Here is a 115,343-nt window from a genome sequence, read left to right on the forward strand (position 1 = left end):
CGGCCATCACGTCCCGGGTCCGCGACCCGAACGGCGTGATCTTGGGGGCGGGCCGCAGGACGCGCTGCGCCAGCTCCGCCGTGTCCTCCGGCAGCACTCCGCAGTGCGGGCAGAAGGGGTCGGGCAGAAAATGGTGGCGGGTGGTGGCCAGGGTTGCCAGATCGACCACTGTCACCAGGCGCCGGCCGTCCGGGGCGGCCAACTCGTCCGCCACCAGCGCGGCGGCCGCTTCGGCCACCACCTGAGCGGCGAGCTCGTCGAGCAGCCGCGGCACATCCTGCGCGAGCCGGATGGCGTGCTGCTCGCGCAGGGGGGCGAGCCACGTCTTGCCCGCGTCGACGCGTTGCCGCCGCAGGTCGAGGCAGTGCGGGCAGCCCGGCAGGCCCGGGCGGGTGAACGGCCCCACGACCACCTGATCGACCTCGGTGTGCACGCTCAGCCACGGGCGGTCGCCCGGACCGTCCGCCGGGAGCTGCCAGCTGTCGCTCGCCCATATCGCGACATCGAGATCCGCGAGTGCGCCGGAGAGGCTGCGGGACAGCACTCCGGGCTGTACCGCAGCATCGTCGGCGGTGTTCGTCAGCATCTCCGTCATCAGTCCGCTACCACCTTCACTGCCGAGATTCCGAGCCGGGCGATGCCGGGGTCGTGGTCGAGCTCGACCACGACCGCGTCGGGAGCGCGCAGCGCCACCGCGTGGCGCAGGTCCATGAGCGTGATCGGCGGCACGCCGGGCAGGGCGACCGCCCGACCGGGCGGCGGCAGCGTCTGTCCCAGGGTTCGCGATGCGAGGTCCACGCGGCCGTGCATCAGCACTTGGCCGGTGAGCACGGCCTGCTCCATCGCGCGGACCGCCGCAGCGGCGTGGCTGGTGCCCCGGCCGTACACGGTGCCGTGGCGGGTGGTCGCCACCGCGGTCGGGACCGCCTCCTCCGGCAGCAGACCGAGCCAGGCCGCACGGTCGCTTACCAGCAGTTGATCCAGTGCTTCGCGCACCTCGGCGGGCAGCTCCTCGCCGCCTTCCACGCGTACGACCGGGCCGGGTGTGTCCACCGCCCATGCCTCAAGGAGGTCGAGCAGTGCCGCGGTGAGTGCCTCCTCCCGTCCCTCGGCCGCAGCGGTGCCGGGCGATGGCCCGGTACCGGTGCCGCAGCGCCGTGCCCGGTCAACCGACGCCAGCACCGGGCCGTCGTCCGCGAGGCGGCGAGCGGGCAGGAAATGGCCCGCCGGGTCGTCGGCGATCCTGTCCGCCGCGGCGCGCAGCGCGGACAGGTCGTCGGTGATGTCGGTGAGGGCGGGCCGCCCGGCCGCGTCGACCACGGCACGTGGATCGAGGGTCGATTCGAGGTGCAACGCGAGGGCTGCGAGCACGGCCTGCCGCCGGGCCTGCCCGTAGTCGGACCCGTCCGCGACGATCTCCGCGTCCAGCGGGCGGATCGAGGCCCGGCCCGCGACCCGGGCCCGAGCGAGGTGCCGGGGTACCTGGGGCAGGTCGTCCTCACCGATCTCGCGCACGACGCCGTGGACCGGGTCGATCGCCGCCATCACCCGCTCGTCGAACGGCTCGGCCACCGGGCCTGCCGACGCGGGCCGCCAGGGGTGCGGCAGTGCCCGCCAGGACGTCGTCTCCTCCCGAGTGACCGTCGGGCCGCTCCAGACCTCCGCGGTCCCGAGTGCCGCCCGCCGAACCAGCTGGGCCGCGGCGGTCCGCACCGCCGTGGGGTGGGGCCGTCCCTCGGCCAGGTCGCCGCAGCGCAAGGCGGCCACGACCTCGTCGAGTTGTTCGGCGTCCATCGGCCCGACGACCACCGCGGCGCCCTCGGCGAAGAGTACGACGCCCGCGCGACCCGTCCCCGCCGCGGCGCGGACGCCTTCGAACCAGTCACCGCGCAGGGGGCCGGCTCCCAGGACGACGGCGGGCAGCGACAACCCGCTGCGCTCGACCGCGTGCTCCAGTCCGGCACTCTCGCCCGCGAACCTCACTTCGCCGGGCGCGCCCGGGCGCCGCAGGATTCCGACGGACATCATCGCGTCCCGTACCCGGCGCGCCTGCGCCGCACGCGCGCCGCCGAGTTCATCGGCCGCCTGCTCCACCTCCCGGCCCTGGTCGATCCACGAGGACACCAGGCGGATCCAGCCGGACACGCCGGTCGACAGTTCCAGCGGCCCGGATTCGGACAGCCCGTAGGTCTTGCCCTCGAAGTCGATCGTGTAGGCGTTCAGCCGCCGGAGAGCGCTCATCGACCCCGCCCCCCACGCCGGCGGAGACTGGAGCCCACGATGAACTGGCCGACGCTGACCTCGACGAGCGGGTCACGGCCCGTCGCCTCGGTGAAGGCCACCGCGTCGTCCGTACCCAGGGGACAGCCGGCCAGTCCCATGGCGCCGCATGTCCCGGCGAGTGCGTGGTAGAGCACCCCGGTGTTCTTCAGCACCACCGCGTAACCCATCCCCTCGTACTTCCACATCACCCGGCCGACCCGGGCCGCCACGACCAGCAGCACCTGTGGGACGGCGCCGGTCGTCGATCCCTGCGAGGCGACGCGCAGCATCCGGCGCACCGCGTGGTGTGCCAGGGGCTGCACGAGTTCCAGCTCGTGCCGGTGCGCGTCGTAGTGATAGAAGCCGCTGTCCAGCCCCGCGCACCGGTTGACCACCGGATACAGCTCGAGCTCGTACACCGCGCCGCCCGAAGGGCGCGGGGAGCTGACCAACTCGACCTCGTCCTCCTCGCGCACCCGCCGCACCCGCGCGGTACGGTATAGCAGCTCACCGAGCTGATCGACCGAGATCGGGGACTCCTCGTCGTGCTCCCGCTCAGACCGACGCCCCTCGGACACCTCGAAGTACGAGCCCTCACTCAGCCGGCGGTCCGCGAAGTCCGGCACAGCGAGTCCGACACGGGCCCCCGGGTAGGGCGGCGGGGCGGCCGGCTCCGGCGCGAAGCCGGCCGCGCGGCCCCACCAGGTTCCGCCGAATCCGTCGCCGACATACCCGCGGTAGCCGAGGCGGCTGCGGTCGTGGAAGAGCAGCTCGTGCGGCGACCACTGGCGGTAGCGCAACTCCTGGGCCTGCTCACCCTCCGGGTCAGCCAGGAAGCCCGTGAGCGCGAGCTGCTCGCGGAGGGCAGCCGCGAGCCCGCCGGACGCCGGTGCCGAGTCGGACCCGGGGTCGAGTGCGGTCGTCAGCAGTTCCCGCCGATGGAGCGTGATCTCGGCGCTGGCCAGGGGCGATTCCAAGATCAGAGCACCGTGCTCGGCCCGGATGACCGCGTACCGGGACAGGTCGGGCCGCCCCTCGGCGGCGGGCGCCGGCCCGCAGGCCCTCAGCGGCCGCACCACAAACGCGATCCCTCGGTCGTCGGCGAACTCCTCGTCGAGCCAGCCGCCTTGCCGCAGCAGCTCGGTGACCTGGTCCTCCGCGTCGGCGGGCTGTCCCGTGCCGGCAAGCCGCGCGACAACGTCCGCCGTCGACGCGCCGGAGGGCAGGCTGACGTGGTGAGGCCAGGCCATGAGGTGGGTGCGCCCGCCGCGCTCGGCACTGAACACGCCCCTTCTCAGCCGTTCGGTCCGCTGCGCGGCGATGTCCTGCGCCGGGGTCATCGGTCGCCCCCCTCTGTGGTCGTCGGGTTTTCGCTCTCCGCCAGGGCCGTGGCCAGCAGGTGGCACAGCCGGTACCGGCCTGCCGCTCCCACGCCCATTCGGGATAGCTGGAGGTAGAGCAGGCTGATCGCGAAGCGGTAGGTCTGGAACCAGTCGGAGGAGCGCACCTCCTCCCACCGGGCCGACCCGGCCAGCTCGCGGTGGAACGCGCTGCGCCCGGTCAGCTCGGCCGAGAAACCGTCGGCCACCGCAGGCAGTGCGAACTCGCCGCGGGACTGCGCCTGTCGGGCGGCCCGAACCATCGGAGTGATCGCGTCCAGCCAGTCCCGGACGTAGCCGGGTCGGTCCGGGCCCGCTGCCACCGCGAGCAGCCTGCGGCGCAGCGCCGGTTCCGAGCGGCGGGCGGCCGCGTCCCAAGCCGCGCGCACGTCCGGCGCGGCCTCAAGGTTCAAATACGCCTCGGCGTGCGACCGGAAGGACAGCGCGGCGGACACGAGCCCGCCCCGGCCGAATTCCTGGGCCGTGACCGCCATCAGGTCGACGAGGGCCGGTCCGAGTCGATCCGCGGGAGCGGCTCGCAGCAGCCGCAGAGCCGGCACGCTCGCCGCGTAGTGGAAGTCTTCGAGCAACGCCCGCACCTCTGGCTCCGTACCCCACGTCCCGTCGGCGGCCGCCCCGGCCGTCCAGGTGAGGGAGTTGTCCGCCAGCCAGTCCTCGCGCAGCTCGACGCCGGCGCGGTCGGCTGCCCGCTGCGCCCGGTCCCGGACATCCGCGAGCGTCACGGTCCGCGCCGACGGAGTGGAGTGCAGCAGTTCGTGCAGCCGCCGGTCGATCCGCTCCCGCACCGTGGCCGCGGCACCGAGGGGTCCGCGCACCCCCAGGCGCAGATGCGGTCCGCGCTGCCACTCCCGGGTCAGCCGGAACTGGCAGCCGGCCCGCTCCGCGATCTCGGCGCACTCCCACACCGGTCCGAGCAGCAGAGCGTTCCACCGGCTCTCGTCGTGGTAGGCGAACATCCCCTGCCAGTCCGCGGTTCGACTGCCGTCCCGGGTCGCGACCCGCTGCTGTGTGCCGGTCACGCGTCTGCCCCTGTCTCGGCGAGAAGGGCCTGTGCGAGTGCTGCGCGCAGCATCAGCTCGGTGGGCAACGTCACTCCTATCCGGTTGGCGAAGAGGTGAATGCAGATGTCCAGCGTCGCGATCGGATCCCCGGCATCGGCGGTCGCGAACGTCACGCCGCCGAAGCCGAGGGCGGGCGGACGGTAGTCGTCCGCGGCGGTGCGCAGCGCGACCTCAAGCCGTTCCAGCGAGCGGGTGAGACGCTGGGCCGCGGCGGGCGGCCGCTCCAGGAGCGGTGCGATCCGGCTCAGGTCCAGCCGGATACCGGGCGGAAGGCCGACGGCCCGGACGCGCCGGGCCCAGTCGGCACCGGGCGTGGGCCCACGCGCCGCGAAGAAGCCGGCCAGGACCACGACGACCAGGGAGTGCCGAGCCGCCACCGTCGGGTTCGCCGCGAGCACGTCCAGGGCGATCCGGGTGCTCTCGTCGAAGTGTTCCTCGCACGCCGCCAAAGCGGCGTCGCGACCGTACCGTTCGTGCTCCGGGGAGTAGGTGGCGGGTACGACCGTGCCGTCCGGGACCAGCTCGGTCGCCGCATCTGATCCGCCGATCCGGCCGCGCAGCAGCGTGTACTCCTCGGCGCTCATGCTGCGCTCTGACGGGTGGTCGCGGCACCAGTGCCCCAGCTCGGCCGGTACCCGGTGCTCCAGTTCCGCCAGCGCGGTGTCCGAAGGGGCGCTCAGTCGCAGCCGCACGTGCGGGCCGCCGTCCCAGTACCGCAGGACGAACGCCAGGCCGGCGAGTCCTTCGGCCCGCAAGGCTCCGATCAATGGTGTGACCGCCTCGGTCAACAGCCGGTCCTGTCCCTGATGCTGGTGCACATGCCAGGAAGTCCAGGTCGTCAACGTCGCGCACCCACCTGGACCGCGAACTCGGTCACGTGTCCCGATCCGGCCAGCGGGTCGGGCAGGCACTCCTCGACGATCGCGTACTCGGCCTGACGGAGCATCTTCTGAGCGTCCGCGAACAGCAGCGGGCTGGTGACGTCGACGAACACCGGCTTGCGCGCTTTGCTCTGGCCCCCGCCGTGATCGGCGGAGCTCCAGGCCCGGAGGTAGAACCGGCTGCCCAGACCGTGCGAGGCGAGCCACCGGTGCCAGGCCCGCAGCGATTCGCGCGGCCCGCGCCCGCCCGGGAACTCCTCCCGGCGCAGCAGCCGGCGGGTCCGCTGCAGCGCGGTGGCCCCGAGCACCACTCGCGGAGTGGCGATCGACCGCGCCGTACCGGCCAGGCCGGGTGCAGCGGGGGTGAACACCGCGATGCTCGGGTGGATCAGGTAGGCGCTGCCGAAGACCTGCTCCAACAGCCGGACGAACGGCGGCAGTGCGAGGTCGGCGGCCATGCCGAGGTGCACCAGGCGCACGTCGCGACCGTCCGTGTCCCGGAGTACGGGCAGGCCGTCCGGCCCGGGCACGACGCGCACCGACGACATTGGCAGGCGCTCGCCGTCCGGCCGGCCGGACGTGGTCCCGGGATACTGCAGCTCGCGTGGCGCCGTGGCCGTCCTCGTGTTGAGTGCGGAGCCCAGTGACCCGCTGATTTCGACGACGTCCTCGTCGATGGTGGGGACCAGGTCCGCGATCGCGAGGCCCGCCTGTGCGGCAAGCCGCCCCCGGCCGCGGCCGTGCCCGCCGTGCACCACGTTCACCACTCGGTGGATCCCGGCCTCCGTGGCCTGTTGCAGGTAGAAGGTGGCCGAGCGGTTCGGGTGCGCGAAAGGGAAGTCGTCGAGGAGCCGGTCCAGGTCCGCCACGGCGAGTGGGCCGTGCGCCGCCCGGTCGAGCACCTCACCGGTGAGACCGGACAGGGCACGACCGAGTTCCCGCACCATGCTGCTCGAACACGTCGCCAGGTCGGCTCCCCACGGGGGCACCGTCGGCCCGATGATGCGCCCGAGATCACCGGCCGAGTCGAGACGAGCCCGGCCGAGGCTGTCCAGGGCGACGGTCAGCGGCACGTCGAAGCCGGCACCGAACCGTTCGGCCAGGTACTCCCCGGCCGCCGCCTTCGCCGGCAGCTTGTGGTCGTACAGCGCCAGGAGCCTGCGGGCACAGTCGAGTTCGTCGAGCACCGCGTCGTCGGGACGGTCGGGCAGTTCGTAGGGCCAGTCGGCGGCGACGGACATCTCGTGCGCCTTGACGGCGGGGAGCTCGATCCCGAGCCGGCGCCCCACCCGTTCGGCGGCGGCCTCCGCGGCCGCGGAGGAGTCGTCCAGCGCGGTGTCCAGCGCGGTCAGCTCGGCGGACAGGCTCGCAGCGCCGCGCCGGTCGGCGAAGGTGGACCAGGCGGCCCAGGGCCGGGGGTGGTGGTCGGCGACGGGCAGCCGGTGCTCGATCAGCCCGGCGGCCAGGCACTTGCTCACCAAAGCTGCTCCGCCGGCCACCCGGGCGGCCAGACCCGCCTCTGCCTCGCCGGGGCGCAGGGTGCGCAGCACCGCGTCGATCGCCGGGTGCTCCGTCACCCGGACCGTCTGCTCCCGTCGTCCGGACCGGAGGAACAGCCAGCCGCCGTCGACCCGCACCAGACTCGGGTTGACCCGTACCTCAAGCTCGGCGGGCGCCGGCAGCGCGGTGTGCAGGGCCCGGGTCAGCGCACCGATCACCGTGCCGTCCAGCTCGATCAGCAGCCGCTCCAGGGCCGCCTCGCCGCCGGCCCGGCCCCAGCGGGCCGGAATCGTCACCATCCAGGAGCTGAACGGGCTGGTCTTCGCGGCCGCGCGGGCCGCCATCCGGGCGAGCCGGAGGAGTCGCTTGCGCTGCGGTGCGCCGGTCGTCCCCACGGCCCACCGCTGTGCGATGTCGGCCAACTCCCGGCTGGTGGCCTCAAGACCGGTCCGGAATCGCCGATCGAGGCAGATGTCGCGCAGGTGACGCAGGTCGTCCGCCTCGGCCGCCGCCCACCTGGCTTCCAGTTGCACACCCAGGGAGCGCACCCGGTCCCGCGCGGCTGTCCAGGAGCCGAATGCGGCGGTCGCTCGCTCGGACATCAGCGGCACGGCCTCCCGCGCGACCCGCCGCGGCAGGTCGCCGTGGTGCACTCCTCTGCGCGCGGTGACGAGAACGGTCCGTTCGTGTCCGGTGTGCGCGCCGATGTCCTGGAACAGGGCCGTGCCGGCCTGCTCGATGGACTCGTCCAATAACCGGAGGGCTTCGGTCTCCTCGGCCAACACCTGGTCTACGCGGCTGTGGTGAAAGCCTCTGAGCGCATCTCGGCTCAGGCCGGCCACCCGGACGAGGAGCACCTCGTCCACGGCGGCCCGCCCGGAGGAGATCGACAGATTCCGGACAGGGTTCACCTGTGACAACCCCCGTGGTTCGCCTGCTGATCAGGCATTTCGGAACATGTTTGACCGGACGGCGTGAAGACGCAGCCGGAGAAATTCGGGGCGGCTTTCAGCGCGCCACCGAAAAAAGAAAATCCGTCGATTCAGGAGATCGGTGTCCACCAGGCTCTCAGCCTCACCGGCCGCGAGCTCCGACACTTCTCCCGATAGATTTCGTGCGACAGCATTCCGCACCCACCCCCGTGAGCGGCATGTGATTGAACATCAAATTATCAATCCGATGGCCGAGTTCAACCTTAGTGGCCGCTCATCCGCAGCGCAAGGTCGAACGCAATCCATCAATCTGATGGCTGGAACCGGTCGTGCGAGAGCACTCCACAGTCCCGCGGCACACCCTGGGGCACCGCGGGACTGTGCTCATTCAGTTGTCGGGAGGATTTGCCGGAGCGCCTCCGCCCTGGAGCCGGCCAGGGGTCAGTTGGAGCTGCAGGAGCAGCAGATGTAGCAGAAGCAGTTGGTCGACGAACCGACCTCCGGCATACCGTGGTCGGCGGTCAGCGCGGTCACCGCGCCACCCTGCTCGACGACCTCGAACACGTCGATGGAAAGGTCGTTGACGTCGACGAAGTAGTCCTCGTTGTTCATGGCGACTTCCTTCCGCTGATGATGAATACGGGATCGCTCCGCGTGAACCCGAATTCGTGCCTGGAATTCGAGGAGCGGCCTTCATCATGGCGGGCTCCGGGGGCAAGGTCACGCTTTCAAAACCGATGACCAGAAATCACGGCGGGTCACGGGACCGCGGCCGGGAGGGCGTCGCGGCTGTCGCGGTGCTCCCGCTCAGCCGGCCGAACGGGCTCGGACGGAGGCGCGCCGCGGCTTGCGTGCGGCCAGCCGCTCGGCGGCCCCCCTGACCTGAGGGTCCCCAGCCTCGCGCGCGGCCTCGATCTGCCGCCGGGCCGCAGTTCCGCGCAGCTCACCGAGGGCCATCAGCGCAGCCATGGCCACCCGCGACTCGGAGTCCGCGACCGCCGCGCCCAAGGCATCCGCCGCACCCTCCGCGTCTGGGTGCCCGATGTAGCACAGGATGTCCGCCGCGTGCTGCCGCACCGCGTGGTCGTCCGCCCCGAGCGCCGCGATCAGGGACGGCACCGCGGCGGATCCGAACGCGGCCACGTCGTCGGTCAGGGCATTTCGCTCCTCGATGTCCTGCTCGCCCAGCAGGGCGAGCAGATGCGGTACCGCCCGGGGCTCCTTGATGCGGCCCAGCGCCCACCGGGCCTTGCGGGCCACCGCTCCGTCCGGGTCCGTGACATAGGGCAGTACAACGTCCACCGTCTCCGGGTTGGCGAACTTGCTGACCGTGTGCAGGGCCTGGACCCGTACCTCCCGTGGCCGGTCCGCCCCGACCGCGGAGAGCACCGCCGGCCGGGTGGCCTCCTCCAGCCGGGTGACCGCCCAGGTCATGGTCTCCCGTACGAAGAAGTCCTGTTCCGCCCACAGAGCGTCGACGAGCGCACCGGCGCATCCCGTCTCGGCCTGCGACCCGATGGCGAGGGCCGCGGTGTTACGGACGCTGCGGTCCGGGTCCGACAGCTTTTCGAGCAGCTCGGCGGCGGACATCGTGCCGTTTTGAGGTGGTGAAGTCGGCATACCAAGTATTCCTATTCTGGTGATCGCTGCATTTCTGGTGAACTCGGCCGGCCGTCGCTAACCGGCGATCTTCCTCATGGAGCGGACCGACCAATTCAGTGTCAGGACGGCCAGTACCGCGATCAGCGCGAAGGCCACCGGAACGGAAGGGTCTGAGAAGTCCCCACTGAACAACGCGCGACCGGCCTGGACGGTGTAGTAGAGCGGATTGGCCTTCGCGACCACCTGCATCCAGTGCGGGGCGAGCGACATCGGGAGCAGGATTCCAGTCAGCAGGATCAGCGGAAGCGAGAAGAACTGGAGGATCTGCGACATGGAGGTCTCCTGGCGGACCGCAAGGGCGAGTCCGTACGAGACACCGGAGGCGAACACTCCGGTGACCGCCATGAGGAACAGCATGAGTGCCAGGCCGCCCGGGTCGGGACGCATCCCCATGGCCACCGCGACCAGCACCACCAAAAGTGCCTGGACGACCAGGATGACGACATCTCGGAGAACCCGGCCGAGCACGATGGCCGACCGGTTCGCCGCACTGGCCGCGAGCCGCTCCAGAACCCCCGAGCGGATCTCGGCGATCATCCCGAATCCCACGAAGAGGGACCCGAACAGGGCGACCATGACCATCACGCCGGGCGTGAACTGCAGGAGTGCGTGTGACGGGGAATCACCGACCGTGGTGTTGGCCAGCAGTGGCTCGAAGAGCAGCAGGTAGAGGACGGGCTGCAGGATGCCGAAGAGTGGCCACACCGGGTTGCGAGCCGACTTTCCCAGTTCATAGCCGAGGAACATCAGTGTGTGCTTTAACACGGTACTTCCTGACTGGAAGGCTGTGGTGGGAGTTCCGCGGGGTCGGCTGTATGGTCAGCCGGCGTCTCGAAGTGAGCGGCCTGTCTTGCGGAGGAAGACATCATCGAGGGTGGCCCGGTTCAGCGAGATCGCCCCGACGGCCACCTCGTGGTCGCCGAACGCTCGCAGCAGGAGCGGGAGGGCCCGCTCCCCGTCGTCGAGGTAGATCCGCAGCAGCGAACCGTCGATCCGCGTCTCGCGTACATACGGCAGCGTGGCGACGATCCTGCTGACCTTGTCGTCGGCGGTGAGCTCCTCCGTGAAGCCGAGGGTCACGACGTCGTCCGCCGTCGCGCGGGTCAACGCCGTGGGAGTGCCCTCGACGACGACCTCACCGTGATCGACGATCATGAGACGGTCGCACAGCGTCTCGGCTTCGTCGAGGTAGTGCGTGCTGAGCAACACGCTCGCGCCCGCGTCCCGGAGTGTCCGGATCTGGTCCCACAGGTTGGCCCTGTTCTGCGGGTCAAGTCCGGTGGTGGGCTCATCGAGGAAGACCAGGGAGGGTCGGTGGACCAGTCCGATCGCCAGAGCCACCCGTCGCTTCTGGCCGCCGGACAGAGTCCGCACCGGGCGGTCCGCCATCGCAGTCAGGTCGAACGCTTCCAGCATCTCCCCGGTGCGCGCCGCCGCTTCGGCCGTGGGCAGCCCGTTGAGCCGGGCCGCGAGCATGATGTTGGCCCTCGCCCCGTTGTTCTCGTCCACACCGCCCGCCTGGCTGACGTAGCCGATGTGCGGCCGAACCTTCTCAGGGGCCGAGAAAAGGTCCTGACCGGCGACCTTGCCGGAACCGCCATCGGGCCGCACCAGCGTGGCCAGCATGCGAATCGTCGTGGTCTTCCCGGCACCGTTCGGTCCGAGGACTCCGAAGATCTCACCCCGCGCGACTGTGATGTCGAGACCTTTCACGGCTTCGACCACCATCGGCGGCTGCTGTGGACGCGCCCGTGTGCGGAACGTCTTCCTCAGACCTTGCACCTCAACGATCAACGTCCTGTCCCTTCCTGCGTGAGGTCGGCCGAACGCGAGGGTGGCCCCGGCTAGGGAACCTCGCCCCGCTCCACTCGGCCCGCCACGTCTTCCAGCCACTCGAACTGCGCACGGAACTCGGCCGAGGTGAGGCGCAGTGCCTCGTCGACATGACGGGGCGCACCCTTCCGGTGATCGGTGGCCAGCGCCCGCTCAGCCATGGCGAAGCCCGCCTGCAGAATCTCCCGGCGTTCCCGGATCGCGGCCAGCAGCTCCGCCTTGGGAAGCTGGTCCATGAAGGTGATCGCGACCAGGAACGGATCCACGATCGGCATGATCTGCCGCCAGTAGCCGTCGAGTTGCCCCCGGAACTCGGCCTGCCCCTCGTCCGTGATCGCGTAGACGGTCTTGCCGCCCTTGCCGCCTTCCACTACCTCGACCAGTCCCTCCTGGGACAGCTTCGTCAGAGCGTGGTAAATCGAACCGAAGGCGACATTGGCCCAGTGCTCGACGCCCCAGAGCTGGAGCTTCTTGCGGACCTCATAGCCGTGGTGCGGCCCAGCGAGCAGTGCGCCGAGGATCAGCACTCTCGTCGATGACATGCTCCAATTTGTATACAAGTTTGAGTAGCGCCGTCAAGCGCGGGTGAAGGCGCGGAGCTCAACGTGGCCTTGAGGGGGGTCCGCCAGGCAGCACCGCAGTCATGGCCCGCGGGATCAATCGACAGCACGGGAAGCCATCGCGGTTCAAGCCTCCGGCGTGGATGAGTCGTCCGGGACCCAGCCTTCGACGTAGCCGGTCATCAGGGCGCCGAGTTCCCGCGGGAACAGGTCGGCGACGACGTCCGTGATGGGCCACCACCGCGCGGGAGGCGGGAAGACTTCCGCCCCCTCCGGGCGGGCCAGTTCGATGATGATCAACCTGTCGACACGCAGTGGCCACCACACCGACCGCCCGCCGGCGCTCCAGGAGGATCGTCCTGCTGTCGTGCACAGTCAAGACGATCAGCAGCGTGCGACGCATGTCCCGGACGGCCGGCCTCACGAGTGTCATCTCGGGTGTTCCCATCAGGTGGTGGGAAAAGACCCCTCCATCAGGGCGTTCCCGAACTGGATGCCGAGGTGGCCCAGGGCGGCTCCTCCGTCTCCAGTTCACTGAACCCCACGGCTGGTCGCTCCGAGCGGCACACGGACGTGGTGACGCTGGTGCGAAGCCGGGAATTCTCGGTACTGGACCAGGCGGCGCGAGCTTCCGTACCGGGACCGCCCCAGCCCGCGGGCGCCGCCGCGCTGGTGGCCTCTCCGCATCATCGAGGTCCTGATCGGGCTGCACCTGGAGCGCCTCCAAGTACGCGGCCGCCCGGGTTCGATCCAGTGCGACGCACGCTGGGCGAGCGGGAGGAGGCGAAGTCCGAGGAGCTGCGGCGGGCGGGGGTGCGAGGAGCGTCCGCCCGGACGATGCGGCGCAGGCGGCAGAGGTACGAGACAGACGGGCGGGGCGGACTGGCAGATGGTCGGGCGGGGCGTCGTGAGGAGTCCCTCGGGCACCATTCCACATGCGTCCTGACCTAGGGAAACGCCCGCCGAACGGCGGTATTTCGGCGGGCGCTTCCCCGGTTCTTTCCTGCTTTTCCTGCAGCTTCGGGGCACTGCTGGCCATGCGTTGGTCACGTGACCATCCCGCCTCGCCTGCCTGTTCAGGCTTTCTCGATTGCCTCGAAGATGTCGGCGTCGGTCTCCCGCTGCCAGGTCGGGAGATCGGGCCAGTCAGCGACGTAACCCGGCTTGGGGTCCTCGAAGTGCTTCAGCATCTGCGCCGTCCAGCACGTCGCCACGAACCGGCTCTTCTGCTCCCGGGACAGCCGCGACGTGTGCCCGTCGCTGACCTCGATGAACTGGCGCACCTGGTGGAAGACGGGCCCTGCGGCCTCGCGCTCCCGCTGCGGCATGTCCTCCCACGGGGTCACATAGCCCGGCTTGGGCTCACCCGGGAAGTGCTGTCGTACCCCGGAGGTCCACGCTTCCCTGAACAGTCGTGCACCATCGACCCGCGGCATGGCGCCCCCTCTCGTCATGACGTGCCCAGTGCGGCGATCTCCGCCCCGAGGTCCGCTACCCGCTGGTCTCGACGCAGGGGGCCGACCTGCCGCACAGGGCTTGGAGTCTACGGGCGACGTAACTGGAGGCCGGGGAGACCCCCGTTGTGGTCTCCGCCGACGTCCGGCATCACTCGCCGGGCGGTCACGCCACAGCCGGAGAAACAGAAAAACCCCAGATCAACTGGGGTCTCTGCTGGTGTCCGAGGGGGGACTTGAACCCCCACGCCCGATAAAGGGCACTAGCACCTCAAGCTAGCGCGTCTGCCATTCCGCCACCCGGACAAGGTGTCTGTCTCGCGGCCCGTGGCCGTTCCGACGTGGAAAACCATAGCAAACATTCGGAGGGCCCGATCACGCCCCCGTCCCGCCGGGGCGGCCTTGGGCGCCGGGGCGGGGGAGCGGGAGGATGGAGGGGACCACCAGCAGCGACGCGGGAGGAATCAGCGTGAGCGAGTCGAGCACGGGGCGGACCGTCACCGGTGAGGACGAGGTCGTCGACCTCTGCCGCGACCTGATCCGGATCGACACCAGCAATTACGGCGACCACTCCGGCCCGGGTGAGCGGGCGGCCGCCGAGTACGTCGCCGAGAAGCTCGCCGAGGTCGGCCTGGAGCCCCGGATCATCGAGTCCCACCGGGGCAGGGCCTCCACGGTGGCCCGGATCGCGGGCGAGGACCCGACCCGGCCGGCCCTTCTCATCCACGGGCACACCGATGTCGTCCCGGCCAACGCCGACGACTGGACGCACCACCCGTTCTCCGGCGAGATCGCGGACGGCTGCGTCTGGGGCCGGGGCGCCGTGGACATGAAGGACATGGACGCCATGACCCTGGCCGTCGTACGGGACCGGCTGCGCAGCGGTCGCCGGCCGCCGCGCGACATCGTCCTGGCCTTCCTGGCCGACGAGGAGGCCGGCGGCACCTTCGGCGCCCGGTACCTGGTCGACAAGCACCCGGACCTCTTCGAGGGGGTGACCGAGGCGATCGGCGAGGTCGGCGGCTTCTCCTTCACCGTCAACGAGAACCTCCGCCTGTACCTGGTCGAGACCGCGGAGAAGGGCATGCACTGGATGCGGCTGACGGTGGACGGCACCGCCGGGCACGGCTCCATGACCAACACCGACAACGCCATCACCGAGCTGTGCGAGGCGGTGGGGCGGCTCGGCCGGCACACCTGGCCGGTGCGGGTGACCAAGACCGTACGGTCCTTCCTGGACGAGCTCTCCGACGCGCTCGGCACCCCGCTGGACCCGGACGACATGGAGGCCACCCTCGCCAAGCTGGGCGGCATCGCCAAGATGATCGGCGCCACCCTGCGCAACTCCGCCGCCCCGACCATGCTCGGCGCCGGATACAAGGTGAACGTCATCCCCGGTCAGGCCACCGCCCATGTGGACGGGCGCTTCCTGCCCGGTTACGAGGACGAGTTCCTGGCCGACCTGGACCGGATCCTCGGCCCCCGGGTGCGGCGCGAGGACGTGCACGCCGACAAGGCCGTGGAGACCGGCTTCGACGGTGACCTGGTGGACGCCATGCAGTCGGCGCTGAAGGCGGAGGACCCGATCGCCCGGGCGGTGCCGTACATGCTCTCCGGCGGCACGGACGCCAAGTCCTTCGACGACCTCGGCATCCGCTGCTTCGGCTTCGCACCGCTCAAGCTGCCCCCGGAGCTGGACTTCGCCGGGATGTTCCACGGGGTGGACGAGCGGGTACCGGTGGACGGCCTGAAATTCGGTGTGCGGGTGCTGGACCGGTTCATCGACGCGAGCTGAAGCCGGGAAGCCGGGGCCCGGGTACGCCCCCGGCCGCACGGCGGACCGGGGCCAGGAGGAGCGGACAGGGAGACGAGGCCCGGTGGCGCGCGTTCCGTCGCGTGCTGCCGGGCCTTCGCCATGCCGCGCCCGCGGGCCGGCACGGCCCGACGCCGACCGACACCGCCCGACGCCGACCGACACCGCCCGACGCCGACCGACACCGCCCGACGCCGACCGGCACGGACCGGCATGGGCTGACGCGGGCCGACAGTCGGGCTGTCCGCTGAGCAGACCCTCCCACAATCGTTCGGATGTGCACGCATGACCGGTACGAGTGAACGCCGTCATCTCCCGTAGCCCGGTTACCTCCCTCTCGTTACAGGTGGTGCGGTCCGCGGCTGGGACCGCATTGCCTACGAGGAGGAATAATGATCAAGAAGGTTGTCGCCGCCGCGGCTGCCACCGGCGGTCTGGTGATCGCGGGCGCGGGCATGGCCGTCGCCGACTCGGGCGCTCAGGGTGCCGCCGTCGGTTCCCCGGGCGTCCTCTCCGGCAACGTCCTCCAGGTGCCCGTGCACGTGCCGATCAACATCTGCGGCAACACCGTGGACATCATCGGCCTGCTGAACCCGGCCTTCGGCAACACCTGCGTCAACGACTGACGTTGCGCCATGCCCCCATCGAGGGGCCTTGTAGCCGGCCGGCCCCGGAGCGCGAGCCACGCGCCCCGGGGCCGGCGGGCATGGGCCGCCGGGCGCGGTGCCCGGTGGTTATCGAGAAGCCTAGAAGGCAGGGAACCAGCTATGCGACAGGTCACGCGCAAGGGCCTGACCATCGTGGCGGCCGCGGGCGGCGTGCTCGCGCTCGGCGGCGGCATCGCGTCCGCCCACAACGGCGGCGCGGGCGCCTGGGGCGCCGCTTCGCACTCGCCCGGCGTCGCGTCCGGGAACACGGTCCAGGTGCCGGTCGACGTGCCGGTCAACGCGTGCGGCAACACCGTGAACGTGGTGGGCGCGCTCAACCCGTCGTTCGGGAACAAGTGCGTCAACAAGGGCAGTGGGGCCAAGGCGGAAGGCGCGACCAGCAATTCGCCGGGCGTCGCCTCCGGCAACAACGTCCAGGCCCCGGTCCATGTGCCGGTCAACGCGTGCGGCAACAGCGTCGACGTGGTGGGTGTGCTCAACCCCGCGTTCGGCAACGAGTGCGGCACCGGCCACAAGCCCGGCAAGCCCGAGCAGCCCGGCAAGCCGGAGAAGCCCGACAACCCCCACGAGCCGGACAACCCGGAGGAGCCGGAGGAGCCGAACCACCCCGGCCACCCGGAGGAGCCGGACAACCCGGACGAGCCGAACCACCCCAACGAGCCCCAGGAGCCGGGCGAGCCGGGCAACCCGCACGAGCCGAACCACCCCAACCGGCCGCACGAGCCCGGCAACCCCGGTGAACCCGGCTCGCCGGAGGGGCCGAACAACCCCGGTCCGCAGGGCGACACCCCGCACGGCCCCGGCGACCAGCTGGCGTCCACCGGTGCCGCCCCGCTGGAGATGCTGATCCCGGCGGGTGCCGGTCTGCTGCTCGGCGGCGCGGTCCTCTACCGCCGCTCCCGCCGCGCCGCGCGCTCGGTCTAGGGTCTTTCGTCTGGATCAGGCTGGATCAGTGAGCGGCGTCCGGTGCCCTGGGGCATCCCCAGGCCCTCGGGGCCGAGGGGAGGCATCGCGAGGCGGAGGATGGGGGCACCTCCCGGCCGAAGGCTGGGGGAGGGTCCCTGCGGAGCAGCGGCGACCGACGACAACTCCCCCGGACGAAGTCTGGGGGAGTGCGGTGCCCTGGGGGCACCTCCCGGCGAAGCTGGGGGAGCGGTGTGAGCCCGGCAAGATCCGAACGACAGGCCCTATGGCCCGGGGACGTACCGCCGCGCGTCCGTGACCGCCCGTGCGATACGGACGCGCGTCCGACGGAGCGGGACCCGCATGTCCGCGGGTCCCGCTCCGTCCGTCTGCCTGTCTCTGCCTGCCTGCCCCCCCGGCCGTCTGTCCGTCCGGCGGTCGGCCGTACGGTCACCGGCTGCCCACCGGGCGTCATCGCCGCACCGGCGCCCGGTGCCGGCCGCCGGCCGTGTCGCCCGTGGACCGGACCGTCACTCACGCGAGCGAGGACGTCACCAGGTGGCGCGCACCTGGCGGATGATGCGCCGGCGCAGCCGCACCCGGCGGCTCCCGTCCCGGAGCAGGCTCAGCCGGTCCAGTTCCCAGTGCCCGTACTCGGCGCGCTCGGTCAGCAGGCGGGTGGCCTCCTTGCGGGAGACACCGCGAGGTACATACACATCGACAAATTCGTATTCCGGCATCGCATCTATTGTGCGTGCACCGGCCCGGTACGGATAGCGTCTGCACTATGTCTGATGCTGCGCAGCCCACCGCTGCCGAGGTACGCGCCGCCGCCGAGGCGGTCAAAGCCGCACTCGACCGCCACCTGGAAGCGGTCGAGAACCGCACGGGCGATGACGACCCCGCCGTCTACGCCGCGTTCAACGACCTCGCCGCGGCGGCCGAGGCATACGACGAACGGCTCTACGACCGGTACGACGAGGTCACCCCCTTCGAGATCCCGGGAGTGGAGGACTCCCTGCCCCCGTACGAGGGGCCGGAGCAGCCCAGCGCGCTCAGTGTGCTGATCCGCCGCGACTACGCCGTCTCCGAGCCGCTGCGGCTGCTCGCACAGGCCCAGCGGATCGCGGACGCCGACCGGGACGAGGACGACCGCGCCGGGGCGAACGCGGTGGTGGGCACGAGTGTGCACGCCGCGCTCGGGGTGCTCTTCGGGGAGTTCGAACCGGACGAGATCGCCTCCCGCCACAAGGAGTTCGGCCTTGAGGAGGGCGACTCCACGCTCTGGGTCGCGGCCGCCGACGAGCTGCCCGAGCCGGGGGAGTGGCTCAGCACCCCGTTCGACCAGGCCGATCCCGGCCGGGTCGTCTGCCGCTTCGACGTCAGCTCGGTCTTCGACGAGGACGAGCTGTACGAGGGCGTGGACGACGAGCTGGACGACGAGGACGAGGGCGCCGAGGACGCCGAGGACGCCGAGGATCTCTACGAGGGAGAAGAGGAAGAAGCGGGAGAAGGGGAGGACGAGGGGGACGACGGAGACGAGGCGGACGAGAACGGCCCCGGCGCTCCGGACGCCGGTCAGGCGCCGGGAGCGGGTGGGGCGGGCGGCACCCGGCGCGGCCGCTGACCCCCTGGTGCCACGGCGGCGTGCCGCGCGGCTTCCGGTCTCCGGGGCCACGCGGCACGTCGCCGTCGGATCGCCCGGCCCGCCGGGCCGTTCGGGCCGTCACTCCGTCGCGGGCTCGGCCAGCAGGCCCTCCAGCAGGGGGCGCAGCCGGGTGGTCCGGGCCGGGGCGGGCACGTCCGCCACCGCGCGCGGCAGCGCCTGGTCCACGCCGTGCACCACCGAGAGGTGCCGCTCGCCCCGGCCGAACGCCGTGTAGACCCAGGCCCGGTCCAGCGCTCCGGCCGCGTCGCCCGGGAGCACCACCACCGCGGCCGCCCAGCGCATTCCGGCGGCCTGGTGCGCGGTCAGCGCCCAGCCGTGCCGCACCGCCGACTCCACCCGCTCCCTCGGTACGCGCACGGGCTCGCCCTCGCAGTCCAGCCGCAGGCCCTCCGCGTCGGCCCCGGCCACCGTCGCCTGGGCGGTCCGGCCCGGCGCGGGTGTGTAGGCCACCCGGTCGCCCGGGTCGAAGCCGCCGAACCGCCCGGGGCCCGGGTTGAGCCGCTCCTTGAGCGCCGCGTTGAGCGCCCGGGTGCCGGCCGGGCCGCCATGGCCGACCGTGATCACCTGGGTCCGCGCGGCGGGCACTCCGATGACGCGCGGTACCGAGTCCGCGACCAGCTGGACCGTCCGGTGCACCGCCTCGCCCGGCTCCCGCACCGGTACGATCACCACTTCCCGGCCCGGGGCCTCGACCTGGTTCAGCTCGCCGACCCCGATGCCCGACACCAGCTCCCCGACCGGCCCCGGGTCCGGCCGGCGGGAGGCGATCCGGGGACACACCCGGGCCGCGAGCACATCCGCGAAGACCTGGCCCGCGCCGGCCGAGCCCAGCACCGCCGGATCGCCGCTCAGCACCAGCCGGCAGCCGTCCGGCAGCGCCTCCACCAGCATCGCGGCCGTCTCGACGTCCAGCTGCGGGGCGTCCAGCACGACCAGCAGGTCGAGAGCGAGGGCGCCGTCCTCGTCCCGCCCGGGACCGGCCGCCCCCGAGAGCAGTCCGCCCACGGTCGCCGTCGCCACCTCCGCCCCGGCCAGCCGCCGGCGGCCGTTCTCGGCGTGCGTCAGCACCAGGGCCCGCAGCCCGAGCGCGCCGGCCGCCCCGGCCAGCTCCACCGGTTCCGCCCGGGCCGCCTCGCCACCCGTGTGCGCCACCAGTCCGTGGCCGGCGAGCGCCCGGGACAGCTCACCGGCCGGCTCGATCCGCTCCCAGCGGGGATCCGCCCCGGACCTGGCCAGCCGGGCCAGCCCGTCGGCCAGGCTCTCCTCCGCCAGGGCGTACCGGTCCAGCCCGAGCAGCACGGGCACCTCCCCGGCCGTCTCCGCCTCCGGCGGGCCCGCCGGGGCCGCGTCCGGCGCGCCGTCGGCGTCGTGGCCGGCCGCGGGCGTCTCCGGGGCCTCCGCCCCGGGCTCCCCCTCCGCCTCCGGCTGGAAGACCAGCACCGCACCCTCGGCGACGGCGGCCCGGACCGCCTCGTCCGGGTCCGGCACCCGCTGCCGGGCCAGCTCCGCGCGCACCGCGGCCAGCTCCAGCGCCGTGTGCCCCCGGCGGGCCGCCCGCTCCAGCAGCCAGCCGACCAGCGCGGCGGCCCGCCGGTCGTCGCCCGGGCCGGCCTCGGGCCCGAGCAGCGCCCGCGCGAAGCCGTCGGCCTGCTCCGGGCGCACCCCCGCCACCAGCAGCAGCCGCCACGGGTCCGCCCGCAGCAGCTCCGCCGCCGGGGCGCCGAGCGTCTCCAGCACCGGTCCCGCCAGCGCCTCCGGCGCACCGCCCCGCGCCAGCACCTCACCGACGGCCGCCCTCGCCTCCTCCGGCACCGGGGCGGGGCCGGGCGTCTCCGCCCGGTGCGGGGTCGCCACCGGACCGGGAGCCGGAACGGCGGCCCGCCGCGGAGCGGCTCCTTCCGGGCTCTCCGGGGCGGCCGGGGCCCTTTCGGCGGGCGCGAGGGCCGGGTAGAAGGCGGTGCCCGACGTGGTGCCGCTCTCCACCGCCCGTACGGCCGCCAGCAGGTCGGCCGCCTGCCCGCTCAGCTTGGTGCCGCTCTCCACCGGCGCGCTCCTGGCCGCCTTGCGCTCCTCGATCCGCGCCCGCAGCTCCTGCTGGGCGGCCAGCTCCGCCTGTGCCTCCGAGAGCCCGCCGCCCTCGGCGGGGCCGTCGCCGCGCTCCGTGGCGCCGTCGCCGCCCTCGGGGGAGCCGGGGCCGTCCTCCTCCGCGGTGGATCCCGCCGAGTCCGGCACGGAGGGATCAGAGAAATCCGAGGAATCGGATGAACCAGAGGGAGCGGAGGGAGCGGAGGTGTCGGAGTCGTCCGGTTCCGCCGCCGTGGCACCGTCTCCGCCGGCCGCGTCCGCGCCGGAGTCGTCTCCGCCGGAGCCGCCCGCCGGGCCGTCCGGGGCGGGTGAGTCCACCGGCTCCGGGGCGGCGGATACGGGGGCGTCGTCGGCCGGGGTGCCGGGGGTCTCCCCCCGGTGGGGCGCGGTCACAGCGTGCTCCAGTCCTGATCGGGATAGCGGTGCACGGGCGCCGACACATCGTCCAGCGCCTGGCAGATCTCGTCAGGAAGACTAAGGGTCTCCACTGACAGCGCCCCCGCCAGCTGCGCCGCGTCGCGCGCCCCCACGATCGGCGCCACCACACCCGGCCGGTCCCGCACCCAGGCCAGCGCCACCTGGAGCGGAGTGGCCGCCAGACCGTCCGCCGCCGTCATCACCGCGTCCACGATCCGGGTCGCCGCGTCGTCCAGATACGGTTCCACAAAGGCCGCCAGCTGCTCGGAGGCGCCCCGTGAGCCGGCCGGCGTGGCGCGCCGGTACTTGCCGGTCAGCACGCCCCGGCCGAGCGGCGAGGAGGGCAGCAGCCCCACCTCCAGATCCAGCGCGGCGGGCAGCACCTCCCGCTCCACGCCCCGCTGCAACAGCGAGTACTCCATCTGGGTGCTGGCGAGCCGGGACCGCACACCGGGCGCGGCCAGCTGCCAGGTGGCCGCCTTCGCCAGCTGCCAGCCGCAGAAGTTGGAGACGCCGACATACCGCGCCCGGCCGCTGCTCACCGCCAGGTCCAGCGCCTGGAGCGTCTCCTCCAGCGGGGTCCCCGGGTCGAAGGCGTGCACCTGCCACAGATCCACGTACTCCATGCCCAGCCGGTGCAGCGAGGCGTCGAGCGCGGCGAGCAGATGGCCGCGCGAGCCGTCGAACCGCCGGTCCGGGTCCGGCACGCTGCCCGCCTTGGTCGCGACCACCAGGTCCTCGCGCGGGATCAGCCGCTTCACCAGCTGGCCGAGCAGGTGCTCGGCCTCGCCGCCGCCGTACACATCGGCCGTGTCGACCAGCGTCCCGCCCGCCTCCCAGAACGTCCTCAACTGGTCGGCCGCGTCGTCCTCGTCGGTGTCCCGGCCCCAGGTGAGGGTGCCGAGCCCGATCCGGGACACGCGCAGGCCGGTGCGGCCGAGATGCCTCTGCTCCATGTGCGGGAGAGTACTGGCCCGGGGCCCGCCCGCAGCGGGGCTGTGGACAAGGGCCGGGGACGGCGGGGCGCCGGGCGCCGCCCCGCCGTCCGGCCGCCCGTCGGCCGGGGGCACGCGCTCCTGACGGACCACCCGGCCGCGCGCTACAGTCCGCCGAGTACGTTACTGGTCAGTACGCGAAGCGATGAGCACCAAGCGATGAGCACCAGTCGATGAGCACCAAGCGATGAGTAAGGGGACCGGCTATGCGGCTCGGCATCAACCTCGGCTACTGGGGCGCGGGCATGGACGGCGACAATCTGGCGGTGGCGCAGGAGGCGGACCGCCTCGGCTATGACGTGTGCTGGGCGGCCGAGGCGTACGGCTCCGACGCCCCGACCGTCCTGGCCTGGGTCGCCGCGCAGACCGAGAACATCGACATCGGCTCGGCGATCATGCAGATCCCGGCCCGCCAGCCGGCCATGACCGCCATGACCGCCGCCACCCTGGACTCGCTCTCCGGCGGCCGGTTCCGGCTCGGGCTCGGCGTCTCGGGGCCGCAGGTCTCCGAGGGCTGGTACGGCGTCACGTTCGACAAGCCGCTCTCCCGCACCCGGGAGTACGTGGAGATCGTCCGCAAGGCCATGTCCCGGGAGCGGCTTACCCACGAGGGACAGCACTGGACGCTGCCGCTGCCCGGCGGCCCCGGCAAGCCGATCAAGCTGACCGTCCACCCGGAGCGCCCGCACATCCCGCTCTACATCGCGGCCATCGGCCCCAAGAACCTGGAGCAGACCGGGGAGATCGCGGACGGCGCCCTGCTGATCTTCCCCTCCGCCGAGCACCTCGCCGAGACGGCGATCCGCCCGCTGCGCGCCGGGCGTGAGAAGGCGGGGCTCACCATGGACGGCTTCGACGTCTGTCCCACCCTGCCGCTCGCCACCGGCGACGACGTCCAGGGCCTCGCGGACATGTTCCGGCCCTACACCGCGCTCTATGTCGGCGGGATGGGCAGCCGCAAGCAGAACTTCTACAACCAGCTCGCCCAGCGGATGGGGTACGAGAAGGAGGCCGCCGAGATCCAGGAGAAGTACCTCTCCGGCAACAAGGCGGGCGCGGCCGCCGCCGTTCCGCACCGGCTGATCGACCAGACCACGCTGCTCGGCTCCGTGGAGCGGATCGCGGACCGGATGGTGGCGTACGCGGAGGCCGGGGTCACCACCCTCACCCTGGCCCCGGCGGGTTTCACCCTCGACGAGCGGGTGGCCGCCCTGCGCGCCGGAACCGCCGCCCTGGAGCGCGCGGGCCTGGTCGACTGAGACCGGCCGGACGCCGAGGGCCGGCCGACGGGGCCGCCGGTCGGCCGGGGGGCGACAGCCGGCCGGACGCCGAGCGCCCGCCGACGGGGCCGTGGATGGCCGAGGGGCCGGTCGGTGAGGGGTCACGGCGGCGGCTCGGTGTGGATCGGCGGCCGTGGTGGGGGCTCGGGGGCGCCCCGCCACGGCCGTCCCGCTGCACAACGCCCGAGCGCCCCTCCGGTTACGCGCCGCCCGGGCCGTACCACCGGTTACGCGGCACCTGGCCGTCTCTCCGGTTCACGCGGCGCCCGGCCCGCCGGCGCCGCTGCGCCCGGCCGTCCCTCGGGGCTGTGCGCCGCCCTGCCCCACCGCGCCGCCCCGCTGTTCCCCCGGCCGCGCACCACCTGGCCGACCCTCCGGCCGCGGAAGTCCGGCCGTCCCCCCGGGTTCACGCGGCGCCCGGCCCGCCGGCGGCGCGCCGCCCGGCCGTCCCTCGGGCTGTACGCCGCCCTGCCCCCCGGCGGCGCGCCAGCCGGCCGTCCCTCCGGTTCACGCGATGCCGGGCCGTCCCGGTTCACGCGGCGCCCGGCCGTTCCGCCGGCTGCGGAGCGCCCGGCCGTTGCCCCGGTTGCCGAACGCCCGGCTGTCCCGCCGGTCACGCGCCGCCCGGCCCGCCACGTCCCGGTCACACCGGAGCGGCCGGGCGCGTACCGGGGCGGGAGCCCGGCCACCCCCGGGTCCGCCTCCGCCGCCCGCTCCCTCCGCCATTCGGAGCAGCCGCCGTGCCCTGCGGCTGGCGCCCTTCCGCGTACCGCACTTGACTCGGTTTCCGCGGGGGATCCACGTGCGGGGGACCACGCGCGGACGGACCGCGCACGGAGGTGGCAGATGCTCTCGGCCCGCGGTCTGTTCCAGGAGATCTTCGACAACGACCACGCGTATCAGCTGTTCTGCTCCATCGCCGCCAGCGGTGAGGCGCAGGGCGGCTGGGAGAACGCGCGCATCGCCGCCCTGGTGCCGGAGCCCATGGCCGGGCTCGCCCCGAAGATCACCCGGCACGGCGCCGACGAGGACAAACACGGCCGGATCTTCACCGGGCTGCTCAAGCGGCGGGGCCTGGAGCCGGTGCCGGTACCGCCCGAGACCGACTACACCCTGCTGCTGGAGCGGCGCGGGATCGGGCTCGCCCATGAGAAGCTCCGGCGCGAGGAGCCGCTCACCGAGCGCGACATCGTCGTCTATCTGGCCCACAGCCGGGTGACCGAGGAGCGCGCGGCCGGCCAGATGAGTCTGCTGGTGCGGCACTTCGGCGACCACCCCGGCATCGGCCGGGCGGTCCGGATGATCTCGGCGGACGAGGACAACCACCTCGCCTACTGCCACGAGGAACTGCTCCGGCTCGCGTACGCGGGACACGGCCGGCTCATCCAGCGCCTGCTGCGGGAGAGCGCCCTCGCGGAGATCGCCGTCCACCGGGACGTCAGCCTGGCCGTCATGGCCCATCTGGGGCGCATCCTGCGCTGGCCCCGTCCCAGGACGGCCGCGCTGGCCGCCGGCATCCGGGCGGCGTACGCGTACGAGCGGGCCGGCGGCTGGCGGCGGATGACCACCCTCCGGATGCCTGAGCGCCGGAACGCCCTCGGTGGCGCGCCGCTCGGCGGGACGCCCGGCCCGGCCGAACCGGCCGCCGAGGCGGTCTGAGCCGCGCCTGATTGCGCCGTCCCGCCCCGCCGCCGGTGTCGGGCACCCGGCTCCGCCGCCCCCGCCGGCCGGGTGGCACGCGACCGGGTCCGGCACCCGGCGCCCGGCCGGCGCGGTGCGCCCGGGTCCGCCGTCCCGGCCTCGACGCCTCCGCGCTACAGCCAGCCCCGGCGCTTGAAGAGCCCGTACAGGCCGAGGACGACGGCCACCATCAGCACGATCACCGCCGGGTAGCCCCAGGCCTCCCGCAGCTCCGGCATGTGCTCGAAGTTCATCCCGTAGACACCGGCCACCATGGTGGGCACCGCGGCCATCGCCGCCCAGGCGGAGATCTTGCGCATGTCGTCGTTCTGCCGGACCCCCATCTGCGCGAGATGGGCGGACAGGATGTCCGAGAGCAGCCGGTCGAGCCCCTCCACCTGCTCGTTCGCCCGGATCAGATGGTCGCTGACGTCCCGGAAGAACGGCTGGGAGCTGTCGCTGACGAACGGCACCCCGGCCCCCGCCAGCCGGGTCATCGGCGCGGAGAGCGGCGCGGTGGCGCGGCGGAACTCCAGCACCTGCCGCTTGAAGGTGTAGATCCGGGAGGCGGTGTTCTTGGCGTCTCCGCCGGCCGGCTGGAAGACCTCGGCCTCCAGCTCCTCCAGGTCCACCTGGAGCTCGCCCGCCACGTCGATGTAGTGGTCCACCACCGCGTCGCTCACCGCGTAGAGCACCGCGGTCGGCCCCTGCTTGAGCACCTCGGGCTCGGACTCCAGCCGTTTCCGTACGGCGGACAGCGGGGCGCCCTCGCCGTGCCGGACGGTCACCGCGAAGGAGTCGCCCATGAAGACCATCAGCTCACCGGTGGAGACGGTGTCGCCCTCGGGCTCGTACACCACGGGCTTGAGCACCACGAAGAGTGAGTCGTCGTAGATCTCCAGCTTGGGCCGCTGATGGGCCTTGAGGGCGTCCTCCACCGCCAGCGGATGCAGCCCGAACTCCTTCGAGACATGCTCGAATTCCTGCTCGGTGGGCTCGTGCAGCCCGATCCAGATGAAGGCGTCCCCGCCGGACGCCCGCGCGGCGTCCAGGGCGTCGGAGAAGTCGGACGGCCCGTCGCTGCGGTGTCCGTCCCGGTAAATGGCACAGTCGACGATCACAGCGCGTATCCTTCCCCGCCTCGTCCACCTCGCACATATGTCTTCAGATGACTTCGGGTGGGGGCGCCCGAGGGGGGGCTTCCCGGAGGTGCCCAGGGGACTTCCCGGAGGCGCCCGGTGGGTTTCCCGGAGGTGCCCGGGGCTCCCCGGAGGGCGTCCACCGGGCCGCCCGGCCCGTGCCCGGAGCCACGCCCGGCCAGGTCACGGGGGCCAGGGCCTAGGCTGGCAACCATGGCCACGCTGATCCTCGTACGGCACGGGCGTTCGACCGCCAACACTTCCGGGCTGCTCGCCGGCTGGACGCCGGGTGTCGCCCTCGACGACCGGGGGGCCGCGCAGGCGGTGGCGCTGCCCGGACGGCTGGCGGAGGTGCCCTTCGCCCTCGCCGTCAGCAGCCCGCTCCAGCGCTGCCGGGAGACCCTTCAGCCGCTGCTGGACGAGCGCCCCGGGCTGCCGTTCCACACCGACGAGCGGATCGGCGAGTGCCACTACGGCGACTGGTCGGGGCGGAAGCTGGCCGAGCTCAACGACGAGCCGCTGATGGAGGTCGTCCAGCAGCACCCGTCCGCCGCCGCCTTTCCCGGTGGCGAGTCGATGCCCGCGATGCAGGCGAGGGCCGTCGCGGCGGTGCGCGAGTGGAACGCGCGGGTCGACGCCGAGCACGGCGAGGACGCGGTCTTCCTGATGTGCTCGCACGGCGACATCATCAAGTCGATCGTGGCGGACGCCCTCGGCCTCCATCTCGACCTCTTCCAGCGGATCCATGTGGACCCCTGCTCGGTGACCGCGATCCGCTACACCCGGCTGCGCCCCTTCCTGGTGCGCCTCGGGGACACCGGCGACTTCGGCTCGCTGGTGCCCCGGCAGGGCGGCGGCGGCTCCACCGCGCAGGTGGGCGGCGGCGCGGGCGCACCGTGATCGCCAGGGGCAGTAGGGTGGACGCGCCGTGGACCGCCGCGAGGCCCGGTGACCCGTCGGCCCCGAGCTGAACCCGAGCACGCACGTATCAAGCATTCACGTATCACCAGCATTGACGTATCAAGGGAGAGGGAACGTGTCCCGTCAGGTGTTCCTCTACGACCCGCCGGACCGCTTCGTGGCCGGTACGGTCGGGCTGCCTGGGCGCCGTACGTTCTTCCTCCAGGCGTCCGCCGGGGGCCGGGTCACCAGTGTGGCCCTGGAGAAGGCCCAGGTGGCGGCGCTCGCGGAGCGGATCGACGAGCTGCTGGACGAGGTGGTCCGGCGTACCGGCGGCAATGCCCCGGTACCGGCGGTCGCGCCCTCCGAGGTCGCGGACACGGCGCCGCTGGACGCGCCCGTGGAGGAGGAGTTCCGCGTCGGCACCATGGCGCTGGCCTGGGACGGCGAGGACCAGCGGATGATCGTGGAGGCGCAGGCGCTGGTCGAGCTGGAGGCGGAGTCCGACGAGGACCTCGCCGAGGCCGAGGAGCGGCTGCTCCAGGACGAGGAGAACGGGCCCCCGATGCTGCGGGTCCGGCTGACCGGCGCCCAGGCGAGGGCCTTCGCCAAGCGCGCGCTGGACGTGGTCAACGCCGGCCGGCCGCCGTGCCCGCTGTGCAGCCTGCCGCTCGATCCGGAAGGACACGTATGCCCGCGCCAGAACGGATACCGCCGGAGCGTCTGACCCCGGTGGAGCCGTCCTCCCCGCTCGCGCCCGGATCCGGGGACGGGGGCGCCACCACCGGGACGGTGGACCCGCTCGCGCTGCTCACCACCGGTGAGCTGACCGTGCGCGGGCAGGTGCGCGAGGCGTCCAACGCGGTGCTCCTCTGCTCCGTGACGCCGGCCGGCGGCCCCGGTGGGGACCCCGGCGCGGGCGGCGGGAGCGCCGGCGCCCAGGTGGCGGCCGACTGCGTCTACAAGCCGGTCGCCGGGGAGCGCCCGCTCTGGGACTTCCCGGACGGCACCCTGGCCGCCCGGGAGGTGGCCGCGTACGAGATCTCGGCGGCGACCGGCTGGGACCTCGTGCCGCCGACCGTGCTCCGGGACGGTCCGTACGGCGAGGGCATGGTCCAGCTCTGGATCGGGGGCGACCCGGCCGCCTCCCTGCTGGCCCTGGTGGACGGCGAGGAGCCGGGGGAGGGGTGGAAGGCGGTCGGGCTCGCCCAGGTGGACGAGGACCGCACCGCCCTGCTGGTGCACGCCGACGACCCCCGGCTGCGGCGGCTCGCGGTCCTGGACGCGGTGATCAACAACGGTGACCGCAAGGGCGGCCATCTGCTGCCCGCGCCGGACGGCCGGCTGTACGCCATCGACCACGGGGTCACCTTCCACACCGACGACAAGCTGCGCACCCTGCTCTGGGGCTGGGCGGGCGAGCCGCTCACCGAGGAGGCCCTGGAGGTGCTGGCCCGGCTGGACGCCGCCCTGGCCCCGGGGGAGCCGCTGGCCGGCCGCCTCGCCCCGCTGCTCACCCCCGCCGAGATCACGGCGCTGCGGGACCGGGTCGCCGGACTGCTCAAGTCGGCCCGCCACCCGGAGCCGTCCGGCGAGTGGCCGGCCATCCCCTGGCCCCCGGTCTGACCCGTACCCTCCGGCCACTCCCGAGCCGGGCCCGGTCCATAGACGCGCCCCGGCCGTCCGGACCGGACCCGGCTCGTCCGTGCGCCCCGGTCGTCCGCGCGCCCCGGTCGTCCGCGTGGATCGGCCCGGTCGCGGTGGGCCCGAGCCGGGTCGCGTACGTGACGGCGTACCGGGGCACCGGGCCCCGCGCCAGGTTCCCGTATCGGTACGAACCGGTCGGCCCCGCTCCGTACCACCGGCCGGGCGGGTGGCCGGAGCGGCTGTCCGGTTCGTATCCGGAAGCTCCATCCGGTTACGCTCATGACATGCATGCCTGGCCCGCTTCTGAGGTCCCCGCCCTGCCCGGCACGGGCCGCGACCTCCGGATCCACGACACCGCGACCGGGGGACGGGTGACCCTCACCCCCGGTCCGGTCGCCCGCATCTATGTCTGCGGCATCACGCCGTACGACGCCACCCATCTGGGGCACGCGGCGACCTACAACGCCTTCGACCTCGTGCAGCGCGTATGGCTCGACACCAAGCGGCAGGTCCACTACGTCCAGAACGTCACCGACGTGGACGACCCGCTGCTGGAGCGGGCCGTGCGCGACGGCGTCGACTGGACCGGTCTGGCCGAGCGCGAGACGGCGCTCTTCCGCGAGGACATGACCGCCCTGCGGATGCTCCCGCCGCGCCAGTACATCGGCGCCGTGGAGGCCATACCGGGCATCGTGCCGCTGGTGGAGCGGCTCCGGGACGCGGGAGCGGCGTACGAGCTGGACGGCGACACCTATTTCTCCGTCGAGTCCGACCCGCACTTCGGCTCGGTCTCCCACTACGACGCCGAGGTCATGCGGGCGCTCTCCGCCGAGCGCGGCGGCGACCCCGACCGGCCCGGCAAGAAGAACCCGCTGGACCCGATGCTGTGGATGGCCGCCCGCGAGGGCGAGCCGAGCTGGGACGGCGGCAGCCTGGGCCGCGGCCGGCCCGGCTGGCACATCGAGTGCGTCGCCATCGCCCTGGACCACCTGGGCATGGGCTTCGACGTCCAGGGCGGCGGTTCCGACCTGGTCTTCCCGCACCACGAGATGGGCGCCTCGCACGCCCAGGCGCTCACCGGCGAGTACCCCTTCGCCCGCGCGTACGTCCACGCCGGCATGGTGGCGCTGGACGGCGAGAAGATGTCCAAGTCCAAGGGGAATCTGGTCTTCGTCTCCACCCTGCGCCGGCAGGGCGTGGACCCGGCCGCGATCCGGCTGGCGCTGCTCGCCCACCACTACCGCGCCGACTGGGAGTGGACCGACCAGGTCCTGGAGGACGCCGTGGAGCGGCTGGGCCGCTGGCGCGCCGCCGTCTCCCGCCCGGACGGGCCGACCGCCGACGCCCTGGTGGCGGAGGTCCGGGAGGCGCTCGCCGACGACCTGGACGCGCCCGCCGCGCTGGCGGCCGTGGATCGCTGGGTGGCCCTCCAGACGGAGCGGGGCGGTGAGGACGGGGGAGCGCCGGGCCTGGTGTCCCGTACCGTCGACGCGCTGCTGGGCGTCGCGCTCTAGGGCCGGTCGTACGGCCCGCGCGAGGGCTGCGGCCCGCGCGCGGGCATGAGAAAGGGGCGGTGCCACCGGGTCATCCGGTGGCACCGCCCCTTTCGCCGCATCTGTGCGCCGTGCCGCGTGGGGCGGGCGAACACCCGAGACGCGCGCGGCGGTTCAGTCGTCCGACGCGGAATCCCGCGTTCCGGGCGGCTGATTGTCGTCCCCGCCGCTCCCACCGCCGGTCTCCTCGGTGCCGGCGTTGCCCGAAGTGTCCGGCGCACCCGAGGAGTCCGCAGTGCCCGTGGTGTCCGGGGCGTCGGAGGACTTGTCGGAGCGGGAATCGGAGCCGGAGCGGGAATCGGAGCCGGAGCCGGAGCCGGTCCCGCCGGGCTCCTCGTCCGTCCCCGGACGGGGCGGTTTCGGGCGGGAGAGCCCGCCGGAGGTGTCCCGGAGGTACGAGCCCTCGCCGCTCTCCGTCGCGTGTCCCGGGGCCGTCCCGCCGCCCGGGCCACCGTCCCGCCGGCGCAGATACCGCTCGAACTCCCGGGCGATGGCCTCGCCGGAGGCCTCCGGCAGCTCGGCGGTGTCCCTGGCCTCCTCCAGCGTCTGCACGTACTCCGCCACCTCGCTGTCCTCGGAGGCGAGTTGGTCCACCCCGACCTGCCAGGCGCGGGCGTCCTCGGTGAGTTCACCGAGCGGGATGCGGAGGTCGATGAGGTCCTCCAGCCGGTTGAGCAGGGCCAGGGTGGCCTTCGGGTTGGGCGGCTGGGAGACGTAGTGCGGCACCGCCGCCCAGAGGCTCACCGCCGGAACGCCCGCGTGGGTGCAGGCCTCCTGGAGGACGCCGACGATGCCGGTCGGGCCCTCGTACCGGGTCTCCTCCAGGTCCATGGTGCGGGCCAGGTCCGGGTCGGAGGTGACCCCGCTGACCGGAACCGGCCGGGTGTGCGGGGTGTCACCGAGCAGGGCGCCCAGGATCACCACCATCTCCACGCCCAGTTCATGGGCGAAGCCCAGGATCTCGTTGCAGAACGAGCGCCAGCGCATGGACGGTTCGATGCCCCGCACCAGCACCAGGTCGCGCGGCTTCTCCCCGCCCACCCGGACCACCGAGAGCCGGGTCGTCGGCCAAGTGATCTTCCGCGTCCCGCCCTCCATGAACACCGTGGGGCGGTTGACCTGGAAGTCGTAGTAGTCCTCGGCGTCGAGCGCCGCGAACACCTCGCCCTTCCACTCGCGCTCCAGGTGTGCGACCGCGGTGGAGGCGGCGTCGCCGGCGTCGTTCCAGCCCTCGAACGCGGCCACCATGACCGGGTCGATCAGCTCGGGAACCCCCTCCAGCTCGATCACCCGGGTCTCCTTCCGACGTTGCGTGCGTACGGACCAACCTTACGGCTTCCACGGGACCCTCCCGCCGCGCCGGCTCACGACCGGTTCAGCCACTCCGGCGCGTCGTCCCGACGGGGAGCCAGTACCCATCCCGGCTGCGGAAACACCGCCGTTCACGCCATGTGCGCACACCCCGCCCGCCCGGTGCACGGCCGTCGCGGGGCACCCGTTCCCGGGCCACCCCGGGCCACCCCGGGTGCCGTCCGCCGGGAGTCCCCGGGGACGCTCCGGAACGGGTTCCGGCGGGCCGCCCCGGCCGTTCCGGGGTACCCCGGCCGTTCCCGGCGACCCCGGCCGTTCGCGGGGTACGCCGAGGGCGGCGCTCCCGCACCGGGGAGCGCCGCCCTGGAGGCTGTACGGCCGGAGGTGACCGGACCGCCGCCGGAGCGGCGGCCCGGCGGGGTGCCGTCAGTCCCGCTTGCCGAGCAGGTCCTCGACCCTGGCGCGGATGTCGTCCGTGGCGAGGCCCCGGATGGTCAGCGTCGTCCGGCGGCGCAGCACGTCGTCCGGGGTCTCGGCCCACTCGTGGTCGCGGGCGTAGGCCACCTGGGCCCAGATCTCCGGGGCGTCCGGGTGGATCCGCTCGGCCAGCTCCGGGTTCTCGTACGCCATCCGCGCGATGTCGAAGGCGAGCGAGCCGTAGTGGGTGGACAGATGGCGGGCGGTGTCGGCGGCCATCCGGGGGCCGGGGGTGCCGCCGTCCACCAGCAGCCGGTGGGCGACCGCCCGGGGGTTGGCGATACCGGGCAGCGGCAGCTTCTTCGGCAGCTCCCCGATGGGCTCCATGTCCTCGCCCAGCGGCCGGCCCGGCAGCGCGGCCAGCTTGTTCATCACCGTACGGCCGATGTGGCGGAAGGTCGTCCACTTGCCGCCGGCCACCGACAGCATCCCGCCCCGGCCTTCGGTGACCACCGTCTCGCGCTTGGCCTTGGAGGTGTCCCCGGGGCCGCCGGGCAGCACCCGCAGACCGGCGAACGAGTAGGTGATCAGGTCGCGGGAGAGCTGCTGGTCGCGGATGGAGAAGGCGGCCTCGTCCAGGATCTGGGCGACGTCCTTCTCGTTGACCGCGACCTCGCCCGGGTCGCCCTCGTACTCCTCGTCGGTGGTGCCGAGCAGCAGCATGTCCTCCCAGGGGAGGGCGAAGGTGATCCGGTACTTGTCGATCGGGGTCGCCAGCGCGGCCTTCCACGGCGAGGTCCGCTTGAGCACCAGGTGGGCGCCCTTGGAGAGCCGGATCGAGGGCGCCGCGTCCGGGTCCTCCAGCTTCCGCAGGTGGTCCACCCAGGGGCCGGTGGCGTTGAGCACCAGCCGGGCGTCCACGCCGAACTCGCTGCCGTCCAGCCGGTCGCGCAGCTCGGCGCCGGTGACCCGGCCCCGGGTGAAGCGCAGCCCGGTGACCTCGGCGTGGTTGAGCACGGTGGCGCCCGCGTCCACGGCCGCGCGGACCGTCATCAGCGCCATCCGGGCGTCGTTCATCTGGTCGTCGCCGTAGACGGCCACGGCCTTGAGGTTGTCGGTGCGCAGCTCCGGCACGTCCTGCGCGGCCCGGGAGGGGCTGAGCAGATGGCCGACGCCGTCGCCGAAGGCGGAGAGCGCCGAGTAGGCGAAGACACCCGCGCCGAGCTTGGCGGCGCCGTGCGGGCCGCCCTTGTAGACCGGCAGGTAGAAGGTGAGCGGGTTGGCCAGGTGCGGGGCGACCTGGCGGGAGACGGCCCGCCGCTCGAAGTGGTTCTCCGCCACCAGCTTGACCGCGCCGGTCTGGAGGTAGCGCAGACCGCCGTGGAGCAGCTTGGAGGAGGCGGAGGAGGTGGCGCCGGCGAAGTCACCGGCGTCCACCAGGGCCACCCGCAGCCCGGACTGCGCGGCGTGCCAGGCGGTGGAGATGCCCAGGATGCCGCCGCCGATCACCAGGAGGTCGTACGTCGCCTTGGCAAGATTCTCCCGGGTCTCGGCCCGGCTCGGCAGGGAACCGGCAGCCGGGTGCGTCCCGAGGGCGGGAACGCTCTGCAGGGTGGTCATGTTTCCAACTCCTCGTCAGTTTTCCTCGTCGATCCAGCCCATGGAGCGCTGCACGGCCTTGAGCCAGCTCTTGTACTCGCGGTCGCGCCGGTCCGCGTCCATGCGCGGGGTCCACTCGGCTGCCCTGCGCCAGTTGGCGCGCAGGGCGTCGGTGTCGGGCCAGAAGCCGACGGCCAGGCCGGCGGCGTAGGCGGCGCCGAGGCAGGTCGTCTCGGCCACCATGGGCCGCACCACGGGCGCGTCCACGAAGTCCGAGAGGGTCTGCATCAGCAGGTTGTTGGAGGTCATGCCGCCGTCGACCTTCAGCGCGGTCAGCTCGACGCCCGAGTCCTTGGTCATGGCGTCGGTGATCTCGCGGGTCTGCCAGGCGGTGGCCTCCAGGACGGCGCGCGCGATGTGCGCCTTGGTGACGTACCGGGTGAGGCCGGCGATCACCCCGCGGGCGTCGGAGCGCCAGTACGGGGCGAACAGGCCCGAGAAGGCCGGTACGAAGTAGGCGCCGCCGTTGTCCTCGACCGAGGACGCCAGGGTCTCGATCTCGGCGGCGGACTTGATCAGGCCCATCTGGTCGCGCATCCACTGCACCAGCGAACCGGTGACCGCGATGGAGCCCTCCAGGGCGAAGACCGGCTTGGCGTCACCGATCTGGTAGCCGACGGTGGTGACCAGGCCGCTGTACGAGTTGATGATCTTGTCGCCGGTGTTCAGCAGCATGAAGGTGCCGGTGCCGTAGGTCGACTTGGCCTCGCCCTCGGAGAAACAGGTCTGGCCGAACAGGGCCGCCTGCTGGTCACCGAGCGCGGAGGCGACCGGGACGCCGTCCAGCACGCCGCCCTTGACGTGTCCGTACACCTCGGCGGAGGAACGGATCTCCGGCAGCACGCTCATCGGCACACCGATGGAGCTGGCGATCTTCTCGTCCCACGCCATGGAGTGGAGGTTCATCAGCATGGTGCGGGAGGCGTTGGTCACGTCGGTGACGTGGTGGCCGCCCTGCGTGCCGCCGGTGAGGTTCCAGATGACCCAGGAGTCCATGGTGCCGAAGAGGATCTCGCCGCGCTCGGCGCGCTCGCGCAGGCCGTCGACGTTGTCCAGCATCCAGCGGATCTTCGGACCGGCGAAGTAGGAGGCCAGCGGGAGGCCGGTCTCCCGGCGGAAGCGGTCCTGGCCGACGTTGCGGCCCAGCTCCTTGCAGAGCGCGTCGGTGCGGGTGTCCTGCCAGACGATGGCGTTGTGGACGGGCTCACCAGTGGTCTTGTCCCAGAGCAGGGTGGTCTCGCGCTGGTTGGTGATGCCGATGGCCTTGACGTCGGCGGAGGTGATGCCCGCCTTGTCGATGGCCCCGGCCACCACCTCCTGGACGTTGGCCCAGATCTCGGCGGCGTCGTGCTCGACCCAGCCAGGCTTGGGGAAGATCTGCTCGTGCTCCTTCTGGTCGACGGAGACGATGCGTCCGTCGCGGTCGAAGACGATGCAGCGGCTGGAGGTGGTGCCCTGGTCGATCGCGGCGATGAAGGGACCGGTGCCGTGCGAGGCGGTCGGCGAGTGGGTCTCGGTCTCGTTGGTGTTCTCGGTCATGGAAGTGGCTCCCGGAAGTCTGTGGTGAAGGACGGCGGCGCGGTCGCGGCGGCCCGGACTCTTCGGTTGTGCGGTGGTCCGGTGCGTCCGGCTCTCCGGCGTACGGCTCAGGCGAACGCGATCTGGTAGATACCCGCGGCGAGGGCTCCACCGATCAGTGGACCGACCACGGGAATCCAGGCGTAGCCCCAGTCGGAGCCGCCCTTGTTCGGCAGCGGGAGCAGCGCGTGCACGATGCGCGGGCCGAGGTCGCGGGCCGGGTTGATGGCGTAACCGGTCGGGCCGCCGAGCGAGAGGCCGATGGAGACGACGACCAGGGCGGTGATCAGCGCGCCGAGCGTGCCGAGCCCCTTGCCGTCGGCGTTGAGGCCCTGGGTCAGGACGGCCAGGACGAGGACGACGGTGCCGATGACCTCGGTGGCGAGGTTCTGCCAGACGCTGCGGACCTCGGGTCCGGTGGAGAAGATGCCGAGCACCGGACCCGCCGGGCTGGTCCCCGCCTCGTGCGGGCCCTCGACCGGCTTGTCGGCCGGGTCGCCCACGATCTCGGGGTCGGTGAGGTGGGCCTGGAACTGGCCGTAGTACGCCACCCAGACCAGGGCCGCTCCGATCATCGCGCCGAGCAGCTGGCCCGCGAAGTAGACGGGGACGTTGCCCCAGTCGTTGTCCTTCAGGGCGATGCCGACGGTGACGGCCGGGTTGAGGTGCGCTCCGGAGAGCGGGGCCGAGGTGTACACGGCCGTGAGCACCGCGAAGCCCCACCCGAAGGTGATGGCCAGCCAGCCGGCGTTACGGGCCTTGGAAGCCTTCAGCGTGACGGCGGCGCAGACGCCACCGCCGAGCAGGATGAGTACGGCGGTCCCTAGGGTCTCGCCGATGAAGATGTCGGAGCTGGACACCCGCGACTCCTTTGTCCTTCGTCCAGGGGAAGGCGGACACCGGGTCCCTCCGGTGGTCCGCGCCCTCAAGGGGTGAGGGCGTTTTCCGGCCTCCTGGCGTTGTCACACTCTAACGCGTATTTCCGGTAGGTGTTCGACAATGCCGACCGATGCACGGCAGTTTTGCCCCCTGTTCATTGCGCCGTCAAGGGTTGCGGAACTCAAAGCCGGATCGTTACCGATGATGCGCCTCCCGGCCCGGAAACGCCCGGCACCGGCGCCCGGAAGCGCCTCCGGAGGCCCTTGTCGCCGCAGCTCGTCCCGCGCCTTCCGCGCGCCCCGGCGCGCGCCCCGCGTGCTTCGGGAGTCACGCGCGCCGGGTACGGATCCGGCCATGGACGGCCGGTGCGGTGTCGGGGGGGCGCCGGTACCGGCGGTACTGGCCCCGGCCCGGGGCGGCGCTCCGGCGGCCCGGCCCCGGGAGGCTGCGGGGGCCGGCGGCTCCGGTCCTGAGTCGGGGGAGGCCCCGGGGCGGGACCGATGGGAGACCGCGGCCCGGCCGCCCCGGCCGTGGCGCGGGGGAGGCTCCAGGCCCGGCCGCCCCGCCCCCGCCCCCGCCGGGCTCAGGAAGGCCCTCGGTCCGTCCGCTCCCGGGTCGGTCGCCCCCGGCCCGGCCGCCCCGGCCCCGGCGCGGGCGCAGGGCCCCGGGCCCGTCCGCTCCCGGCCCGGCGGCCCCGGGCGGCCCGTTCGCCCCCCGGCCGGCGGTCCCCGGGCCGGGCCCGGCCGCCGCCGGGTCCGAGCGGGGTCAGAAGCGGCCGGCGCCCAGGTCCCGGGAGACGGCGCGGGCGCAGTCGCGTACCGCGGCGACCAGTTCCGAGCGCAGGTCGCCGCCGTCGCAGACCCGCTCCACCGCACCGGTGATGGCCACCGCGCCGACCGGCATCCGGCGCCGGTCGTGGATCGGGGCGGCCACCGAGGCCACACCCTCCCAGGTCTCCTCCACGTCCGCCGCCCAGCCGCGCGCCCGGGTCAGGTCGAGCACCGCCTCGAAGTCGGCCGCGTCCGTGATGGTCCGGTCGGTGAGCGCCTGGCGCTCGGTCTCCATCGCCTCGCTGTGCGCCACCGGGTCGTACGCCGACAGCACCTTGCCGAGCGCGGTGGAGTGGAGCGGCTGCATGGCGCCCACCTCCAGCACCTGGCGGCTGTCGTCCGGGCGGAAGACGTGGTGGACCACGAGCACGCCCTGCTGGTGCAGCACCCCCAGATGGACGCTCTCCCCGCTGGACCGGGCCAGGTCGTCCGTCCAGACCAGGGCCCGGGCGCGCAGCTCGTGGACGTCCAGGTAGCTGTTCCCGAGCCGCAGCAGCTCGGCGCCGAGCTGATAGCGCCCGGAGGCGCCGTCCTGCTCCACGAACCCCTCCGCCTGGAGGGTGCGGAGAATGCCGTGCGCGGTGCCCTTGGCCAGCCCCAGGGAGGAGGCGATGTCGGAGAGTCCGAGCCGGCGCTCCCCACCGGCGAGCAGTCGCAGCATCGCCGCCGCTCGTTCAAGCGACTGGATGTTCTTCGCCATCGCCCGGCCCTTCTCCCATAGTTCGACAATGCTGAACACTATCGGTCGTTGTCGACCTTGAGCCAGCCGCAGGACGGACCCGCGACCAGCGGAGTGGACCCCTCCGCCCACGACAGGATGCCGTCCGCCCGCTGGAACACGATGTCGGCTTGAGGAGCACATGGTTACTCTGGCCCGGTGCGCCCTCTCCCGAGGCCGCAAAGCCGACAGCCGTCGCATCCCTGGGAGCCCGTCCATGGCCTCGTCGCCGATCCCCTCGTCCGACAGCACCTTCTCCGCCGGTGCCGCCGCCCGCGCCGCCGCCCTCCGGGAGGCACTCGCCACCCGTGTCGTGGTGGCCGACGGGGCGATGGGCACGATGCTCCAGGCACAGGACCCCTCGATGGAGGACTTCCAGCAGCTGGAGGGGTGCAACGAGATCCTCAACGTCACCCGGCCCGACATCGTGCGCTCGGTGCACGAGGAGTATTTCGCGGTCGGCGTCGACTGTGTGGAGACCAACACCTTCGGCGCCAACTTCGCGGCCCTCGCCGAGTACGACATCGCCGAGCGGGTCCACGAGCTCTCCGAGGCCGGTGCCCGGATCGCCCGGGAGACCGCCGACTCCTTCACCGCCGGGGACGGCCGCCCGCGCTGGGTCCTCGGCTCGATGGGCCCCGGCACCAAGCTGCCCACCCTGGGCCACGCCCCGTACACCACCCTGCGCGACGCCTACCAGGCCAACGCCGAGGGGCTGGTGGCCGGCGGCGCCGACGCCCTGCTGGTGGAGACCACCCAGGACCTGCTCCAGACCAAGGCCGCGGTGCTGGGCGCCCGGCGCGGTCTGGAGGCCGTCGGCGCCGACGTACCGCTGATCGTCTCGGTCACCGTGGAGACCACCGGCACCATGCTCCTCGGCTCGGAGATCGGCGCCGCCCTGACGGCCCTGGAGCCGCTGGGCATCGACATGATCGGCCTCAACTGCGCCACCGGCCCCGCCGAGATGAGCGAGCACCTGCGCTACCTCGCCCGGCACTCCCGGATCCCGCTCTCCTGCATGCCCAACGCCGGCCTGCCGGTGCTGGGCAAGGACGGCGCCCACTACCCGCTGACCGCCCCCGAACTGGCCGACGCCCAGGAGGGCTTCGTCCGGGAGTACGGGCTGTCGCTGGTGGGCGGCTGCTGCGGTACGACCCCGGAGCACCTGCGCCAGGTGGTGGAGCGGGTCCGGGACCTCACCCCGGCCGAGCGCCGGCCGCGCCCGGAGCCCGGGGCCGCCTCGCTGTACCAGACGGTGCCGTTCCGGCAGGACACCTCGTACCTGGCGATCGGGGAACGTACCAACGCCAACGGCTCCAAGAAGTTCCGCGAGGCCATGCTGGAGGCCCGCTGGGACGACTGCGTGGAGATGGCCCGCGACCAGATCCGCGAGGGCGCGCACCTGCTCGACCTCTGCGTCGACTACGTGGGCCGGGACGGCGTCGCGGACATGGCCGAGCTCGCCGGCCGGTTCGCCACCGCCTCCACCCTGCCCATCGTGCTCGACTCCACCGAGGTCGAGGTGATCCGGGCCGGTCTGGAGAAGCTCGGCGGACGCGCGGTGATCAACTCGGTGAACTACGAGGACGGCGACGGCCCGGACTCCCGGTTCGCCCGGGTCACCCGGCTGGCGCGGGAGCACGGCGCCGCGCTGATCGCCCTCACCATCGACGAGGAGGGCCAGGCCCGGACCCCCGAGCACAAGGTCGCCATCGCGCAGCGGCTCATCGCCGACCTCACCGGCAACTGGGGCATCCATGAGTCCGACATCCTCATCGACACCCTCACCTTCACCATCTGCACCGGCCAGGAGGAGTCCCGCAAGGACGGCATCGCCACCATCGAGGCCATCCGGGAGCTCAAGCGCCGCCACCCCGACGTACAGACCACGCTGGGCCTCTCCAACATCTCCTTCGGCCTCAACCCGGCCGCCCGGATCCTGCTGAACTCGGTCTTCCTGGACGAGTGCGTCAAGGCCGGCCTGGACTCCGCGATCGTGCACGCCTCCAAGATCCTGCCGATCGCCCGCTTCGACGAGGAGCAGGTCACCACGGCGCTGGACCTGATCTACGACCGGCGCTCCGAGGGGTACGACCCGCTCCAGAAGCTGATGGCGCTCTTCGAGGGCGCCACCGCCAAGTCGCTGAAGGCGGGCAAGGCCGAGGAGCTGGCCGCGCTGCCGCTGGACGAGCGGCTCCAGCGGCGGATCATCGACGGTGAGCGCAACGGGCTGGAGGCCGACCTCGACGCGGCCCTGGCCGACCGCCCGGCGCTGGACATCGTCAACCAGACCCTGCTGGAGGGCATGAAGGTCGTCGGTGAGCTGTTCGGCTCCGGTCAGATGCAGCTGCCCTTCGTCCTCCAGTCCGCCGAGGTGATGAAGGCGGCGGTGGCCCATCTGGAGCCGCACATGGAGAAGTCCGACGCGGAGGGCAAGGGCACCATCGTGCTCGCCACCGTGCGCGGCGACGTCCATGACATCGGCAAGAACCTGGTCGACATCATCCTGTCCAACAATGGCTACAACGTGGTCAACCTCGGCATCAAGCAGCCGGTCTCCGCGATCGTGGAGGCGGCCGAGGAGCACCGGGCGGACGTGATCGGGATGTCCGGCCTGCTGGTGAAGTCCACGGTGATCATGAAGGAGAACCTGGAGGAGCTGAACCAGCGCAAGCTGGCCGCCGACTACCCGGTCATCCTCGGCGGCGCCGCCCTCACCCGCGCCTATGTCGAACAGGACCTGCACGAGATCTACGAGGGCGAGGTCCGCTACGCCCGCGACGCCTTCGAGGGGCTCCGGCTGATGGACGCCCTGATCGCCGTCAAGCGCGGGGTGCCCGGCGCCGCGCTGCCCGAGCTCAGGCAGCGCCGGGTCCGGCCGGCCGGCACGGTGGTGGCCGAGGAGCGCCCCGCCGAGGAGGGCGTCCGCTCCGACGTGGCCACCGACAACCGCGTGCCCGAGCCGCCGTTCTGGGGCACCCGGGTGAGCAAGGGCATCCCGCTCAAGGACTACGCCTCCTGGCTCGACGAGGGCGCGCTCTTCAAGGGCCAGTGGGGACTGAAGCAGAACCGCGCCGGCGACGGCCCCGGCTACGAGGAACTGGTCGAGACCGAGGGCCGGCCCCGGCTGCGCGGCTGGCTGGAGCAGCTGCACACCCAGGGGATGCTGGAGGCGGCCGTGGTGCACGGCTACTTCCCGTGCGTCTCCAAGGGCGACGACCTGGTCGTCCTGGACGACGACGGCAATGAGCGCACCCGCTTCACCTTCCCGCGCCAGCGCCGGGGGCGGCGGCTCTGCCTCGCCGACTTCTTCCGCCCGGAGGAGTCCGGCGAGACCGACGTGGTGGGGCTCCAGGTGGTCACCGTGGGCTCGAAGATCGGAGAGTTCACCGCCGAACTCTTCGCCTCCGACTCCTACCGGGACTACCTGGAGCTGCACGGCCTCTCCGTCCAGCTCGCGGAGGCGCTGGCCGAGTACTGGCACGCCCGGGTCCGCGCCGAGCTGGGCTTCGGCGGCGAGGACCCGGCCGACGTCGAGGACATGTTCGCCCTGAAGTACCGGGGCGCCCGCTTCTCGCTGGGCTACGGCGCCTGCCCCAATCTGGAGGACCGGGCGAAGATCGCGGAGCTGCTGCGGCCCGAGCGGATCGGTGTGGAGCTCTCCGAGGAGTTCCAGCTGCACCCGGAGCAGTCCACCGACGCGATCGTCATCCATCACCCCGAGGCGAAATACTTCAACGCGCGCTGACGAGCCGCGACGTACACTGGTCGGTCCAGCGCGGGCCGGTCACCCGCCCTGGGGGCACGCCCGCCGGGACCCGCTCCCGGCGGCCGCGCCCCGCCGGGGCGGTGACCGGCCCTCTCGTCCCTTCCGGAGGTGTGCCGATGACCCGTACGGTCCCCGCGTCCCTGACCCGTACGACCGAGGGGTCGGCCCTGCAGGCCGTCTTCCTGGACATGGACGGCACCCTGGTCGACACCGAGGGCTTCTGGTGGGACGCGGAGGTCGAGGTCTTCGCGGAGCTGGGCCACACCCTGGACGAGTCCTGGCGGGACGTGGTGGTCGGCGGGCCGATGACCCGCAGCGCCGGCTACCTCATCGAGGCGACCGGCGCCGATGTCGGGCTCGCCGAGCTGACCGTGCTGCTCAACGACCGGTTCGAGGAGCGCATCGGGTCCGGGGTGCCGCTGATGCCCGGGGCCGAGCGGCTGCTGACCGAGCTGGCCGCGCACCGGGTGCCGACCGCCCTGGTCTCCGCCTCGCACCGCCGGATCATCGACAAGGTGCTGGCCTCGCTGGGCCACGACCGCTTCAGCGTCACCGTCGCCGGTGACGAGGTGGAGCGCACCAAGCCGCACCCCGACCCGTACCTCCTGGCGGCCCGCTCGGTCGGCGCCGACCCGCTGCGCTGCGCGGTGATCGAGGACACCGCCACCGGAGTGGCCGCCGCCGAGGCGGCCGGCTGCCGGGTGGTCGCCGTGCCCTCGGTGGCCCCCATCCCGCCCGCCCCCGGCCGGACCGTGGTCCGCTCCCTGGACCAGGTCGACCTGGGCTTCCTCCGCACCCTGATCACCGGCCTGAACTGACCGCCCGCCCCCGGGCCCTTCTCCGGTCCGGCGGTACGGCCACGGCGCCCGCGCTTCCGGCCACCCGTCCCGGGGCCGGTGCCACGCTCCCGGCCACTCGTGCCGCCCTCGCCGCCCGGGCCCTCCGGTCCGGTGACACGGCCCCGCCGCCGGCCCGGGCCCGCCGCCCGGACTGCCCGGCCTCGCCCGCACGTCCCTGCACTTCCCCGGGGCCGCTGCCCCGGTCCGGTCCGGCCCGGGTCCGCCATCGCGGAGCCTCCGCTGGCCGGCCTTCCGCTGGGGCCGTCCGGTTCCCTCCGGGGCCCGGCGAACCGGCGTGACCTTGCTCACGCAGCGTGGTGTCCGCCCGGGACCCCGCACCGCCCTCCTGTCCGGATCGCGGGGCTTCGGCCGTGCCCATGTGTCCCGATTGGTGGAGCGGTGTACGAAACATGCGGCCCGGCGGTGATCCACCGACGGATACAAACGATCACTTTCTGATGATCGGTCAATCAGAGGGCTGTCCGGCCCGGATGGCCCGGCCCACTAATCTCTGGGGAGGACTTCGCCGCACAACCGCGCGGGCCCGCCCGCCACCCCGCGGCCGGGACCGCGAGGGACCGATCGCTCTGCATACCGGCCCGATCGCCCCGCCCCGACCGGGCGGCCCCGGCGGAGTCGTGAACACCGCTGTACCCAGGCCGGATGAGGAAAGAGAACGTCCTGATGAACCGCCGCAAGACCCTGGTGCTGCCGGCTGTGACAGCCTTGCTGGCCCCCGTGCTCGTCGCGTGCGGCACCTCCCAAGGCGGCTCGGGCGGCGGCGGGGGAGGCGACGGCATCGTCGTCGGCACCACCGACCAGTTCACCGCCGACCAGGACGCGCCCGCCCCCTTCGACCCGGCCTACGCCTACGACAGCGGCACCTGGAACGTCCTCCGCCAGACCCTGCAGACCCTCACCCGGGTCCCGCGCGGCGGCGGCCAGCCGGTGCCCGAGGCCGCCTCCCAGTGCGGCTTCACCGACCGCGCCAGCGAGAGCTACCACTGCACCCTGCGCGAGGGGCTCACCTTCTCCGACGGCAAGCCGCTGACCGCCCGCGATGTGAAGTTCTCCATCGAGCGCTCGCTCACCATCAACTCGGACAACGGTGCCGCGAGCCTGCTGACGAACATCGACACCATCGAGGTGAAGAACGACAGCGAGATCGTCTTCCACCTCAAGGCGCCCGACGCCACCTTCCCGTACAAGCTGGCCACCCCGGTCGCCGGCATCGTGAGCAGCGAGAAGTACGAGCCCAAGAAGCTCCGGGACGGCTTCGAGGTGGACGGCTCCGGCCCGTACACCCTGCGCGCCGAGACCCAGGACGACCGGGTCACCCGGGTGGTCTTCACCCGCAACGAGCACTACAAGGGTGACATCAAGCTCAAGAACGACAAGGTCGAGCTGCGCTCCTTCGGCGACGCCGACGCCATGGGCCAGGCGCTGGAGGCGGGTGACATCTCCATGATGACCCGCACCATGTCGCCGGAGCAGATCAAGGACCTCAACGACCACCCCAGGAAGGACATCGAGCTGCGCGAGGTCCCCGCCCTGGAGATCCGCTACCTCGGCTTCAACACCCAGGACCCGTCCGTCAAGGACAAGGCGGTCCGCCAGGCGATGGCCGCGGTGATCGACCGCGAGAAGATCACCCACACGGTGTACGGCGCCACCACCGAGCCGCTCTACTCCCTCATCCCGGCCACCGTCGCCGGCCACACCAACGCCTTCTTCAACACCTACGGCGAGCCCAACACGTCCGCGGCGGCGTCCCTGTTGCGCGGCGCCGGCATCAAGACCCCGGTGAAGCTGACCCTCAACTACACCACCGACCACTACGGCTCGGGTACCGCCAAGGAGTTCGCGGCGCTGCGCGACCAGCTCAACGCCAGCAAGCTCTTCGACGTCAGCGTCAAGGGCACCGGCTGGAACGCCTTCCGCTCCGCCCAGAAGCACGGCGAGTACGCCGTCTACGGCCTCGGCTGGGTCCCGGACTTCCCGGACCCGGACAACTTCGTCGCGCCGTTCCTCGACAAGGGGAACTTCCTCAACACCCCCTACGTCAACACCACCGCGCGCACCGGGCTCATCCCGGCGTCGCGCCGCGCGGCCGACCGCACCGCCGCCTCCGGAGCCTTCGAGAAGCTCCAGAAGATCGTCGCGGACGACGTCCCGGTGCTCCCGCTGTGGCAGGGCAAGCAGTACATCGCCCACCGCACCGAGCTCAACGGCACCGAGTGGGCCCTCAACTCGTCCTCGGACCTCCAGCTCTGGGAGCTCGGCCGAGGCAACGCCTGACCCCTGTAGTACCCGGCCGGGCACTCCGGCCCGGCCGGCCAGAAATTCCAGAGGCAAGGTTCCTGTGAAGGCACACAACAAGTGGCTGACGGCCCCGCTCGCCGCGGGTGTGGCGGCCGCCCTGCTGAGTGGCTGCGGTTCGGAGAGCGGCGGCGCCGACGGCGACGCCGCGTCGGTGAGCGTCGGGATGGCCGACGACGTGGTGGCCACCGATCCGGCGGCCGGTTACGACCCCGGTTCGTGGCTGTTGTTCAACAACGTCTTCCAGTCCTTGCTCAGCTTCCCCAAGGGCGCGGTCACGCCCGAGCCCGACGCGGCGGAGAAGTGCGAGTTCGACAGGGGCGGCAGCACTGTCTACCGCTGCAGCCTGCGCGACGGCCTGAAGTTCAGCAATGGCAACGCCCTCACCTCCGAGGACGTCAAGTTCTCCTTCGAGCGCACCCGGGGCATCAACGACCCGGCCGGCCCGGCCCAGCTGCTGAGCACCATCGACTCGATCGACACCCCGGACGAGCGGACCGTCGTCTTCAAGCTGAAGGTGCCCGACGCCACCTTCCCGAGCAAGATCGCCTCGGGTGCCGGCTCCATAGTCGACCACCGCGAGTACAAGTCCGGTGAGCTGCGCACGGACGGCAAGGCCGTCGGCTCCGGCCCGTACAAGCTCGACTCCTTCAGCAAGAAGGAGGCGGTCTTCTCGCCCAACCCGGGCTACCAGGGCACCGCCAAGGTCAAGAACGGCGGCATCACCCTCAAGCTCTACGGCGGCGACCGCAAGGCGCTGGCCGCCTCGCTGAAGAAGGGCGAGGTCGACGTCGCCTACCGTGGCCTGGGCTCCGACGACATCGCCAGCCTGGACCAGTCCGCCGACGCCAGCGCCAAGGGCATCGAGGTGGTCCAGGGAACCAGCGCCGAGGTGCAGCACCTGGTCTTCAACATGAAGGACCCGCTCGCCGGCAAGCTCGGGGTGCGCAAGGCGATCGCCTACCTCGTCGACCGCGGCGCCCTGGTCAAGGACGTCTACCAGTCCACGACCACCCCGCTGTACTCGATCGTCCCGGCGGGCATCACCGGCCACAACACCGCCTTCTTCGACGCCTACGGGGACTCCCCGCAGCCCGACAAGGCCAAGCAGGCCCTGCGTGCCGACGGCATCAACGGCAAGGTGAAGCTGACCCTCTGGTCCACCCACAGCCGCTACGGCCCCTCGACCGACGAGGCGCTGGAGACCATCGCCAAGCAGCTGAACTCCAGCGGCCTGTTCGAGGCGACGACCAAGTCCGTCACCTTCGAGCAGTACGAGAAGGACATCAAGGCGGGCAAGTACGGCGTGTACGTACGGGGCTGGGTGCCCGACTACCCGGACCCGGACAACTTCACGCAGCCCTTCTTCGGCGAGGGCAATGTGCTCGGCAACAACTACAAGAACCCCAAGATCACCGGGACCATCATCCCGACCACGTCGGCCGCCGCCGACCGCACCGCCACCCAGGACGACTTCGCGGAGCTCCAGAACCTGGTGGCCAAGGACATCCCGCTGCTCCCGCTCTGGCAGGGCAAGCAGTACGCGGTCGCGAACGACAAGGTCACCGGCCTGGAGTGGACGCTCGACGCCTCCACCGTCTTCCGGTTCTGGGAGATCAAGAAGGGCTGACCCGCCGCGCCCGCCCCTCAGGGACGGCGCGGTGGCCCAGCGGCACCGACGGGGTGCCCGCCGCACAGCGGCCGGGCACCCCGTTCCCGTATCCACCGGCCGGCTCCCGACGCCACCGCACCGCCGCCGCACCGGCCCCGGTGACCGGGCGCGGAGGGCGTACGGAAGACGGTGCGGGAAAGCCGGAGGTGCCGGAGCCGCCGGAAAGCCGGCCTCCTCGCCCCGGCCTCACCGGGCTCCCGGGCCGCGAAGGGTGCCACCGGGCCCGGAAGGGAGCGGCCCGCACCGGGACCGGAACGGCCCCCGCCGGGGCTCACTGGGCGCCGGGGCGCACCAGGCCGCTCTCGTACGCGTACACCGCGGCCTGCACCCGGTCGCGCAGGCCCAGCTTGGTCAGCACATGACCCACATGGGTCTTGACCGTCGTCTCGGAGACGAACAGATCGGCGGCGATCTCCGCGTTGGACAGCCCCCGCGCCACCAGCTTCAGCACCTCGACCTCACGCTCCGTCAGAGTGCCCAGCGCGTCCGGCACCGGCTCCTCGCCGGACGGCAGATGGCCGGCGTACTTGTCCAGCAGCCGCCGGGTGATGCTCGGGGCCAGCATCGCCTCGCCCGCCGCCACCACCCGGATCGCCTGCACCAGCTCCTGCGCCGGCGCGTCCTTCAGCAGAAAGCCGCTGGCCCCCGCGCGCAGCGCCTCCACCACGTACTCGTCCAGGTCGAAGGTGGTCAGCACCAGCACCTTGGCCGGGCCGTCCCGGCCGGGCCCGGTGATCTGCCGGGTCGCCTCGACGCCGTCCATCCGGGGCATCCGGATGTCCATCAGCACCACATCGGGCTGGAGCGCCCGCACCTGGTCGAGCGCCTGGAGACCGTCTCCGGCCTCCCCGACCACCGCGATGTCCTGCTCCGCCTCCAGGATCATCCGGAAGCCGGTGCGCAGCAGCGGCTGGTCGTCGACCAGTAGGACGCGGATGGCCACGGTTACTCCTTCACTCGGCTGACCGGGCCATTCTGCCCTGCGCGTCGTGGCTTCCCTGCGCCGGGACGAGCGGCAGGGGATACACCGGGGGAGTCCCCCCGAATTCCGGGCAGAACGCCTGGTGGTCGCACCAGCCGCAGAGCTTGGTCGGCCGGGGCCGCCAGTCACCCGTCTCGGTGGCCCGCCGGATCGCGTCCCAGAGCGCGAGCAGCCGCCGCTCCACCCGCTGGAGGTCGGCCTCCACCGGGTCGTACGTCAGTACCTCGCCGCTGCCGAGATACACCAGCTGGAGCCGGCGCGGCAGCACCCCCTTCAGCCGCCGCACCACCAGCGCGTAGAAGGTCATCTGGAAGAGCGCGCCGTCCCGGTACTCGGGGCGCGGCGCCTTGCCGGTCTTGTAGTCGACGATCCGCACCTCGCCGGTCGGGGCCACGTCGATCCGGTCGATCACCCCGCGCAGCCGCAGCCCGGAGTCCAGCTCGGTCTCCACGAAGAGCTCCCGCTCGGCCGGCTCCAGCCGCGTCGGGTCCTCCAGCGTGAACCACCGCTCCACCAACGCCTCGGCCTCGCCCAGCCAGCGCGCCAGCCGCTCGCCCGGCCGGTCCGGGGCGTCCTCGCCGAACAGCTCGGCCAGCTCCGGACGCCCCTCGAGGAGCCGCTGCCACTGCCCGGGCACCAGCGACCTGGCCCGCTCGGCCGTGCGGTCCGCCGCCGGGGTGTCGAAGAGCCGCTCCAGCACCGCGTGCACCAGCGTGCCCCGGGTCGCCGCCTCGCTCGGCTTCTCGGGCAGCTTGTCGATCACCCGGAACCGGTACAGCAGCGGGCACTGCATGAAGTCGCTCGCCCGGGACGGCGAGAGCGAGGCGGGCGGTCGCGGGCTCTTGGTCATGGTTCAGAACCCTACGACCCGCCACCGACAGCGAGCGGCATACCATCGACGGCAGACCCCGCAGGCTTGCGTTTATCGTCATGTGACGCCCCCCACCGAAGGGACCCCGTGAACCAGGACGACGAGAGCGGCGACCGCACCCGCCCGCGCGCCGACCCGGCCGGAGCCGCCTCCGGCCGGGGGAGCGGGCGGCGGTCCGAGCGGCCCGGCGGCGGCCTCCTGATGGGCCGCCCGTTCGGGGTGCCCGTCTATGTCGCCCCGAGCTGGTTCCTCGTCGCCGCCCTCATCACCTGGGTCTTCGGCGGCCAGCTCGACCGGATCCTGCCCGAGCTGGGCGGGGCCCGCTATCTGGTCTCGCTCTTCTTCGCGGTCGCCTTCTACGCCTCCGTGCTCGTCCACGAGCTGGCCCACACCGTCGCCGCGCTCCGCTTCAAGCTGCCGGTGCGCCGCATCCAGCTCCAGTTCTTCGGCGGTGTCTCGGAGATCGAGAAGGAGTCCGAGACCCCGGGCCGGGAGTTCGTCCTCGCCTTCGTCGGGCCGCTGCTCTCGCTGGTCCTCGCCGGGATCTTCTACGCGGCGCTGTACGCGGTCGAGCCCGGCACCGTCCCGGCGGTCCTGCTCGCCGGTCTGATGATCTCCAATCTGATCGTCGCGGTCTTCAATCTGCTGCCCGGTCTCCCGCTGGACGGCGGCCGGATGCTCCGGGCCGTGGTGTGGAAACTCACCGGACGGCCGATGGCCGGCACCGTGGCCGCGGCCTGGGTCGGCCGGGCGCTCGCGGTCACCGTCCTGATCGGGCTGCCGCTGCTCACCCACACCGGCGCCCTGGGCGACGACTCGGTGGAGATCGGCGGGGTGGAGACCGTCACCGACGCGCTGCTGGCCGCCATCCTCGCCGCGATCATCTGGACCGGCGCCGGCAACAGCCTCCGGATGGCCCGGCTCCGCGAGCACCTCCCCGAGCTGCGCGCCCGCGCCCTCACCCGCCGGGCCGTCCCGGTGGAGTCCGTCACCCCGCTCTCCGAGGCGCTGCGCCGGGCCAACGACGCCGGGGCCCGCGCCCTGGTCGTGGTGGACGGCCAGGGCCGGCCGACCGGACTGGTCCGGGAGACCGCCATCGTGGGCGTCCCCCGGCACCGCCGCCCCTGGGTCGCGGTCGGCGGCCTCGCCCAGGACCTCACCGAGGGCATGCGGGTCCCGGCCGAGCTGGCCGGCGAGGACCTGCTCGACCGGCTCCGGGCCCACCCCGCCACCGAGTACCTGGTGGTCGAGGAGACCGGCGAGATCTACGGCGTACTCTCCACCGCCGATGTCGAGCGGGCCTTCGTGCAGGCCATGGCACGGCCCGGCTCCTGAAGCCCATACACTGGTCACATGTCCGAACCGACCGGTGCCGCCCGCCGTCGCGGGCCCTTCAAGGTCGGGGACCAGGTCCAGCTCACCGACCCCAAGGGACGCCACTACACGTTCACGCTCGAAGCCGGGAAGAACTTCCACACCCACAAGGGGTCCTTCCCGCACGACGAGCTGATCGGCGCCCCCGAGGGCAGTGTTGTCCGAACCACGGGAAACGTCGCCTACCTCGCGCTGCGCCCCCTGCTCCCCGACTACGTCCTGTCCATGCCCCGCGGCGCCGCCGTGGTCTACCCCAAGGACGCGGGGCAGATCCTGGCCTTCGCGGACATCTTCCCCGGCGCCCGCGTCGTGGAGGCGGGGGTGGGTTCCGGCTCGCTGAGCAGCTTCCTGCTGCGCGCCGTCGGGGACAGCGGCATGCTGCACTCCTACGAGCGCCGCGAGGACTTCGCCGAGATCGCCCGGGGCAATGTCGAGCGCTACTTCGGCGGTCCGCACCCGGCCTGGCAGCTCACCGTCGGTGACCTCCAGGACCACCTCTCGGACACCGACGTGGACCGGGTCATCCTGGACATGCTCGCCCCGTGGGACTGCCTGGAGGCCGTCTCCAAGGCGCTGGTCCCGGGCGGCATCCTCTGCTGCTACGTGGCCACCACCACCCAGCTCGCCCGGACCGTCGAGTCCATCCGGGAGATCGGCTGCTTCGCGGAGCCGGCCGCCTGGGAGTCGATGATCCGCAACTGGCACGTCGAGGGTCTCGCGGTCCGTCCCGACCACCGCATGATCGGCCACACCGGCTTCCTGCTCACCGCCCGCCGGCTGGCCGACGGCGTGGAGCCCCCGATGCGCCGCCGCCGGCCCGCCAAGGGTGCCTACGGCGAGGACTACGAGGGCCCCAACAAGGGCTGACGGCCCCGCCCGGGGCGTGTTCGCGCCCCCGTGCGACCCGTACGCAACAGGACACCGCCGCCGCCGAGTTCCCCGGTCCCACCCGGAACTCGGCGGCGGCGCCGTCGCGTTCGGCGCGGTCCGCCCCCGGCTGTTCCGCGCCCCTGTGAGCTGTGGCACGATGCTGAACACCGCACCGCACAGACCGCAGGAGGCCTCCGCGTGCCGCCCTCCGCCCTCCCGGACCTCGCGCACACCCGCGCCCGCCCGGTTCACTGGCTCGCCACCGCCGCCGTCATGGCCGGGGTCGTCGCGGGCGCGGCCCTGGTCCAGCCGGCCGCCGCCACCGCCACCCGGACCGCCCCGCCGGCCGCCGCGAAGGCCCCGGCGGCGACCGGGAACACCCCGGCGACCGGAGCGGTGGCCCCGGTCGCGCCGGACCCGGCCGCCGTGAGCTATCCGCTGCGGTGCGCCGGGGCGGGAAGCGTGGTGGCCCGGAAGACGACGGGCGACCTGGACGGCGACGGCGCCCCGGAGACGGTGGTCGCGGCACACTGCGACGCGGGCTCGGGCACACCGCCCAGCGGGGTCTACGTCCTCACCCGCGACCGGGGCGGCGCGCCCCGGCTGGTGGCCACCCTGGTCCGGCCCGAGGAGCGGTTGAGCACCGGGTCGCTGACGGTACGCGACGGAGCGGTCACCGCCACCCTGCTCGGCTACTCGTCGGCCGGGGTGCCGCGCTGCTGTCCGGACCGCGAGGAGCGAGCCGAATGGCGCTGGCGCGGCGGGAAGTTCATCCGGTCCTCGACCCCGGCCGCCGGCCTCTGAGGGGCCGGTCCCGGGGCGGGCGCGGGCCCGGGCGCGGCCGGCTGTGCGATCTCTCACACGGGCAGGCGCACGGGCGGGCCCCGGAAGGGCCCGGAGGTGAAGGGCCCGGCGGTCACTCGGCGTCGGGGCCGTAGACCTCGACCCGGTCCGTGACCCGGCGCACATGAATGCAGTCGCCCGGGCACTCCTTGGCCGAGTCCACCACGTCCTGGAGCAGCGGGAGCGGCACCCGGGTGGTGGCCCCCGGGTCCTGGAGGAGTTCGTCCTCCTCGCTCTTGACGTACGCCAGTCCGTCGATGTCGAGCTCGAAGACCTCGGGGGCGTACTGCGCGCAGATTCCGTCACCGGTGCACAGGTCCTGGTCGATCCAGACCTCCAGCGGCTCGTCGTCGCCGGTGGCCGGAGCCTCGTGCCGCACGGTCATATCCCCTGCCGTTTCGTGCCTCTGGTGGAGCGCTGAGAAGTAAGTCGGGCCAAGCCTGACGGGTGTTGACCAGTCCGACGATACAACCGACCGCTTTCAGATGTTGATGGGTGGGTATCCCCCTGGTGCAGAGGGGCGGAGCGCAAGGGTGAAGATCGGACACACCCCTGGAGTCTTTGTGATCTAGGGGTTTCAATCACCACCCACCCAGGTAGGGTCAGGAAGCGTCCAGCTCCCCTTGGAGGAGGTGAGGACCGTGGCAGCCCACGACGACGACATCAACCGCGGCATCCGGCCGGGGCGTGGGTCCGAGGACCCAGCCGGCCAGGTCGCCTATCTTGAGCAGGAAATCGCCGTCCTGCGACGCAAGCTCGCCGACTCTCCGCGGCACACGAGAATTCTCGAAGAGCGGATCGTCGAGCTGCAGACCAATCTGGCCGGTGTGTCCGCGCAGAACGAGCGGCTGGCCAACACGCTCCGTGAGGCCCGCGACCAGATCGTGGCCCTCAAGGAGGAGGTCGACCGGCTCGCCCAGCCCCCCGCGGGCTTCGGCGTTTTCCTCCAGGCCAACGAGGACGGGACCGTCGACATCTTCACCGGGGGCCGCAAGCTCCGGGTGAACGTCAGCCCCGGCATCGAGACCGGAGAGCTCCGGCGCGGCCAGGAGGTCATGCTCAACGAGGCGCTCAACGTGGTCGAGGCCATGCGGTTCGAGAGCGCCGGGGACATCGTCACCCTCAAGGAGGTCCTGGAGGACGGCGAGCGGGCCCTGGTGATCGGGCACACCGACGAGGAGCGGGTGGTGCGGCTCGCGGAGCCGCTGCTGGAGGCCACGATCCGGCCCGGCGACGCCCTGCTGCTCGAACCGCGCTCGGGGTACGTCTACGAGGTCATCCCGAAGAGCGAGGTCGAGGAGCTGGTCCTCGAAGAGGTCCCGGACGTCGACTACGACAAGATCGGCGGTCTGGGCAACCAGATCGAGCTGATCCGCGACGCGGTCGAGCTCCCGTACCTCTACCCCGACCTCTTCAAGGAGCACGAACTGCGGCCGCCGAAGGGCATCCTGCTCTACGGCCCGCCCGGCTGCGGCAAGACGCTGATCGCCAAGGCCGTCGCCAACTCCCTTGCCAAGAAGGTCGCGGAGGTGACCGGGCAGCCCGCCGGGAAGAGCTACTTCCTGAACATCAAGGGCCCCGAGCTCCTCAACAAGTACGTCGGTGAGACCGAGCGGCACATCCGGCTCGTCTTCCAGCGGGCCCGGGAGAAGGCGAGCGAGGGCACCCCCGTCATCGTCTTCTTCGACGAGATGGAGTCGCTCTTCCGCACCCGGGGTTCCGGCGTCAGCTCGGACGTGGAGAACACCATCGTCCCGCAGCTGCTGGCCGAGATCGACGGTGTGGAGGGCCTGGAGAACGTCATCGTCATCGGCGCCTCCAACCGCGAGGACATGATCGACCCGGCCATCCTCCGGCCCGGCCGGCTCGATGTGAAGATCAAGATCGAGCGTCCGGACGCCGAGGCGGCGAAGGACATCTTCGCCAAGTACCTGACCCCCTCGCTGCCGCTGCACGCGGACGACCTGGGCGAGCACAGCGGCTCCAAGCCGGCCGCGACACACGCCATGATCCAGTCGGTCGTGGAGCAGATGTACGCGGAGTCCGAGGAGAACCGTTTCCTGGAGGTCACGTACGCCAACGGTGACAAGGAAGTCCTCTACTTCAAGGACTTCAATTCCGGCGCCATGATCCAGAACATCGTGGACCGGGCCAAGAAGATGGCCATCAAGGCATTCCTCGACCACAACCAGAAGGGTCTGCGGGTCGCCCATCTCCTCCAGGCGTGCGTGGACGAGTTCAAGGAGAACGAGGACCTGCCGAACACCACGAATCCGGACGACTGGGCCCGTATTTCTGGAAAGAAGGGCGAGCGGATCGTCTACATCCGCACCCTGGTCACCGGAAAGCAGGGCGCGGACACCGGGCGTTCCATCGACACGGTGGCGAACACCGGACAGTACCTGTAGGACCCGGGTCCCCCAAGGGGGCCGGGGGACGCACACCGGCTGCGGACGTCCATGGGTTTCCCCGCCGAAAGGCGCGGGAAAGGGCTCCGCAGCCGGTGTCTTCCGTTTTACTCGGCGGTCTTCGGCCAGAATTGCGACGACACCGCAGCAATGACGTATTTGATCTCCCCACCAGCGCAGAGGCGTTCTAGGCTCTTCCGTACCGCCGGTCCGTGCGGTGCGGGGACCGGCGCCGCACGCGCACCGGAGCACCGGTGGTACTTGAGCGCCGTTCCAGGACGGGGACGCCGCCGGGCAAGGAGGGCCGCATGACTGTACGGCGAGTAATGGGCATCGAGACGGAGTACGGCATCTCCGTGCCCGGTCATCCGAACGCCAACGCCATGCTCACCTCGTCCCAGATCGTCAACGCCTACGCGGCGGCGATGCACCGGGCGCGCCGGGCCCGCTGGGACTTCGAGGAGGAGAATCCGCTGCGGGACGCCCGCGGCTTCGATCTCGCCCGTGAGGCCGCCGACTCCAGCCAGCTCACCGACGAGGACATCGGCCTGGCCAACGTCATCCTGACCAATGGCGCCCGGCTGTACGTGGACCACGCCCACCCCGAGTACAGCGCGCCCGAGGTCACCAATCCGCGTGACGCGGTGCTCTGGGACAAGGCGGGCGAGCGGATCATGGCGGAGGCGGCCGAGCGGGCCGCCGCGCTGCCCGGCGCCCAGCCGATCCACCTGTACAAGAACAACACCGACAACAAGGGCGCCTCCTACGGGACGCACGAGAACTACCTGATGAAGCGGGAGACCCCGTTCTCGGACATCGTGCGCCACCTCACCCCGTTCTTCGTCTCCCGCCAGGTGGTGACCGGGGCCGGCCGGGTCGGTCTCGGCCAGGACGGCCGGGAGCACGGCTTCCAGCTCAGCCAGCGCGCCGACTACTTCGAGGTCGAGGTCGGCCTTGAGACCACCCTGAAGCGGCCCATCATCAACACCCGGGACGAGCCGCACGCCGACGCGGAGAAGTACCGCCGGCTCCATGTGATCATCGGCGACGCCAATCTCTCGGAGATCTCCACCTATCTCAAGCTGGGCACCACCTCCCTGGTGCTCTCCATGATCGAGGACGGCTTCATCACCGTCGATCTCGCCGTGGACCAGCCGGTGCGCACCCTCCACCAGGTCTCGCACGATCCGACCCTGGGACATCTGGTCACGCTCCGCAGCGGCCGGACCCTCACCGCCGTCCAGCTTCAGATGGAGTACTACGAGCTGGCCGGCAAGTACGTCGAGGAGCGGTACGGCGCGGACGCCGACACCCAGACCCAGGACGTCCTGACCCGCTGGGAGGACGTGCTGAGCCGGCTGGAGAGCGACCCGATGAGCCTGGCGGGCGAGCTGGACTGGGTGGCCAAGCGGGAGCTGATGGAGGGCTACCGGCGCCGCGACGACCTGGACTGGGACGCCGCCCGGCTGCACCTGGTGGACCTCCAGTACGCCGATGTGCGCCCCGACAAGGGCCTGTACAACCGGCTGGCGGCCCGGGGCCGGATGAAGCGGCTGCTGGACGAGGCGGACGTGCGGCGGGCCGGGACCGAGCCGCCGGACGACACCCGGGCGTACTTCCGGGGCCGCTGCCTGGACCAGTACGCCGACGACGTGGCGGCGGCCTCCTGGGACTCGGTCATCTTCGACCTGCCCGGCCGGGACTCGCTCCAGCGCGTACCGACGCTGGAGCCGCTCCGGGGCACCCGGGAGCACGTCAAGGACCTCCTCGACCGCTGCCGCACGGCGGAGGAGCTGGTGCGGGTCCTCTCCGGCGGCTGACCCGGCCGGTACGGGCACCCCGGCCCGGCGGCGCGGGGCCGGGGTGCGGAGCCCGCTGCGCGCCGGGCCCGGTCGTGCCCGCGTCCCGTGGAGGCCCTGGTTCCGTCGCGCCCGGGCGCCCGGTGCCGGCCGGGCACAGGGCCGTGGGCGTCACCGCGGGCGCCGGGGTACGGGGGCAGGCCCGGGTACGGCCACGAGCGGTCGTACGGGCCCGGGAGACGCCGGGGAACCCCACGGGAATCGTGCCGGGTCCGGGCGCTTCGCCGGGCGCTCCACGGGAATCATGGGGACAGCCCCGGCGGCTTGCGGAGGGATCTTCCGGAAACGCGGGGGCCGATGTCGGACCGGCCTTGTAGGGTCTGATCTTGAGAGACCGAACCAAGCGGGCACACCGAGCGGGGTGAGGGATATGGCGACCAAGGACACCGGCGGCGGGCAGCAGAAGGCCACGCGTTCCACCGAGGAGACCGAGGAGCAGGCGCAGGACGCGCAGGCGTCCGAGGACCTCAAGGAGCGCCAGGAGAAGCTGTCCGACGACGTGGACTCCGTGCTGGACGAGATCGACGACGTCCTGGAGGAGAACGCCGAGGACTTCGTGCGGTCCTTCGTGCAAAAGGGCGGGCAGTAGCCCCGGGTCACTCCCGGTGGCGCCGGTGCGAGCCGGTGCCACCGGGGCGGATGACCTCCGACGGCACGGGTAGGGTCCGTGCACAGCACTGATCACCGGCCCGCCCCGGCGGCGGGCCGCCGCCTCATTCCGGAAGGAAACGCGTGGAAGCCAATCCTCGGAGCACCGGGCGTCTGCCGGCGGCCTTCCTGACGCCCGGCTCGTCCTCGTTCATGGACTTCCTGGCCGACCACTCGCCGGGGCTGCTGCCCGGCAGCCGGCCGCTGCCGCCGGTGCAGGGGGCCGTCGAGGCGCCCCACGGCACGACCATCGTCGCCGTCACCTTCGAGGGTGGCGTGGTGCTCGCCGGTGACCGGCGGGCCACCATGGGCAATGTCATCGCGCAGCGCGACATCGAGAAGGTCTTCCCGGCGGACGAGTACTCCGCCGTGGGCATCGCCGGCACCGCCGGCCTCGCCGTGGAGATGGTCAAGCTCTTCCAGCTGGAGCTGGAGCACTTCGAGAAGGTCGAGGGCACCCAGCTCTCCCTGGAGGGCAAGGCCAACCGGCTCTCCACCATGATCCGGGGCAACCTCGGCATGGCCATGCAGGGCCTCGCCGTGGTGCCGCTCTTCGCGGGGTACGACATCGACCGCGAGAAGGGCAGGATCTTCTCGTACGACGTGACCGGCGGCCGCTCCGAGGAGCAGCAGGGCTTCGCCGCCACCGGCTCGGGCTCGGTCTTCGCCCGGGGCGCCATGAAGAAGCTCTACCGGGACAACCTCGGCGAGCAGGAGGCGCTCACCCTGGTGGTGCAGGCGCTGTACGACGCGGCGGACGACGACTCGGCGACCGGCGGCCCGGACCTGGCCCGGCGGATCTACCCGATCGTCACCGTGATCACGGAGGACGGCTACCGGCGGCTCACCGACACCGAGTCCTCCGGGATCGCCCGCGCGATCGTGGAGCGCCGCCTCGAACAGCCCGACGGTCCCCGGGCCGAGCTGCTGTGATCCGCTCCTCCGAGGATTCACTGGACTCACTCCGGATTGACCGGAAGAACCGGAAGAAAGGGACGGACAGCCGGTGACGACCCCGTTCTATGTCTCACCCGCCCAGGCCATGCAGGACCGGGCGGAGTACGCCCGCAAGGGCATCGCCCGAGGCCGCAGTCTGGTGGTGCTCCAGTACGCCGACGGCATCGTGTTCGTCGGTGAGAACCCGTCCCGCGCGCTGCACAAGTTCAGCGAGGTCTACGACCGGATCGGCTTCGCCGCCGCCGGCAAGTACAACGAGTACGAGAACCTCAGGATCGGCGGCGTGCGCTACGCCGATCTGCGCGGCTACACCTACGACCGGGACGACGTGACCGCGCGCGGCCTGGCCAATGTCTACGCCCAGACCCTGGGCGGGATCTTCTCCAGCGCGGCCGAGAAGCCGTACGAGGTGGAGCTGGTCGTCGCCGAGGTCGGGGTGGTCCCGGACGGCGACCAGATCTACCGCCTGCCGCACGACGGCTCGATCGTGGACGAGCACGGCTCGGTCGCGGTCGGCGGCAACGCGGAGCAGATCAGCAGCTTCCTCGACCAGCGGCACCGGGACGGGATGACCCTCGCGGAGGCGCTCCACCTCGCCGTGCAGGCCCTCTCCCGGGACCCCAACGGCGCCGAGCGGGAGATCCCCGCCGAGCGGCTGGAGGTGGCCGTGCTGGACCGCACCCGCCCGCAGCAGCGCAAGTTCAAGCGGATCGTGGGCCGCCAGCTCGCCCGGCTCCTGGAGGCCCAGGGGGCGGCCACCACCCCGACCGACGCGCCCTCCGACGAGCAGCCGGAGAAGCCCCAGCAGTAGCCGGCCCGGCCGGGAGCCCCGCCGGGGCGTTCCGGCGGCCGGCCCCACCGCCCCGGACCGCCCCGCGCGGCCCGGGGCGGCGCCGTGTCCGGGGAGGCCGAGGGCCTGGGAGCCCGGCGGCGGGTGCTACGAGCCGGCCGGGGGCGGGCCCGAGGAGCCCCGGGGGAGCAGGGTGACGGGGAGGTCGCCGGTCGCCGGCGGGCGGTTCTCCAGGACGGCCAGCAGCGCCGTCATACCGCGCTCCCCGATCCGCTCGGCGGGCAGCCGGACCGTGGTCAGCTCGGGCTCCACGGCGGTGGCCAGCGCCAGGTCGTCGAAGCCGGTGACCGACACGTCCTCCGGCACCCGCAGCCCCAGCCGCCGCACCGCCTTGCAGGCACCGGCGGCCAGCAGGTCGTCGTCGCAGACCAGGGCGGTCGGCCGGGGCCCGGGCCCGGTCAGCGCGGCCCCGGCCGCCTTCCGGCCCGCCGCCACGTCCAGCGGGGCCGGCACCGTGCGGACCGTCACCCCCGGCTCCCGGGCGAGCCGGTCCCGCAGCGCCCGCGCGCGTATGTCGAAGGTCCAGGAGGGCACCGCCGACGCCAGATGGGCGAAGTGCCGGTGACCGAGGCCGAGCAGATGCTCCGTCACCTGGCGCATCCCGTCGGCGATGTCGAGATTGACCGAGGCGGCGGCGCCGGTGTCCGTCAGGTCGTCCGGGTCGCTGTCCAGCATCACCAGCGGCAGATCGGTGCCCCGGATGGCCCGCAGGGCGTCGGCCGCCATCGAGGAGGCGATCACCCCGTCCAGCGCCGAGCGGGCCGAGGCGAACGGGTCCCGGGCGGGCCCGATCCCGGCCGGGGACGGATAGAGCACCACGCCGAAGTCGTGCCGGGCGGCCACCTCGGCGGCGCCCGTGTAGACCCGGGCGAAGAACTCGCTGGTCAGCGCGGGCACCACCAGAAGTGCCGTCCTGGTGCGGCCGAGCCGGAGGTTGCGGGCGGCGAGATTGGGCCGGTAGCCGAGCCCCCGGGCGGCCTCCCGCACCAGGTCCGCGGTGCGCTCGGAGACCCGGCCGCGCCACTTCCCGCCCAGCACCAGCGAGACGGTGGCCTGCGACACCCCGGCCGCCCGCGCCACGTCCCGGCTGGTGGGCCGGGCCGGCGTGCCCCCGGCGGCGGGCCGGGGGTCCGGCTCCGGGTCGTTCACGGCTGCCTCCGCGCCGGCGGTCCGGCGGATCCTGGGCGCGGACTGGCCCCGCGCGCTGCCGACATGGTACGTATGACGCCGGTAGTTATACGTAAAACGTCGGGTGCGGGATCGCGCGGACGTGAACCGGAGAGGGGCGGACATGGCCGCGGCGGCCGGCGGATACGGCGACATTCTCAGAGCACCCCACGCGGCCCGGCTGCTCGCCGGCACCCTGGTGGGCCGGCTGCCCAACGGCACCGCGCCCATCGCCATCGTGCTCTTCACCCGCTCCGAGGGCGGCAGCTACAGCCTGGCCGGCGCGCTGGCCGCCGTGTACGGCGTCGCCAACGCGCTCGGCCAGCCGCTGCTCGGCCGGGCCGTCGACCTGCGCGGCCAGCCCCGGGTCCAGCTGCCCGCCGCGCTGGTCTCGGCGGCCGGCATGGCGCTCCTCGCCGTGCTGGGCATCACCCCGGTGGCGCTCGCCTACGCGGCCGTCGCCGTGGCCGGGCTCTTCACCCCGCCGCTGGAGGGCGGGCTGCGGGCGCTCTGGCCGAGCGTGCTGGGCGCGGAGGACCGGGTGCACCGGGCGTACGCGCTGGACGCGGTGGCCCAGGAGATCATGTTCACCGCCGGACCGCTGCTGGTCACCCTGCTGGTCTCGCTCTGGTCCCCGGCCGCCGCGATCCTGGTGATCAACGCGATCGGGGTGCTGGGCGCCCTCTCGGTGGTGGTCTCGGAGCCCTCCAGGACCTGGCGGTCCGCGCCCCGGGAGGCCCACTGGCTGGGCGCGCTGCGCTCGCCCGGACTGCTCGCCCTGCTCGGCTCCTTCTTCTTCGTCGGACTCGCCCTGGGCTCCATCACCGTCGCCGCGCTCGCCTACGCCGAGGACCACGGCGACCAGTCGGCCTACGGCTGGCTGATGGCCGCCCTGGGCCTCGGCGCGCTGGCCGGCGGGGTGGTCTACGGCGCCCGCCAGTGGGCCGGGGCACCGGAGCGGCGGCTGCGGGTCCTGACGCTGCTGCTGGCCCTCGGCTATCTGCCGCTGACGCTCACCCCCGGGGTGCCGGCCATGACCGTGCTGGCGGGCGTCTCCGGGGTCTTCCTGGCGCCGGCCATCGCCTGCGCGTTCATCGTGGTGGACCGGCACGCCCCGCGCGGCACCGTCACCGAGGCGTTCTCCTGGCTGGTCACCACCTTCGGCGTGGGCGCGGCCGCGGGCACCGCGGTGGCCGGCCCCGCGGTCGAACTGTCCGGCACCGCGGCGAGCTTCGCCGTCCCCGGGGCCGCCGGATTCGCCGCCCTGCTGGTGCTGCTGGCCACCCGGCGGGCGCTGGCCGCGCCCCCGGGCGCCGGGCGGGGCGCCAGGGGCGCCACTTCGGCCACCGGGGCACCGGCCGGCGAAAATGATCGCAACGGTGCCGCCGAAGCCGGTTTCAGCACAGGCCATCAGGCGTAATGTTCAGTCATGGACCGCCGCATTTTCGGGCTGGAGAACGAGTACGGCGTCACGTGCACGTTCAGGGGACAGCGCCGACTGTCACCTGACGAAGTGGCGCGCTACCTCTTCCGCCGTGTCGTGTCATGGGGCCGCAGCAGCAATGTCTTCCTGCGGAACGGCGCCCGCCTCTACCTCGACGTGGGATCGCATCCGGAATACGCAACGCCCGAATGCGACAACGTGACCGAACTGGTCACCCACGACAAGGCCGGCGAGCGGATTCTCGAAGGACTGCTCGTCGACGCCGAACGCCGCCTGCACGAGGAGGGAATCGCGGGCGACGTCTACCTCTTCAAGAACAACACCGACTCGGCGGGGAACTCCTACGGCTGCCACGAGAACTATCTCGTCGCCCGCCACGGGGAGTTCTCCCGGCTCGCGGACATTCTCATTCCCTTCCTCGTCACCCGGCAGCTGATCTGCGGCGCCGGCAAGGTGCTCCAGACCCCGCGCGGCGCCGTCTACTGCGTCAGCCAGCGGGCCGAGCACATCTGGGAGGGCGTCAGCTCCGCCACCACCCGCTCGCGGCCCATCATCAACACCCGGGACGAGCCGCACGCGGACGCCGAGCGGTACCGCCGGCTGCATGTCATCGTCGGCGACTCCAACATGTCCGAGACGACCATGCTGCTGAAGGTCGGCGCCACCGACCTGGTGCTGCGCATGATCGAGGCCGGCACGGTGATGCGCGACCTGACCCTGGAGAACCCGATCCGGGCCATCCGCGAGGTCAGCCACGACATCACCGGGCAGCGCAAGGTCCGGCTGGCCAGCGGGCGGGAGGCGTCCGCGCTGGAGGTCCAGCGGGAGTACTACGAGAAGGCCGCCGACTTCGTCGACCGGCGCGGCATCCGCACCGGCACCGTGGCCCAGGTCCTGGAGCTCTGGGGCCGGGCGCTCGACGCCATCGAGGAAGAGGACCTGGACCGGGTCGACACCGAGATCGACTGGGTCATGAAGTACAAGCTCATCGAGCGGTACCGGGCCAAGCACAACATGACGATGTCGAACCCCAGGGTCGCGCAGATAGACCTCGCGTACCACGACATCCACCGCCGGCGGGGGCTCTACTACCTGCTGGAGAAGAAGGGGCAGGCCACCCGGATCTGCAACGACCTGCGGATCTTCGAGGGCAAGTCGGTGCCCCCGCAGACCACCCGGGCCCGGCTGCGCGGCGACTTCATCCGCCGGGCACAGGAGCAGCGCCGGGACTTCACGGTCGACTGGGTCCATCTGAAGCTGAACGACCAGGCCCAGCGGACGGTGCTCTGCAAGGACCCGTTCCGCTCGGTGGACGACCGGGTGGAGAAGCTGATCGCCGGCATGTGACGAGCCGCCGGCGCTCCCGGGCCGGGCCCGCACCACTGGGTGCGCGCCCGGCCCGGCGCCGTACATGGCCTCCGGTGTCGTCCGCGCCCCCGGCGCCGTACGTGGCCCGCGCGGTGTCGTACGCGCGCCGGTGTCGTCCGCGGCCCGGGGTGCCGCACGGGCCCCCGGGTGTCGTACGTGTCCCTCGTGCCGTCCATGGCCCCGGGGCGCCGGACGGGCCCGGGGCGCCCGTGCCGGGTCCCGTGCGGCGCGGTCCGGGTGCGCCCGGCGCGGGCGGTGCCGCCGCACCGTACGGCGTCCGCCGGGGGCCGGGTCGTAGAGTGACCGGCACGGAACGTATCCCCGACCCCCCCGAGGACCACTGTGCGACGCCGACTTGCCGCCCTGCTCATCGTGCCCGCCCTGTTGCTGACCGCGTGCGGCGGTGAGGACTCCGACGCCAAGAAGGACGACGCCTCCTCCGCGTCACCGGACGCGAGTTCGCCCTCGGCGGCGCCCGCGCCCAAGCCCGTGGAGAGCGCCTCGCCGCTGCCCACCGTCACCGGCGACAAGGGCAAGAAGCCGAACATCGCCATTCCCCAGGGGAATCCGAGCTCCGCCTTCGTGGTCCGGACGATTTCCGAGGGCGACGGACCGGCCGTCAAGGCCGGCGACCTCGTCCAGGCCGACTACACCGTCAAGCTCTGGAAGGGCGGCAAGGAGCTGGGCAGCTCCTACGACCAGGGCGGCGTCCCGCAGGTGATCGACGCCGGGGCCAAGGGGATCATCCCTGCGTTCGCCGAGGGCGTGAACGGCAAGAAGATCGGCAGCCGGGTGCTGGTCGTCGCCCCGCCCAACGCCGCCTTCGGGGCGGCCGGCCAGCAGCAGCTGGGCGTCAAGGGCACCGACACGCTCGTCTTCGTCCTGGACATCAAGGGCGTCATGCCGAAGAAGGCCGAGGGCGAGCAGGCCGACATCCCGGCGAACCTGCCGCAGGTCGACGCCTCCAAGGAGGAGCCGGCCACCATCAAGATCCCCAAGAACGACCCGCCGGCCAAGCTGGTGAGCGATGTGCTGATCGAGGGCAAGGGCCCCGAGGTCAAGAACGGCCAGATGGTCTACATGCAGTACACCGGGGCCGCCTGGAAGATCAACGAGGGCAAGGCCAAGGCGGAGATCTTCGACTCCTCCTGGACCGCGGGCAAGCCGTTCAACACGGCGATCGGCCAGGGCCAGGTCATCGAGGGCTGGGACAAGGGACTGGTCGGCAAGAAGGTCGGCAGCCGGGTGCTGCTGGTGATCCCGCCGGCCCAGGCGTACAAGGACCAGGACAAGGGCCCGCAGCTGCCGGCCAACTCGACCCTGGTCTTCGTCGTGGACATCATCGGAGCGATGTAAGACTGTCCCTTTGCTCGCACCCCGAGCGAAGCCCGGCACCGGCGGTGCCGGACAGCGACCACCAGCAGTAAGTACGAGGAGCACAGACGTGAACATCGACAAGCCCGAGATCGACTTCCCGGGCGGCGAGCCGCCGGCCGACCTGGAGATCAAGGAGATCTGGGAGGGCGACGGCCCGGAGGCCAAGGCCGGCGACTTCGTGAAGGTTCACTACGTGGGCGTGGCCTTCTCCACCGGTGAGGAGTTCGACGCCTCCTGGAACCGCGGCACCCCGCTCCAGTTCCAGCTCGGTGTCGGCCAGGTCATCCAGGGCTGGGACAAGGGCGTGCAGGGCATGAAGGTCGGTGGCCGCCGCCAGCTGACCATCCCGCCGCACCTGGCCTACGGCGACCGGGGCGCGGGCAGCGCCATCGGCCCGGGCGAGACGCTGATCTTCGTCTGCGACCTGGTCGCGGTCTGATCGTCCGACCGGTCGTCCGACCGTTCGTCTGACTGTTTCCGGCCGGTACCGGCCGGCCCGAGGGCCCACGCCTGCGCGCGTGGGCCCTCGGCTTTGGCCCGGCGACCCCGGAGCGGTACGTTGAGCGGGAAACCCGAGGGGCCGGAGCCCCGGCGGGACCGAGGGGGCAGGGCCTCCGCCGCGCGCTCCGTCACCGGACCGGCGGCGGGGTCCGCGAGAACCAGAGAAGGGGCGCGGGGCGTCGATGGCCATTGCCAAGGCGGAGCGGCTGATGAACCTGGCGCTGTGTCTGCTGGGCACGCGCCGTCCGCTCAGCAAGCGGGAACTGCGCGGCTCCATCGAGGCGTACCTGGAGGCCGGTTCCGACGACTCCTTCAACCGGATGTTCGAGCGGGACAAGGACGACCTCCGCGAACTGGGCCTGGTCATCGAGACCGTGGAGAGCCTCGACGGCGAGATCGGCTACCTGGCCCGCCGGGACTCCAACCGGCTGCCGCCCATCCAGTTCGACGCCGAGGAGGCCGCCGCCCTCGGCCTGGCGGCCAAGGTCTGGCAGCAGGCCCGGCTCGCCGGCGCCGCCAGCGGGGCCCTCCAGAAGCTCCGGGCGGCCGGCATGCCCGAGGCCGAGGAGGCGTACGAGACCCCGCACAGCGCCCTGGAACCGCGCATCCCCGTCCACGAGGCCGCCTTCGAGCCGCTGATGCTCGCCTGCCGCGACCGGCGGCCGGTCGTCTTCGACTACCGCAAGTCCAACGCCGCCCGCGCCGAGACCCGCCAGGTCGAGCCGTGGACGCTGGAGTGCTGGCGCGGCCACTGGTACCTGGCCGGCTGGGACCGGGACCGGGGCGCCGGGCGGGTCTTCCGGATCTCCCGGATCACCGGCCGGGTCCGCTCCCGGGCCGGTGCCTTCACCGCGCCCGTGCCGGACGCCTCCACCGTGCGCGAGACCGTGGAGCGCTGGGCCGGCGAGACCGCCACCCGCTCCGCGCGGATCCGGCTGCGCACCGGCTGCGGCTATCCGCTGCGGGCCCGCGCCCTCGCGGTGCGGGAGGCCGGTGACGGCTGGGACGAGCTGGAGATCCCGTACGGCCACGGGCTGGACGCCTGGCTGGTCGAGTTCGGGCCGGACGTGGTGGTACTGGAACCCGCGGACCTGCGGGCCGACGTGGTGGACCGGCTGCGCGCCGTGGCCAAGGGCTGAGGGAGAACGACCGACGATGGCCACCAACGCGATCGACCAGACCCGGCGGATGCTCTCCCTGGTCACCTATCTCCGCGAGCGCCCCGGCGCCCATGTCGCGGACGTCGCCCGGGCCTTCGGGATCAGCGAGGACGAGCTGATCTCGGACCTCGACGTGCTCCCCATGTGCGGCACCAGCTTCCGCGGCGGCGACCTGCTCGACATCGACACCGACGGCGACCGGATCTGGTGGCACAACCCGGACGACGTGGCCGAGCCGCTGCGCCTCGCCGCCGACGAGGCCACCGCCCTGCTGGTGGCCGCGCGGGCCGTCGCCACCCTGCCCGGACTGCGCGAGGGCGACCGGGCCGCGCTGCTGCGGGCCACCGCCAAGCTGGAGGCGGCGGCGGGCGAGGCGGCCGGCGCCAGCTCCCGGCTCTCGGTCACCTTCGAGAGCGAGGGCGGGGTCTTCGCCGAGGTCGACCGGGCGATCTCGGAGCGCCGCAGGCTCTGGCTCCGCTACTACTCGCCCGCCCGGGACGAGCTCACCGAGCGGGTGGTGGATCCGATCCGGCTCTTCGCCGTCGGCCACACCTATATGGAGGCCTGGTGCCGGCTCTCCGAGGCGCGCCGCACCTTCCGGCTCGACCGGGTGGCCGAGATCCGGCTGCTCGACGAGCCCTCAGCGCCGCCCGAGATCGAGCTCCGCGACCTCTCCGCCGGTCTGGTCCAGCCGTCCGCCGACGACCCCGAGGTGGTGGTCGAGGTGGGTCCCGGTGGCCGCTGGGTGGCCGAGTACTACCCGCACGACCGCGCCGACGAGCTGCCCGACGGGGGGCTGCGGATCACCCTGCGCACCCCGGACCCGGCCTCGCTCCGCCGGCTGGCGCTCCGGCTGGGCCGGGACGGCCGGATCACCGCCCCCGCGGAGCTGGCCGGCAGCGCGCGGCGGGCCGCCGCCGAGGCACTGGCCGCCTACGACGGGGAGTGAACCGGTCATGAACGATCTCGCCGCCCCGCCCGCACCGGCGCCGGTCGTCTTCAAGGCGGCCTGCCCGGAGTGCCGGGCCCGCTTCGAGCTCGCCGCCGGTTCACTGCGGCTCGCCATCGGCGCCAGCCGCCGTACCACCTTCTACTCGTTCACCTGCCCCGCCTGCGGCTGCGCGGTGCGCAAGCCGGCAGGGGAGCGCATCGTGGAACTCCTCACCGGCGGCGGGGTGCGTACGCTGCGCCTGCACTCCACCGTCTGACGCGCCCCGGCGCCCGCCCCGAAGCCCACCGCCCGACGAACCCCCTAGGCCCCGCCCATGTTCTGGCCCATGCTCGCCGTCGCCCTCGGCTTCCTCGGTATCGCCGTCCTCGGCGTCCTCGGCATCCGGGTGTTCATCGAGGCCCAGCGGCTCGGCCGCCAGGTCGCCGCCACCACGGACCGGATCAACCGGGCCTCCGGAGACCTGGAGCGGGCCGCCGCCGACCTCGCCCGCACCGGGCGGGACCTGCGCTGAGGCGCCGCGCCGGGGCCGGTGCAGGGCCCGGCCGGTGCCGCGGCTGTTTCCGTATGCGGGCCGGGCCGGGGGCGTACGCCTTCCGGCCGGTTCCACGGGTGGTTTCCGGCCGGTTTTCCCGCTGTTCCGGCCGTGTCCGCCGCGGTGGCGGAACCCGCCCGGGGCCGCCGGAACGGGGACGGTACGCTGCGGGGAGCGGCTTTTGTCCCTCCGGTACGGGTCGCAAACGTAACGATGCACGGGGATTGCCCGGCGTTTACCACCCCGCGTTACGATCGCATGCAGCACGGAGGCCGGGCGCACGTCCGGTGCAAGGCAAGAGCCCCTCCCCAGCCGCCTCGGTGAGAAGGAAGACGTACATGATCGCCAACCTGAAGCCCCTTGAGATCGTGCTCATCATCCTGGTGATCCTGCTTCTCTTCGGCGCCAAGAAGCTCCCCGAGATGGCCCGTTCGCTCGGCAAGTCCGCCCGCATCCTCAAGAGCGAGGCGAAGGCGATGAAGAAGGACGGCGCCGAGTCCGAGACCGCCGCCGACCCGGCCCCGCAGCAGCCCGCGCCGCGCACCATCCAGGCCGCGCCCGGCGACGTGACCAGCGCCCGCCCGGTCTCCGAGCCGAACACCACCAAGAGCTGACACCCACCCACCGACGGTTGCCGCACGAGACGAGGGAAGTGGGTTGCTCAAGTCTGCCCGCAAGCGGGAGAAGAACGACGAGGGGCGGATGCCGCTCGCCGAGCATCTGCGCGAACTGCGGAACCGCCTGCTGAAGGCCGTGCTGGCGATCGCGGCCGTCACGATCGTCGCCGCCTTCTTCCAGAAGGACATCTTCGCCTTCCTCATGCGGCCGATCCTGGACTCGGTCGGCTGCGAGGGCGGGGTGGTCGTCCATGTGAACGGCAAGCCCTGCGCCATTCTCAAGACCGACACCCTGATCTCGCCGTTCACCATCGCCCTCAAGGTCTCCCTGATGACGGGCGTCCTGGTGGCGACCCCGGTCTGGCTCTACCAGCTGTGGGCCTTCGTCGCCCCCGGTCTGCACAAGCACGAGAAGCGCTACGCGCACGCCTTCGTCGCGGCGGGGGTGCCGCTCTTCGCGGCCGGCGCCTGGCTGGCGTACGTGATCCTGCCGCAGACGGCCGAGATCATGCTCAGCTTCACGCCCGCCGACACCCAGAACCAGATCGGGCTCGACGACTACCTGGACCTGATCACCCGCATGGTGATCGTCTTTGGCCTCGCCTTCGAGCTGCCGCTGCTGCTGATCGCGCTCAATCTGACCGGAGTGCTCAGCGGCAAGCGGATGCTGGGCTGGTGGCGCGGGATGATCGTCGGACTGACCTTCTTCGCCGCGATCGCGACGCCGGGCGGTGAGCCGCTCTCCATGCTGCTGCTCGCCGGGCCGCTGGCCCTGCTCTACTTCCTCGCCGCCGGTTTCGCGCTCCTCAACGACAAGCGGCGCCGGCTGTCCGACCCGGACCGGGAGCTGGACGACGACGAGGCGTCCGAGCTGGACCTCACGCCCGAGCGCATCGGCTCGATCGAGCCCGTCCAGGGACCGGCGGCCCTGCCCGAGCAGGCGGACGGCCACCATGAGCGCCGGCCGCAGGGTTACGACGACATCACCTGACGGCCGTACCCGACGGAGCGGTGACCCGGATCGTCCGGCCGGTCGGACGATCCGGGTGAGACGATCCGGGCGGCGAGGCCCCCGGCCGGTGGATCGGGGGCGTGAGGGCCCGGCCGGTGGGGCGGGGGCGCCGTAAAGATCGGCCTGCTGTCGGTGGGGGCGGGTAGGCTCGGGAACGAGATGACAGAAGAACTCACGCCAGCGGAGGCGTACGCCGCCGCCCGGCGCCGGGCCGTCGAAGAGGCCACGGCGTTCGCCCCCTTCCGCGACATGTACGACTTCGAGCTGGACCCGTTCCAGATCGACGCCTGCCGGGCCCTGGAGGCGGGCAAGGGGGTGCTCGTCGCGGCGCCCACCGGCTCGGGCAAGACCATCGTCGGTGAGTTCGCCGTGCACCTCGCCCTCCACCAGGGGCGGAAGTGCTTCTACACGACGCCGATCAAGGCCCTGTCGAACCAGAAGTACTCCGACCTGGTCAAGCGGTACGGCGCCGACAAGGTCGGCCTGCTCACCGGTGACAACAGCGTCAACTCCGAGGCGCCGGTGGTCGTGATGACCACCGAGGTGCTGCGGAACATGCTCTATGCCGGTTCCCAGACGCTGCGGGGCCTCGGGTACGTGGTCATGGACGAGGTGCACTACCTCTCGGACCGCTTCCGGGGCGCCGTCTGGGAGGAAGTGATCATCCACCTCCCGGAGTCCGTGACGCTGGTCTCGCTCTCCGCCACCGTCTCCAACGCCGAGGAGTTCGGCGACTGGCTGGACACGGTCCGGGGTGACACCGAGGTGATCGTCTCCGAGAGCCGGCCGGTGCCGCTCTGGCAACACGTGCTGGCCGGGCGCCGGATGTACGACCTCTTCGAGGAGGAGACCGACCACGGCGGCCGGGGAGCGGGCCGGCGCGAGGTCAACCCCGACCTGGAGCGCCTGGCGCGCATGGAGAACCAGCGCACCTACAACCCGCGCGACCGGCGGCGCGGCAAGATGGTCCGGGAGGCCGACCGCGAGCGCGAGCGGCGCCAGCGCTCCCGGATCTGGACCCCGGGCCGGCCCGAGGTCATCGAGCGGCTGGACGCCGCGGGGCTGCTGCCCGCGATCACCTTCATCTTCAGCCGGGCCGGCTGCGAGGCCGCCGTGCAGCAGTGCCTCTACGCCGGGCTGCGGCTCAATGACGAGGACGGTCGGCAGCGGGTCCGGGAGCTGGTGGAGGCCCGCACCGCCTCCATCCCCAGCGAGGACCTGCACGTCCTCGGCTACTACGAATGGCTGGAGGGGCTGGAGCGCGGCATCGCCGCCCACCACGCCGGGATGCTGCCCACCTTCAAGGAGGTGGTCGAGGAGCTGTTCGTCCGGGGGCTGGTGAAGGCCGTCTTTGCCACCGAGACGCTGGCGCTGGGCATCAACATGCCCGCCCGGTCGGTGGTGCTGGAGAAGCTGGTCAAGTGGAACGGCGAGCAGCACGCCGACATCACCCCCGGCGAGTACACCCAGCTCACCGGGCGGGCCGGCCGGCGCGGCATCGACGTCGAGGGCCATGCCGTGGTGCTCTGGCAGCGCGGCATGGACCCGGGCCATCTCGCGGGACTCGCGGGCACCCGGACGTATCCGCTCCGGTCGAGCTTCAAGCCGTCGTACAACATGGCGGTCAACCTGGTCGACCAGTTCGGCCGGCATCGCTCCCGGGAGCTGCTGGAGACCTCCTTCGCGCAGTTCCAGGCGGACCGCTCGGTCGTCGGCATCTCCCGCCAGGTCCAGCGGAACGAGGAGGGCCTCGAGGGCTACCGGGAGGGCATGACCTGCCACCTCGGGGACTTCGAGGAGTACGCGCGGCTCCGCCGCGACCTCAAGGACCGGGAGAACGAGCTGGCCAAGCAGGGCGCCGCCCAGCGCCGGGCGGCGGCGGCCGGTTCGCTGGAGCGGCTCAAGCCGGGCGATGTGATCCATGTGCCGACCGGCAAGTTCGCCGGTCTCGCGCTGGTGCTGGACCCGGGGCTGCCCGCCGGGCGGTCCAACGGGCACCGGGGCTTCGACCAGCACGACGGCCCGCGCCCGCTGGTGCTCACCGCCGAGCGGCAGGTGAAGCGGCTGGCGTCGATCGACTTCCCGGTGCCGGTCGAGCCGGTGGAGCGGATGCGCATCCCGCGCACCTTCAACCCGCGCTCCCCGCAGTCCCGGCGGGACCTCGCATCGGCGCTGCGCACCAAGGCGGGCCACCTCACGCCCGAGCGGGGCGCCAAGCGGCGGGGCGGGGCGGCGGACGACCGGGAGATCACCCGGCTGCGCGCCGAGCTGCGGGCCCACCCCTGCCACGGCTGCGACGAGCGGGAGGACCACGCCCGCTGGGCCGAGCGCTACCACCGGCTGCGGCGGGACACCCAGCAGCTGGAGCGCCGGATCGAGGGGCGGACCAACACCATCGCCCGCACCTTCGACCGGATCGTCGCGCTCCTGACCGAGCTGGACTATCTGCGCGGCAACGAGGTCACCGAGCACGGCAAGCGGCTGGCCCGGCTCTACGGCGAGCTGGACCTGCTGGCCAGCGAGTGCCTCCGGGACGGCGTCTGGGAGGGCCTCGGCCCCGCCGAGCTCGCTGCCTGCGCCTCCGCGCTGGTCTACGAGTCCCGGCAGTCCGACGACGCGGTGGTGCCCAAGGTGCCGGGCGGCCGGACGAAGGCCGCGCTCGGCGAGATGGTGCGGATCTGGGGCCGGCTGGACGCCCTGGAGGAGGACTTCCGGATCAACCAGGCCGAGGGCGTCGGACAGCGCGAACCGGACCTCGGCTTCGCCTGGGTGGCCCACGAGTGGGCCTCCGACAAGGGCCTCGACGAGGTACTGCGGGACGCCGAGATGCCGGCCGGCGACTTCGTCCGCTGGTGCAAGCAGGTCATCGATGTGCTCGGCCAGATAGCGGCCGCCGCGCCCCGCGAGGGCAGCACCGTCCCGAAGGCCGCCCGCAAGGCCGTGGACGCCATGCTGCGCGGTGTGGTGGCGTACAGCTCCCTCGGCTGAGCCCCCGGGGCCGCCTCCCCGCCCGGGCCCGGCCGGAAGCACCCCTCCCGGCCGGGCTCGTGTGCCTTCGGGCCCGGTGCCTCGCGGAACGGACCCCGGCGGTCTCGGGGCCGGGGCTGCCGGGCGCCTTCCGGGCCGGGTGCAGCGGATGCCTCCCGGGCCGGGGCGCACGCCGGGTGCCGCCGCGCGCGTATTGGGTACGCCCGCGCCCGGGCGACGCCGGTGTTCCGGGGGCCGGCCGAAGGCGTACGGGGCGGTCGCCGGCCTTCGGGGGCCCGGAGGTCAGCGGGTGGCCAGCGCCCTGGCGAGGGCGATCAGTTCCGGGGCGCGCAGCACCCGGTCGCCGTAACCCGGCAGCGGGACATGGAGCGCGGCCGTCCAGCGGCGCGGAAGGGCTTCCGCGCCGTACACCGCTCCGGCGAGCGTCCCGGTCACCGCCGCCACCGTGTCGGTGTCGCCGCCCAGGTCGACGGCTGCGGCCAGAGCCTGGGGGAGGGAGCCGGTCGTCCGCAGCGCCCAGAGGGCCGACCCCAGGCACGGCCAGACGGCGCCGTTGGCCTCGGTCGCCCGGTCCGGATGCCAGTCGGCCGCCAGCACGGTGGCCCAGCGGTCCCGCTCGGCGGGGTGGACCAGGGCGAGCGCGTCCGGTACGGCGGTGAGCGGGTCGTCGCCGTCCAGCGCGACCCGGACCAGTTCATGGAGGACCGCTGTGCCCTCCTGGGCGGCCGGGTCTCCGTGGGTGAGGGCCGCGATCCGCCGGGCCGCCGCCGTGGTGGCGGCCTGCCCGTCCGGCGCGAAGTACACGGCCGAGGTCGAGGCGCGCATCAGCGAACCGTTGCCCGCGGCGTGTCCGGTCATCCGGAAGTGCGCCTCCGCCGCCCGGTGCCAGGGCTCGCCGCTGGTGAGCACCTGCTCGGTCTGGAGGCCGAGGTCCTTGGGTTCGGCGGCGGCCCAGCGCCGGAAGCGGTCGAAGATGTCGGCCGGATCCAGACCCTCCCGCTCCAGCAGCGACTCCCCGACCAGGACGGCCATCTGGGTGTCGTCGGTCGCCTCTCCCGGGTCCCAGCCGCCGCCCCCGCACAGCTCCCCGGGGCCGTCCGGGAAGCGCGCGGCCCGGGCACCCGGGGGCCCGAACTCGAAGGGTGCTCCCAGGGCATCGCCCACCGCGCTTCCCAGGACGGCGCCGATAGCCCGTTCGATGCGTTCCATCCGCGCAGCCTAGCGGGGGCGGGTGAGGGGGTACGGGGCGGTCGCCGGGTCATGGGGGGCGGCCGGGGCCGGGGGCGTACGGCGAGAGGGGTGGCCGGACGGCGGAGGGACCCGGCCCGGGGTGGGCGGGTCCCTCGGTCGGGCGGGGAGCGGGGTCAGGCGGTGGGAGCCTGGGTCTCCTGCTCGCGCTCGACCTGCTCGTTCCACTCGCGCTTCACCGCGCGCCAGGCCTCGTCGGTCTGGCCGAGCCGCCAGTAGCCGGAGATCGAGAGCCGCTCGCGGGGGATCTCGCGCTCCATACGGAGGTGGCGGCGGAGGTCCTTCACAAAGCCCGCCTCGCCGTGGACGAAGGCGTGGACGTCGCCGGCGGGCAGCTCCAGGTCGCGTACGGCGGCGATCAGCAGCTCACCGACCGGGCGGCCGGCCCGGTGCAGCCAGCGGAGCTCGATCCCGGCCGGGGCGTCGATCTTCTGCTCCTCCTCGGCCGACTCGACCTCCACGAAGGCGTGACCGGTGGCGTTCCGGTCCATGCGCTCCAGCGAGGCGGCGATGGCGGGCAGCGCGCTCTCGTCACCGACCAGCAGATGGGTGCCGGCCGCCGGGTCGGGGGAGTAGCCGCCGCCCGGGCCCAGCATGTACATGATCTCGCCGACCTGGGCGCGGGCCGCCCAGGGGCCGGCCAGGCCCTCGTCGCCGTGGACGACGAAGTCGATGGCCGCCTCGCGCAGGGCCGGGTCCCAGCTCCGGATGGTGTACGTGCGATTGGCCGGCCACTGGTCGCGCGGGAACTCCTCGCGGATCCGGTCCATGTCGAAGGGCTCCGGGTAGCGCACGCCCGGGAGCGGGAAGAGCAGCTTCACATAGTGGTCGGTGTACTCGTCGGCCGAGAAGCCGGCGAGCCCGTCACCGCCCAGGACGATCCGCACCATGTGCGGGGTGATCCGCTCGGTGCGCACCACTCGTCCCTGGTGGATGGCAGGTGCTTTGCGGGCCGGCTGTTCCGACACGGTGTTCTCCCCGGATGGTCGATGGTTAGGCTTGCCTAAGCTAACACCTCACTCGCGCAGCGCGGCGAGCACCCTTTCCAGGGACGAGCCCAGGCCCCAGCCGGCGGCCAGCTCGCCCAGCGCCCGCTCGTCGCGCGGCTCCCGGGGGAGGGCCGGGGCGAACTCCGGCAGGGGTACGTCCCCGGCGACCCGCACCACCTTCGGCGCCACCGCCAGATACGGCCGCGCCTCGTCCAGCCGCCGGCGCACGGCCGGGGTCAGCTTCGCCGCCGGATCGTCCACCGCCGCCATGATCCCGGCCAGGTCCCCGAAGCTCTCCAGCAGCCGGGCCGCCGTCTTCTCCCCGATTCCCGGCACCCCCGGCAGCCCGTCGCTCGGGTCGCCCCGCAGCAGGGCCAGGTCCGCGTACCCCGGGCCGTCCACCCCGTACTTCCCGCGCAGCCACGCCTCGTCCGCGATCTGCAGGGTGCCCACGCCCTTCAGCGGGTAGAGCACCCGGACGCCCCGGGCGTCGTCCACCAGCTGGTAGAGGTCCCGGTCGCCGGTGACGATGTCCACCGGGCCCGCCGCCCGCCCGGCCAGCGTGCCGATCACGTCGTCCGCCTCGTACCCGGGGACACCCACCCGGGCGATGCCCAGGGCGTCGAGCACCGCCTCGATCACCGGCACCTGCGGGGCGAGGGTGTCCGGCACCTCCTCGTCGTCCGGCCCCGCCGGGTGCTCCTCGGCGACCCGGTGCGCCTTGTACGAGGGGATCAGCTCGACCCGCCAGGCCGGGCGCCAGTCGGCGTCCATGCAGGCCACCAGCTCGTCCGGGTGGTGGTCCTGGACCAGCCGGGCGATGAAGTCGAGCAGTCCGCGCACCGCGTTGACCGGCGTGCCGTCGGGGGCGCGGACGGAATCGGGGACGCCGTAGTAGGCGCGGAAGTAGAGGGAGGCGGTGTCGAGGAGCATCAGGCGTCGGGTCACGCCCCCGATCATGCCGCAGCCCACCGACAGCGCGGGCGACCGGACGGCGGGCGGGGGCGAGGCGCCGGACCCGGCGGCCGTGCCGTCAGTCCGGTACGAGGCCGCCGGTGAGGTTGAGCTCGGTGGCGGTCATGGTGCGGGCCCAGTCGGAGGCGGCGAAGACCGCGGCGTTGGCCACGTCGTCGTAGCCCGGGCGCTCGGTCAGGAGTGCCCCCTCGTCGGCGCGGTTCTCCGCACCGGGAGCGGGCGAGCCGGGTGAGAGCAGCCAGGCGACGCGGACCCCGTGCGGACCCAGCTCCGCCGCGAGTTGCCGGCAGACGCCGGTGAGGGCGGACCAGGCGATGTGCGATCCGCCCAGGCCGGGGATGGTCTCGCGGCCGCCGGCCAGGACCAGGAGGACGCCGCCGCCACGGTCGATCATGTGCCGGGCCGCCGCCGTGGCCGTGGTGAGCGTGGTCGTCACCGCCTTGGTGACCGGGCGGAGCACATCGGCGACGGCCAGGTCGAGGAGCGGGCTCCCCTGGAGGTCGTCGTCGGACGTGGCGTTGAAGCAGATGTCTATGCCGGTGCCGTCGCCTGCCGCCGCCACCGCCTCGGCGTGGCGGTCGACGGCGGCGCGGTCCGTCGCGTCCAGCCGCGCGACGTGGGCGATCCCGCCGTCGCCCCGGATGCGACGCGCGACCTCTTCGAGGGGCGGCACGGTCCGTCCGGTGAGGTGGACGGCGGCGCCCTCCCGCGCGAAGGCCCGGGCGACGGCCGCCCCCACGGCTCCGGAACCGCCGTGGACGATCGCTGTCTTCCCGGTCAGCAGCACGATTCCCTCCTCGGTGCGGGCCCTGTCACCTGTGCAGACCGGGCGGACGGGGCGGACTCATCGCTCACCGGGCACTCGCCGGATCGCTCCCGCCGGGCGCTCTCCGGCCGGGGATCCGCTGCCGGTCCGTGTCCGTCCCGGGAACCCGGCGGGAACCCGGCGAGTGCTCCGTCCGCCCCCGGGCGGCTTCCGTACGCCGGTCGGCGCTCCCTCGCTTCCCCGGTTGCGCTACACCCCCCTACCGCCGCTGCGTAAGGTTGTCGCAGAGGGAGGGAGCCGAGGAGATGGACGAGAAGGAAACGCCCCGCGTCGGCGCGGCCGTCCGGAAGAGGCGCCGGGAGCTGGGGCTGACCCTCGCCACGGTGGCCGGGCGCAGTGGTCTGTCCGTGCCCTTCCTGAGCCAGGTCGAGAACGAGCGGGCCCGGCCCAGCACGGACTCGCTCCGGCGGGTGGCCGAGGCGCTGGAGACGACCGCCGCCGAGCTGCTCGACGCCGCCGACTCGGCCCGTACGGTCGATGTGGTGCGCTCCGGGCCGGAACCGGGGCCGAGCGGCGCCCGGCCGCTGGTGCGCGGCCAGCACCAGATGCACGCCGACGAGTACACCGGCGACCACGACGCCGGACGGGAGCTGGTGCTCCGCAACGACTCGCTGCTGTACGTGGCGGACGGCGCCGCCGAGGTGGAGGCCGAGGGCCGGGCGTACCGGCTGGAGCGCGGCGACACGCTCTACATGTCCGGCGGGGTGCGGCACCGCTGGCGGGCGAGCGGGCCGGGGACCCGGATCCTGGTCGTCGCCGTCGCCGAGCACATCGAGCCGGCGTGAACCCGGGCCCGGGCCGTTCCCGGGTGCCCGGTCCTTCCGGTGCGGGCCCCGGACCGGCCGGTGGCCGGGGGCGCGGCGGGCGCGGGCCCCGGGTGGTCTCGCTGGTGCCCTCGCTCACCGAGGCGATCGCGGTGACCCTGCCCGGGGTGCTGGCCGGGGCCACCGCCTGGTGCGACCACCCGGCCGGCCTGGAGGTGGCCCGGGTGGGCGGCACCAAGAACCCGGACGTGCCCGCGATCACCGCCCTCCGCCCCGATCTGGTGATCGCCAACGAGGAGGAGAACCGGGAGCCGGACCTCGCCGCCCTGCGGGGTGCCGGGATCGAGGTACTGGTCACCGAGGTGCGGACGCTGGACCAGGCCTTCACCGAGCTGGACCGGGTGCTGCGGGCCTGCGGGGCGACTTCCCGGCCCCGCTGGCTGGACGAGGCCGAGCGGGAGTGGGCGGCGGTCGGTGCGGCCGGGCCGGAGGAACCGCGGCGCGCCGTGGTGCCGGTCTGGCGGCGGCCCTGGATGGTGCTGGGCCGGGACACCTTCGCGGGCGATCTGCTGGCCCGGCTGGGCACGGTCAATGTCTACGCGGATCATCCCGAGCGCTACCCCCGGGTCCCGCTGGAGGAACTGCGGGCGTGCGGTGCCGACCTGGTGGTGCTGCCGGACGAGCCGTACCGCTTCACCGCCGGTGACGGGCCCGAGGCGTTCGCCCCGCTGCCCGCCGCGCTGGTCGACGGGCGCCGCCTCACCTGGTACGGGCCGTCGCTGGCCGGGGCTCCCGCGGCGCTGCGAGCAGCCCTCCGCCGGCCAGTCCCCGGACCGTCCTGACCGCCGCCGTCGCCCAGGCGGCCAGCAGCAGCGCGTAGAGCCCGGCGGCGAGCCAGCCGAGGGCCGGGAGCCCGGTGAGCCGGGCCAGTCCGGCCGTCCCCGTCACACAGGTGCCGACCGGGAAGGTGAACGCCCACCAGGTCATCGAGAAGCCCAGGCCGCGCCGCAGGGACCGGACCACCACCGCCGAGGCGAGCGCCAGCCACATCAGCGCGAAGCCCGTCACCGGCACCCCGTAGGCCACCGCCAGTTCACGGGCGCCCGGCACCCCGGGTGCCGCCCCGGCGAAGGCGGCGGCGGCCGTGGTGGACTGCCCCAGCGGCCCCAGGACCAGGAAGAGCGTCGGCGTCGACGGCAGGGGCAGCGGCTCACCGCTCACCAGCCGGCCGAAGATCAGCGGCAGCATCAGCAGCGTCGCCAGCAGGCTCAGCCCGAACAGCGCGCAGCAGAACAGCAGCAGCGCCTCCCGGGGCTGCCCGGCCGGCAGCCGCTGCGCCAGCAGCGGACCGGAGGCGGCCGAGACCATTGGCGCCACCACCGGCAGCAGCCACACCGGCGAGGCGCCGGGCCCTGGGCCGGCCCCGGCCCCGGTCCCCGCCGAACCCCCGGTCCCGGCCCCCGCCGACCCCCCGGCCCCGGTCCCGGCCCCCGGCTGCCCGGCGACCAGCCGGCGAGCCACCATCAGATACGGGATCCCCACCGCCACCAGCAGGCCCAGCGCCGTACCCGCCGTCCACAGCACAGTGCCCAGCGCCACCGCCGCCGGCCCCAGCAGCTCCCGGCCGGCCGTCAGCGCGCCGCCGCCGACCGCCACCAGGGCCATCGCGGCACAGCCCTGGAACGGCGCCACCGCCGGGTCCCGCAGCTCGGCCAGCGCCCGGTCGCGAAGGCGGATCCAGTGCAGCGCCCGGGCGGTGCCGACCGCGAGCAGCAGGGCGAACGCCAGCGCCCAGACCGCCCCGCAGGCCGCCCGGAAGCCGGGTATCCAGGTCAGCCCGGGCGCCGGCGCGGTGCCCGCCGTGCCGACGATCGCGGTGCCCATCACCGTGGCGTACCAGTGGGGGCCGAGGTGGCGGACGGGGGCGTACCGGGGGCGGGGACGGAGCGGGGGCGCGAGCGTGGTCATGCTCCCACCCTGACCGGGGAGCACGGCTCCGACCAGGGAGCTTTTGACTATGAGCCCATAAACTGACCTTATGAGCCTCACCCACCGGGTCCCCGACCTCGGCGCCCTGGAGCTGCTCCTCGCCGTGGCCCGGCACGGCAGCCTGGGCCGCGCCGCCCGGGAGGTCGGCATCACCCAGCCGGCCGCCAGCAGCCGGATCCGCTCCATGGAACGCCGGCTCGGGGTGGCCCTGGTGGACCGGTCGCCGCGCGGCTCTCGGCTCACCGAGGCCGGGGCGCTGGTCACCGACTGGGCGCGGCGGGTGGTGGAGGCGGCGGAGGCGTTCGACGCGGGTGCCCAGGCGCTGCGGGACCGCCGGGACTCCCGGCTGCGGGTCGCCGCCTCGATGACCATCGCCGAGTATCTGCTGCCCGGCTGGCTGATCGCGCTGCGCGCCGGCCGCCCGGACACCGCCGTCTCGCTGCGGGCCGGCAACTCGGCCGCCGTGGCGGAGGCGCTGCTGGCCGGGGACGCCGACCTGGGGTACGTGGAGGGGCTGGCCGTTCCCCCGGGCCTGGACGGGGTGGTGGTGGGCCGGGACCGGCTCCTGGTGGTGGCCGCGCCCCGGCACCCCTGGGCCCGGCGGCGCGCCCCGCTCACCCCGGCCGAGCTGGCCGCCACGCCCCTGGTGCTGCGGGAGTACGGCTCCGGAACCCGCCAGGTGCTCGACTCCGCGCTGGCCGGGCACGGCGGGGTCGCCGAACCGCTGCTGGAACTCGCCTCCACGACGGCGGTCAAGGCGGCGGCGGTGACGGGCGCGGGCCCTGCGGTGCTCAGCGAGCTGGCCGTCACCGAGGAGCTGGCCTCCCGCCGGCTGGTGGCCGTCCCGGTGGCCGGCGCGGAGTTCCGCCGGGAGCTGCGGGCGGTCTGGCCGGCGGGCCACCGGCCGACCGGCCCGGCCCGGGATCTGCTGGGACTCTCCCGGCCGGGGGACTGAGCCGGGGCTTCCGGCGCTCCGGCACGGAGCCGGGCCCGCCGGTGTACGTACGGGGCCGGGCCGGTGGCGTGCGTACGGGGCGGGGCCGGTGGCGTGCGTACGGGGCCGGGCCGGCCGCTGCCTTCGGGAGCCCGTCGGCCTGCCCACGGGGGCCGCCGGCGTGCCGGGGCAGTTCCGCTGCCGCCACCCGTCCACGGCGCCGGCCCCGGAGCCGTACCGGGTGCCCTCAGCGCCCCGAGGCCGCCGCCACCAGGCCCGCCATCACCCGGCCGTCCTCGCCCATCTCCGGATGCCACTGCACGCCCAGCGCCCAGGCGCCGCCGTCCCGGGGCAGCTCCACCGCCTCCACCGTGCCGTCCTCCGCGTACGCCGAGGCCACCAGCTCTCCGCCCAGCGCGTCCACCGCCTGGTGGTGGTACGACGGCACCGGCACCGACTCCGGGACCAGTTCGGCGTACCGGGTGCCGGGCACCGGCTTCACCTCGTGCGGGACGAGGACACCCGGCCCGCCGGTGTGCCCGTCCAGATGCTGGAGCAGGGTGCCGCCGAGCGCCACATTGAGCAGCTGCATGCCCCGGCAGATCCCCAGCACCGGGACGCCCGCCGCCAGGGCCGCGTCGATCAGCGCCAGCTCCCAGACGTCCCGCTCGGCCGCCACCGGGCCGGTGCGGGGGTCGCGCTCGGCGCCGTACCGCCCGGGGTCGACGTCCGCGCCGCCCGCCACCACCAGCCCGTCCAGCCGGGCCACCATCGTGGCGGCCGCCCCCGGCTCGTCCGGTGGAAGCAGCGCGGCCAGGCCGCCCGCCGAGCGCACCAGCCGGGGGTAGGCGGCCGGGAGCAGCGCGGCCGGCAGCTCCCAGACCCCCCAGCGGGCGGCGTCGAGATAGGTGGTGACACCGATGAGCGGCTTGGACACGGAAGTCTTCCTCTCGGGCTCTGTGGGCTCTCCGGCGATCCGGCTCTCCGGTACGGATCTCCCGGTGCGGGGCTCCGGTACGGGCGGGCGCCCCGGTGGGGGCGGGGCTTCGGCACGGGGGGCGGGCTCAGTCGCGTGCGAGCTCCGCCTCGGCCGCCGCCAGCGCCGCGAACTCCTCCTCGGGAGCGCTCGCCACCAGCCGGTGCCGACTGTAGAAGGTGAAGTAGGCGAGCGCGACGCCGTAGACGATCAGCGCGATCACCGCCGCGTCCCGGTCCACCAGGAAGGTCGCCACCAGCGCGGACAGCGCCAGGACGAGGGCCACCGACGAGGTCAGCGTCCCGCCGGGCGTCCGGTACGGGCGGGGCAGCCCCGGCTCCCGGCGGCGCAGCACGATGTGGGAGAGCGCCATCAGGGCGTACGAGATGGTGGCGCCGAACACCGCGATGTTCAGCATCCGGGCACCGTCGCCGGTCCCGGCGGCCAGCCCGAAGCCGATCGCGCCGGGGATCAGCAGCCCCAGGTACGGCGACTTGCGCCGGCTGGTCAGCGACAGGAAGCGGGGCAGATAGCCGGCCCGGGAGAGCGCGAAGAGCTGGCGCGACCCGGCGTAGATCAGGGAGAAGAAGGAGGCCACCAGACCGGCCAGACCGGCGTAGTTGACGAATCGGCTGAGCGCGGTCGGGGCGCCGTCGCCCTGGAGCGCCACCACCAGCGGATTGCCCGCGTCCGCCAGGGCGGCCGAGCCGCGCGCCCCGGTGGCGGCGAAGAAGGTCAGCACGGCCAGCAGCGCCAGCACCAGCATGGAGAGCGAGAGCGCCCTCGGCATCGAGCGCACCGGGTCCTTGGCCTCCTCGGCGGCGAGCGGCACCCCCTCCACGCCCAGGAAGAACCACATGGCGAACGGGAACGCCGCCCAGATGCCCAGCACGCCGAAGGGCAGCCAGGAACCGGACCCGAAGGCGCCCGGATCGACCGGGATGTCGTCGAGACCGCCGGCCCGGAAGTCGGTGAGGGCGCCGACGGCGAAGATCAGCAGCGCGGCGACGGCGATCGCCGTCACCACCAGGCTGAACCGCAGCGCCTCGCCCACGCCCCAGAGGTGGATGCCGATGAAGAGGGCGAAGCAGGCGAGCTGGACCGGCCAGCCGGACTCCAGGCCGAAGAGGCCCAGCGACTCGACATAGTCCCCGATGAAGATCGAGATGGCGGCCGGGGCGAGTACGTACTCGATGAGGATCGCGGTACCGGTGAGAAAGCCGCCCCAGGGGCCGAGCGCCCGCCGGGCGAAGCCGTAACCGCCGCCCGCCGCGGGCAGGATGGCGGAGAGCTCGGCGAGGGCGAAGACCAGACAGGCGTACATCACGCCCATCAGCAGGGTGGCGACCGCCAGTCCGCCGAAACCGCCCTTGGCCAGGCCGATGTTCCAGCCGGAGAAGTCGCCGGAGACGACATAGCCGACGCCGAGGCCGGTGAGCAGCAGCCAGCCCGCGCTGCCGCGCCGGAGGGCCCGGCGCCGGAGATAGTCGTCCGGGCCGGCGGACGGGTCCTTGGTTTCTTCCAGCGTCATGGCAGCAGCGCTCCCGCGTCGGGCCCAATGGAATGGTCCCATACCATTGCGGTGGCGGAGCCGAAGCGCAAGACCCGTGCGTAACTTTCGGGTTTCCGGACCGGCGGATCCCGGGACGTTCCGGTCCGGACCGTGCGCCCGGCCCCGCGCGCCCGGCCCCGTACGCCCGGGACGCGGCCCGTGCGCCCCGTCCCGCACGCCGGGCCCGTACGCCGGAACCAACCCCGGGCCGAGGGGCCCGGCTCGGATACCGCCCGGCTCGGGAACCCCGGAACCGCGAGAGCCGCCCGGCCCGGGAGTCCCCGGCTCAGGGGTCTCGGCTCGGGCCCCCTGGCCCCCGCTCAGGCCAGGAAGCCGCGCAGGAGGGCCGCGGTGCCCGCGCAGTGCTCGCGCATCACCTCGCGGGCCCCGTCCGCGTCGCCGTCCAGCACGGCTTCCACCAGCGCGGTGTGCTGGTGCTGGGAGTGCTCCAGGTTCCGCACCAGCAGCGGCATGCGGTCGAGCAGCTCGTTGACGGTGGCCCGGACGGCCGCGTACTGGGCGGTCAGCGAGGGTGAGCCGGACAGCTCCGCCAGGGTCAGGTGCAGCAGGGTGTCCTGGCGCCGGTACTCCTCCAGGGGTGCGTCCCGGGTGGCCCGCAGCGCGGCGAGCAGCCTCGGCTCGCCGCCGGCCGGCAGCCCGTGCGCGGCGCACAGCCCGGCGGCGCCCACCTCCAGCACCTCCCGGAACCGGAGGGTGTCCTCCAGGTCCACCGCGGCACCCCGGCGGTGCGGCTCCCGCTCCCCGGGCGTCCGCTCCCGGTGCAGGACGAAGGTGCCGCCGTACCGGCCCCGGCGGCTCTCCACCAGCCCCTGTTCCTGGAGCACCTTCAGGACCTCGCGCAGGGTGACCCGGCTGATGCCCATCCGCTCGGCCAGCTCGCGCTCGGCGGGCAGCCGTTCGCCGCCGGGCACCAGGCCGAGCCGCACCACCTGGAGGATCTGCTCCAGGGCCTCCTCGAAGCCGTTGCCCGCCCGGACCGGCCGCAGCACCGGTGCCAGCCGGTCGCCGGCCGCCGGGCCCGGGGGGTGCGCGGCCGGATCCCCGGCCGCCTCCGGGCCGGCCGCCGGGCCGGGCCCCGCCGCCGGTTCCGAGCCCGCCGGGTCCGGGCCCGCCGGGTCCGGGCCCGCCGACTCCGGTGCCACGGGGTCCGGCCCCACCGGCTCCGGGGCGCCCGCGGCCGGACCCCCGGTGGCCTCCTGGGCGGCGCCGGGCGGGGCCTCGGCGCCCTTCTTCCTCGCCACCTCGCGATGTCCCCTTCCCAATCAATGGTCTTCGGCAATACCTTATGGCTTCCGGCTGACCGAAGGAGGAGTTTCCCCGTGGCAGACCGCAAACCGCCGCTCGCGGTGGAGGCACTGCGTGCCCTCGTCGCGAAAGGTGAGATCGACACAGTCGTCCTCGCGTTCCCCGATATGCAAGGGCGGCTCCAGGGCAAGCGGTTCGCCGCGCCGTTCTTCCTCGACGAGGTGCTGGAGCACGGCACCGAGGGCTGCAACTATCTGCTCGCCGTGGACGTGGAGCTCAACACCGTCGACGGCTACGACATGTCCTCCTGGAACAGCGGCTACGGCGACTTCGCCATGCGCCCGGACCTCGCCACCCTGCGCCGGGTGCCCTGGAACGCGGCGACCGCCCTGGTCGTGGCGGACCTGGTGTGGCACGACGGCTCCCCGGTGGTCGCGGCACCCCGCCAGATCCTCCGCCGCCAGCTGGAGCGGCTGGCCGGGCGCGGCTACACCGCCCACGCCGGCACCGAGCTGGAGTTCATCGTCTTCCGGGACAGCTACGAGCAGGCGTGGGACGCCGGCTACCGGGGCCTCACCCCGGTCAACCAGTACAACACCGACTACTCCATCCTCGGCACCGGCCGGGTCGAGCCGCTGCTGCGCCGGATCCGCAACGAGATGGCCGCCGCCGGGCTCACGGTGGAGTCGGCCAAGGGCGAGTGCAACCCCGGCCAGCAGGAGATCGCCTTCCGGTACGACGAGGCCCTGGTCACCTGCGACCAGCACGCCGTCTACAAGACCGGGGCCAAGGAGATCGCCGCCCAGGAGGGGCTCTCCCTCACCTTCATGGCCAAGTACAACGAGCGCGAGGGCAACTCCTGTCACATCCACCTCTCCCTCCAGGCGCTGGACCGGCCCGGCGAGAGCGTGATGGCGGGCGACGGGCCCGGCGGCATGTCCCCGGTGATGCGGCACTTCCTCGCCGGACAGCTCGCCGCGCTCCGCGACTTCTCGCTGCTCTACGCCCCCAACATCAACTCCTACAAGCGCTTCCAGCCCGGCTCCTTCGCCCCGACCGCCGTCGCCTGGGGGTACGACAACCGCACCTGCGCGCTGCGGGTGGTCGGCCACGGCCGCTCGCTGCGCTTCGAGAACCGGCTGCCCGGCGGGGACGTCAATCCGCACCTCGCCGTCGCCGGCCTGGTCGCCGCCGGGCTGTACGGCATCGAGCACGAACTCGACCTGCCCGACCCCTGCGAGGGCAACGCCTACACCGCCGGGTACGCCCGGGTGCCCACCACCCTGCGGGAGGCCGCCGAGCTCTGGGAGAACAGCCCGATCGCCAAGGAGGCCTTCGGGGACGAGGTGGTCGCCCACTACCTGAACATGGCGCGGGTCGAACTGGCCGCCTATGACGCCGCGGTGACCGACTGGGAGCTGCGCCGCTCCTTCGAACGCATGTGAGGCCCCGTTGACCAGCAGCTGTCACCACGACCACGACGCGGCCGCCGAGGCCGCCGAGGGGCCGGCCGCCCCCGGCGGGGACGACACGGCGCCGCACGAGCACCAGGTGCTCAACCCGGCCACCGAGGAGGTGATCGCCACCGTCCCGGCCACCACCCGGGCCGGGGTGGACGCCGCCGTCGGCCGGGCCGCCGCCGCCCAGCGCCAGTGGGCCGCCGCGGCCCCGGCCGACCGGGCCAGGCTGCTCCGCCGGTTCGCCGCCGTCGTCGACGACCACCTGGAGGAACTGGCCCGGCTGGAGGTCCGGGAGGCCGGCCACACGGTCGGCAACGCCCGCTGGGAGGCCGGCAACGTCCGCGATCTGCTCGACTACGCGGCCGGGGGAGTGGAGCGGCTCAACGGCCGGCAGATCCCGGTCCCCGGCGGGCTGGACATCACCCTGCTGGAGCCGCTCGGCGTCGTCGGGGTGATCGCCCCCTGGAACTTCCCGATGCCGATCGCCGCCTGGGGCACCGCGCCCGCGCTCGCCGCCGGCAACGCGGTCCTGCTCAAGCCCGCCGAGACCACCCCGCTCACCGCCCTCCGGTTGGCCGGGCTCGCCCTGGAGGCGGGGCTCCCCGAAGGGCTCTTCCAGGTGCTGCCCGGCGCCGGGACGGTGGCCGGCGACGCCCTGGTGCGCCACCCCGGAGTGGCAAAGATCGTCTTCACCGGCTCCACCCGGGTCGGCAAGAGCATCATGGCGAGCTGCGCCGAGCGGGTGAAGCGGGTGACCCTGGAACTCGGCGGCAAGAGCCCGAACATCGTCTTCGCCGACGCCGACATCGAGGCCGCGGCCGCCGCCACCCCGATGTCCTTCCTGGACAACGCCGGCCAGGACTGCTGCGCCCGGACCCGGATCCTGGTCCAGCGGAGCGTGTACGACCGCTTCCTGGGGCTGCTCGCCCCGGCCGTGGCGGAGGTCGTCGTCGGTGACCCGGCCGACGAGAAGACCCAGGTCGGCCCGCTGATCTCGCGGACCCAGCGGGACCGGGTGCGGTCGTACGTCCCCGAGGGCGCCCCCGGCATCCGGGGCGCCGCGCCCGAGGGACCCGGCTTCTGGTTCCCGCCGACCGTCCTCACCGGCCTCGCGCCCGGGGCGCCCGCCGCCACCGAGGAGGTCTTCGGCCCGGTCGCCGTGGTGCTGCCCTTCGAGGACGAGGCGGACGCGGTACGGCTGGCCAACGCCACCGAGTACGGCCTCGCCGGCTCGCTCTGGACCCGGGACGTGGGCCGCGCCCTGCGGGTCTCCCGGGCCGTGGCGGCCGGCAACCTCTCCGTCAACTCCCATTCCAGCGTGCGCTACTGGACCCCGTTCGGCGGCTACAAGCAGTCCGGCCTCGGCCGGGAGCTGGGCCCCGACGCCCTCACCGCCTTCACCGAGACCAAGAACGTCTTCCTGAGCACGGAGGTCTGACCCATGACCGACACCCCCGTCTGCCGCCGCCTCACCGGCCGCACCGCCGTCATCACCGGCGCCGGCAGCGGCATCGGCCTCGCCACCGCCCGCCGCCTCGCCGCCGAAGGGGCGAAGGTGGTCTGCGGCGACATCGACGAGCAGGCCGGCAAGGCCGCCGCCGACGAGGTGGGCGGCACCTTCGTCCGGGTGGACGTCACCGACGCCGAGCAGGTGGAGGCGCTCTTCGAGGCCGCGCACGACACCTACGGCAGCGTGGACATCGCCTTCAACAACGCCGGTATCTCGCCGCCCGACGACGACTCCATCCTCACCACCGGCCTGGAGGCGTGGCGGCGGGTCCAGGAGGTCAATCTCACCTCGGTCTACCTCTGCTGCAAGGCGGCCATCCCCTATATGCGGCGGCAGGGCAGGGGCTCCATCATCAACACCGCCTCGTTCGTGGCGGTGATGGGCGCGGCCACCTCGCAGATCTCCTACACCGCCTCCAAGGGCGGGGTGCTGGCGATGTCCCGGGAACTGGGCGTGCAGTTCGCCCGGGAGGGCATCCGGGTCAACGCCCTCTGCCCGGGGCCGGTCAACACCCCGCTTCTCCAGGAGCTGTTCGCCAAGGACCCGGAGCGGGCCGCCCGCCGGCTGGTCCACATCCCGGCCGGCCGGTTCGCCGAGGCGGAGGAGATCGCGGCGGCGGTGGCCTTCCTGGCCAGCGACGACTCCTCGTTCGTCAACGCCACCGACTTCCTGGTGGACGGCGGCATCGCGGGGGCGTACGTCACCCCGGTGTAGCCCGGAGCCGTCCCGGCGTGACTCCGGAGCCGTCCCGGCCGGAACCGCCCCGGCCGGGACGGCCGCCGGCCGTACCGCACCGACCGGAGGCCCGGTCCGGAACCCTCCGGGCCGGGCGACCGGCCCTGACGCACCGGCCCGGCCGGGTCCGGGTCCGGCCCGGTGCTCAGAGGAACGTCCGGCCCTCGCCCCGGTAGGTCGGCACGGTCGCCGTCACCCGGTCGCCGGAGATCAGACGCAGCCGGTCGAACCGCTCGCACAGCTCGCCCGCCTTGGCGTGCCGGAACCACACCTTGTCGCCGATCAGCAGATCGTCGGCCGGGGTGCCGAGCAGCGGGGTCTGCACCTCGCCGGGGCCCTCCTGGGGGTCGTACCGCAGTCCCTCCGGGAGGTACGGCACGGGCAGCCGGTCGGTCCCCGCGACGCCCGACGCCGGATAGCCGCCGCCGAGCACGGTCACCACGCCCACCCCGGGCCGGCGCACCACGGGCAGCGCGAAGAGCGCCGCCGGCCGGCCGGTGAACGAGGAGTAGTGGTCGAAGAGGCGCGGGACGAACAGCCCCGAGCCGGCCGCCACCTCGGTGACCGCGTCCTCGGCCGCCGTGAACTGGACGCTGCCGGTGCCGCCGCCGTTGACGAACTCCAGCTCCGGCGCCACCGCGCGGACCGCCGCCACCGCCGCCGCCCGGCGGTCCGCCAGCTCCCGGCGGGCGACCGTCTGCATCAGCCGGACCGCCGCCGAGCGCAGCGGCCGGCCGGGCACCGCGTCCCCGACCCCGGCGACATGGCCCTCGTACGCCATCAGCCCGGCCAGCCGGAAACCGGGACGGCGCACCACCGAACGCGCCAGCTCGGCCAGCCGCTCCGGCTCACGCACCGGTGAGCGGCGTGCTCCTATCCGTACCCGGCCGCCCAACAGCCGGAAGGACGTGTCGAGTTCGAGACAGACCCGGATCTCCTCGCGGCCGCCCGCCCGGGCCGCGTCGATCAGCTCCAGCTGGGCCGGGTCGTCCACCGTCACCGTGATCGCGCCCGCCAGCTTGGCGTCCCCGGCCAGTTCCGCGAAGCCGGCCCGGTCCACCGAGGGGTAGGCCAGCAGCACATCGGTGAACCCGGCCCGCGCCAGCCACACCGACTCGGCCAGCGTGTACGTCATCAGCCCGGCGAACCCCGGCCGCTCCAGGGCCCGTTCGAGCAGCGCCCGGCAGCGCACCGACTTGCTGGCCACCCGGACCGGCTTGCCGCCAGCGCGGCGCACCAGGTCCTCGGCGTTGGCGTCGAAGGCGTCCAGGTCCACGACGGCCACGGGCGCGTCGAGACGGGCGGTGGCCCGGTCGTACCGGGCGCGGTCGGCGGCACGCGGAGTCATGCGCCGAGGGTGCCAGAACCCGCTACCGGGGGGTAGGGGGACGTTCCGGTCAGAACGGTCCCGGCCCGTCCGTCCCCTGTCCCGGAGACCTCCGCGCAGCCCGTAGAGTTACGCCCACGCTCCGCCGAACGGACCGCAACGGGCCTGTTCGGAACGGGTGTACGACGAAGGTGACGAGCGAGCGCGGACGAGCACGATGGGGGGCCGATGAGCACCGAGGCACGGCGCCCGCCCGTCGCCCCGGCCGGCGACACCGCCGGGAAGGACCGGCTCCCGCCCCCCGCTCCGCTCGCGCCGCCCGCCCGGCCGGCGGCCCCGCCCCGGATTCCGCGCCCCGCGCCTCCGCCCGCCCCGCCGGCCCCCCGCGCCCCCGCCCCGGGGGCCGCCCGGCAGCCGCGCACTGGCCCGGGAAGGCCCGCCGGCCCGGGGACGCACACTGCCCCGGCGACGTACGCCGCCCCGGGGACGAATACCGCCTCGGAGGCGTACACCACCCCGGGGACGCACACCGTCCCGGCCGCGTCCCCCCTCCCCGGGGCGTCCACCCCGCCGGGGACGTACGACGTGCCGGGGGCGTACGGCCTGCCGCCCGAGACGCCCGCCGAGACCACCACCCGGCTCCGCCCGGTCCGCACCCGGCACCCGGCGCGGGCGGCCGCCGCCGTGGCCTGCCTGGTCCTCGGGCTCGGGCTGGTCGGCGGCGCGGCGGCCGGCGCCTGGCTCACCGGGGAGGCCAACGGCGCGCCCGCCACCCGGACCGGCTACACCGAGATACGCACCCTCTGGCACAGCACCCCGGTCGACACCCTCTTCCCCCGCACCGTGGACGGCGAGGGCACCGGACCCGGCGGCGCCGACCGCGTCTGGACCCGGATCGCGGTCGCCCCGGCCGGCCCCTGCGCCGACGCGCTCGACCCACTGCTGGTCCGGGCGCTGCGACCGGTCGGCTGCACCCGGGTGCTGCGCGCCACCTACACCGACGAGACCGCGTCGAACGTCACCACCGTGGGCCTGGTGCTCACCGAGGGCGACCGGGCCGGGATGACCGCGCTGGGCGCCCGGTTCGTCCGCGAGGGCCTGGCCCGGCGCACCGACCTGATGCCGCGGGCCCTCGCCGCCCCCGGCACCGTCGCGGCCGGCTTCGGGGACGCCCAGCGGGCGAGCTGGCGGGTGAATGCGCTGACCGACGCGCCGGTGCTGGTCTACGCCGTCTCCGGCTTCGCGGACGGCCGCCCGTTCGCCGCCCCCGAGCCCGCCGACGAGGCGATGCGCAAGGGCCGTACCACCGCCGCCGCCCAGTCCGGCCTCGGCAACGAGGCCCGGGGGCTGGCCGACCGGATCGAACGCGGGCTGCGGGCCCGGATCGCCGCCGCCGTGGAGGAGCCCGAGTGACCCTCTCGCCGCCGCTCCGGCTCCGGCTCCGGGCGGGCCGCCACCGCCGGCCGGCCGGGCTCGCCCTCGCCGCCGCCCTGGTGCTGCTGCCCGCCGCCCCGGCCCGCGCCGACACCATCCGCACCCAGCAGTGGGGACTGGAGGCGCTCTCCACCGACGCGGCCTGGCGCACCACCCGGGGCGCCGGTGTCACGGTGGCGGTCCTGGACACCGGGGTGGACCTGGACCATCCCGACCTGGCCGGCAATGTGCTGCCGGGCAAGGACCTGATCGGCTTCGGCGCCGAGCGCGGCGACCGCGCCTGGGCCCGCCACGGCACCGCGATGGCCGGCATCATCGCCGGGCACGGCCACGGCCCGGACGGCGGCGACGGGGTGCTCGGCATCGCGCCCGAGGCGAGCGTGCTGCCGGTCCGGGTCATCCTGGAGGGCGCCGATCCGGCCCGGGCCAAGGCCCGCACCACCCGGGGCCGGGCGCTGGCCGAGGGCATCCGCTGGGCGGTGGACCAGGGCGCCGACGTGATCAACCTGTCGCTGGGCGACGACAGCGCGTCCGCGCACCCCGACGCGGGCGAGGACGCGGCCGTCCGGTACGCCCTGGCCAAGGGCGCCGTGGTGGTCGCCTCGGCCGGCAACGGCGGCGAGAAGGGCGACCACATCTCGTACCCGGCGGCCTACCCGGGCGTCATCGCGGTCACCGCCGTCGACCGGTACGGCACCCATGCCGCCTTCTCCACCAGCCGCTGGTACGCCACCGTCAGCGCGCCCGGCGTGGACGTGGTCATCGCGGACCCGGACCGCAAGTACTACGCGGGCTGGGGCACCAGCGCCGCCGCGGCGTTCGTCTCCGGCGCCGTCGCCCTGGTCCGCGCCGCCCATCCGGACCTCACCCCGGCGCAGATCAAGAAGCTGCTCGCCGACACCGCCCGGGACCGCCCCGGCGGCGGCCGGGACGACGACCACGGATACGGCCTGGTGGACCCGGCCGCGGCCATCGAGGCGGGCGCGGCCCTCCGTCCGGCCGACCCCAGGGCGGCCACCGCCGGCTACCGGGGCCGCTACTTCGGCACCGGCCCGGACGCCGTGCCCGGGGCACCCGGGGGCCCCGGGCCGCTCGCCCCGGTCGCGGCCGGCGCCGGCGCCCTGCTGCTCGCCGCCGCCGCACTGCTCTGGCGCGGCGGCCTCCGCCGCCGGGGCTGACCGCCGGCCGACCGGCCCTCGCGCCCGGGGGCGTCGGTTCAGGGACGAGGCGGACGGGGCGGTCCGCTGGGACCGGCCCTCGCGCCCGGGGCGCCGACGGGCGCCGGACGGGTCAAGGGTGACGACGGTGGGCCCGCCCTCGCGCCCGGGGCGCCGGCGGAAGGCGGACCCCTGGGCGCGGTCGCCGGCCGGGGTCCCCGGGTATCCCGCCCCGGGGCCGTCTCCTCCGGCCGGCCCGGGGCGGCCGTGCGTTCGCCTCCGGACGGCCTCCACGGACGGTGCCGGAGCGCGTGCCGACTCGCCCGGGACCCTGCCTTGGCGCGCCCGGGACTCTGCCCCGGTCGGCCCGGCCGGCCCCGCCCCGGCCGGGCCGACCGGCCCTCGCGCCCGGGACCAGGGAAGGACCTGCTCGGGGCCGGGGAAGGACCTGCCCCGGGCGGGACCCCGCCCGGGCCCCGGATAGGCTCGCCGTGTGGCGCTCAAGAACATTCCGGACCCCGGTTACTCCGACGACGACGGCTCGGCCGATTCCCGGCTCGCGGCCGCGCTGGCCGCCTGGGCGCAGGACCGGTCCGCCGAGCCGGAGGTCCTCGCGGCGCTCCGGGGCGCCCGGTTGCTCGTCCCCGTGGTGGCCGTCCTCGGTGAGGTGGAGGAGGACGAGAACGGGCTGCGCCGGGAGAAGACCAGCGACATGGCGGTGCCCACGCTGACCGCCGGCGACCGCCGGGCGCTGCCCGCCTTCACCTCCACCGACTCGCTGGCCCGCTGGGACCCGGCCGCCCGCCCGGTCGCCGTGCCGCTGCACCAGGCCCTTCAGGCCGCCGCCCACGAGAAGGCCGACACCGTGGTGCTGGACATGGCGGGCCCGGTGGCCTACGAGCTGACCGGCCGCGCCCTGCTCGCCCTGGCCGAGGGCCGGACCAGCACCGACCCGCTCACCGACCCGGCCGTCGCGGCGGCGGTACGGGAGGTGGTGGCCGCCGAGCCCGAGGTGGTCCGCGCCCATCTGGGCCCGGGCGGCGCGGACGCGGACGGCACCCTCGCCCTGGTGCCGGCCCCCGGCGTCGCCCCGGCCGGGCCCGCCGGGCGGGTGGCCCGGGCGCTGGCCGCCGACGAGACCCTCCGCGCCCGGCTGGTGCGGGGGCTGGACCTGGCGGTGCTGCCGGAGGACGCCGTACCGCCGGGCGAGCCCCTCTTCGTACGCGGCTGAGCACGCGAACCCCCTGCACCCGCGCACGTGGCCGCCGCTCTGCCGTACGTTCCCGGCGGGACACTCGTACGACATCCCCGGCTCCGGGTCCGGGCGGGCAGCGAAGAGCCCGGCCGCGCGGACGCGGCCGGGCTCGGGAGACGGCGGCGTGCCGGGACCGGGGTGCGGGGGCGCCGGGCCCGAAGGCGCCCGGGGTCCCGGGGAGAAGCCCGGCGGAACCTCGGGCCCAGGACCCCGGGAGGCCCTGGAGCTCGGGTCCCGGGGAGGCCCCGGGCGCGGGGTCAGCCGTAGACCGGGCCGGTGTACTTCTCGCCCGGGCCCTGGCCCGGCTCGTCCGGCACCAGCGACGCCTCGCGGAAGGCCAGCTGGAGCGACTTCAGGCCGTCCCGCAGCGGGGCGGCGTGGAAGGAGCTGATCTCGGTGGCGCTGCCGTCCAGCAGCCCGGCGAGGGCGGTGATCAGCTTCCGCGCCTCGTCCAGGTCCTTGTGGGCGTCGCCCTCCTCGGTGAGGCCCAGCTTCACCGCGGCGGCGCTCATCAGATTGACGGCGACCGTCACGATCACCTCGACCGCCGGGACCTCCGCGATGTCGCGGGTCATGGCGGCGAAGTCGGGGGTCTCCGCCGCATCCGTGCGGGGGGCGTCCGGGCTGGGGATGGCGTCACTCATGCCCCCACACTATGCGCCCCGCGCGCCGGTTCGCCGCCACCCCCGGGAGCTGGTAACCTGGAGCGACGACCGGCCGGACGTCCAGCGTGTCCGGCCCACAAGTGGAGGCTCCGCTCTCCCACCTGACCGCCCCCCGGGCGGCGGGTCACCGGTCAGGCGGCAACCATCGTTCCGTACGGACGATGGGGCCGCCCGAATGCACGCCCCGCGGTCGACGCGGCGGTGTTCCGGTATCACCAGGAGCCCCGCCTGTGTCCCGTCCGGGGCATTTTTTCGCTTCCGGCGCGGTTGGTCTCACTAAACAGACGTTACGCGTCCGTCCGCCAGGCGGTCGCGTGGTGCTACCGAGGAGGATCCATCAGCGCCGAGCCCCGCATCAACGACCGGATTCGCGTTCCCGAGGTGCGACTTGTCGGTCCCAGCGGCGAGCAGGTCGGGATTGTCCCGCTTGCCAAGGCCCTGGAGCTTGCGCAGGAGTACGACCTCGACCTGGTCGAGGTGGCGGCCAACGCCCGCCCGCCGGTCTGCAAGCTCATGGACTACGGGAAGTTCAAGTACGAGTCGGCCATGAAGGCCCGTGAGGCGCGCAAGAACCAGGCGCACACGGTCATCAAGGAGATGAAGCTCCGGCCGAAGATCGACCCGCACGACTACGACACCAAGAAGGGTCACGTCGTCCGGTTCCTCAAGCAGGGCGACAAGGTCAAGATCACGATCATGTTCCGTGGTCGCGAGCAGTCCCGGCCGGAGCTCGGCTACCGACTGCTGCAGCGTCTCGCGGAGGACGTCCAGGACCTCGGCTTCATCGAGTCGAACCCCAAGCAGGACGGCCGGAACATGATCATGGTTCTCGGTCCGCACAAGAAGAAGACCGAGGCGATGGCCGAGGCCCGTGAGGCACAGGCCGCCCGCAAGGCCGAGCGCCAGGGCCAGCCCGCCCAGGCCGAGGCCGAGGCCGACGTCGTGGCCGACGAGCCGGCCGAAGCCGAAGCCTGACCCCCTCCCGGACGGCCGCCCGTCCGGGAAACCGACTGACATATCTGACGCTCCCGCGGGCCGGTCCCCGGACCGGCCGGGAGCGCCACTGACGAGGAGATACGGCGCGATGCCGAAGAACAAGACGCACAGCGGTGCCAAGAAGCGCTTCAAGATCACCGGCACCGGCAAGGTGCTCCGCGAGCGCGCCGGCAAGCGCCACCTGCTCGAGCACAAGTCGTCCCAGCTGACGCGTCGCCTCACCGGCAACGCCGAGATGGCCCCGGGTGACGCCGCCAAGATCAAGAAGATGCTCGGCATCTGATTCGTCTGCACTGACGTCCGCCTCCGGTGACCGGGGGCGAGCCCGACACCGGGACCCAATCGTTTCCGGGCCGCGCGAGGAACACCCCCGCGGCCCCGCTACAAGGAGTTAACACGTGGCACGCGTCAAGCGGGCAGTCAACGCCCACAAGAAGCGCCGGGCGATCCTGGAGCAGGCCAGCGGCTACCGCGGCCAGCGCTCCCGCCTGTACCGCAAGGCCAAGGAGCAGGTCACCCACTCGCTGGTCTACAACTACAACGACCGGAAGAAGCGCAAGGGCGACTTCCGTCAGCTGTGGATCCAGCGGATCAACGCCGCCGCCCGCCAGAACGGCATGACCTACAACCGCCTCATCCAGGGTCTGAAGGCCGCCAACATCGAGGTGGACCGCAAGATCCTGGCCGAGCTCGCGGTCAACGACGCCAACGCGTTCGCCGCGCTGGTCGAGGTCGCCCAGAAGGCGCTGCCGAGCGACGTCAACGCCCCGAAGGCCGCCTGATCTCCGCAGGCCGCAGAGCTTTCCGCCCGGACCCGCAGGCCCCGCGCCTGCGGGTCCGGCGCGTTCCCCACCCCTGGCCCCGCCTGTCCCCGCCGCTGACGGACGCGTCTCCCGCCGCCGGACGTCCCCGAGCCGCGTCGTGGGCGGCAGCCCGTACCGCCGTACGACCGTATGACCGCACGACGGCGTGGCTGTGCCGCTGGGGGCCTTCACCTTCCCGTACGAGAGAGAGCCGCCGACCACCATGGCCACCCCCGAGCTGATCTCCCCGCGTTCCCCGCGCGTCGTCGCCGCCCGGCGGCTGGCGAAGCGCAACTTCCGGGGCAAGGACCGCCGGTTCATCGCGGAGGGGCCGCAGGCCGTACGGGAGGCGGTCGAGCACCGGGGCGGCGGTGAACCGACCCTGGTCGAGCTCTTCACCACCGTGGAGGCCGCCGAGCGGTACGCGGACATCGTCGCCGCCGCCCGCGCCACCGGCGCCCGGGTGCACCACGCCTCCGACGCCGTGCTGGCCGAGGTCTCCCAGACCGTCACCCCGCAGGGTCTGCTCGGGGTCTGCCGGTTCCTGGACTCGCCGTTCGAGGAGATCCTGGCCCGCCGCCCCCGGCTGGTCGCCGTGCTCGCCCACGTCCGGGACCCCGGGAACGCCGGCACCGTACTGCGCTGCGCCGACGCCGCCGGCGCCGACGCGGTGGTGCTCACCGACGCCTCGGTCGACCTCTACAACCCCAAGTCGGTGCGCGCCTCGGTCGGCTCGCTCTTCCATCTGCCGGTCGCCGTCGGCGTCCCGGTGGAGCAGGCCGTCGCCGGGCTGCGGGAGGCCGGGGTGCGGGTGCTCGCCGCCGACGGCGCGGGCACCGACGACCTCGACGACGAGCTGGACTCCGGCTCCATGGGCGGCCCCACCGCCTGGATCTTCGGCAACGAGGCCTGGGGGCTGCCCGAGGAGACCCGGGCCCTCGCCGACGCCGTCGTACGCGTCCCGATCCACGGCAAGGCGGAGAGCCTGAACCTGGCGACGGCGGCGGCCGTATGTCTCTACGCCTCCGCCCGTGCGCAGCGCGCGTCCGGAGGGTGCCGCTCCGTAGCCAGCACCTAGTAAGGTGTCGCCCTCGGAGACGGCCCACCACGCCACTCGGAGGGGGTTGGGGGATGACGGTCGGCACCAGCGGGCCCGCACCGGAGGAGACCGGGGCGCCCGGCACGGCGGCCGGCCCCGGCCTGTCCGCGAGCGCCCGTCCGGACGGCCTCCCGGAGGATCTCCCGGACGGTCGCCCGGTGGACCCGGACGAGCTGCCCGACGGCCTGGTGGTCGCGGACGAGACCGGCCGGGTGACCGGTTTCAACGCCGCCGCCGCCCGGATCACCGGGCTCGCCCCCGCCGCCGCGCTGGGCCGCCCGCTGGACCGGGCGCTGCCGCTGGAGGACCTGGCCGGGCGCCGCTGGTGGGCGCTGACCGACCCGTACGGGGGGCTCGCCACCCGCACCGGGCAGCCGGAGCGGCATCTGCTGCTCCCCGGCGGCCGGGAGGTGCTGGTCGCCGCCCGGTATCTGCGGGCCCGCCCCACCGGGCCGGTGCGCCGGGTGGTGGTCACCCTGCGCGGCACCGAGGCCCGGCGCCGTTCCGAGCGCAGCCACGCCGAGCTGATCGCCACCGTCGCCCATGAACTGCGCTCGCCGCTCACCTCGGTCAAGGGCTTCACCGCCACCCTGCTGGCCAAGTGGGAGCGGTTCACCGACGACCAGAAGCGGCTGATGCTGGAGACCGTCGACGCCGACGCCGACCGGGTCACCCGGCTCATCACCGAGCTGCTGGACATCTCCCGGATCGACTCCGGCCGCCTGGAGGTGCGCCGCCAGCCGGTCGATCTGGCCGCCGCCGTGGGCCGGCACGTCCAGGCGCACATCGCACGCGGCCAGACCGCCGACCGGTTCTTCGTCCGGGTGGTCCCGCCGCTGCCCGAACTGTGGGCGGACCCGGACAAGATCGACCAGGTGCTGGGCAACCTGCTGGAAAACGCGGTGCGCCACGGCGAGGGAACCGTCACCATCGAGGTGGCACCCGCCGGAGCAGACGAGCCCGCCGAGTGCGTCCGGCCCATCGGGCGCGGTGTGCCCGGCGGGCCCACCGAGTCCGCCGGCCCCGTCGAGAAGAGCCCCATCGAGGTCGAGAAGGGAACGGTCGTCACCGTGAGCGACGAAGGCCCCGGCATCCCCGAGGAGTCGATGCCCCGTGTCTTCACCCGCTTCTGGCGGGGCAGCAAGCGCGGCGGCACCGGTCTGGGGCTCTACATCGTCAAGGGCATCGTCGAGGCGCACGGCGGCACCGTCACCGTGGGCCGGGCGCCCGGCGGCGGCGCGCAGTTCCGATTTACCCTGCCCGTGGGCACCCCGGCATACCTGGCCTGAGGCACTCCGCCAGGACCGGTCCGCGGCCCACGGGCTCATTCGCGTATCCCCACCCCGTTAGACTCGGCCTTTGGCACCTTCGTGTCCCCGGTCGTCGCCGGCCGTCACTGGTCGCCACCGGTCGTTCCCGATCCGGCGCCGGCCCGCACCGGCCGCCGCCGGTGTCCGCCCGGTGCCACCCGTGGTCGCCGGTCGTCGCGCGGGGATCCCAGCCACCCCATCGGAAGTACGGGAAGAGATGTCGGCACCGAACAAGTCGTACGACCCAGTCGAGGTCGAGGCGCTGAAACCGGAAGAGATCGAGCGCATCCGGGACGAGGCGGTCGCCGCCTTCGCCGCCGCGGCCGATCTGGACGAGCTCGCGCACGCCAAGACGGCCCACACCGGCGGCACCTCGCCGCTCGCGCTCGCCAACCGGGAGATCGGCGCCCTGCCCCCGCAGGCCAAGGCCGAGGCCGGCAAGCGCGTGGGCCAGGCCCGCGCCGCCGTCGGCCGGGCCCTCGCGGCCCGCCAGACGGAGCTGGAGGCCGAGCGGGACGCCCGCGTGCTGGTCGAGGAGGCGGTGGACGTCACGCTGCCCTACGACCGCGTGCCGGCCGGCGCCCGCCACCCGCTGACCACCCTGATGGAGCGGGTCTCCGACGTCTTCGTCTCGATGGGCTACGAGATCGCCGAGGGCCCCGAGGCCGAGGCCGAGTGGTTCAACTTCGACGCGCTCAACTTCGTACCGGACCACCCGGCGCGCCAGATGCAGGACACCTTCTTCGTGCGGGGGCCCGAGGGCACCGGCGACGACGAGTCCGGCGTGGTGCTGCGCACCCACACCTCCCCGGTGCAGGCGCGCACCCTCATCGACCGGGAGCCGCCGGTCTACGTCGTCTGCCCCGGGCGCGTTTACCGCACCGACGAGCTGGACGCCACCCACACCCCGGTCTTCCACCAGATCGAGCTGCTCGCGGTGGACGAGGGGCTCACCATGGCCGACCTCAAGGGCACCCTGGACCACATGGTCCGGGCGCTCTTCGGGCCGGACATGACGACCCGGCTGCGGCCCAACTACTTCCCCTTCACCGAGCCGTCCGCCGAGATGGACATGCTCTGCTACGTCTGCCGCGGCGCCTCGGTCGGCGCCCCGGACCGTCCCTGCCGCACCTGCGGCAGCGAGGGCTGGATCGAGCTGGGCGGCTGCGGCATGGTCAACCCCAAGGTGCTCACCGCCTGCGGCGTGGACCCGGAGAAGTACAGCGGATTCGCCTTCGGGTTCGGCATCGAACGGATGCTGATGTTCCGCCACAACGTCGAAGACATGCGAGACATGGTCGAGGGTGACACCCGGTTCACCCGGCCGTTCGGGATGGAGATCTGATGCGGGTCCCGCTTTCCTGGCTGCGGGAGTACGTCGACCTGCCGGCGACGGAGACCGGCCGTGACGTACAGGCCAAGCTCGTCTCCGCCGGTCTGGAGGTCGAGACCGTCGAGCGCCTCGGCGCCGGTCTGGGCGGCCCCCTGGTGGTCGGCCGGGTGCTCACCATCGAGGAGCTGACCGAGTTCAAGAAGCCGATCCGCTTCTGCACGGTCGACGTCGGCGCCGCCAACGGCACCGGTGAGCCGCAGGAGATCATCTGCGGCGCCCGGAACTTCGCCGAGGGCGACAAGGTCGTCGTGGCCCTGCCCGGCGCCGTGCTCCCCGGCGACTTCCGGATCGCCGAGCGCAAGACGTACGGCCGGGTGTCGCGCGGCATGATCTGCTCCGGCGACGAGCTGGGCATGGGCGACGACAGTTCGCACGGCATCATCGTGCTGCCGCCCGAGTACGAGGCCGGCACCGACGCCGCCGCGCTGCTGGAGCTGTACGACGAGGTCCTGGACATCGCCGTCACCCCGGACCGCGGCTACTGCCTCTCGCTGCGCGGCGTCGCCCGGGAGGCCGCCACCGCCTACGGGCTGCCGCTGCGCGACCCCGCGCTGCTCGACGTGCCCGCGCCCAACTCGTACGGCCACCCGGTCACCGTCTCCGATCCGATCGGCTGCTCCCGCTTCACCGCCCGGACCGTCGTCGGTCTGGACCCGGAGGCGCGCTCCCCGATCTGGCTCCGGCGGCGGCTCCAGAAGGCCGGCATGCGGCCGGTCTCGCTCGCCGTGGACGTCACCAACTACGTGATGCTGGAGCTCGGCCAGCCGCTGCACGCCTACGACCGGACCCGGCTCAGCGGCGCCATCGGCGTCCGCCGCGCCGAGCCCGGTGAGAAGATCACCACCCTGGACGGCGTGGTCCGCGCCCTCGACCCGGCCGACCTGGTCATCACCGACGAGCGCGGCCCGATCGGCCTCGCGGGCGTGATGGGCGGCGCCAACACCGAGATCGCGGACGCCGTGACCGACCCGGAGACCGGCGAGACGCACGGCACCACCGAGGTCGTCATCGAGGCGGCGCACTTCGACGCCATCTCCATCGCCCGCACCGCCCGCCGCCACAAGCTGGGCTCCGAGGCGTCCCGCCGGTTCGAGCGCGGTGTCGACCCGGAGGCCGCGGCCGCCGCCGCGCAGCGCACGGTGGACCTGCTGGTGCTGCTCGCGGGCGGCACCGCCGAGGCCGGGGTCACCGAGATCCTCGCCCCCTCGGCCCCGCGCACCATCGCCATGCCGGCCGACCACCCGGACCGGGTCGCCGGAGTGGCGTACGGCCGGGAGACCGTCGTCCGCCGCCTCCAGGAGACCGGCTGCGACGTCTACGGGCAGGACGAGCTGATCGTCACCGCCCCGTCCTGGCGCCCGGACCTCGCCGAGCCCAACGACCTCGCCGAGGAGGTCATCCGGCTGGAGGGGTACGAGAACCTCCCCTCGACGCTCCCGAAGCCCCCGGCCGGCCGCGGGCTCACCCGGCGCCAGCGGGTGCACCGCCGGGTCGGCCGCGCCCTGGCCGGCGCCGGTTACGTGGAGGCGCTCAGCTACCCGTTCATCGGTGAGCAGGCGCTCGACCAGCTCGACATCCCGGCGGACGACCCGGCCCGCCGGCTGGTCCGGCTGGTCAACCCGCTCTCCGACGAGGAGCCGGCGCTCCGCACCACCCTGCTGCCCGGTCTGCTCGCCACCCTCCGCCGCAACGACGGACGCGGCAGCCACGACCTGGCGCTCTTCGAGACCGGATCGGTCTTCCGGGCCGCCGCCGAGCAGGGCGTGCCGCCCCGGCTGCCGGTCGACCGCCGCCCGTCCGGCGAGGAGATCGCGCGCGTCAACGCCGTGCTGCCCGAGCAGCCCCGGCACGCCGCCGTGGTCCTCGCCGGGGCGCGCGAGCAGGCCGGCTGGTGGGGCAGGGGCCGCCCGTCCGACTGGGCCGACGCGGTCGAGGCCGCCCGGACCGTCGCCCGCGAGGCCGGTGCCGAACTGATCGTGCGCCAGGGCCAGTACGGCCCCTGGCACCCCGGTCGCTGCGCCGAGCTGCTGGTCCTGGTGGACGGCGCCGAGCGGACCGTCGGCCACGCCGGCGAACTGCACCCGCGCGTCGTCAAGGCGCTCGGGCTGCCCGCCCGGACCTGCGCCATGGAGCTGGACCTGGACGCGGTGGAGTCGGCCTCGGCCGGTGCCGTGGCCGCGCCCCGGATCTCCACGTTCCCGGTGGCCACCCAGGACGTCGCCCTGGTGGTCGCCGCCGAGGTCCCGGCCGGCGAGGTGGAGCGAGCACTGCGCGAGGGCGCGGGTGAACTGCTGGAGTCCATCCGGCTGTTCGACGTGTACGCGGGCGAGCAGGTGGCCGCCGGCCACAAGTCGCTCGCCTACGCCCTGCGGTTCCGCGCCGCCGACCGCACCCTGACCGTCGAGGAGGCCTCGGCCGCCCGGGACGCCGCCGTCGCCCTGGCCGCCGACCGCACCGGCGCGGCCCTGCGCGGCGCCTGACGGACCGCGTACGACGGCTGAACGAACAGCGCGCCCGGCCACGACAGGCCGGGCGCGCTGTCGTGTGCGGGTCCGCCTTTCGGGTGCGCGGGCCGGGGCGGCGCTTCTCTGTATCCGGGCCGGAGAGTCCGGCGCCTCCGCGCGCGGGCCGGGGCGGGCGCTTCCGCGCGCGGGACCGGCCTCACCGCCCGGAGTGCCACCCGGCGGCCGGCCGCGCTTCCGCGTACACCGGGAGCGGGCGGGAGCGGGCCCGGGCGCGTTTTCCGCGCACCGGGACCGGACGGGTGGGGCGGGGAGGAACGGGACGGGCGGGTGAGGTGTGCGGGGCTTCTCACTCATTCGGGTGAGATGTCCCGGGAGGGGATAGTCCGGAGCGCAACCATTGGCCAGAATCATGCGCACCGCGAGCACGACCGGGACGAAGGGCGGTCCGCATGATCCCTACCAGGTCCCGGTCCGGGACCCGGGCGGTCCGCTGCCCGGTTCGGTCGATCCCGCCGTATCTGTCGTTCCGGTCCCCGCGCGGCGACCGGCGGCCGGCGTTCCCGGTGCTGCCCGCGCTGCGCCGGAGACCGCCGGTACAGACCCCGCCGTCCCGGTGGCGGCGGCTGTTGCCGGTGCTGCTCCCGGTGGTCTGGGGCGTGGTGGCGGTGGCCTGGCGGATCGCCTGCCCGATGGCCCAGGGGGACGGGCCGGCCGTCCGGATCGTCACGACCCTGGTCTTCTTCTCGGTCGGCACCGGCCTGATCCTCGGCTTCCAGCGGGCGCTGGCCCGGCAGTTGCGGCAGGTCACCGAGATCGCGGTGGCCGCCCAGCGGGTACTGCTCCGCCCGCTGCCGCCCCGGCTGGAGGGGCTCTCGCTGGCCGCCGCCCAGCTCTCGGTGGCCCCCGGCGCGGCCGTGGGCGGGGATCTCTACGAGGCGGTGGCCACCCCGTACGGCGTGCGGCTGGTCATCGGGGACGTACGCGGCCACGGGCTGCCCGCGCTGGGCGCGGTCGCCGCCGTGCTCGGCAGCTTCCGGGAGGCGGCCCACGACGAACCGGAGCTGGGCGGGCTGCTGCGGCGGCTCGAACGGGCGCTGGGACGGCATGTGGGCGAGGCCCGGGACGCCGGAGCGGGCTCCCGGTCGGAGGAGTTCGTCACCGTGCTGCTGCTGGAGATCCGGCCGGACGGCGAGGTGCTGGCGCTCAACTGCGGCCACCCCTGGCCCTACCGGCTCGGGCCCGGCGGAGCCGTACCGGCCGGGGCGGGCGAACCGCTGCCGCCGCTCGGGGTCTTCCCGCTGCCCGCCGACCCCCGCCCCGCGCACTGGGCGCCGCTGCTCCCCGGCGAGACGCTCTTCCTGCACACCGACGGGGCCGAGGACGCCCGGGACTGCGCCGGACGGTTCTTCCGGCTGGCCGATCTGCTCGCCGGGCTGCCAGCCGCCGACGGACCCGGGACACCGATGGCCCCGGCCGCCGTGGTCCGCCGGGTCCACGCGGCCCTGCTGCGCCACACCGGCGGCCGGCTCACCGACGACGTGGCGCTTCTGGTGGTCCGCAACGACCGGCCCCGGGTCGCGGCGCAGCCCCTGGAGCCCGGGCTGCGCCGCGCCGGATCCGCACCCTCCTCCCGATAGCGGCGGCTGAAGACGGACGGTGCGGCCGGCACCGTCCGCCCTGCCTCGGAGCGTCGGGCAGGCCGGCAGGACGGACGGCGCGCAGGGGGCCACCGCACGGTGACGTGGGGGAGCCGGCGGCCCGGCCGTCCCGGACGGGGCGGCCTCCTCGGTGAGAGGGCTCAAGTCAACCGGCGCCCGGGGCGTGGCGGCAGCGCGCACGGGGTGCGGATCCGGGCACTCCGTTCACACCCCGTGCGAACCGGGCTCCACTACGCTGGGCGCACCCCCAGTCCTCCGGAGGGGACCATGCAGAGCCCGCGAAGAGGCGCCGCGCTGCCGCCCAACACCCTGCTGGACGCCCTGCTCGACGAGGCGGGCGTCTCGCACGCGGGGCTGGCCGCCCATGTGAACCAGGCGGGCCGGGCCCGGGGCCTGGCGCTGCGGTACGAACACACCGCCGTGGCCCGCTGGCTGAAGGGCCAGCGACCGCGCGGCCAGGTGCCCGACCTGATCTGCGAGGTGCTCGGGGCCCGGCTGCGGCGGCCGGTCACCCTGGACGACATCGGGCTCGGCGTACCCGGCGAACTGCCGGTGCCGCACGGCTCGCCGCTCTCCGGGTTCGTGGAGCGGGCGACCGCCCTCTGGCGTTCCGACGAACAGCAGCGGCCGCATGTGGTGGGCGCCCCGGCGGTGACCGGGACCCCCGCCGTGATGCCGGTCTGGGAGTGGGAGAACCCACCGGAGGACACCGATGTCTCGCGCGCCGGACAGACCAGGGTCTGCGCCTCCGACGTCACCATGCTGAAGGCCGCCCGCGCCCACTACGAGCTGATGTACCGCCGGGCCGGCGGCATCGCCACCCGGGCCCGGATCGTCGGCTTCCTCAACGCCGAGGCCGCCCCGCTGCTGCGCGGCGGCTACAGCGACGCGCTCGGCCGCCAGTTGCACCGGGCCACCGGCGGCCTGGTGGCGGTGGCCGGCATCTGCGCCTACGACTCCGACGCCCACGGACTCGCCCAGCGCTACTTCCACCAGGGGCTGCGGCTGGCCAAGGCCAGCGGCGACCGGGGCCTCGGCGCCTATGTGATCGCCCTGCTGGTCAACCAGTCGCTGTTCCTGGGGGAGTACCGGCAGGCGGTGGCGTTCGCGGAGGCCGCGCTGCGCACCGCCGGCTCCCGGATCACCCCGGCGCTCGCCACCGATCTGTACGCGATGCAGGCCAAGGCGTACGCGCACCTGGGCGACAGCCCCGCCGCCCGGGACCGGATCCGCCGCGCCGAGGCCGAGGCGGAGCGCATCCGGCCGGGGCATGAGCCGGACGAGACCGGCTATGTGCAGCCCGGTCTGGTCAATGTGCAGATCGCGGAGGCGCTGTTGAGCCTGGGCGATCTGACGGCCGCCCGGGAGCACGCCACCGCGGCGGTCCGCACCCCGGCGCACGACCGCGGCCGGGTGCACCGGCTGGCCATCCTGAGCCAGATCGAACTGCGCCGGGGCGAGGCCGACCGGGCCGCCCGCTCGGCCGCCGAGATGGCCGACCGGGCCCGGGGAATGGAGTCCCACCGGCTGCGGGACCGGCTGAGGTCGGTCCGCGACCATCTGCTGGAGAGCCGCTGCGGTTCCGCCGAGCAGGCCGCCGAACTCATCGACGGGGCGCTGCGGGTGCCGATCTGAGCCCGGTCGCCGGTGCCGTCGCCGATGGCCGCCCGGGGGCCGGGCGCCGCCGGTGAGGAAGGCGCCCGGGTCCGGGCCGGGCGCGGCTCCGAGCAGGAGGCGGAGCGGCGCACGGAAGCAGGGCCGGAGGCGGGCCGGGCGGACACACGGGCCCGGGGCGGGTTCCACCGGCGCCTGGAGGCTGCTGCCATATTGCCACCTACGTCACGAAAGGTGGCAGAACAGTGCAGTGGACGAATTCAGGCGAGCGGACGGTGTACCAGAACCGCTGGTTCCGGGTGAACCTGGCGGACGTCGCGCTCCCGGACGGCCGGCATCTGGACCACTACCTCATCAGGCTCCGCCCGGTCGCGGTGGCCACCGTCGTCAACGAGGCCAATGAGGTGCTGATGCTCTGGCGCCACCGGTTCATCACCGACAGCTGGGGCTGGGAACTGGCGGCGGGCGTCGTGGAGGACGGCGAGGAGATCGAGACGGCGGCCGCCCGGGAGATGGAGGAGGAGACCGGCTGGCGGCCGGGGCCGTTGCGGCATCTGCTCACCGTGGAGCCGGCCAACGGCCTCATCGACGCCCGGCACCACCTCTACTGGGCCGAGGAGGCCACGTACACCGGCCATCCCCAGGACGACTTCGAGTCCTCCCGCCGGGAGTGGGTCCCGCTGAAGCTGGTCCCCGACATGATCGGGCGCGGCGAGATCCCGGCCGCCGGTATGGCCGCCGGGCTGCTGATGCTCCATCATCTGCGGCTGGGCTGAGCCCTTTGCGGCCGGGCCGAGCCCTCTCCGGAAGGCCGGTCCCGTATCCTCCGGGGCCGTTCCGGGTGCCGCCGTTCCGCCGCCGGGCCGGATCGACCGGCGGCGGAACGGCGGCGGAACGCCTCAGCGGCCCATCGCCTGCCAGCCCGCCATCACCAGGGCGCCCACCGAGGTGAGTCCGGTGACGGCGGGCAGCGGCCACTTGGCGTGTTCCAGCCTCGTCACCCGGGTGTCCAGCTCGGTCAGCTCGCGCTCGATCTGGCCGTGCCGCTGGGCGAGCAGCGCCAGCTGCCCGTCGATCCGGGCGAGCCCGACGTCAAGACAGCGCCGCAGCTCGGCGAAGTCCTCGACGGCCGGTAGAGGTAAGTGGACGGGGACGGGTTCGGTGGTCACGGTGCGTGCTCCTGTTCCGGAGGGGGTTCGACGGTTCGTTGGCTGAACGCGTACAAGTGAACCGCCCCGGTGCGGGTCGGGGGAGCGTGTGCGGACCGCATATGCGCACACGCTCCGCACACCCCGTGCGAATGTCCGTCACGGTGAGTGAGAAATGGAGCCTCGGTGGGGTCCCCTGCGGAGCCCCCGTACGGAAGTTCTCGGACACTCTCGGAACTGTCGGAGGCGTACGGAGGTGGAGGGGAGTCCCCGCGGCCCTGCGGGATCAGGAGTACGGGTAGAAGCCCGAGCCGGTCTTCCGGCCCAGCCGTCCCGCGTCCACCATCCGCTGAAGCAGCGGGGGAGCGGCGTACAGCGGCTCCTTGAACTCCGCGTACATCGAGTCCGCCACCGAGGCCACGGTGTCCAGGCCGATCAGGTCGGAGAGCTTCAGCGGCCCCATCGGGTGGGCGCAGCCCAGCTCCATGCCGTTGTCGATGTCCTCGCGGCTGGCGATGCCCGACTCGAACATCCGGATCGCGGAGAGCAGATACGGGATCAGCAGCGCGTTCACCACGAACCCGGACCGGTCCTGGGCCCGGATGGCGTGCTTGCCGAGCACCTTCTCGACCAGCCCCTGCGCGCGGCTGATGGTGCCCTCGGACGTGGTCAGCGCCGGAATCAGCTCCACCAGCTGCTGCACCGGCGCCGGGTTGAAGAAGTGGATGCCGATGACCTGGTCCGGGCGGGAGGTCGCCACCGCCAGCTTCACCAGCGGGATGGAGGAGGTGTTGGAGGCCAGGATGGCGTCCTGCCGGGTGACCACCTGGTCGAGCACCTGGAAGATCTCCGTCTTCACCTGCTCGTTCTCGACCACCGCCTCGATGACCAGGTCGCGGTCGGCGAACTCGCCGAGATCGGTGGTGAAGCTGAGCCGGGCGAGCGTGGCGTCCCGCTCCTCCTCGGAGATCTTGCCGCGCTGGGCCGCCTTGGAGAGCGAGTTGTGGAGCCGGGTCCGGCCGATCTCCAAGGCCTCGCCGGTGGTCTCCGCGACCATGACCTCCAGGCCGCTGCGGGCGCACACCTCCGCGATGCCCGCGCCCATCTGGCCGCAGCCGACCACTCCGACGCGTTCGATGTCGGTCACATCGTGCCTTTCGACTGATCTTTCCCTGGCAGGTCCCCAGTGGGTCCGGCGCCCGCCTCGACCCCACGACGTTACTCCGTTCGCCTCGGTGGAGGGCGGCCCGGGGCGGGCATGCTCCTCGCATACGGGCGGGACAGAACAGCGAAAACTCCAAAAAAGCAGAAAAAGCAGAAAAAGCAGAAACACCGGAAACACCGGAAACAGGGGAAACACCGGAAACGGCGAGAAGGGGCGCGGCATGCCGCAGAACGGCAGGATCGGAAGGACCGGGGGAACCGGGGGAAGCTGCGGGACCGGGGGAAGCGGGGGAAGCCGGGAAACCGGGGGGGCCGGAAGAGCCGGGGGAAACACGGGAAACACGGGAGGCGCGGGAGGCGGGGGGATCGGCCGGCTGGGCGCGGTACTGGGTGCGGAGCTGGGCGCGCTGGCCCGGCGGAGCCTGGTCATCGGGGTGGCCGGGGCGCTCACGGCACTGATGACCGCCGGGGAGGCGGCGGCCGCCCCCGGGCGGCGCTCCGGGGCGGGGGACACCGGGCCCGGAGCGGCCGACGGCACCGTGCCGCCGGCCCGTACCGGCGGCGGGGAGCCGGGAGCATACGGCGGAGGCGGCGACGGCGGCGACACCCGGGCCGCCACCGACTTCCGGGGGATGTGGATGGCGACCGTCACCAACCGGGACTGGCCCTCCCGTCCCGGGCTGCCGGTGGCCACCCAGCGTGCCGAGCTCAAGGCGTATATGGACGCGGCGGTCGAGCGGAAGCTCAACGCGGTGATCTTCCAGGTACGCCCCACCGCCGACGCGTTCTGGCCCTCCCCGTACGAGCCGTGGTCCCAGTACCTCACCGGCGTGCCCGGCAAGGACCCGGGCTGGGACCCGCTGGGCACCGCCGTGGCCGAGGCCCATCTGCGCGGCCTGGAACTGCACGCCTGGTTCAACCCGTACCGGGTCGCCACCCACACCGACCCGTCGAAGCTCGCCCCGGGGCACCCGGCCCGCCTGCACCCGTCCTGGGTCCTGCCGTACGGCGGCAAGCTCTACTACAACCCGGGACTGCCCGAGGTGCGGCGATTCGTCCAGGACGCCATGCTCGACGCGGTACGCCGCTACGACGTGGACGCCGTCCACTTCGACGACTACTTCTATCCGTATCCGGTGGCCGGCCAGACCTTCGACGACGACGCCGCCTACGCCGCGCACGGCGGGGGCTTCCCCGACCGGGCGGCCTGGCGGCGGAACAACATCGATCTGCTGGTCCGCGAGACGGGCGACCGGATCCGGCAGCTGCGGCCGGGCGTCCGGTTCGGCATCAGCCCGTTCGGGGTCTGGCGCAACGCCACCACCGACCCGCTGGGCTCGGCCACCCGGGCCGGTGTGCAGACCTACGACGACCTGCACGCCAACACCCGGGGCTGGGTGAAGCAGGGCTGGATCGACTACATCGCGCCCCAGCTCTACTGGCACATCGGCTATGAACTCGCGGACTACGCCACTCTGCTGCGCTGGTGGGACGAGGTGGTCCGGGGTACCGGGGTCGAGCTGTACGTGGGCGAGGCCCTCTACAAGGCGGGAGCCTCCGGGCAGCCGGCCGCCTGGCAGAACCCGGCGGAACTCTCCCGCCACCTCGACCTCGCGGAGGACCGGCCCGGGGTGCGCGGCCACGCGTTCTTCGCGGCCAAGGAGGTGGTGGCGGACCCGATCGGGGCGATGTCCCGGGTGGTGGCCGACCACTACGGCTCGCGGGTGCGCCCGCCGGGGTAGCCGCCCCCGCTCCGGGGCCCGCCCGGGGCCCGGCGGCGCCGGCCGGCCCCGGGGCTCAGAGCCCCCGGTGGGAGGGGCCGGGCCCGCCGGGGTGGCGTACGACGGTGTCCGGGCCCGGGGACATCAGGCTCTCGTGCCCGTCCTCGAACCGCACCCGGTAGGGCGGTTCGCCGTTCTGCCCGAGCACCTCGACCACCTCGGCGGTCCGGTCGGAGTGACCGACCGTCCGGCCGTGCACCACAAGACTGTCGCCCTTGGCCGCGTGCATGGTGACCTCCTCGCGTCGCGCGCGTGGGTACGCCGGTTGCCTGCACGGCGATTCTACGTCCGGGGGTGTGGTCCGTGTCACTCGGAGCATGCCGCGCCGGAACGGCCGAGGGGCGGGCGGGGCGGCTCCGGTCCCGGGTGACCACCGCCCGGTCCGGCGCACCGCCGCCCGGGTCCGTCAGCTGCGGGCGCGCTGGGTGAGGGCGATGCACATCAGCACCCCGGCGGCGGCCACCGGGGCGGCCGGGGACAGCTCCTCGCCCAGCAGCAGCACCGACCAGACGAGCGTCAGCAGCGGCTGGGCCAGTTGCAGCTGGCTGGCCCGGGCGATCCCGATCGACGCCATGCCCCGGTACCAGAGGTACATCCCGAGGAAGGTCGAGCCGGCGGCCACCCACCCCAGGCCCAGCGCCCCGTGGGCGGTCAGCCGCACCGGCTCCACGGCCAGCGCCGTCACCGCACCGGTCGCGGCGAGCGGCAGACAGAGGACCAGCGCCCAGCCGATCACCTGCCAGCCGGGCATCACGGCAGCCAGCCGGCCGCCCTCGGTGTAGCCGGCGGCGCACACCAGCAACGCCCCGAACAGATACATGTCCCCGGTGGAGAGTGAGCCGCCGCTCTCCCGGACGGTGTACCCGAGCACCACCGCCGCCCCGGCCAGCGCGGCCAGCCAGAAGGCCCGGGAGGGACGCCGGCCGGTGCGCAGCGCGGCGAACGCGGCGGTGGTCAGCGGCAGCAGCCCCACCACCACGGCGGCGTGCGAGGTGGTGGAGGTCCGCAGGGCGAGCGTGGTCAGTAGCGGGAAGCCCACGACCACCCCGCCGCCCACCACCGCGAGCCCGGCCCAGTGGCGTCGGTCCGGCACCGGCACCCGCCCGGCGAGCAGAAACGCACCGGCGATCAGCGCCGCCAGCACGCCGCGCAGGGCGACCAGCGACCAGGGGCCGAAGCTCTCCAGGCCCCAGGCGGTGGAGGGGAAGGTCAGCGAGAAGGCGGCCACGCCCAGCAGGGCGAGCAACACCCCGCCGGAGCCCGAGCCACCCGTGGCGCCGCCCCCGGTCTCCGCCGCCCGAGCGGTACGGCTCTCCGGTCCGGCGTCCTGTGCGGTACGGCTCTCCGGTCCGGCGTCCTGTGCGGTACGGCTCTCCGGTCCGGCGTCCTGCGCGGCACGGCTCTCCGGTCCGGGCGTCCGTGCCGTACGGCTCTTCGGCGCGGCCTCCCCGGCGGTGGCAGGCGCGCGGCGGGCGCGGCCGGCGGGCTCGGAGGCAGCGGTGGTGGCGGCGGACGCGGTGGCGGACGCGATTCCGGTCCCGTGCTGGGTTCCCGGGGCGGTCCGGGGGGTGGATCCACTGCCGGAATCACCGTCGACCGCTATCGGGGGACGAAGGGTAGCGCTATCGTGTGCTCTCATGCATGAGCGTAGCAGCGTTGCCGAGCTGGCCGAATCCCTGAAGCGGGAACTGCACCGCTACTCTCCAGGTGGAAAGCTGCCGTCCAGCCGGGAGCTGGTGGAGCGCTACCGGGTCTCCCCGGTGACGGTCTCCCGGGCGCTCGCCCGGCTCGCCGCCGAGGGACTGGTGGTCACCCGGCCCGGGGCGGGCGCCTTCCGGGCCCGGCCCCGTACCGAGGCCGCCCCGCCGCCCGCCGACACCTCCTGGCAGGAGGTCGCCCTCAGCGCCGACACCTCGGCCGAACCGGTGCCGCGCTCGGTGGACGCCACCGGGGTGCTGGTCACGCTGGCCACCCCGGCGGCCGGGATCACCGAGTTCAACGGCGGCTATCTGCACCCCTCCCTCCAGCCGGAACGGGCCCTCGCCGCCGCGCTGGCCCGGGCCGGCCGGCGTCCCGGCGCCTGGACCCGGCCACCGGTGGAGGGGCTGCCGGAGCTGCGCGCCTGGTTCGCCCGGGAGATCGGCGGCACCCTCACCGCCGCCGAGGTCCTGGTCACCGCCGGCGGCCAGTCGGCGATCACCACCGCGCTCCGGGCGCTCGCCCCGCCCGGCGCCCCGGTGCTGGTGGAGTCCCCGACCTACCCCGGCATGCTGGCCGTCGCCCGGGCCTCCGGACTGCGGCCGGTGCCGGTGCCGGCCGACGCGGCGGGCGTCCGCCCGGAACTGCTGTCCGCCGCCTTCCGGGCCACCGGCGCCCGGCTCTTCGTCGGCCAGCCGCTCTTCCAGAACCCGACCGGCGCGGTGCTGGCCCAGGCCCGCCGGCGCGAGGTGCTCCGGATCGCCCGGGAGGCGGGCGCCTTCGTGGTGGAGGACGACTTCGCCCGCCACCTCGCCCACGAGGACGCCGGGCCGCTGCCCGTCCCGCTGGCCGCCGAGGACCCGGACGGGGTGGTGGTCCACGTGCGGTCGCTCACCAAGATCACCTCGCCCAGCCTCCGGGTGGGCGCGCTGGCCGCCCGGGGGCCGGTGCTGGAGCGGCTGCGCGCCATTCAGGTGGTGGACAGCTTCTTCGTGCCCCGCCCGCTCCAGGAAGCCGCGCTGGAACTGGTCGGCTCGCCCGCCTGGGGCCGCCACCTCCGCTCCGTCGCCGCCCAGCTGGCCGAGCGCCGCGACACCCTGGCCGCCGCGCTCCGGCTGCACCTGCCCGGCCTCTCGCTCCCGCACGTCCCGTCGGGCGGCCACCATCTGTGGCTCCGGCTGCCCGACGGGACCGGTGAGACCGCCCTGGCCGCCGCCGCCCTGCGCGCGGGCGTGGCGGTGGCGCCGGGGCGCCCGTACTTCTGCGCCGAGCCGCCGGCCGGGCACGTCCGGCTGAGCTTCGCCGCGGTCGCCGGTCCGGCCGAGCTGGCGGAGGGCGTACGCCGGCTCCGGGCGGCCTGCGACGAACTGGCGCTCTGAGCCCGTGGCGGCCCCGGCCGACGGCTCGGGCCCCTGGGCCCGGGTGCCCGGGCCGGACTCCCGGACCCGGACTTCCCGGCCCCGGACCCGGCCGGGCGCACTCCGGGGAGCGGCCGGGCGGGGGCGTCGCCGGGGACGGCTAGCCTGGGACCACGATGAACCGTCTGACCACCTCCTGGGCCGACCTCCGGCTCACCCGCTTCCCCGAGGACCCGCGCGACCCGCTGCGCGCCTGGGACGCCGCCGACGAATATCTGCTGAACCACCTGACCGAGCGGTTTCCCGGCGGGCTCCCCGGGGCCGGGACCGGGACCGTCGCCGTGGTGGGCGACCGCTGGGGCGCGCTGGCCGCCTCGCTCGCCGCCCACGCCCCCGTACCGCTCGTCCAGATCGGGGACTCGTACCTCGGCCGCCGGGCGACCCTGGCCAATCTGGCGCGGGCCGGCGCCGAGGACGGAGCCGTACGGCTGCTGACCACCCGGGACACCCCGCCGGAGCGGATCGATCTGCTGCTGGTGCGGGTGCCGAAGAGCCTGTCGCTCCTGGAGGACCAGCTGCACCGGCTGGCCCCGGCGCTGCACCCGGGCACGGTGGTCGTCGGGACCGGCATGGTCAAGGAGATCCACACCTCCACCCTCGGCCTCTTCGAGCGCCTGGTCGGGCCCACCCGTACCTCGCTCGCGGTGAAGAAGGCCCGGCTGATCCACGCCACCCCCGACCCCGGCCTCTCCCGGGGCCCGAACCCCTGGCCGTACCGGTACGAACTGCCCGCCGACGCGCCCGGCGGGGTGGCCGGCCGGCCCGTCGTCAACCACGCCGGGGTCTTCTGCGCCGACCGGCTCGACATCGGCACCCGCTTCTTCCTGAACCACCTGCCGACCGGTCTGGACGGCGCCCGGGTGGTGGACCTCGGCTGCGGGAACGGGGTCCTCGGGCTGGCCGTGGCGCTGGCCGAGCCGGGCGCCGAACTGCTGCTCACCGACGAGTCGTACCAGGCGGTGGCGTCGGCGCGGGACACCTTCCGGGCCGCCGCCCCGGACGCCCGGGCCCGCTTCGAGGTGGGCGACGGGCTGGCGGACGCGCCCGCCGGCTCGGCCGACGTGGTGCTCTGCAACCCGCCCTTCCACAGCCATCAGGCCACCACCGACGCCACCGCCCGCCGGATGTTCCGGGAGGCCCGCCGGGCGCTGCGCCCGGGCGGCGAACTGTGGGTGGTCGGCAACCGGCACCTCGGGCACCATGTGACCCTGAAGCGGATCTTCGGCGGCTGCCGGGTGGTGGCGGGCGACCCCAAGTTCGTGGTGCTCCGCGCGGAACGGCGCTGAGCGCGGCACGGGCGGTGCCCGGGCCGGCCGGGCCGGTGGCTCCGGCGGATGTCCGGCCATGGCGGCCGTCCGGCCGGGGCCCCGGGTGGTGGTGGCCGGGTCCGGCGGCGACCCTTGGCGGGGGCCTTTCGGTGGTGCGCGGCACAGGAGATATCTTGATGTCGAGCAATGTTGCAGACGAGAGACGCATACGTGGAGCGGAGCACCCGGTGACTGACTCGACCATCATCTATACGCACACTGACGAGGCCCCGGCGCTGGCCACGCATTCGTTCCTGCCGATCGTCCAGGCGTACGCCTCGACGGCCGGGGTCCGGGTGGAGACCCGCGACATCTCCCTGGCCGGCCGGATCATCTCCTCCTTCCCCGAGCGGCTGAAGGAGGAGCAGCGCATCGAGGACGCCCTGGCCGAGCTGGGCGAGCTGGCGAAGACGCCCGGCGCCAACATCATCAAGCTGCCCAACATCTCCGCCTCGATCCCGCAGCTCAAGGCCGCGGTCGCGGAGCTCCAGGCGCAGGGTTACGCGCTGCCGGACTACCCGGACGACCCGCAGACCGAGGAGGAGCAGGACGTACGCGCCCGCTATGACAAGGTCAAGGGCAGCGCCGTCAACCCGGTGCTGCGCGAGGGCAACTCGGACCGCCGCGCCCCCGCCTCGGTGAAGAACTACGCCAAGACCCACCCGCACCGGATGGGCGCCTGGTCGGCCGACTCCAAGACCAATGTCGCCCACATGACGGCCGACGACTTCCGCTCCACCGAGAAGTCCGAGGTCGTCGCCGAGGACGGCACGCTCCGGATCGAGCTGGTCGCCGAGGACGGCACCGTCAGCACCCTGCGCGAGTCGGTACCGGTGCTGGCCGGCGAGGTGGTCGACGCCTCCGTGATGCGCGTCGCCGCGCTGCGCGAGTTCCTCACCGCCCAGGTGGCCCGCGCCAAGGCCGAGGACGTGCTCTTCTCGGTGCACCTCAAGGCCACCATGATGAAGGTCTCCGACCCCATCGTCTTCGGCCATGTGGTCCGCGCCTTCTTCCCGAAGACCTTCGCGGAGTACGGCACCGTGCTCGCCGCCGCCGGTCTCTCGCCCAACGACGGCCTGGGCGGCATCCTGAAGGGCCTGGACGGCCTGCCGCAGGGAGCCGACATCAAGGCGTCCTTCGATGCCGAGCTGGCCGGGGGCCCGGCCCTCGCCATGGTCGACTCCGACCGCGGCATCACCAACCTGCACGTCCCCAGCGACGTGATCGTGGACGCCTCCATGCCGGCCATGATCCGTACCTCCGGCCACATGTGGGGCCCGGACGGCCAGGAGGCCGACACCCTCGCCGTGCTGCCGGACAGCAGCTACGCCGGGGTCTACCAGACCGTCCTCGACGACTGCCGCGCCAACGGCGCCTTCGACCCGGCCACCATGGGCTCGGTGCCCAACGTGGGTCTGATGGCGCAGAAGGCCGAGGAGTACGGCAGCCACGACAAGACCTTCGAGATCCACACCGCCGGCACCGTCCGGGTGGTGGACGCGAAGGGCGCCACCGTCCTGGAGCAGCCGGTCGCGCGGGGGGACATCTTCCGGATGTGCCAGACCAAGGACGCGCCGATCCAGGACTGGGTCAAGCTCGCCGTCACCCGCGCCCGCGCCACCGGCGACCCGGCCGTGTTCTGGCTGGACGAGACCCGGGCGCACGACGCGCAGCTGATCGCCAAGGTCAAGAAGTACCTGCCGCAGCACGACACCGAGGGCCTGCGGATCGAGATCCTGTCCCCGGTCGAGGCGACCGCCTTCTCGCTGGAGCGCATCCGCCGGGGCGAGAACACCATCTCGGTCACCGGCAACGTCCTGCGTGACTACCTGACCGACCTGTTCCCGATCCTGGAGCTGGGCACCAGCGCCAAGATGCTCTCGGTGGTCCCGCTGATGAACGGCGGCGGCCTGTTCGAGACCGGCGCCGGCGGCTCCGCGCCCAAGCACGTGCAGCAGCTGGTCAAGGAGAACTACCTGCGCTGGGACAGCCTGGGCGAGTTCCTGGCCCTCGCGGTGAGCTTCGAGCACCTCGCCCAGACCACCGGCAACGCCCGCGCCCAGGTGCTGGCCGACACCCTGGACCGGGCCACCGCCTCGTTCCTCAACGAGGACAAGTCGCCCAGCCGCCGTCTCGGTGGCATCGACAACCGGGGCAGCCACTTCTACCTGGCCCTGTACTGGGCCCAGGAGCTGGCCCGCCAGACCGACGACGCCCAGCTCGCGGAGGCGTTCGCGGCGCTCGCCAAGACGCTGGCCGAGCAGGAGCGGACCATCGTCGACGAGCTGATCGCGGTCCAGGGCTCGCCCGCCGAGATCGGTGGCTACTACCAGCCCGACCCGGCCAAGGCGTCGGCGGTCATGCGCCCGTCGGCCACCTTCAACCAGGCGCTCGCCACCCTGGCCTGAGCCGGACTCAGCCGGACCGAGCCGGTGCCGTTCGGCCCGGTCCTGACCGGGCCGGTCTGAGCCGGTCTGGGCCGAGCCGCACCACAGGGGCGCCCCGGGGACACCTGCCGGGGCGCCCCGCGCCGTGTCCGGACGGCGGTACGTCCCTCCGGCGGCGGGCCCCCCGTGATCTGAGTACGCCCGGTGACCTGAGTACCCGCGCGGATACCGGCCCCCGGCCCCGCCCCCGTACCGTCGGCCGGGTGATGAACCCCGGTACCCCCGCACCCGCCGACTCCCCGTCCCCCGCCGCTCCCGGTGCCGACTCCGGCGCCGCCGACTCCGCGCCCGCCGCTCCGGAGGCCGGGGCCAGCGGAACCGGGACCACCGGAACCGGAACCACCGGAACCGGGGCCCCAGGAACCGGGGCTCCCGGGGCCGCCGCGACCGGGACCACCGGAACCGGGACTGGGGCTCCCGGGGCCGCCGCGACCGGGGCCGCCGGAACCGGGACTGGGGCTCCCGCCCCCGCCGCCGAACCGCGCGGAGCGGGCGATGTCATGGGACTCCTGCTGCTGGCCCTGCTCGTCCTGGCCGCAGGCGCGATCACCGCCGTCGTCGGCCCGCTCTTCGCCATCGCCTGCGACTCCTGCCGGGACGGCGTCCGCCCGGCGCGCTTCACCGGCGCGCTGATCGGCGCGGCCCCGTACGCCTCGCTGCTTCTCTCGCTGGGTACGGTGATCGCGATGTTCGCCCGCCGGGACGGGGTCCGCGTGGCCCTCATCGGCCTGGGAGCCCTGGCGGCACTGCTGTTCACCATGGTGTTCCTCGGCCAGGCCGGGGCCTGACCCACCACCGGGGAGCGGGCCCGGGGTCTGACCCACCACCGGGGAGCGGGGCCGGGGAGCGGGTCCGGCCGCCGGGATCACCCGCCACCTGGGAGCGGGTCCGCCCGCCCGGGTCACCCGCCGTTGC

At 73.6% G+C, this 115,343-nt stretch carries 97 protein-coding genes and 1 tRNA gene (1 of these 98 cut by a window edge); 57 read left to right on the forward strand and 41 right to left on the reverse strand.

The features are described 5' to 3' along the window. The 14 genes from NX801_RS10530 to NX801_RS10595 form a co-directional block, all read right to left on the reverse strand. A protein-coding gene (locus tag NX801_RS10530; protein ID WP_258787076.1) for a TOMM precursor leader peptide-binding protein crosses the window boundary here: on the reverse strand, positions 1 to 595 show its 5' portion. 1,298 nt of this gene lie to the left of the window's left edge; only the first 595 of its 1,893 coding nucleotides appear in the window; its start codon is at positions 593 to 595; its stop codon lies beyond the left edge, outside the window. Further along, the gene (locus tag NX801_RS10535; RefSeq protein ID WP_258787078.1) at positions 595 to 2,241 is read right to left on the reverse strand and encodes a hypothetical protein; all 1,647 of its coding nucleotides are present in this window, start codon (positions 2,239 to 2,241) and stop codon (positions 595 to 597) included. The genes NX801_RS10530 and NX801_RS10535 overlap by 1 nt, the downstream gene beginning before the upstream one ends. Continuing rightward, positions 2,238 to 3,602 (reverse strand): SagB family peptide dehydrogenase, encoded by a 1,365-nt coding sequence (locus NX801_RS10540; RefSeq protein ID WP_258787079.1) that lies wholly within the window; start codon positions 3,600 to 3,602, stop codon positions 2,238 to 2,240. The genes NX801_RS10535 and NX801_RS10540 overlap by 4 nt, the downstream gene beginning before the upstream one ends. Beyond that, positions 3,599 to 4,681: a lantibiotic dehydratase C-terminal domain-containing protein gene (locus tag NX801_RS10545; RefSeq protein ID WP_258787080.1), complete on the reverse strand. Its 1,083-nt coding sequence runs from the start codon at positions 4,679 to 4,681 to the stop codon at positions 3,599 to 3,601. The genes NX801_RS10540 and NX801_RS10545 overlap by 4 nt, the downstream gene beginning before the upstream one ends. After that, positions 4,678 to 5,565: a lantibiotic dehydratase C-terminal domain-containing protein gene (locus NX801_RS10550; protein WP_258787081.1), complete on the reverse strand. Its 888-nt coding sequence runs from the start codon at positions 5,563 to 5,565 to the stop codon at positions 4,678 to 4,680. Before NX801_RS10550 ends, NX801_RS10545 begins: the two co-directional genes overlap by 4 nt. Next, entirely contained in the window at positions 5,562 to 8,015 is a 2,454-nt protein-coding gene (locus tag NX801_RS10555) for a hypothetical protein (protein WP_258787082.1), read from the reverse strand. Before NX801_RS10555 ends, NX801_RS10550 begins: the two co-directional genes overlap by 4 nt. A gap of 462 nt (positions 8,016 to 8,477) precedes the next feature. Next, the gene (locus NX801_RS10560) at positions 8,478 to 8,648 is read right to left on the reverse strand and encodes a thiomuracin/GE37468 family thiazolyl RiPP peptide (protein ID WP_258787084.1); all 171 of its coding nucleotides are present in this window, start codon (positions 8,646 to 8,648) and stop codon (positions 8,478 to 8,480) included. A gap of 195 nt (positions 8,649 to 8,843) precedes the next feature. After that, positions 8,844 to 9,626, reverse strand: coding sequence for a HEAT repeat domain-containing protein (locus NX801_RS10565; protein ID WP_258787085.1), 783 nt, complete (start codon positions 9,624 to 9,626; stop codon positions 8,844 to 8,846). Positions 9,627 to 9,713: 87 nt separating this feature from the next. After that, the gene (locus NX801_RS10570) at positions 9,714 to 10,463 is read right to left on the reverse strand and encodes an ABC transporter permease (protein ID WP_258787086.1); all 750 of its coding nucleotides are present in this window, start codon (positions 10,461 to 10,463) and stop codon (positions 9,714 to 9,716) included. 54 nt (positions 10,464 to 10,517) lie between these two features. Continuing rightward, positions 10,518 to 11,492, reverse strand: a complete 975-nt coding sequence (locus tag NX801_RS10575) for an ABC transporter ATP-binding protein (protein WP_258787088.1) — start codon at positions 11,490 to 11,492, stop codon at positions 10,518 to 10,520. Between the two features lie 50 nt (positions 11,493 to 11,542). Next, positions 11,543 to 12,073 carry a PadR family transcriptional regulator gene (locus NX801_RS10580; RefSeq protein WP_258787090.1) on the reverse strand — a complete coding sequence of 177 codons (531 nt, stop codon included), beginning with the start codon at positions 12,071 to 12,073 and terminating at the stop codon, positions 11,543 to 11,545. Between the two features lie 144 nt (positions 12,074 to 12,217). Beyond that, positions 12,218 to 12,391: a hypothetical protein gene (locus NX801_RS10585; protein WP_258787092.1), complete on the reverse strand. Its 174-nt coding sequence runs from the start codon at positions 12,389 to 12,391 to the stop codon at positions 12,218 to 12,220. A 776-nt stretch (positions 12,392 to 13,167) separates the two neighbouring features. Further along, complete coding sequence (locus tag NX801_RS10590; protein WP_258787095.1) at positions 13,168 to 13,527, reverse strand: hypothetical protein; 360 nt, start codon at positions 13,525 to 13,527, stop codon at positions 13,168 to 13,170. A gap of 236 nt (positions 13,528 to 13,763) precedes the next feature. Beyond that, positions 13,764 to 13,851: transfer RNA gene (locus tag NX801_RS10595), tRNA-Leu, on the reverse strand. Positions 13,852 to 14,014: 163 nt separating this feature from the next. Here NX801_RS10595 and NX801_RS10600 point away from each other — a divergent pair. From NX801_RS10600 to NX801_RS30745, 3 genes are all read left to right on the forward strand, one after another. Next, on the forward strand, positions 14,015 to 15,340 hold the full coding sequence (locus NX801_RS10600) for a M20/M25/M40 family metallo-hydrolase (RefSeq protein WP_258787096.1): 1,326 nt from the start codon (positions 14,015 to 14,017) through the stop codon (positions 15,338 to 15,340). A 410-nt stretch (positions 15,341 to 15,750) separates the two neighbouring features. Further along, the gene (chpH, locus tag NX801_RS10605) at positions 15,751 to 15,984 is read left to right on the forward strand and encodes a chaplin ChpH (RefSeq protein WP_258787097.1); all 234 of its coding nucleotides are present in this window, start codon (positions 15,751 to 15,753) and stop codon (positions 15,982 to 15,984) included. A gap of 141 nt (positions 15,985 to 16,125) precedes the next feature. Then, a complete protein-coding gene (locus tag NX801_RS30745) occupies positions 16,126 to 16,950 on the forward strand; it encodes a chaplin (protein WP_309505816.1) in 825 nt (274 codons plus the stop codon). A gap of 530 nt (positions 16,951 to 17,480) precedes the next feature. Here NX801_RS30745 and NX801_RS10620 read toward each other — a convergent pair. After that, positions 17,481 to 17,669, reverse strand: coding sequence for a DUF5703 family protein (locus NX801_RS10620; RefSeq protein WP_258787098.1), 189 nt, complete (start codon positions 17,667 to 17,669; stop codon positions 17,481 to 17,483). 47 nt (positions 17,670 to 17,716) lie between these two features. Here NX801_RS10620 and NX801_RS10625 point away from each other — a divergent pair, with 47 nt between their 5' ends. Beyond that, positions 17,717 to 18,556: a hypothetical protein gene (locus tag NX801_RS10625; protein ID WP_258787099.1), complete on the forward strand. Its 840-nt coding sequence runs from the start codon at positions 17,717 to 17,719 to the stop codon at positions 18,554 to 18,556. 99 nt (positions 18,557 to 18,655) lie between these two features. On the opposite strand, the gene NX801_RS10630 is transcribed toward NX801_RS10625, so the two are convergent. Both NX801_RS10630 and NX801_RS10635 read right to left on the reverse strand, forming a co-directional pair. Further along, the gene (locus tag NX801_RS10630; protein WP_258787100.1) at positions 18,656 to 21,076 is read right to left on the reverse strand and encodes a helix-hairpin-helix domain-containing protein; all 2,421 of its coding nucleotides are present in this window, start codon (positions 21,074 to 21,076) and stop codon (positions 18,656 to 18,658) included. After that, positions 21,073 to 22,056 (reverse strand): aldo/keto reductase, encoded by a 984-nt coding sequence (locus tag NX801_RS10635; RefSeq protein ID WP_258787101.1) that lies wholly within the window; start codon positions 22,054 to 22,056, stop codon positions 21,073 to 21,075. The genes NX801_RS10630 and NX801_RS10635 overlap by 4 nt, the downstream gene beginning before the upstream one ends. A gap of 245 nt (positions 22,057 to 22,301) precedes the next feature. Here NX801_RS10635 and NX801_RS10640 point away from each other — a divergent pair, with 245 nt between their 5' ends. Continuing rightward, positions 22,302 to 23,354, forward strand: a complete 1,053-nt coding sequence (locus NX801_RS10640; protein ID WP_258787102.1) for an LLM class F420-dependent oxidoreductase — start codon at positions 22,302 to 22,304, stop codon at positions 23,352 to 23,354. Positions 23,355 to 24,221: 867 nt separating this feature from the next. After that, the gene (locus tag NX801_RS10645) at positions 24,222 to 25,034 is read left to right on the forward strand and encodes a ferritin-like domain-containing protein (protein WP_258787103.1); all 813 of its coding nucleotides are present in this window, start codon (positions 24,222 to 24,224) and stop codon (positions 25,032 to 25,034) included. A gap of 155 nt (positions 25,035 to 25,189) precedes the next feature. Here NX801_RS10645 and corA read toward each other — a convergent pair whose 3' ends face one another. After that, on the reverse strand, positions 25,190 to 26,185 hold the full coding sequence (gene corA, locus NX801_RS10650) for a magnesium/cobalt transporter CorA (RefSeq protein WP_258787290.1): 996 nt from the start codon (positions 26,183 to 26,185) through the stop codon (positions 25,190 to 25,192). Between the two features lie 222 nt (positions 26,186 to 26,407). On the opposite strand from corA, the gene NX801_RS10655 reads away from it, so the two are divergent. The 4 genes from NX801_RS10655 to mshC all read left to right on the forward strand — a co-directional run bounded on the left by NX801_RS10655 (position 26,408) and on the right by mshC (position 30,255). Next, a complete protein-coding gene (locus NX801_RS10655) occupies positions 26,408 to 27,094 on the forward strand; it encodes a histidine phosphatase family protein (RefSeq protein ID WP_258787104.1) in 687 nt (228 codons plus the stop codon). Between the two features lie 136 nt (positions 27,095 to 27,230). Beyond that, on the forward strand, positions 27,231 to 27,821 hold the full coding sequence (locus tag NX801_RS10660; protein ID WP_258787105.1) for a DUF3090 domain-containing protein: 591 nt from the start codon (positions 27,231 to 27,233) through the stop codon (positions 27,819 to 27,821). After that, positions 27,785 to 28,720 carry an SCO1664 family protein gene (locus NX801_RS10665; protein ID WP_258787106.1) on the forward strand — a complete coding sequence of 312 codons (936 nt, stop codon included), beginning with the start codon at positions 27,785 to 27,787 and terminating at the stop codon, positions 28,718 to 28,720. Before NX801_RS10660 ends, NX801_RS10665 begins: the two co-directional genes overlap by 37 nt. 305 nt (positions 28,721 to 29,025) lie before the next feature. Then, a complete protein-coding gene (gene mshC, locus NX801_RS10670; RefSeq protein WP_258787107.1) occupies positions 29,026 to 30,255 on the forward strand; it encodes a cysteine--1-D-myo-inosityl 2-amino-2-deoxy-alpha-D-glucopyranoside ligase in 1,230 nt (409 codons plus the stop codon). A 153-nt stretch (positions 30,256 to 30,408) separates the two neighbouring features. Here mshC and NX801_RS10675 read toward each other — a convergent pair whose 3' ends face one another. From NX801_RS10675 to NX801_RS10695, 5 genes are all read right to left on the reverse strand, one after another. Further along, the gene (locus NX801_RS10675; protein ID WP_258787108.1) at positions 30,409 to 31,584 is read right to left on the reverse strand and encodes a PAC2 family protein; all 1,176 of its coding nucleotides are present in this window, start codon (positions 31,582 to 31,584) and stop codon (positions 30,409 to 30,411) included. Between the two features lie 447 nt (positions 31,585 to 32,031). After that, the gene (locus NX801_RS10680; protein WP_258787109.1) at positions 32,032 to 33,642 is read right to left on the reverse strand and encodes a glycerol-3-phosphate dehydrogenase/oxidase; all 1,611 of its coding nucleotides are present in this window, start codon (positions 33,640 to 33,642) and stop codon (positions 32,032 to 32,034) included. A 15-nt stretch (positions 33,643 to 33,657) separates the two neighbouring features. Beyond that, on the reverse strand, positions 33,658 to 35,220 hold the full coding sequence (glpK, locus tag NX801_RS10685) for a glycerol kinase GlpK (protein WP_258787110.1): 1,563 nt from the start codon (positions 35,218 to 35,220) through the stop codon (positions 33,658 to 33,660). A 107-nt stretch (positions 35,221 to 35,327) separates the two neighbouring features. Then, entirely contained in the window at positions 35,328 to 36,119 is a 792-nt protein-coding gene (locus NX801_RS10690; protein ID WP_258787111.1) for an MIP/aquaporin family protein, read from the reverse strand. A 784-nt stretch (positions 36,120 to 36,903) separates the two neighbouring features. Beyond that, complete coding sequence (locus NX801_RS10695) at positions 36,904 to 37,668, reverse strand: IclR family transcriptional regulator (RefSeq protein WP_258787291.1); 765 nt, start codon at positions 37,666 to 37,668, stop codon at positions 36,904 to 36,906. A 235-nt stretch (positions 37,669 to 37,903) separates the two neighbouring features. On the opposite strand from NX801_RS10695, the gene metH reads away from it, so the two are divergent. The 4 genes from metH to NX801_RS10715 all read left to right on the forward strand — a co-directional run bounded on the left by metH (position 37,904) and on the right by NX801_RS10715 (position 46,243). Further along, complete coding sequence (gene metH, locus NX801_RS10700; protein WP_258787112.1) at positions 37,904 to 41,434, forward strand: methionine synthase; 3,531 nt, start codon at positions 37,904 to 37,906, stop codon at positions 41,432 to 41,434. Between the two features lie 137 nt (positions 41,435 to 41,571). Further along, a complete protein-coding gene (locus NX801_RS10705) occupies positions 41,572 to 42,273 on the forward strand; it encodes an HAD family hydrolase (protein ID WP_258787114.1) in 702 nt (233 codons plus the stop codon). Between the two features lie 684 nt (positions 42,274 to 42,957). Further along, positions 42,958 to 44,592, forward strand: coding sequence for an ABC transporter substrate-binding protein (locus NX801_RS10710; RefSeq protein WP_428986118.1), 1,635 nt, complete (start codon positions 42,958 to 42,960; stop codon positions 44,590 to 44,592). Between the two features lie 64 nt (positions 44,593 to 44,656). Beyond that, on the forward strand, positions 44,657 to 46,243 hold the full coding sequence (locus tag NX801_RS10715; RefSeq protein WP_258787115.1) for an ABC transporter substrate-binding protein: 1,587 nt from the start codon (positions 44,657 to 44,659) through the stop codon (positions 46,241 to 46,243). Between the two features lie 313 nt (positions 46,244 to 46,556). Here NX801_RS10715 and NX801_RS10720 read toward each other — a convergent pair whose 3' ends face one another. Further along, the gene (locus tag NX801_RS10720; protein WP_258787116.1) at positions 46,557 to 47,228 is read right to left on the reverse strand and encodes a response regulator; all 672 of its coding nucleotides are present in this window, start codon (positions 47,226 to 47,228) and stop codon (positions 46,557 to 46,559) included. A 10-nt stretch (positions 47,229 to 47,238) separates the two neighbouring features. Next, positions 47,239 to 48,117 (reverse strand): RecB family exonuclease, encoded by an 879-nt coding sequence (locus NX801_RS10725; protein ID WP_258787117.1) that lies wholly within the window; start codon positions 48,115 to 48,117, stop codon positions 47,239 to 47,241. 108 nt (positions 48,118 to 48,225) lie between these two features. Between NX801_RS10725 and NX801_RS10730 the strand changes: the two genes are divergently transcribed. The 3 genes from NX801_RS10730 to NX801_RS10740 all read left to right on the forward strand — a co-directional run bounded on the left by NX801_RS10730 (position 48,226) and on the right by NX801_RS10740 (position 51,186). Next, on the forward strand, positions 48,226 to 49,473 hold the full coding sequence (locus tag NX801_RS10730; RefSeq protein ID WP_258787119.1) for a site-2 protease family protein: 1,248 nt from the start codon (positions 48,226 to 48,228) through the stop codon (positions 49,471 to 49,473). An 18-nt stretch (positions 49,474 to 49,491) separates the two neighbouring features. Next, on the forward strand, positions 49,492 to 50,379 hold the full coding sequence (locus NX801_RS10735; RefSeq protein ID WP_258787120.1) for a tRNA (adenine-N1)-methyltransferase: 888 nt from the start codon (positions 49,492 to 49,494) through the stop codon (positions 50,377 to 50,379). Between the two features lie 201 nt (positions 50,380 to 50,580). Next, a complete protein-coding gene (locus tag NX801_RS10740; RefSeq protein ID WP_258787121.1) occupies positions 50,581 to 51,186 on the forward strand; it encodes a hypothetical protein in 606 nt (201 codons plus the stop codon). 112 nt (positions 51,187 to 51,298) lie between these two features. Here NX801_RS10740 and NX801_RS10745 read toward each other — a convergent pair whose 3' ends face one another. Further along, positions 51,299 to 51,610, reverse strand: a complete 312-nt coding sequence (locus NX801_RS10745; protein WP_258787122.1) for a ferredoxin — start codon at positions 51,608 to 51,610, stop codon at positions 51,299 to 51,301. 256 nt (positions 51,611 to 51,866) lie between these two features. Between NX801_RS10745 and arc the strand changes: the two genes are divergently transcribed. From arc to prcA, 5 genes are all read left to right on the forward strand, one after another. Next, entirely contained in the window at positions 51,867 to 53,633 is a 1,767-nt protein-coding gene (arc, locus tag NX801_RS10750) for a proteasome ATPase (protein WP_258787123.1), read from the forward strand. 308 nt (positions 53,634 to 53,941) lie between these two features. Continuing rightward, positions 53,942 to 55,453 carry a depupylase/deamidase Dop gene (dop, locus tag NX801_RS10755; RefSeq protein WP_258787124.1) on the forward strand — a complete coding sequence of 504 codons (1,512 nt, stop codon included), beginning with the start codon at positions 53,942 to 53,944 and terminating at the stop codon, positions 55,451 to 55,453. A gap of 409 nt (positions 55,454 to 55,862) precedes the next feature. Further along, entirely contained in the window at positions 55,863 to 56,081 is a 219-nt protein-coding gene (locus tag NX801_RS10760; RefSeq protein ID WP_030782898.1) for a ubiquitin-like protein Pup, read from the forward strand. A gap of 143 nt (positions 56,082 to 56,224) precedes the next feature. Then, a complete protein-coding gene (prcB, locus tag NX801_RS10765) occupies positions 56,225 to 57,073 on the forward strand; it encodes a proteasome subunit beta (RefSeq protein WP_258787125.1) in 849 nt (282 codons plus the stop codon). Between the two features lie 73 nt (positions 57,074 to 57,146). Next, on the forward strand, positions 57,147 to 57,908 hold the full coding sequence (prcA, locus tag NX801_RS10770) for a proteasome subunit alpha (protein WP_258787127.1): 762 nt from the start codon (positions 57,147 to 57,149) through the stop codon (positions 57,906 to 57,908). A gap of 126 nt (positions 57,909 to 58,034) precedes the next feature. On the opposite strand, the gene NX801_RS10775 is transcribed toward prcA, so the two are convergent. After that, positions 58,035 to 59,096 (reverse strand): LacI family DNA-binding transcriptional regulator, encoded by a 1,062-nt coding sequence (locus NX801_RS10775; RefSeq protein ID WP_258787128.1) that lies wholly within the window; start codon positions 59,094 to 59,096, stop codon positions 58,035 to 58,037. 142 nt (positions 59,097 to 59,238) lie between these two features. Here NX801_RS10775 and NX801_RS10780 point away from each other — a divergent pair, with 142 nt between their 5' ends. The 11 genes from NX801_RS10780 to NX801_RS10830 all read left to right on the forward strand — a co-directional run bounded on the left by NX801_RS10780 (position 59,239) and on the right by NX801_RS10830 (position 71,065). After that, on the forward strand, positions 59,239 to 60,534 hold the full coding sequence (locus NX801_RS10780) for an MFS transporter (RefSeq protein ID WP_258787129.1): 1,296 nt from the start codon (positions 59,239 to 59,241) through the stop codon (positions 60,532 to 60,534). 9 nt (positions 60,535 to 60,543) lie between these two features. Next, the gene (gene pafA, locus NX801_RS10785) at positions 60,544 to 61,905 is read left to right on the forward strand and encodes a Pup--protein ligase (protein ID WP_258787130.1); all 1,362 of its coding nucleotides are present in this window, start codon (positions 60,544 to 60,546) and stop codon (positions 61,903 to 61,905) included. Positions 61,906 to 62,268: 363 nt separating this feature from the next. Beyond that, positions 62,269 to 63,282 (forward strand): FKBP-type peptidyl-prolyl cis-trans isomerase, encoded by a 1,014-nt coding sequence (locus tag NX801_RS10790; RefSeq protein ID WP_258787131.1) that lies wholly within the window; start codon positions 62,269 to 62,271, stop codon positions 63,280 to 63,282. Positions 63,283 to 63,370: 88 nt separating this feature from the next. Beyond that, positions 63,371 to 63,742, forward strand: coding sequence for an FKBP-type peptidyl-prolyl cis-trans isomerase (locus tag NX801_RS10795; protein WP_258787132.1), 372 nt, complete (start codon positions 63,371 to 63,373; stop codon positions 63,740 to 63,742). Positions 63,743 to 63,986: 244 nt separating this feature from the next. Beyond that, the gene (locus tag NX801_RS10800) at positions 63,987 to 64,943 is read left to right on the forward strand and encodes a helix-turn-helix transcriptional regulator (protein ID WP_258787133.1); all 957 of its coding nucleotides are present in this window, start codon (positions 63,987 to 63,989) and stop codon (positions 64,941 to 64,943) included. Between the two features lie 16 nt (positions 64,944 to 64,959). Then, entirely contained in the window at positions 64,960 to 65,913 is a 954-nt protein-coding gene (locus NX801_RS10805) for a helix-turn-helix transcriptional regulator (protein WP_258787134.1), read from the forward strand. A 7-nt stretch (positions 65,914 to 65,920) separates the two neighbouring features. Then, positions 65,921 to 66,172, forward strand: coding sequence for a phage terminase large subunit family protein (locus NX801_RS10810; RefSeq protein ID WP_258787135.1), 252 nt, complete (start codon positions 65,921 to 65,923; stop codon positions 66,170 to 66,172). A 57-nt stretch (positions 66,173 to 66,229) separates the two neighbouring features. Next, positions 66,230 to 66,427: a hypothetical protein gene (locus tag NX801_RS10815; RefSeq protein ID WP_258787136.1), complete on the forward strand. Its 198-nt coding sequence runs from the start codon at positions 66,230 to 66,232 to the stop codon at positions 66,425 to 66,427. Positions 66,428 to 66,786: 359 nt separating this feature from the next. After that, positions 66,787 to 67,062: a Sec-independent protein translocase subunit TatA gene (gene tatA / locus NX801_RS10820; RefSeq protein WP_258787137.1), complete on the forward strand. Its 276-nt coding sequence runs from the start codon at positions 66,787 to 66,789 to the stop codon at positions 67,060 to 67,062. 43 nt (positions 67,063 to 67,105) lie between these two features. Continuing rightward, the gene (gene tatC / locus NX801_RS10825) at positions 67,106 to 68,056 is read left to right on the forward strand and encodes a twin-arginine translocase subunit TatC (protein ID WP_258787139.1); all 951 of its coding nucleotides are present in this window, start codon (positions 67,106 to 67,108) and stop codon (positions 68,054 to 68,056) included. Positions 68,057 to 68,236: 180 nt separating this feature from the next. Continuing rightward, positions 68,237 to 71,065, forward strand: coding sequence for a DEAD/DEAH box helicase (locus NX801_RS10830; RefSeq protein ID WP_258787140.1), 2,829 nt, complete (start codon positions 68,237 to 68,239; stop codon positions 71,063 to 71,065). A gap of 282 nt (positions 71,066 to 71,347) precedes the next feature. Here NX801_RS10830 and NX801_RS10835 read toward each other — a convergent pair whose 3' ends face one another. The 4 genes from NX801_RS10835 to NX801_RS10850 form a co-directional block, all read right to left on the reverse strand. After that, positions 71,348 to 72,274 carry an ADP-ribosylglycohydrolase family protein gene (locus NX801_RS10835; protein ID WP_258787141.1) on the reverse strand — a complete coding sequence of 309 codons (927 nt, stop codon included), beginning with the start codon at positions 72,272 to 72,274 and terminating at the stop codon, positions 71,348 to 71,350. 155 nt (positions 72,275 to 72,429) lie between these two features. After that, complete coding sequence (locus tag NX801_RS10840; RefSeq protein WP_258787142.1) at positions 72,430 to 73,281, reverse strand: siderophore-interacting protein; 852 nt, start codon at positions 73,279 to 73,281, stop codon at positions 72,430 to 72,432. Between the two features lie 48 nt (positions 73,282 to 73,329). Continuing rightward, positions 73,330 to 74,235, reverse strand: coding sequence for a 5'-3' exonuclease (locus tag NX801_RS10845; RefSeq protein WP_258787294.1), 906 nt, complete (start codon positions 74,233 to 74,235; stop codon positions 73,330 to 73,332). A 100-nt stretch (positions 74,236 to 74,335) separates the two neighbouring features. Beyond that, positions 74,336 to 75,064, reverse strand: coding sequence for an SDR family NAD(P)-dependent oxidoreductase (locus NX801_RS10850; protein ID WP_258787143.1), 729 nt, complete (start codon positions 75,062 to 75,064; stop codon positions 74,336 to 74,338). A 284-nt stretch (positions 75,065 to 75,348) separates the two neighbouring features. Here NX801_RS10850 and NX801_RS10855 point away from each other — a divergent pair, with 284 nt between their 5' ends. Beyond that, positions 75,349 to 75,888: a helix-turn-helix domain-containing protein gene (locus NX801_RS10855; protein WP_258787144.1), complete on the forward strand. Its 540-nt coding sequence runs from the start codon at positions 75,349 to 75,351 to the stop codon at positions 75,886 to 75,888. A 104-nt stretch (positions 75,889 to 75,992) separates the two neighbouring features. Further along, positions 75,993 to 76,709 carry a helical backbone metal receptor gene (locus NX801_RS10860; RefSeq protein ID WP_258787145.1) on the forward strand — a complete coding sequence of 239 codons (717 nt, stop codon included), beginning with the start codon at positions 75,993 to 75,995 and terminating at the stop codon, positions 76,707 to 76,709. Here NX801_RS10860 and NX801_RS10865 read toward each other — a convergent pair. Next, positions 76,627 to 77,835, reverse strand: coding sequence for an SLAC1 family transporter (locus NX801_RS10865; protein WP_258787147.1), 1,209 nt, complete (start codon positions 77,833 to 77,835; stop codon positions 76,627 to 76,629). The two genes, NX801_RS10860 and NX801_RS10865, sit on opposite strands and share 83 nt — an antisense overlap. Positions 77,836 to 77,905: 70 nt before the next feature. Here NX801_RS10865 and NX801_RS10870 point away from each other — a divergent pair, with 70 nt between their 5' ends. After that, on the forward strand, positions 77,906 to 78,811 hold the full coding sequence (locus NX801_RS10870) for a LysR family transcriptional regulator (protein WP_258787152.1): 906 nt from the start codon (positions 77,906 to 77,908) through the stop codon (positions 78,809 to 78,811). A gap of 226 nt (positions 78,812 to 79,037) precedes the next feature. On the opposite strand, the gene NX801_RS10875 is transcribed toward NX801_RS10870, so the two are convergent. The 3 genes from NX801_RS10875 to NX801_RS10885 form a co-directional block, all read right to left on the reverse strand. Next, positions 79,038 to 79,727 carry a gamma-glutamyl-gamma-aminobutyrate hydrolase family protein gene (locus tag NX801_RS10875; RefSeq protein WP_258787153.1) on the reverse strand — a complete coding sequence of 230 codons (690 nt, stop codon included), beginning with the start codon at positions 79,725 to 79,727 and terminating at the stop codon, positions 79,038 to 79,040. Positions 79,728 to 79,854: 127 nt separating this feature from the next. Further along, positions 79,855 to 81,297, reverse strand: a complete 1,443-nt coding sequence (eat, locus tag NX801_RS10880; RefSeq protein WP_258787154.1) for an ethanolamine permease — start codon at positions 81,295 to 81,297, stop codon at positions 79,855 to 79,857. A gap of 341 nt (positions 81,298 to 81,638) precedes the next feature. Then, positions 81,639 to 82,337: a FadR/GntR family transcriptional regulator gene (locus NX801_RS10885; RefSeq protein ID WP_258787295.1), complete on the reverse strand. Its 699-nt coding sequence runs from the start codon at positions 82,335 to 82,337 to the stop codon at positions 81,639 to 81,641. 321 nt (positions 82,338 to 82,658) lie between these two features. Between NX801_RS10885 and NX801_RS10890 the strand changes: the two genes are divergently transcribed. The 3 genes from NX801_RS10890 to NX801_RS10900 all read left to right on the forward strand — a co-directional run bounded on the left by NX801_RS10890 (position 82,659) and on the right by NX801_RS10900 (position 86,268). Continuing rightward, complete coding sequence (locus tag NX801_RS10890; protein WP_258787155.1) at positions 82,659 to 84,029, forward strand: glutamine synthetase family protein; 1,371 nt, start codon at positions 82,659 to 82,661, stop codon at positions 84,027 to 84,029. A 106-nt stretch (positions 84,030 to 84,135) separates the two neighbouring features. Continuing rightward, positions 84,136 to 85,482 carry an aldehyde dehydrogenase family protein gene (locus NX801_RS10895; protein WP_258787297.1) on the forward strand — a complete coding sequence of 449 codons (1,347 nt, stop codon included), beginning with the start codon at positions 84,136 to 84,138 and terminating at the stop codon, positions 85,480 to 85,482. Positions 85,483 to 85,485: 3 nt separating this feature from the next. After that, on the forward strand, positions 85,486 to 86,268 hold the full coding sequence (locus tag NX801_RS10900) for a 3-oxoacyl-ACP reductase (RefSeq protein ID WP_258787156.1): 783 nt from the start codon (positions 85,486 to 85,488) through the stop codon (positions 86,266 to 86,268). 166 nt (positions 86,269 to 86,434) lie between these two features. On the opposite strand, the gene NX801_RS10905 is transcribed toward NX801_RS10900, so the two are convergent. Beyond that, positions 86,435 to 87,637, reverse strand: coding sequence for an amino acid deaminase/aldolase (locus tag NX801_RS10905; protein WP_258787158.1), 1,203 nt, complete (start codon positions 87,635 to 87,637; stop codon positions 86,435 to 86,437). Positions 87,638 to 88,201: 564 nt separating this feature from the next. On the opposite strand from NX801_RS10905, the gene NX801_RS10910 reads away from it, so the two are divergent. From NX801_RS10910 to NX801_RS10920, 3 genes are all read left to right on the forward strand, one after another. Then, a complete protein-coding gene (locus NX801_RS10910; protein ID WP_258787159.1) occupies positions 88,202 to 89,029 on the forward strand; it encodes a hypothetical protein in 828 nt (275 codons plus the stop codon). A gap of 77 nt (positions 89,030 to 89,106) precedes the next feature. Beyond that, positions 89,107 to 90,228: a type VII secretion-associated serine protease mycosin gene (mycP, locus tag NX801_RS10915; protein WP_258787303.1), complete on the forward strand. Its 1,122-nt coding sequence runs from the start codon at positions 89,107 to 89,109 to the stop codon at positions 90,226 to 90,228. A 472-nt stretch (positions 90,229 to 90,700) separates the two neighbouring features. Next, the gene (locus tag NX801_RS10920; protein ID WP_258787160.1) at positions 90,701 to 91,438 is read left to right on the forward strand and encodes an SseB family protein; all 738 of its coding nucleotides are present in this window, start codon (positions 90,701 to 90,703) and stop codon (positions 91,436 to 91,438) included. Positions 91,439 to 91,719: 281 nt separating this feature from the next. Here the strand turns inward: NX801_RS10920 and NX801_RS10925 are convergent, their stop codons facing one another. After that, positions 91,720 to 92,106 carry a DUF1844 domain-containing protein gene (locus tag NX801_RS10925; RefSeq protein WP_258787161.1) on the reverse strand — a complete coding sequence of 129 codons (387 nt, stop codon included), beginning with the start codon at positions 92,104 to 92,106 and terminating at the stop codon, positions 91,720 to 91,722. Positions 92,107 to 92,394: 288 nt separating this feature from the next. Between NX801_RS10925 and infC the strand changes: the two genes are divergently transcribed. From infC to NX801_RS10975, 10 genes are all read left to right on the forward strand, one after another. After that, positions 92,395 to 93,102: a translation initiation factor IF-3 gene (infC, locus tag NX801_RS10930; protein WP_258787162.1), complete on the forward strand. Its 708-nt coding sequence runs from the start codon at positions 92,395 to 92,397 to the stop codon at positions 93,100 to 93,102. 109 nt (positions 93,103 to 93,211) lie between these two features. After that, the gene (rpmI, locus tag NX801_RS10935) at positions 93,212 to 93,406 is read left to right on the forward strand and encodes a 50S ribosomal protein L35 (RefSeq protein ID WP_258787163.1); all 195 of its coding nucleotides are present in this window, start codon (positions 93,212 to 93,214) and stop codon (positions 93,404 to 93,406) included. A 115-nt stretch (positions 93,407 to 93,521) separates the two neighbouring features. Next, positions 93,522 to 93,905 (forward strand): 50S ribosomal protein L20, encoded by a 384-nt coding sequence (rplT, locus tag NX801_RS10940; RefSeq protein ID WP_018103794.1) that lies wholly within the window; start codon positions 93,522 to 93,524, stop codon positions 93,903 to 93,905. Positions 93,906 to 94,149: 244 nt separating this feature from the next. Then, entirely contained in the window at positions 94,150 to 95,004 is an 855-nt protein-coding gene (locus NX801_RS10945; protein WP_258787304.1) for a TrmH family RNA methyltransferase, read from the forward strand. 53 nt (positions 95,005 to 95,057) lie between these two features. Beyond that, positions 95,058 to 96,314 carry a sensor histidine kinase gene (locus NX801_RS10950; RefSeq protein ID WP_258787164.1) on the forward strand — a complete coding sequence of 419 codons (1,257 nt, stop codon included), beginning with the start codon at positions 95,058 to 95,060 and terminating at the stop codon, positions 96,312 to 96,314. Positions 96,315 to 96,552: 238 nt separating this feature from the next. Continuing rightward, positions 96,553 to 97,680 (forward strand): phenylalanine--tRNA ligase subunit alpha, encoded by a 1,128-nt coding sequence (gene pheS / locus NX801_RS10955; RefSeq protein ID WP_258787165.1) that lies wholly within the window; start codon positions 96,553 to 96,555, stop codon positions 97,678 to 97,680. Continuing rightward, positions 97,680 to 100,208: a phenylalanine--tRNA ligase subunit beta gene (gene pheT, locus NX801_RS10960; protein ID WP_258787166.1), complete on the forward strand. Its 2,529-nt coding sequence runs from the start codon at positions 97,680 to 97,682 to the stop codon at positions 100,206 to 100,208. Before pheS ends, pheT begins: the two co-directional genes overlap by 1 nt. A gap of 434 nt (positions 100,209 to 100,642) precedes the next feature. Beyond that, positions 100,643 to 101,830 (forward strand): PP2C family protein-serine/threonine phosphatase, encoded by a 1,188-nt coding sequence (locus tag NX801_RS10965; RefSeq protein ID WP_258787167.1) that lies wholly within the window; start codon positions 100,643 to 100,645, stop codon positions 101,828 to 101,830. A 315-nt stretch (positions 101,831 to 102,145) separates the two neighbouring features. Beyond that, positions 102,146 to 103,486 carry an NsdA family TPR-like regulatory protein gene (locus tag NX801_RS10970; protein ID WP_258787305.1) on the forward strand — a complete coding sequence of 447 codons (1,341 nt, stop codon included), beginning with the start codon at positions 102,146 to 102,148 and terminating at the stop codon, positions 103,484 to 103,486. 224 nt (positions 103,487 to 103,710) lie between these two features. Next, positions 103,711 to 104,241, forward strand: a complete 531-nt coding sequence (locus NX801_RS10975; RefSeq protein ID WP_258787168.1) for an NUDIX hydrolase — start codon at positions 103,711 to 103,713, stop codon at positions 104,239 to 104,241. Between the two features lie 123 nt (positions 104,242 to 104,364). Here NX801_RS10975 and NX801_RS10980 read toward each other — a convergent pair whose 3' ends face one another. Continuing rightward, positions 104,365 to 104,634 (reverse strand): hypothetical protein, encoded by a 270-nt coding sequence (locus NX801_RS10980; protein WP_258787169.1) that lies wholly within the window; start codon positions 104,632 to 104,634, stop codon positions 104,365 to 104,367. Between the two features lie 265 nt (positions 104,635 to 104,899). Continuing rightward, positions 104,900 to 105,760, reverse strand: a complete 861-nt coding sequence (locus NX801_RS10985; protein ID WP_258787170.1) for a 3-hydroxybutyryl-CoA dehydrogenase — start codon at positions 105,758 to 105,760, stop codon at positions 104,900 to 104,902. Between the two features lie 415 nt (positions 105,761 to 106,175). Here NX801_RS10985 and NX801_RS10990 point away from each other — a divergent pair, with 415 nt between their 5' ends. Next, positions 106,176 to 107,519, forward strand: coding sequence for a glycoside hydrolase family 10-like protein (locus NX801_RS10990; RefSeq protein WP_428986121.1), 1,344 nt, complete (start codon positions 106,176 to 106,178; stop codon positions 107,517 to 107,519). A 55-nt stretch (positions 107,520 to 107,574) separates the two neighbouring features. Here the strand turns inward: NX801_RS10990 and NX801_RS10995 are convergent, their stop codons facing one another. Together NX801_RS10995 and NX801_RS11000 are read right to left on the reverse strand one after the other, a co-directional pair. Next, entirely contained in the window at positions 107,575 to 107,787 is a 213-nt protein-coding gene (locus tag NX801_RS10995; RefSeq protein ID WP_258787172.1) for a DUF1918 domain-containing protein, read from the reverse strand. A 177-nt stretch (positions 107,788 to 107,964) separates the two neighbouring features. Further along, positions 107,965 to 108,807, reverse strand: a complete 843-nt coding sequence (locus NX801_RS11000; protein WP_258787306.1) for a DMT family transporter — start codon at positions 108,805 to 108,807, stop codon at positions 107,965 to 107,967. A gap of 388 nt (positions 108,808 to 109,195) precedes the next feature. Between NX801_RS11000 and NX801_RS11005 the strand changes: the two genes are divergently transcribed. From NX801_RS11005 to NX801_RS11020, 4 genes are all read left to right on the forward strand, one after another. Next, positions 109,196 to 110,635, forward strand: a complete 1,440-nt coding sequence (locus tag NX801_RS11005) for an aminotransferase-like domain-containing protein (protein WP_258787173.1) — start codon at positions 109,196 to 109,198, stop codon at positions 110,633 to 110,635. A 155-nt stretch (positions 110,636 to 110,790) separates the two neighbouring features. Then, the gene (locus tag NX801_RS11010; protein ID WP_258787174.1) at positions 110,791 to 111,960 is read left to right on the forward strand and encodes a methyltransferase; all 1,170 of its coding nucleotides are present in this window, start codon (positions 110,791 to 110,793) and stop codon (positions 111,958 to 111,960) included. Between the two features lie 209 nt (positions 111,961 to 112,169). Then, entirely contained in the window at positions 112,170 to 114,389 is a 2,220-nt protein-coding gene (locus tag NX801_RS11015) for an NADP-dependent isocitrate dehydrogenase (protein ID WP_258787175.1), read from the forward strand. Positions 114,390 to 114,928: 539 nt separating this feature from the next. Continuing rightward, positions 114,929 to 115,216 (forward strand): hypothetical protein, encoded by a 288-nt coding sequence (locus tag NX801_RS11020; RefSeq protein ID WP_258787313.1) that lies wholly within the window; start codon positions 114,929 to 114,931, stop codon positions 115,214 to 115,216. Positions 115,217 to 115,343: the final 127 nt, after the last annotated feature.

The organism is Streptomyces pyxinae, from assembly GCF_024756275.1.
GTDB classification, from domain to species: Bacteria; Actinomycetota; Actinomycetes; order Streptomycetales; family Streptomycetaceae; genus Streptomyces; species Streptomyces pyxinae.

Bases quoted from the DNA above. Each gene is read 5' to 3' on its own strand.
- pafA (WP_258787130.1), top strand. From the start codon at position 60,544: ATGGACCGCCGCATTTTCGGGCTGGAGAACGAGTACGGCGTCACGTGC.
- NX801_RS10645 (WP_258787103.1), top strand. From the start codon at position 24,222: ATGCTCTCGGCCCGCGGTCTGTTCCAGGAGATCTTCGACAACGACCAC.
- NX801_RS10695 (WP_258787291.1), bottom strand. From the start codon at position 37,668: ATGGCGAAGAACATCCAGTCGCTTGAACGAGCGGCGGCGATGCTGCGA.
- mshC (WP_258787107.1), top strand. From the start codon at position 29,026: ATGCATGCCTGGCCCGCTTCTGAGGTCCCCGCCCTGCCCGGCACGGGC.
- NX801_RS10830 (WP_258787140.1), top strand. From the start codon at position 68,237: ATGACAGAAGAACTCACGCCAGCGGAGGCGTACGCCGCCGCCCGGCGC.
- NX801_RS10835 (WP_258787141.1), bottom strand. From the start codon at position 72,274: ATGGAACGCATCGAACGGGCTATCGGCGCCGTCCTGGGAAGCGCGGTG.
- NX801_RS10810 (WP_258787135.1), top strand. From the start codon at position 65,921: ATGAACGATCTCGCCGCCCCGCCCGCACCGGCGCCGGTCGTCTTCAAG.
- NX801_RS10855 (WP_258787144.1), top strand. From the start codon at position 75,349: ATGGACGAGAAGGAAACGCCCCGCGTCGGCGCGGCCGTCCGGAAGAGG.
- NX801_RS10680 (WP_258787109.1), bottom strand. From the start codon at position 33,642: ATGACCACCCTGCAGAGCGTTCCCGCCCTCGGGACGCACCCGGCTGCC.
- NX801_RS30745 (WP_309505816.1), top strand. From the start codon at position 16,126: ATGCGACAGGTCACGCGCAAGGGCCTGACCATCGTGGCGGCCGCGGGC.
- NX801_RS10705 (WP_258787114.1), top strand. From the start codon at position 41,572: ATGACCCGTACGGTCCCCGCGTCCCTGACCCGTACGACCGAGGGGTCG.
- NX801_RS10620 (WP_258787098.1), bottom strand. From the start codon at position 17,669: ATGCCGGAATACGAATTTGTCGATGTGTATGTACCTCGCGGTGTCTCC.
- NX801_RS10725 (WP_258787117.1), bottom strand. From the start codon at position 48,117: ATGACCAAGAGCCCGCGACCGCCCGCCTCGCTCTCGCCGTCCCGGGCG.
- NX801_RS10640 (WP_258787102.1), top strand. From the start codon at position 22,302: ATGCGGCTCGGCATCAACCTCGGCTACTGGGGCGCGGGCATGGACGGC.
- eat (WP_258787154.1), bottom strand. From the start codon at position 81,297: ATGACGCTGGAAGAAACCAAGGACCCGTCCGCCGGCCCGGACGACTAT.
- NX801_RS10540 (WP_258787079.1), bottom strand. From the start codon at position 3,602: ATGACCCCGGCGCAGGACATCGCCGCGCAGCGGACCGAACGGCTGAGA.
- rpmI (WP_258787163.1), top strand. From the start codon at position 93,212: ATGCCGAAGAACAAGACGCACAGCGGTGCCAAGAAGCGCTTCAAGATC.
- NX801_RS10945 (WP_258787304.1), top strand. From the start codon at position 94,150: ATGGCCACCCCCGAGCTGATCTCCCCGCGTTCCCCGCGCGTCGTCGCC.
- NX801_RS10905 (WP_258787158.1), bottom strand. From the start codon at position 87,637: ATGACTCCGCGTGCCGCCGACCGCGCCCGGTACGACCGGGCCACCGCC.
- NX801_RS10665 (WP_258787106.1), top strand. From the start codon at position 27,785: ATGCCCGCGCCAGAACGGATACCGCCGGAGCGTCTGACCCCGGTGGAG.
- NX801_RS10815 (WP_258787136.1), top strand. From the start codon at position 66,230: ATGTTCTGGCCCATGCTCGCCGTCGCCCTCGGCTTCCTCGGTATCGCC.
- NX801_RS10710 (WP_428986118.1), top strand. From the start codon at position 42,958: ATGAGGAAAGAGAACGTCCTGATGAACCGCCGCAAGACCCTGGTGCTG.
- NX801_RS10800 (WP_258787133.1), top strand. From the start codon at position 63,987: ATGGCCATTGCCAAGGCGGAGCGGCTGATGAACCTGGCGCTGTGTCTG.
- NX801_RS11010 (WP_258787174.1), top strand. From the start codon at position 110,791: ATGAACCGTCTGACCACCTCCTGGGCCGACCTCCGGCTCACCCGCTTC.
- NX801_RS11005 (WP_258787173.1), top strand. From the start codon at position 109,196: ATGCATGAGCGTAGCAGCGTTGCCGAGCTGGCCGAATCCCTGAAGCGG.
- glpK (WP_258787110.1), bottom strand. From the start codon at position 35,220: ATGACCGAGAACACCAACGAGACCGAGACCCACTCGCCGACCGCCTCG.
- dop (WP_258787124.1), top strand. From the start codon at position 53,942: ATGACTGTACGGCGAGTAATGGGCATCGAGACGGAGTACGGCATCTCC.
- NX801_RS10805 (WP_258787134.1), top strand. From the start codon at position 64,960: ATGGCCACCAACGCGATCGACCAGACCCGGCGGATGCTCTCCCTGGTC.
- NX801_RS10865 (WP_258787147.1), bottom strand. From the start codon at position 77,835: ATGACCACGCTCGCGCCCCCGCTCCGTCCCCGCCCCCGGTACGCCCCC.
- NX801_RS10580 (WP_258787090.1), bottom strand. From the start codon at position 12,073: ATGTCATCGACGAGAGTGCTGATCCTCGGCGCACTGCTCGCTGGGCCG.
- NX801_RS10950 (WP_258787164.1), top strand. From the start codon at position 95,058: ATGACGGTCGGCACCAGCGGGCCCGCACCGGAGGAGACCGGGGCGCCC.
- metH (WP_258787112.1), top strand. From the start codon at position 37,904: ATGGCCTCGTCGCCGATCCCCTCGTCCGACAGCACCTTCTCCGCCGGT.
- NX801_RS10870 (WP_258787152.1), top strand. From the start codon at position 77,906: ATGAGCCTCACCCACCGGGTCCCCGACCTCGGCGCCCTGGAGCTGCTC.
- NX801_RS10655 (WP_258787104.1), top strand. From the start codon at position 26,408: ATGGCCACGCTGATCCTCGTACGGCACGGGCGTTCGACCGCCAACACT.
- NX801_RS10535 (WP_258787078.1), bottom strand. From the start codon at position 2,241: ATGAGCGCTCTCCGGCGGCTGAACGCCTACACGATCGACTTCGAGGGC.
- NX801_RS10965 (WP_258787167.1), top strand. From the start codon at position 100,643: ATGATCCCTACCAGGTCCCGGTCCGGGACCCGGGCGGTCCGCTGCCCG.
- NX801_RS11020 (WP_258787313.1), top strand. From the start codon at position 114,929: ATGGGACTCCTGCTGCTGGCCCTGCTCGTCCTGGCCGCAGGCGCGATC.
- NX801_RS10590 (WP_258787095.1), bottom strand. From the start codon at position 13,527: ATGCCGCGGGTCGATGGTGCACGACTGTTCAGGGAAGCGTGGACCTCC.
- pheS (WP_258787165.1), top strand. From the start codon at position 96,553: ATGTCGGCACCGAACAAGTCGTACGACCCAGTCGAGGTCGAGGCGCTG.
- NX801_RS10560 (WP_258787084.1), bottom strand. From the start codon at position 8,648: ATGAACAACGAGGACTACTTCGTCGACGTCAACGACCTTTCCATCGAC.
- NX801_RS10625 (WP_258787099.1), top strand. From the start codon at position 17,717: ATGTCTGATGCTGCGCAGCCCACCGCTGCCGAGGTACGCGCCGCCGCC.
- NX801_RS10900 (WP_258787156.1), top strand. From the start codon at position 85,486: ATGACCGACACCCCCGTCTGCCGCCGCCTCACCGGCCGCACCGCCGTC.
- NX801_RS10845 (WP_258787294.1), bottom strand. From the start codon at position 74,235: ATGCTCCTCGACACCGCCTCCCTCTACTTCCGCGCCTACTACGGCGTC.
- NX801_RS10565 (WP_258787085.1), bottom strand. From the start codon at position 9,626: ATGTCCGCCGCCGAGCTGCTCGAAAAGCTGTCGGACCCGGACCGCAGC.
- NX801_RS10925 (WP_258787161.1), bottom strand. From the start codon at position 92,106: ATGAGTGACGCCATCCCCAGCCCGGACGCCCCCCGCACGGATGCGGCG.
- chpH (WP_258787097.1), top strand. From the start codon at position 15,751: ATGATCAAGAAGGTTGTCGCCGCCGCGGCTGCCACCGGCGGTCTGGTG.
- pheT (WP_258787166.1), top strand. From the start codon at position 97,680: ATGCGGGTCCCGCTTTCCTGGCTGCGGGAGTACGTCGACCTGCCGGCG.
- tatA (WP_258787137.1), top strand. From the start codon at position 66,787: ATGATCGCCAACCTGAAGCCCCTTGAGATCGTGCTCATCATCCTGGTG.
- NX801_RS10735 (WP_258787120.1), top strand. From the start codon at position 49,492: ATGTCCGAACCGACCGGTGCCGCCCGCCGTCGCGGGCCCTTCAAGGTC.
- NX801_RS10780 (WP_258787129.1), top strand. From the start codon at position 59,239: ATGGCCGCGGCGGCCGGCGGATACGGCGACATTCTCAGAGCACCCCAC.
- NX801_RS10995 (WP_258787172.1), bottom strand. From the start codon at position 107,787: ATGCACGCGGCCAAGGGCGACAGTCTTGTGGTGCACGGCCGGACGGTC.
- NX801_RS10745 (WP_258787122.1), bottom strand. From the start codon at position 51,610: ATGACCGTGCGGCACGAGGCTCCGGCCACCGGCGACGACGAGCCGCTG.
- NX801_RS10635 (WP_258787101.1), bottom strand. From the start codon at position 22,056: ATGGAGCAGAGGCATCTCGGCCGCACCGGCCTGCGCGTGTCCCGGATC.
- NX801_RS10760 (WP_030782898.1), top strand. From the start codon at position 55,863: ATGGCGACCAAGGACACCGGCGGCGGGCAGCAGAAGGCCACGCGTTCC.